The 115,343-nt window shown below is 66.2% G+C and carries 103 protein-coding genes and 1 riboswitch (2 of these 104 cut by a window edge); of the genes, 70 read left to right on the top strand and 33 right to left on the bottom strand.

The window, feature by feature from the left end:
• The 3 genes from E3T50_RS01225 to E3T50_RS01215 all read left to right on the top strand — a co-directional run.
• A protein-coding gene (locus E3T50_RS01225) for an NAD(P)H-dependent glycerol-3-phosphate dehydrogenase (protein WP_134550201.1) crosses the window boundary here: on the top strand, positions 1-528 show its 3' portion. Its footprint begins 576 nt before the window's first position; the window shows 528 of its 1,104 coding nt (coding positions 577-1,104); its start codon lies beyond the left edge, outside the window; it ends in the stop codon at positions 526-528.
• Entirely contained in the window at positions 428-1,525 is a 1,098-nt protein-coding gene (locus tag E3T50_RS01220; protein ID WP_134550200.1) for a D-alanine--D-alanine ligase family protein, read from the top strand. The genes E3T50_RS01225 and E3T50_RS01220 overlap by 101 nt, the downstream gene beginning before the upstream one ends.
• A gap of 253 nt (positions 1,526-1,778) precedes the next feature.
• Complete coding sequence (locus E3T50_RS01215) at positions 1,779-8,423, top strand: OmpL47-type beta-barrel domain-containing protein (protein WP_134550199.1); 6,645 nt, start codon at positions 1,779-1,781, stop codon at positions 8,421-8,423.
• A gap of 13 nt (positions 8,424-8,436) precedes the next feature.
• On the opposite strand, the gene E3T50_RS01210 is transcribed toward E3T50_RS01215, so the two are convergent.
• On the bottom strand, positions 8,437-8,955 hold the full coding sequence (locus tag E3T50_RS01210) for a DUF3515 family protein (RefSeq protein ID WP_198417918.1): 519 nt from the start codon (positions 8,953-8,955) through the stop codon (positions 8,437-8,439).
• Positions 8,956-8,979: 24 nt separating this feature from the next.
• On the opposite strand from E3T50_RS01210, the gene thiL reads away from it, so the two are divergent.
• On the top strand, positions 8,980-10,011 hold the full coding sequence (thiL, locus tag E3T50_RS01205; protein ID WP_134550198.1) for a thiamine-phosphate kinase: 1,032 nt from the start codon (positions 8,980-8,982) through the stop codon (positions 10,009-10,011).
• 33 nt (positions 10,012-10,044) lie between these two features.
• Here thiL and rsmD read toward each other — a convergent pair whose 3' ends face one another.
• A complete protein-coding gene (gene rsmD / locus E3T50_RS01200; protein WP_134464855.1) occupies positions 10,045-10,626 on the bottom strand; it encodes a 16S rRNA (guanine(966)-N(2))-methyltransferase RsmD in 582 nt (193 codons plus the stop codon).
• Positions 10,627-10,721: 95 nt separating this feature from the next.
• On the opposite strand from rsmD, the gene E3T50_RS01195 reads away from it, so the two are divergent.
• From E3T50_RS01195 to smc, 10 genes are all read left to right on the top strand, one after another.
• On the top strand, positions 10,722-12,968 hold the full coding sequence (locus tag E3T50_RS01195; protein WP_134550197.1) for an ATP-dependent DNA helicase RecG: 2,247 nt from the start codon (positions 10,722-10,724) through the stop codon (positions 12,966-12,968).
• Between the two features lie 64 nt (positions 12,969-13,032).
• Positions 13,033-13,521: a pantetheine-phosphate adenylyltransferase gene (gene coaD / locus E3T50_RS01190; RefSeq protein WP_134464853.1), complete on the top strand. Its 489-nt coding sequence runs from the start codon at positions 13,033-13,035 to the stop codon at positions 13,519-13,521.
• Between the two features lie 119 nt (positions 13,522-13,640).
• Positions 13,641-14,657, top strand: a complete 1,017-nt coding sequence (locus E3T50_RS01185) for an AAA family ATPase (protein WP_241990719.1) — start codon at positions 13,641-13,643, stop codon at positions 14,655-14,657.
• Between the two features lie 14 nt (positions 14,658-14,671).
• Complete coding sequence (locus E3T50_RS01180) at positions 14,672-16,042, top strand: DUF58 domain-containing protein (protein WP_166784168.1); 1,371 nt, start codon at positions 14,672-14,674, stop codon at positions 16,040-16,042.
• Entirely contained in the window at positions 16,035-18,434 is a 2,400-nt protein-coding gene (locus E3T50_RS01175; RefSeq protein ID WP_134550194.1) for a transglutaminase TgpA family protein, read from the top strand. The genes E3T50_RS01180 and E3T50_RS01175 overlap by 8 nt, the downstream gene beginning before the upstream one ends.
• Before the next feature lie 37 nt (positions 18,435-18,471).
• Positions 18,472-19,044, top strand: coding sequence for a YceD family protein (locus E3T50_RS01170; RefSeq protein ID WP_370289396.1), 573 nt, complete (start codon positions 18,472-18,474; stop codon positions 19,042-19,044).
• Between the two features lie 2 nt (positions 19,045-19,046).
• On the top strand, positions 19,047-19,250 hold the full coding sequence (gene rpmF / locus E3T50_RS01165) for a 50S ribosomal protein L32 (RefSeq protein WP_105036395.1): 204 nt from the start codon (positions 19,047-19,049) through the stop codon (positions 19,248-19,250).
• A gap of 61 nt (positions 19,251-19,311) precedes the next feature.
• Complete coding sequence (gene rnc / locus E3T50_RS01160) at positions 19,312-20,004, top strand: ribonuclease III (RefSeq protein WP_134550193.1); 693 nt, start codon at positions 19,312-19,314, stop codon at positions 20,002-20,004.
• A 10-nt stretch (positions 20,005-20,014) separates the two neighbouring features.
• Positions 20,015-20,926, top strand: coding sequence for a bifunctional DNA-formamidopyrimidine glycosylase/DNA-(apurinic or apyrimidinic site) lyase (gene mutM, locus E3T50_RS01155; protein WP_134550192.1), 912 nt, complete (start codon positions 20,015-20,017; stop codon positions 20,924-20,926).
• A gap of 364 nt (positions 20,927-21,290) precedes the next feature.
• On the top strand, positions 21,291-24,800 hold the full coding sequence (gene smc, locus E3T50_RS01150) for a chromosome segregation protein SMC (RefSeq protein ID WP_134550191.1): 3,510 nt from the start codon (positions 21,291-21,293) through the stop codon (positions 24,798-24,800).
• A gap of 113 nt (positions 24,801-24,913) precedes the next feature.
• On the opposite strand, the gene fdxA is transcribed toward smc, so the two are convergent.
• The 9 genes from fdxA to E3T50_RS01105 all read right to left on the bottom strand — a co-directional run bounded on the left by fdxA (position 24,914) and on the right by E3T50_RS01105 (position 34,320).
• Positions 24,914-25,243: a ferredoxin gene (gene fdxA / locus E3T50_RS01145; RefSeq protein ID WP_134550190.1), complete on the bottom strand. Its 330-nt coding sequence runs from the start codon at positions 25,241-25,243 to the stop codon at positions 24,914-24,916.
• A complete protein-coding gene (locus E3T50_RS01140; RefSeq protein WP_134550189.1) occupies positions 25,240-26,634 on the bottom strand; it encodes an FAD-dependent oxidoreductase in 1,395 nt (464 codons plus the stop codon). Before E3T50_RS01140 ends, fdxA begins: the two co-directional genes overlap by 4 nt.
• 56 nt (positions 26,635-26,690) lie before the next feature.
• Positions 26,691-27,602 (bottom strand): ABC transporter permease, encoded by a 912-nt coding sequence (locus E3T50_RS01135; RefSeq protein WP_134550188.1) that lies wholly within the window; start codon positions 27,600-27,602, stop codon positions 26,691-26,693.
• Entirely contained in the window at positions 27,592-28,317 is a 726-nt protein-coding gene (locus E3T50_RS01130; RefSeq protein ID WP_134464912.1) for an ABC transporter ATP-binding protein, read from the bottom strand. The genes E3T50_RS01135 and E3T50_RS01130 overlap by 11 nt, the downstream gene beginning before the upstream one ends.
• A gap of 62 nt (positions 28,318-28,379) precedes the next feature.
• Positions 28,380-29,792 (bottom strand): sulfate adenylyltransferase subunit 1, encoded by a 1,413-nt coding sequence (locus E3T50_RS01125; RefSeq protein ID WP_134550187.1) that lies wholly within the window; start codon positions 29,790-29,792, stop codon positions 28,380-28,382.
• Positions 29,793-29,796: 4 nt separating this feature from the next.
• Positions 29,797-30,858, bottom strand: coding sequence for an ABC transporter substrate-binding protein (locus E3T50_RS01120; protein ID WP_134550186.1), 1,062 nt, complete (start codon positions 30,856-30,858; stop codon positions 29,797-29,799).
• Positions 30,858-31,790 carry a sulfate adenylyltransferase subunit CysD gene (cysD, locus tag E3T50_RS01115; protein WP_134550185.1) on the bottom strand — a complete coding sequence of 311 codons (933 nt, stop codon included), beginning with the start codon at positions 31,788-31,790 and terminating at the stop codon, positions 30,858-30,860. Before cysD ends, E3T50_RS01120 begins: the two co-directional genes overlap by 1 nt.
• Positions 31,787-32,587, bottom strand: a complete 801-nt coding sequence (locus tag E3T50_RS01110) for a phosphoadenylyl-sulfate reductase (protein ID WP_134550184.1) — start codon at positions 32,585-32,587, stop codon at positions 31,787-31,789. Before E3T50_RS01110 ends, cysD begins: the two co-directional genes overlap by 4 nt.
• Positions 32,584-34,320, bottom strand: coding sequence for a nitrite/sulfite reductase (locus E3T50_RS01105; protein ID WP_134550458.1), 1,737 nt, complete (start codon positions 34,318-34,320; stop codon positions 32,584-32,586). Before E3T50_RS01105 ends, E3T50_RS01110 begins: the two co-directional genes overlap by 4 nt.
• Positions 34,321-34,545: 225 nt before the next feature.
• Between E3T50_RS01105 and ftsY the strand changes: the two genes are divergently transcribed.
• Both ftsY and E3T50_RS01095 read left to right on the top strand, forming a co-directional pair.
• Positions 34,546-35,421: a signal recognition particle-docking protein FtsY gene (ftsY, locus tag E3T50_RS01100; RefSeq protein ID WP_134550183.1), complete on the top strand. Its 876-nt coding sequence runs from the start codon at positions 34,546-34,548 to the stop codon at positions 35,419-35,421.
• A 37-nt stretch (positions 35,422-35,458) separates the two neighbouring features.
• Complete coding sequence (locus E3T50_RS01095) at positions 35,459-35,962, top strand: DUF2004 domain-containing protein (RefSeq protein WP_134464821.1); 504 nt, start codon at positions 35,459-35,461, stop codon at positions 35,960-35,962.
• Positions 35,963-36,004: 42 nt separating this feature from the next.
• On the opposite strand, the gene E3T50_RS01090 is transcribed toward E3T50_RS01095, so the two are convergent.
• Together E3T50_RS01090 and E3T50_RS16485 are read right to left on the bottom strand one after the other, a co-directional pair.
• On the bottom strand, positions 36,005-37,324 hold the full coding sequence (locus E3T50_RS01090) for an MFS transporter (protein WP_241990686.1): 1,320 nt from the start codon (positions 37,322-37,324) through the stop codon (positions 36,005-36,007).
• Positions 37,325-37,336: 12 nt separating this feature from the next.
• Positions 37,337-37,513, bottom strand: a complete 177-nt coding sequence (locus tag E3T50_RS16485) for a hypothetical protein (protein WP_241990685.1) — start codon at positions 37,511-37,513, stop codon at positions 37,337-37,339.
• 67 nt (positions 37,514-37,580) lie between these two features.
• On the opposite strand from E3T50_RS16485, the gene E3T50_RS01085 reads away from it, so the two are divergent.
• The 4 genes from E3T50_RS01085 (at position 37,581) to E3T50_RS01070 (ending at position 42,007) form a co-directional block, all read left to right on the top strand.
• Positions 37,581-38,180: a TetR/AcrR family transcriptional regulator gene (locus E3T50_RS01085; protein WP_166784167.1), complete on the top strand. Its 600-nt coding sequence runs from the start codon at positions 37,581-37,583 to the stop codon at positions 38,178-38,180.
• Positions 38,181-38,187: 7 nt separating this feature from the next.
• Entirely contained in the window at positions 38,188-39,777 is a 1,590-nt protein-coding gene (gene ffh, locus E3T50_RS01080) for a signal recognition particle protein (protein WP_134464815.1), read from the top strand.
• 470 nt (positions 39,778-40,247) lie between these two features.
• On the top strand, positions 40,248-40,880 hold the full coding sequence (locus E3T50_RS01075) for an HNH endonuclease family protein (protein WP_134550181.1): 633 nt from the start codon (positions 40,248-40,250) through the stop codon (positions 40,878-40,880).
• Between the two features lie 308 nt (positions 40,881-41,188).
• Positions 41,189-42,007 (top strand): SDR family oxidoreductase, encoded by an 819-nt coding sequence (locus tag E3T50_RS01070; protein ID WP_134550180.1) that lies wholly within the window; start codon positions 41,189-41,191, stop codon positions 42,005-42,007.
• A 66-nt stretch (positions 42,008-42,073) separates the two neighbouring features.
• On the opposite strand, the gene E3T50_RS01065 is transcribed toward E3T50_RS01070, so the two are convergent.
• Positions 42,074-43,210, bottom strand: coding sequence for a glutamate--cysteine ligase (locus tag E3T50_RS01065; protein WP_134464809.1), 1,137 nt, complete (start codon positions 43,208-43,210; stop codon positions 42,074-42,076).
• Between the two features lie 214 nt (positions 43,211-43,424).
• Here E3T50_RS01065 and rpsP point away from each other — a divergent pair, with 214 nt between their 5' ends.
• The 3 genes from rpsP to rimM are packed head-to-tail and all read left to right on the top strand — an operon-like array spanning position 43,425 to position 44,766.
• Positions 43,425-43,829 (top strand): 30S ribosomal protein S16, encoded by a 405-nt coding sequence (gene rpsP, locus E3T50_RS01060; protein WP_134464807.1) that lies wholly within the window; start codon positions 43,425-43,427, stop codon positions 43,827-43,829.
• Positions 43,830-43,832: 3 nt separating this feature from the next.
• The gene (locus E3T50_RS01055; protein WP_134464805.1) at positions 43,833-44,069 is read left to right on the top strand and encodes an RNA-binding protein; all 237 of its coding nucleotides are present in this window, start codon (positions 43,833-43,835) and stop codon (positions 44,067-44,069) included.
• Positions 44,070-44,073: 4 nt separating this feature from the next.
• Positions 44,074-44,766 carry a ribosome maturation factor RimM gene (gene rimM, locus E3T50_RS01050; RefSeq protein ID WP_241990684.1) on the top strand — a complete coding sequence of 231 codons (693 nt, stop codon included), beginning with the start codon at positions 44,074-44,076 and terminating at the stop codon, positions 44,764-44,766.
• 85 nt (positions 44,767-44,851) lie between these two features.
• Here rimM and E3T50_RS01045 read toward each other — a convergent pair whose 3' ends face one another.
• The 3 genes from E3T50_RS01045 to nirB are packed head-to-tail and all read right to left on the bottom strand — an operon-like array spanning position 44,852 to position 49,564.
• The gene (locus E3T50_RS01045; RefSeq protein WP_134550178.1) at positions 44,852-46,027 is read right to left on the bottom strand and encodes a uroporphyrinogen-III synthase; all 1,176 of its coding nucleotides are present in this window, start codon (positions 46,025-46,027) and stop codon (positions 44,852-44,854) included.
• Positions 46,028-46,035: 8 nt separating this feature from the next.
• The gene (cobA, locus tag E3T50_RS01040) at positions 46,036-46,845 is read right to left on the bottom strand and encodes a uroporphyrinogen-III C-methyltransferase (RefSeq protein WP_134550177.1); all 810 of its coding nucleotides are present in this window, start codon (positions 46,843-46,845) and stop codon (positions 46,036-46,038) included.
• Between the two features lie 4 nt (positions 46,846-46,849).
• Positions 46,850-49,564 (bottom strand): nitrite reductase large subunit NirB, encoded by a 2,715-nt coding sequence (gene nirB / locus E3T50_RS01035; RefSeq protein WP_134550176.1) that lies wholly within the window; start codon positions 49,562-49,564, stop codon positions 46,850-46,852.
• A 218-nt stretch (positions 49,565-49,782) separates the two neighbouring features.
• Here nirB and nirD point away from each other — a divergent pair, with 218 nt between their 5' ends.
• The 9 genes from nirD (at position 49,783) to E3T50_RS00990 (ending at position 56,334) form a co-directional block, all read left to right on the top strand.
• A complete protein-coding gene (gene nirD, locus E3T50_RS01030; protein WP_134550457.1) occupies positions 49,783-50,181 on the top strand; it encodes a nitrite reductase small subunit NirD in 399 nt (132 codons plus the stop codon).
• A complete protein-coding gene (locus E3T50_RS01025) occupies positions 50,178-51,029 on the top strand; it encodes a sirohydrochlorin chelatase (RefSeq protein WP_134550175.1) in 852 nt (283 codons plus the stop codon). The genes nirD and E3T50_RS01025 overlap by 4 nt, the downstream gene beginning before the upstream one ends.
• Before the next feature lie 9 nt (positions 51,030-51,038).
• A complete protein-coding gene (trmD, locus tag E3T50_RS01020) occupies positions 51,039-51,830 on the top strand; it encodes a tRNA (guanosine(37)-N1)-methyltransferase TrmD (protein ID WP_134550174.1) in 792 nt (263 codons plus the stop codon).
• 9 nt (positions 51,831-51,839) lie between these two features.
• The gene (locus E3T50_RS01015; protein ID WP_134550173.1) at positions 51,840-52,400 is read left to right on the top strand and encodes an MFS transporter; all 561 of its coding nucleotides are present in this window, start codon (positions 51,840-51,842) and stop codon (positions 52,398-52,400) included.
• 188 nt (positions 52,401-52,588) lie between these two features.
• Positions 52,589-52,930, top strand: a complete 342-nt coding sequence (gene rplS, locus E3T50_RS01010) for a 50S ribosomal protein L19 (RefSeq protein ID WP_134464787.1) — start codon at positions 52,589-52,591, stop codon at positions 52,928-52,930.
• A gap of 78 nt (positions 52,931-53,008) precedes the next feature.
• Positions 53,009-53,806: a signal peptidase I gene (gene lepB / locus E3T50_RS01005; protein ID WP_134464785.1), complete on the top strand. Its 798-nt coding sequence runs from the start codon at positions 53,009-53,011 to the stop codon at positions 53,804-53,806.
• Positions 53,806-54,450 carry a ribonuclease HII gene (locus E3T50_RS01000; RefSeq protein ID WP_134550172.1) on the top strand — a complete coding sequence of 215 codons (645 nt, stop codon included), beginning with the start codon at positions 53,806-53,808 and terminating at the stop codon, positions 54,448-54,450. The genes lepB and E3T50_RS01000 overlap by 1 nt, the downstream gene beginning before the upstream one ends.
• Before the next feature lie 12 nt (positions 54,451-54,462).
• A complete protein-coding gene (locus tag E3T50_RS00995; RefSeq protein ID WP_022886464.1) occupies positions 54,463-54,786 on the top strand; it encodes a DUF2469 family protein in 324 nt (107 codons plus the stop codon).
• Positions 54,787-54,861: 75 nt separating this feature from the next.
• Entirely contained in the window at positions 54,862-56,334 is a 1,473-nt protein-coding gene (locus E3T50_RS00990) for a glyceraldehyde-3-phosphate dehydrogenase (RefSeq protein WP_134550171.1), read from the top strand.
• Here E3T50_RS00990 and E3T50_RS00985 read toward each other — a convergent pair.
• The gene (locus E3T50_RS00985) at positions 56,331-56,786 is read right to left on the bottom strand and encodes a nitroreductase/quinone reductase family protein (protein WP_134550170.1); all 456 of its coding nucleotides are present in this window, start codon (positions 56,784-56,786) and stop codon (positions 56,331-56,333) included. The two genes, E3T50_RS00990 and E3T50_RS00985, sit on opposite strands and share 4 nt — an antisense overlap.
• Before the next feature lie 39 nt (positions 56,787-56,825).
• On the opposite strand from E3T50_RS00985, the gene E3T50_RS00980 reads away from it, so the two are divergent.
• From E3T50_RS00980 to dprA, 4 genes are all read left to right on the top strand, one after another.
• On the top strand, positions 56,826-57,965 hold the full coding sequence (locus tag E3T50_RS00980; protein ID WP_134550169.1) for an alcohol dehydrogenase catalytic domain-containing protein: 1,140 nt from the start codon (positions 56,826-56,828) through the stop codon (positions 57,963-57,965).
• A 123-nt stretch (positions 57,966-58,088) separates the two neighbouring features.
• Positions 58,089-58,445 carry a YraN family protein gene (locus E3T50_RS00975; protein WP_134550168.1) on the top strand — a complete coding sequence of 119 codons (357 nt, stop codon included), beginning with the start codon at positions 58,089-58,091 and terminating at the stop codon, positions 58,443-58,445.
• Positions 58,445-59,980, top strand: coding sequence for a YifB family Mg chelatase-like AAA ATPase (locus tag E3T50_RS00970; protein WP_134550167.1), 1,536 nt, complete (start codon positions 58,445-58,447; stop codon positions 59,978-59,980). The genes E3T50_RS00975 and E3T50_RS00970 overlap by 1 nt, the downstream gene beginning before the upstream one ends.
• Positions 59,977-61,419 (top strand): DNA-processing protein DprA, encoded by a 1,443-nt coding sequence (gene dprA / locus E3T50_RS00965; protein WP_241990683.1) that lies wholly within the window; start codon positions 59,977-59,979, stop codon positions 61,417-61,419. Before E3T50_RS00970 ends, dprA begins: the two co-directional genes overlap by 4 nt.
• Before the next feature lie 69 nt (positions 61,420-61,488).
• On the opposite strand, the gene E3T50_RS00960 is transcribed toward dprA, so the two are convergent.
• The gene (locus E3T50_RS00960; RefSeq protein WP_134550166.1) at positions 61,489-62,904 is read right to left on the bottom strand and encodes a pyridoxal phosphate-dependent decarboxylase family protein; all 1,416 of its coding nucleotides are present in this window, start codon (positions 62,902-62,904) and stop codon (positions 61,489-61,491) included.
• A gap of 286 nt (positions 62,905-63,190) precedes the next feature.
• Here E3T50_RS00960 and E3T50_RS00955 point away from each other — a divergent pair, with 286 nt between their 5' ends.
• Together E3T50_RS00955 and E3T50_RS00950 are read left to right on the top strand one after the other, a co-directional pair.
• The gene (locus E3T50_RS00955) at positions 63,191-64,099 is read left to right on the top strand and encodes a metallophosphoesterase (RefSeq protein ID WP_134550165.1); all 909 of its coding nucleotides are present in this window, start codon (positions 63,191-63,193) and stop codon (positions 64,097-64,099) included.
• 26 nt (positions 64,100-64,125) lie between these two features.
• The gene (locus tag E3T50_RS00950) at positions 64,126-65,088 is read left to right on the top strand and encodes a tyrosine recombinase XerC (RefSeq protein WP_241990682.1); all 963 of its coding nucleotides are present in this window, start codon (positions 64,126-64,128) and stop codon (positions 65,086-65,088) included.
• Positions 65,089-65,140: 52 nt separating this feature from the next.
• Here the strand turns inward: E3T50_RS00950 and E3T50_RS16085 are convergent, their stop codons facing one another.
• Positions 65,141-65,674: a murein hydrolase activator EnvC family protein gene (locus tag E3T50_RS16085; protein ID WP_166784166.1), complete on the bottom strand. Its 534-nt coding sequence runs from the start codon at positions 65,672-65,674 to the stop codon at positions 65,141-65,143.
• A gap of 334 nt (positions 65,675-66,008) precedes the next feature.
• Here E3T50_RS16085 and rpsB point away from each other — a divergent pair, with 334 nt between their 5' ends.
• The 9 genes from rpsB (at position 66,009) to E3T50_RS00900 (ending at position 72,882) form a co-directional block, all read left to right on the top strand.
• Entirely contained in the window at positions 66,009-66,947 is a 939-nt protein-coding gene (rpsB, locus tag E3T50_RS00940; protein ID WP_134550162.1) for a 30S ribosomal protein S2, read from the top strand.
• 9 nt (positions 66,948-66,956) lie between these two features.
• On the top strand, positions 66,957-67,784 hold the full coding sequence (gene tsf / locus E3T50_RS00935; protein ID WP_134464763.1) for a translation elongation factor Ts: 828 nt from the start codon (positions 66,957-66,959) through the stop codon (positions 67,782-67,784).
• A gap of 148 nt (positions 67,785-67,932) precedes the next feature.
• Entirely contained in the window at positions 67,933-68,673 is a 741-nt protein-coding gene (gene pyrH / locus E3T50_RS00930; protein ID WP_166784180.1) for a UMP kinase, read from the top strand.
• A gap of 30 nt (positions 68,674-68,703) precedes the next feature.
• Positions 68,704-69,258, top strand: a complete 555-nt coding sequence (frr, locus tag E3T50_RS00925; RefSeq protein ID WP_134464761.1) for a ribosome recycling factor — start codon at positions 68,704-68,706, stop codon at positions 69,256-69,258.
• Between the two features lie 11 nt (positions 69,259-69,269).
• Complete coding sequence (locus tag E3T50_RS00920) at positions 69,270-70,283, top strand: phosphatidate cytidylyltransferase (protein WP_134464759.1); 1,014 nt, start codon at positions 69,270-69,272, stop codon at positions 70,281-70,283.
• 46 nt (positions 70,284-70,329) lie between these two features.
• Positions 70,330-71,037: a DivIVA domain-containing protein gene (locus E3T50_RS00915; protein WP_134550160.1), complete on the top strand. Its 708-nt coding sequence runs from the start codon at positions 70,330-70,332 to the stop codon at positions 71,035-71,037.
• Positions 71,038-71,091: 54 nt separating this feature from the next.
• Complete coding sequence (locus E3T50_RS16480; RefSeq protein ID WP_241990681.1) at positions 71,092-71,754, top strand: aggregation-promoting factor C-terminal-like domain-containing protein; 663 nt, start codon at positions 71,092-71,094, stop codon at positions 71,752-71,754.
• 56 nt (positions 71,755-71,810) lie between these two features.
• On the top strand, positions 71,811-72,113 hold the full coding sequence (locus tag E3T50_RS00905) for a hypothetical protein (RefSeq protein ID WP_174844708.1): 303 nt from the start codon (positions 71,811-71,813) through the stop codon (positions 72,111-72,113).
• A 49-nt stretch (positions 72,114-72,162) separates the two neighbouring features.
• Positions 72,163-72,882 (top strand): alpha/beta hydrolase, encoded by a 720-nt coding sequence (locus tag E3T50_RS00900; RefSeq protein WP_134550454.1) that lies wholly within the window; start codon positions 72,163-72,165, stop codon positions 72,880-72,882.
• Positions 72,883-72,926: 44 nt separating this feature from the next.
• Here E3T50_RS00900 and E3T50_RS00895 read toward each other — a convergent pair whose 3' ends face one another.
• Together E3T50_RS00895 and E3T50_RS00890 are read right to left on the bottom strand one after the other, a co-directional pair.
• Positions 72,927-73,976, bottom strand: a complete 1,050-nt coding sequence (locus tag E3T50_RS00895; protein ID WP_134550159.1) for an AI-2E family transporter — start codon at positions 73,974-73,976, stop codon at positions 72,927-72,929.
• 23 nt (positions 73,977-73,999) lie between these two features.
• Positions 74,000-75,607 carry a coiled-coil domain-containing protein gene (locus E3T50_RS00890; RefSeq protein ID WP_134550158.1) on the bottom strand — a complete coding sequence of 536 codons (1,608 nt, stop codon included), beginning with the start codon at positions 75,605-75,607 and terminating at the stop codon, positions 74,000-74,002.
• A gap of 244 nt (positions 75,608-75,851) precedes the next feature.
• Here E3T50_RS00890 and E3T50_RS00885 point away from each other — a divergent pair, with 244 nt between their 5' ends.
• Both E3T50_RS00885 and E3T50_RS00880 read left to right on the top strand, forming a co-directional pair.
• Entirely contained in the window at positions 75,852-77,681 is a 1,830-nt protein-coding gene (locus E3T50_RS00885; protein WP_134550157.1) for a DUF8094 domain-containing protein, read from the top strand.
• Entirely contained in the window at positions 77,678-78,670 is a 993-nt protein-coding gene (locus tag E3T50_RS00880) for a tetratricopeptide repeat protein (protein WP_134550156.1), read from the top strand. Before E3T50_RS00885 ends, E3T50_RS00880 begins: the two co-directional genes overlap by 4 nt.
• Positions 78,671-78,748: 78 nt before the next feature.
• Here the strand turns inward: E3T50_RS00880 and glgB are convergent, their stop codons facing one another.
• Positions 78,749-81,076, bottom strand: coding sequence for a 1,4-alpha-glucan branching protein GlgB (gene glgB, locus E3T50_RS00875; protein WP_134550155.1), 2,328 nt, complete (start codon positions 81,074-81,076; stop codon positions 78,749-78,751).
• The gene (locus E3T50_RS00870) at positions 81,073-83,112 is read right to left on the bottom strand and encodes an alpha-1,4-glucan--maltose-1-phosphate maltosyltransferase (protein ID WP_134550453.1); all 2,040 of its coding nucleotides are present in this window, start codon (positions 83,110-83,112) and stop codon (positions 81,073-81,075) included. Before E3T50_RS00870 ends, glgB begins: the two co-directional genes overlap by 4 nt.
• Before the next feature lie 182 nt (positions 83,113-83,294).
• On the opposite strand from E3T50_RS00870, the gene glgP reads away from it, so the two are divergent.
• On the top strand, positions 83,295-85,862 hold the full coding sequence (glgP, locus tag E3T50_RS00865; RefSeq protein ID WP_134550154.1) for an alpha-glucan family phosphorylase: 2,568 nt from the start codon (positions 83,295-83,297) through the stop codon (positions 85,860-85,862).
• A 62-nt stretch (positions 85,863-85,924) separates the two neighbouring features.
• Here glgP and glgX read toward each other — a convergent pair whose 3' ends face one another.
• A complete protein-coding gene (glgX, locus tag E3T50_RS00860) occupies positions 85,925-88,003 on the bottom strand; it encodes a glycogen debranching protein GlgX (protein ID WP_134550153.1) in 2,079 nt (692 codons plus the stop codon).
• 69 nt (positions 88,004-88,072) lie between these two features.
• On the opposite strand from glgX, the gene E3T50_RS00855 reads away from it, so the two are divergent.
• The 4 genes from E3T50_RS00855 to E3T50_RS00840 all read left to right on the top strand — a co-directional run bounded on the left by E3T50_RS00855 (position 88,073) and on the right by E3T50_RS00840 (position 93,593).
• Positions 88,073-89,281, top strand: a complete 1,209-nt coding sequence (locus E3T50_RS00855) for a cysteine desulfurase family protein (protein ID WP_134550152.1) — start codon at positions 88,073-88,075, stop codon at positions 89,279-89,281.
• 38 nt (positions 89,282-89,319) lie between these two features.
• On the top strand, positions 89,320-90,639 hold the full coding sequence (mnmA, locus tag E3T50_RS00850; protein ID WP_134550151.1) for a tRNA 2-thiouridine(34) synthase MnmA: 1,320 nt from the start codon (positions 89,320-89,322) through the stop codon (positions 90,637-90,639).
• Positions 90,632-92,893, top strand: coding sequence for an NAD-dependent DNA ligase LigA (gene ligA / locus E3T50_RS00845; RefSeq protein ID WP_134550150.1), 2,262 nt, complete (start codon positions 90,632-90,634; stop codon positions 92,891-92,893). Before mnmA ends, ligA begins: the two co-directional genes overlap by 8 nt.
• 217 nt (positions 92,894-93,110) lie before the next feature.
• Entirely contained in the window at positions 93,111-93,593 is a 483-nt protein-coding gene (locus E3T50_RS00840) for a hypothetical protein (RefSeq protein ID WP_134550149.1), read from the top strand.
• Positions 93,594-93,773: 180 nt separating this feature from the next.
• Here the strand turns inward: E3T50_RS00840 and E3T50_RS00835 are convergent, their stop codons facing one another.
• The 3 genes from E3T50_RS00835 to E3T50_RS00825 form a co-directional block, all read right to left on the bottom strand.
• A complete protein-coding gene (locus E3T50_RS00835; protein WP_134550148.1) occupies positions 93,774-94,916 on the bottom strand; it encodes a glutathione-independent formaldehyde dehydrogenase in 1,143 nt (380 codons plus the stop codon).
• 218 nt (positions 94,917-95,134) lie between these two features.
• Positions 95,135-95,956 (bottom strand): aldo/keto reductase, encoded by an 822-nt coding sequence (locus E3T50_RS00830; protein ID WP_134550147.1) that lies wholly within the window; start codon positions 95,954-95,956, stop codon positions 95,135-95,137.
• Positions 95,957-95,995: 39 nt separating this feature from the next.
• A complete protein-coding gene (locus tag E3T50_RS00825; RefSeq protein ID WP_134550146.1) occupies positions 95,996-96,982 on the bottom strand; it encodes a zinc-binding dehydrogenase in 987 nt (328 codons plus the stop codon).
• 247 nt (positions 96,983-97,229) lie between these two features.
• On the opposite strand from E3T50_RS00825, the gene gatC reads away from it, so the two are divergent.
• Genes gatC through E3T50_RS00800 form a run of 5 tightly spaced genes read left to right on the top strand, consistent with a single transcriptional unit; the run spans position 97,230 to position 101,981 of the window.
• On the top strand, positions 97,230-97,526 hold the full coding sequence (gene gatC / locus E3T50_RS00820) for an Asp-tRNA(Asn)/Glu-tRNA(Gln) amidotransferase subunit GatC (protein ID WP_134464940.1): 297 nt from the start codon (positions 97,230-97,232) through the stop codon (positions 97,524-97,526).
• A 2-nt stretch (positions 97,527-97,528) separates the two neighbouring features.
• A complete protein-coding gene (gene gatA, locus E3T50_RS00815) occupies positions 97,529-99,076 on the top strand; it encodes an Asp-tRNA(Asn)/Glu-tRNA(Gln) amidotransferase subunit GatA (protein WP_134550145.1) in 1,548 nt (515 codons plus the stop codon).
• Positions 99,076-100,599 carry an Asp-tRNA(Asn)/Glu-tRNA(Gln) amidotransferase subunit GatB gene (gatB, locus tag E3T50_RS00810; RefSeq protein ID WP_241990680.1) on the top strand — a complete coding sequence of 508 codons (1,524 nt, stop codon included), beginning with the start codon at positions 99,076-99,078 and terminating at the stop codon, positions 100,597-100,599. Before gatA ends, gatB begins: the two co-directional genes overlap by 1 nt.
• 3 nt (positions 100,600-100,602) lie before the next feature.
• Positions 100,603-100,875, top strand: a complete 273-nt coding sequence (locus E3T50_RS00805) for a hypothetical protein (RefSeq protein ID WP_134550144.1) — start codon at positions 100,603-100,605, stop codon at positions 100,873-100,875.
• Entirely contained in the window at positions 100,872-101,981 is a 1,110-nt protein-coding gene (locus tag E3T50_RS00800; RefSeq protein WP_134550143.1) for a VIT1/CCC1 transporter family protein, read from the top strand. The genes E3T50_RS00805 and E3T50_RS00800 overlap by 4 nt, the downstream gene beginning before the upstream one ends.
• Here the strand turns inward: E3T50_RS00800 and E3T50_RS00795 are convergent.
• Positions 101,978-102,781, bottom strand: coding sequence for a cache domain-containing protein (locus E3T50_RS00795; protein WP_134550142.1), 804 nt, complete (start codon positions 102,779-102,781; stop codon positions 101,978-101,980). The genes E3T50_RS00800 and E3T50_RS00795 overlap by 4 nt on opposite strands.
• Positions 102,778-103,584, bottom strand: a complete 807-nt coding sequence (locus E3T50_RS00790) for a FadR/GntR family transcriptional regulator (protein ID WP_134550141.1) — start codon at positions 103,582-103,584, stop codon at positions 102,778-102,780. The genes E3T50_RS00795 and E3T50_RS00790 overlap by 4 nt, the downstream gene beginning before the upstream one ends.
• A gap of 119 nt (positions 103,585-103,703) precedes the next feature.
• Here E3T50_RS00790 and E3T50_RS00785 point away from each other — a divergent pair, with 119 nt between their 5' ends.
• The 6 genes from E3T50_RS00785 to E3T50_RS00760 all read left to right on the top strand — a co-directional run bounded on the left by E3T50_RS00785 (position 103,704) and on the right by E3T50_RS00760 (position 109,471).
• The gene (locus tag E3T50_RS00785; protein WP_134550140.1) at positions 103,704-104,750 is read left to right on the top strand and encodes an ABC transporter ATP-binding protein; all 1,047 of its coding nucleotides are present in this window, start codon (positions 103,704-103,706) and stop codon (positions 104,748-104,750) included.
• Positions 104,751-104,777: 27 nt separating this feature from the next.
• Positions 104,778-105,971 (top strand): ABC transporter substrate-binding protein, encoded by a 1,194-nt coding sequence (locus tag E3T50_RS00780; RefSeq protein WP_134550139.1) that lies wholly within the window; start codon positions 104,778-104,780, stop codon positions 105,969-105,971.
• 32 nt (positions 105,972-106,003) lie between these two features.
• A complete protein-coding gene (locus tag E3T50_RS00775) occupies positions 106,004-106,930 on the top strand; it encodes an ABC transporter permease (protein ID WP_134550138.1) in 927 nt (308 codons plus the stop codon).
• A 9-nt stretch (positions 106,931-106,939) separates the two neighbouring features.
• Positions 106,940-107,740: an ABC transporter permease gene (locus E3T50_RS00770; protein WP_134550137.1), complete on the top strand. Its 801-nt coding sequence runs from the start codon at positions 106,940-106,942 to the stop codon at positions 107,738-107,740.
• Between the two features lie 177 nt (positions 107,741-107,917).
• Positions 107,918-109,126: a DNA polymerase IV gene (gene dinB / locus E3T50_RS00765; RefSeq protein ID WP_134464920.1), complete on the top strand. Its 1,209-nt coding sequence runs from the start codon at positions 107,918-107,920 to the stop codon at positions 109,124-109,126.
• Between the two features lie 18 nt (positions 109,127-109,144).
• Positions 109,145-109,471, top strand: coding sequence for a hypothetical protein (locus tag E3T50_RS00760; protein WP_134464918.1), 327 nt, complete (start codon positions 109,145-109,147; stop codon positions 109,469-109,471).
• Positions 109,472-109,515: 44 nt separating this feature from the next.
• On the opposite strand, the gene E3T50_RS00755 is transcribed toward E3T50_RS00760, so the two are convergent.
• Positions 109,516-109,779 carry a hypothetical protein gene (locus tag E3T50_RS00755; RefSeq protein ID WP_134550136.1) on the bottom strand — a complete coding sequence of 88 codons (264 nt, stop codon included), beginning with the start codon at positions 109,777-109,779 and terminating at the stop codon, positions 109,516-109,518.
• A gap of 43 nt (positions 109,780-109,822) precedes the next feature.
• A riboswitch (TPP riboswitch) is annotated at positions 109,823-109,932 on the top strand.
• 32 nt (positions 109,933-109,964) lie between these two features.
• Between E3T50_RS00755 and E3T50_RS00750 the strand changes: the two genes are divergently transcribed.
• Genes E3T50_RS00750 through E3T50_RS00730 form a run of 5 tightly spaced genes read left to right on the top strand, consistent with a single transcriptional unit; the run spans position 109,965 to position 113,830 of the window.
• Positions 109,965-110,609, top strand: coding sequence for an ECF transporter S component (locus E3T50_RS00750; protein ID WP_134550135.1), 645 nt, complete (start codon positions 109,965-109,967; stop codon positions 110,607-110,609).
• 3 nt (positions 110,610-110,612) lie between these two features.
• Positions 110,613-112,142, top strand: coding sequence for an ABC transporter ATP-binding protein (locus tag E3T50_RS00745; protein ID WP_166784165.1), 1,530 nt, complete (start codon positions 110,613-110,615; stop codon positions 112,140-112,142).
• Entirely contained in the window at positions 112,139-112,933 is a 795-nt protein-coding gene (locus E3T50_RS00740; RefSeq protein ID WP_134550134.1) for an energy-coupling factor transporter transmembrane component T family protein, read from the top strand. The genes E3T50_RS00745 and E3T50_RS00740 overlap by 4 nt, the downstream gene beginning before the upstream one ends.
• The gene (locus E3T50_RS00735) at positions 112,926-113,519 is read left to right on the top strand and encodes a nucleoside/nucleotide kinase family protein (RefSeq protein WP_241990679.1); all 594 of its coding nucleotides are present in this window, start codon (positions 112,926-112,928) and stop codon (positions 113,517-113,519) included. Before E3T50_RS00740 ends, E3T50_RS00735 begins: the two co-directional genes overlap by 8 nt.
• A 38-nt stretch (positions 113,520-113,557) precedes the next feature.
• Positions 113,558-113,830, top strand: a complete 273-nt coding sequence (locus tag E3T50_RS00730) for a hypothetical protein (protein ID WP_134550133.1) — start codon at positions 113,558-113,560, stop codon at positions 113,828-113,830.
• 6 nt (positions 113,831-113,836) lie between these two features.
• Here the strand turns inward: E3T50_RS00730 and E3T50_RS00725 are convergent, their stop codons facing one another.
• Together E3T50_RS00725 and E3T50_RS00720 are read right to left on the bottom strand one after the other, a co-directional pair.
• Entirely contained in the window at positions 113,837-115,138 is a 1,302-nt protein-coding gene (locus tag E3T50_RS00725) for a D-alanyl-D-alanine carboxypeptidase family protein (RefSeq protein ID WP_134550132.1), read from the bottom strand.
• Positions 115,139-115,162: 24 nt separating this feature from the next.
• A protein-coding gene (locus E3T50_RS00720) for a metallopeptidase family protein (protein ID WP_134462352.1) crosses the window boundary here: on the bottom strand, positions 115,163-115,343 show its 3' portion. 170 nt of this gene lie beyond the right edge of the window; only the last 181 of its 351 coding nucleotides appear in the window; its start codon lies beyond the right edge, outside the window — the gene reads right to left on this strand; its stop codon occupies positions 115,163-115,165.

Here is a 115,343-nt window from a genome sequence, read left to right as displayed (position 1 = left end):
GTCGCCATCGGTATCGTCGACGGTGTCGGTTTTGGCGAAAATACCAAAGCCTCGATCATTACCCGTGGTTTGGTTGAAATGACCGACTTCGCGGTCGCCTACGGAGCCCAACCCGAGACACTGGCCGGCCTGGCCGGCCTGGGCGACCTCATCGCCACCTGCCAGTCGCCGCTGTCGCGCAACAACACGGCCGGGCGGCTGCTCGGGCAGGGCTACAGCATCCACGATGTCGTCAAGCAGATGCAGCAGACCACCGAAGGCCTCGCCTCGGTGAAACCGGTCCTCGAACTCGCCCGCGCCAAGGGCGTGGAGATGCCGATCGTCGAACAGGTCCGCCAGGTGCTGGACGGCACGCTCAATCCCCGCGACATTGCGCCGCACCTCACAACTGACTCCGGCGAACCGCAGGGCGAAAGGACACTTGACGATGGACAAGCTCACGGTGGTGCTTCTCTTTGGGGGGCGTTCCAGCGAACATTCGATCAGCTGCGCCACGGCGGGCGGGGTGCTGGCAGCCCTCGACCCTGAGCGCTACACGGTCATCCCGGTCGGGATCACCCGGGACGGTGCGTTCGTTCTCGAAGACAACGACCCGGCCAAGTTTGCTTTGAACGCCTCGGCGTTACCGGTTGTCGCCGACAACGGAACCCGGGTGCGCTGGCCGGAGAGTTCGTCCAGCCGGGAACTGACCGTGGTCGACGCAGCTGGTGCGCGCTCGCTCGGCTCTGTCGACCTGGTATTCCCGATTTTGCATGGACCGTTCGGCGAGGACGGCACCATTCAGGGCATGCTCGACCTGCTCGGCCTGCCGTATGTCGGGTCGGGAGTTCTCGCATCCGCTCTGGGTATGGACAAACACTTTGCCAAGACCGTCTTTCAACAGGCCGCGCTGCCGGTTGCGCCGTGGCGCACCCTGACAGCGGATGACTGGGCAGCGGCCCCCGACATGGCCTACACGGCCCTCGAGCAGCTCGGCCTGCCCGCCTTTGTGAAGCCGGCGCGTGCCGGGTCGAGCGTCGGCGTCAGCCGGGTGTCGACGCCAGACCAGCTGGCCGACGCCATGACGGTCGGGCTTGCCGAAGACAACAAGGTGCTCATCGAATCCGGGCTGGTCGGCCGGGAGCTGGAGATTGCCGTGCTGCAAGGACGCCCGGGGGAAAAGACCCGCGCCTCCCTGGCCGGCGAGGTCGTCGTGTCCGGTCGCGACTTCTACGACTTTGCCGCGAAGTATCTGGGCGCGTCGGGCGTCGACCTGGTTTGCCCAGCGCCCCTGTCCCCGGCCGAGCTGGCTGAGGTGCAAGGGCTGGCCATTGCCGCCTTCGAGGCGATCGGCGGCGCGGGCCTGGCCCGGGTTGACTTCTTCTTCACGGCGACCGGTTGGGTGATCAACGAGATCAACACCATGCCCGGGTTCACGAGCATCTCAATGTTTCCGAGCTGCTGGCTAGCGAGCGGCTACACCTACCCCGAGCTGATCGACGAACTCATCGCGGTGGCCATGGCCCACGCCCGGCACGGGTGCTGAGGGGACTCGCCCATGTTTCCCGAGGTTCTCGGGAGCCTGCGGGTACCACGCCTCGGCTGCGCGCGGCCCGGACCACGCCCGACGCTGCAACGGGCGAGATCGTCCCGTCGACGGCTGTGCGCGTCCGGCGCGCGGCCGGCGGCCGTCAGCCCCGGGGGCACGAGCCCCAAACGGGGCATTGTTCCACGGGTGAGAAAAAGTAAGACTGTGGCGGTGGCGGTGGACCCGAACATCCGCGTCGCGGGAGGCTTCCATGCGCACTGCCACGATCGCTGCTACATCCCCCAGTCAAAGCGGCCGTCAGCAAAGTCGTGGGTGGCTCGCCCGGGCCGCAGTTCTCGGGCTCGTGTTGGGCATGCTCAATGCGGCGCCGGCCTTCGCCTCGAGTGTTTCGAGTGCAGTTTTCACCGGCGGCACGGGCAGCGCCCTGGTCGGCGGAACCCTCTACGCCCGGCAGGGAACGGCGCTCACCCTCACCGTCGACACGAGCAGTGATACGAAATGTGTTGAGGTGGCCGGCACTGCCCTGAACATCACATCAACCTCGCTGACCGGCAAGACGCGGTGGACCTTCGCGACCGTCGCCGGCGCGGGCGAGGGTGCACAGGCCGCCACCGCCGCCGCCTCCCCCAACGTCAATGCGCAGGGCAAGTGCACAGGTCCTTCCTCCTCGATGCAGGCCGCTTTCGCCCTCGACAACACCGGTCCGATCGTCACTGCGGGCCTCTCTCCAGCCGCCAACGCGGCCGGCTGGAACAAGGCCAACGTCACCGCCGCCTGGTCGGCAACGGATGCGGGTTCCGGCGTCGCCTCCGGCCCCGCCCCGGAAACCGCGAGCGTGAGTGCCAACACCAGCGGTGACCTCAAAACCGCTACGGCTACCGACCGCGTCGGCAACACCAGCAGCGGTTCCGCCACCGTCAAGCTCGACAAGACCAACCCGGTTGTCAGTGGCTCTCGCGCCCCGGCAGCCAACGCAGCCGGCTGGAACAACTCGAACGTCACCGTCTCGTTCGGCTGCACCGATGCCCTCTCGGGCATCAAGACTTGCACCGGCAGCGGGAGCGTCCTCGTCTCGGCCGAGGGTGCCAACCAGTCTGTCAGCGGAACCGCGGTCGACAACGCCGACAACTCGGGCACCGGCAGCGTCGACGGCATCAGCATCGACAAGACTGCACCGGCCCTGAGCGGCTTGCCCACTTCGACCGCGAACGCAGCCGGCTGGTACAACGGCAACGTCTCGGTCGCCTGGAGCGCCGCCGACGGGTTGTCCGGCCTCGCCGGTCCGGTCCCGTCGAACAGCACGATCATGGGCGAAGGCAGTGGCCTCCACGCATCCAAGGTCGTGAGCGACCTGGCCGGCAACACGATCGCCGCGGACAGCTCCCCGGTGGACATCGACCGTACCGCCCCGACAACCGGAATCAGCGGCGCTTCGAAGGGCTGGAGCAACGGCACCGTCACCGTCACGCTCTCGCCGAGCGACAACCTCTCGGGTGTGGCGACGACCCGGTACTCGATCGACGGCGGCAGCACCGTCAGCGGCACGGCCCTTCAGCTCTCGAGCGAGGGTGACCACAGCATCAGCTACTTCAGCACTGACAAAGCGGGCAACACCGAGGCCGCACAGACCGCACGCGTGAAGATCGACAAGACCGCCCCTACCATCGGCCACTCCTTCACGCCCCTGGGATACCTCGACGGCGCCTGGACCAACCAGAACGTCACGGTCACCTTCGACTGCGCCGACTCCGGCTCCGGCGTCGCTTCCTGCACACCGCCAGCAATCCACAGCGCCGAGGGAGCGGCCCAGCAGGTCACCGGCACAGCAACCGACAACGCCGGCAACACCGCCACCGACACGGCGGTGCTCAGCATCGACAGAAGCGCCCCGAGCCTCGCGGCCGCAAGCGACCGGGCCGCCAATGGCGCCGGCTGGTACAACGACTCGGTCACCGTGAACTTCACGGCGAGTGACGCCTTCTCCGGTATAACAAACGCCCCCTCCGCACAGGTGCTCGGCGAGGGAGCCAACCAATCTGCGGCGGGAACCGCCACCGACGCCGCCGGCAACTCCACGAGCGTGAGCGTCACCGGCATCAACATCGACACGACCGCACCGGTGCTGAGCACCGCCTATCCACACGGCTGGACCACCACCGACGTGGCCGTGACCTGGACCTGCACCGACGCCCTCTCCGGCGTCGCCACCGGGCCGACCAACGACACCGTCAGCGGAGAAGGCGCAAACCTGTCCTCGAGCGCGACCTGCACCGACACGGCCGGCAACACCGCATCCGTCACCGTTTTCGGAATTCAGATCGACCGCGCGTCGCCGACGACGACCGCGACCGTGCCGGCTCCGCCTGCGAGCGGCTGGTACGCTGACGCCGTCGACGTGACCCTGACCGGGCTGGACGCCCTCTCCGGCATCGCGACGACGAGCTACACCGTCGACGGCGGCGCGACCCAGGAGTACACCGGCCCCTTCGCCTTCGCCCTGCGCGGCACACACGTCCTGAGTTTTTGGAGCACGGATGTTGCCGGTAACGCCGAAGACTCCATCGTCAACAGCCTGAACCTCGAGATCGACGGGAACGCCCCCACGACCACCGTCATCAACCCGATTTCACCGGCGAGCGGCTGGTTCGTCACGAGCGGCATCCCGGTCGCCTTCGACGCGAGCGACGCAGAGTCGGGAATCGCCGGCACCTACTACACGATCGACGGCGGCGACACTCTGCTGTACGGTGAACCCTTCACCGAGAAGCTCTCGCTCGGCCTGCACACGATCGCCTACTGGAGCGTCGACCTCGCCGGCAACGTTGAGGCTACCCGCACAACCGAGGTCTGGGTCGACACCGTGCGGCCGAGCATCAGCGTCCTCGCGTCCCCCGAAGCCAATGGCTATGGCTGGAACAACACCGCCGTCGATGTGGCTTTCAGCTGCAGCGACGCGAACTCGGGCATCGATTCGCTCGTCGACTGCGGCCCAGGCGTCATTCTCGGTGCCGAGGGTGCCGACCAGGTCGCCACCGGCACGACAGCCGATGTGGCCGGCAACGTGAACTCCGCCACGGTGGAGAACATCAGCATCGACCTGACGGATCCGAGCCTCTCGGGTGCCGCAACGACCCCCGCCAATGGTGCCGGTTGGTACCAGGATGACGTCACCGTCGCCTGGACCGCCGCCGACGCTCTCTCCGGCATCGCAGTCGCGGACACCCCCGACGACAGCACGATCACCGGAGAAGGCGACCAGCTCTCAGCCGAGGCGACCGTCTCCGACCGGGCTGGAAACACGGCTGCGGCGACGGTGACCGGCATCAAGCTCGACCGCACCGCGCCGGTCGTGACCGGGGCTCCGACGGCCGCCCCCAACGCGGCCGGCTGGTACCGCAGTCAGGTCGTCGTCGATTTCGCCTGCACCGACGCACTCTCGGGAGTGGCCTCCTGCCCCATCAGCAGGGTCATCGCCGGCAACGGCGCAAACCAGGGCATGACGAGCGCCCCCGCCACTGACCTGGCCGGCAATACCAGCGTGGGCACGACTGTGCACGGCATCAACGTCGACGGCGCCGCGCCGAGCACAAGCGCCGACAACCGCTGCACCGCGGTCAACGACTATTGCACCCGCGCAACCGCCGACGTGGTGCTCTCCGCTGACGATCAGGACGGCCTGTCCGGGGTCGCCGAACTGCACTACGCGCTCGATCACGGCACTGAACAGGTGGTCACCGGGTCCACCGCAACCGTGAGCGTTCCGCTCAACGGAAGCGGCGCGGCATCCGTCAGCTTCTGGGCGGTCGATCACGCGGGCAACGTCGAAACCGCTCAGGCGGTCGCCCTCAAGTGGGACAACATCGCGCCGACGCTCTCGCACCTGGTCTCGCCCGCCCCCAACGCCACCGGTTGGAATCGCGACGACGTCACCGTTACCTTCACCGCGACCGACGACGATCTCGGCTCCGGGATGGCGGACGTCACCGCACCACAGAACGTCTCGACCGAGACGCTCGGCCTGCCGGTGAACGGTTCCGCCACCGATATTGCCGGAAACGTCGGCACCGACTCGGTCACCGTCAAACTGGACAAGACGGCCCCGACCATCAGCGGCGCGATCGTGAGCGGCACGATCGGCAGCAACGGCTGGTATCTCGGACCGGTGACGGTGCACTTTAGCTGCGCCGACGCCCTCTCCGGACTGGCCACCTGCCCGGACGATGTCACACTCACCGACAACGGTGCGAACACGGCCTCCGGCACTGCTCGTGATATCGCCGGCAACCCGGCGACGGCCACGGTGACCGGCATCAGCATTGACCAGGAGCTGCCGAGCACAAGCGCGCTCGTTGAGGGTCCGCTCTCCGACAACTGGTACACCGGCACCGTGGTACTGACCCTCAGCGGGCACGACCTCACCTCCGGTGTCGCCGTGACGACCTACAGCGTCGACGGAGCCGAAACCCAGAGTTACAGCGAGCCGATCAGCATCAGCAGCCAGGGCGCTCACAGCATCGAATACTGGAGCACGGATGTTGCCGGTAACGTCGAAACTTCGACCAGCGTCGGGTTCACCATCGACAGCATCGCTCCGGTCACGACACTGACCGACCCGGTCTCGCCGGCTAGCGGCTGGTTCCAGAGCAGTGACATTCCGCTCACCGTGGCGGCCACGGATGCTGAGTCGGGCGTCGAGGGAACCTACTTCACGATCGACGGCGGCGCCCCGCAGACCTACCTCGAGGCGCTCACCATGCAACTGCCCACTGGCAGCCACGAGATCGGCTACTGGAGTGAGGACTTCGCCGGAAACCTCGAGGCCACACGCACCACCGTGGTGAAAGTGGACACCGTGCTTCCGACCATTGCCGGCACGGCAAGCCCGACCGCCAACAGCTTCGGCTGGAACAACAGCAACGTCGACGTGACCTTCGCCTGCACTGACACCAACTCTGGCATCGCCGGTTGCGGACCCGACACCACGGTCGGCAACGAAGGTGCCGGCCAGTCGGTTCGCGGCGACGCGATCGACGTGGCAGGCAACACCGGCTTCGCCACGGTCGAGAACATCAGGGTCGACAAGACCGCCCCGAGTCTCAGCGGCGCCGCCACGACGGATTCCAACGGGGCCGGCTGGTACCGCGGAGACGTCACTGTCGCGTGGACCGGCACGGATGGGCTGTCGGGGATCGACGAGGCCGACAAGCCAGCGAACAGCGTGATCGACGGCGAAGGCAGCGATCTGGGCGCCTCGGCGACCGTGTCGGACCGGGCCGGAAACGGCGCCGGGGCATCCGTCACCGGAATTCGGATCGACCGCACCACACCGACCCTGAGCGGTGCGCCGACGACCAACCCGAACACCTTCGGCTGGTATCGCAGCCAGGTTCTCGTGGACTTCAGCTGTTTCGACGCCCTCTCCGGCGTCGCGCACTGCCCGAGCAGCCTCATCTTCGCAAATGACGGCGCGAACCAGTCCGCCACGAGCACCACCGCGGGTGACCTGGCCGGCCACGAGAGCGCCGCTGCGGTAGTGAGCGGCATCAACGTGGACGGCACCGCTCCCAGCAGCACCGCGAACAACGTCTGCACGCTCGTGAACGACTTCTGCACCGGATCGACCGCAACCGTCACCGTGAGCGGCGTCGACCAGGTCGGGTTGTCCGGCGTGAGAGAGCTGCACTACTCGATCGACGGCGGCGCCGAGCAGGTGGCGATGGGATCGACCAAGACCCTGAGCGTCCCGCTCGATGGCAGCGGGGTCGGCACCGTGCGCTACTGGGCGGTCGACTACGCCGGCAACACCGAGGCAGCCAATGCGGTGTCCCTCAAGTGGGACAATATCGCGCCGACCGTCACGCACGGCTTCAGCCCCGCGGCCAACGCCAACGACTGGAACAACAGCGACCTGACCGTGACCTTCACTGCCAGGGACGACGACTCCGGCTCGGGAATCGCCCGGGTCACGGACCCTGTGTACGTCTCGGTCGAAACCGCCGGTCGGCTCGTTGCCGGATCGGCAACTGACACCGCCGGAAACGTCGGCACCGACAGTGTGACCGTGAAACTCGACAAGACGGCACCGAGCATCAGTGCAGCAATCGCAAGCGGGGTGGTCGGCAGCAACGGCTGGTACCTCGGTCCGGTCAAGGTTCGCTTCAGTTGCGCAGACGCGCTTTCCGGGATCGCCACCTGCACCGACGACGTGACCCTCACCGCCAATGGAGCCAACACGGCCAACGGAGCGACGGCCGACAGAGCCGGCAACTCCGCGGCAACGGTGCTGTCCGGAATCAAAATCGACATGGAGGCGCCAAGCATCACATCTGTCAATGTGGCAGGCGGTTTCTACACCCTCGGCGCTGTGCCGGCGGTGACCTGCAGTGCGAGCGACAGCTTCTCTGGGCTACTCGGAACCTGCGCGGTCACCGTGACCGGAGGCACTCCGAACGGTGTCGGCACCTTCCGTTATACCGCGACCGCGATCGACAGCGCTGGCAACACCTCGGTCTCTCGCGGGAGCTACAAGGTGGTCTACCGCTTCGACGGATTCCTGCAGCCGATCAATGACACGGCCCACCAGGTCGGCGTCGCAACCAGCGTGTTCAAGGGTGGAAGCACGGTTCCGGTCAAATTCCAGCTGAAAACGGCCAGCGGGACGGTCGTCTTGTCGAGCTCCGCACCGAAGTGGCTGACACCGGATCAGGGTTCGGCCATGTCGCTGCCGGTCGATGAATCGCTGTACACGGCTGCGGCGGACAGCGGCAGCTCGTATCGCGGCGACGGCGGCCAGTACATCTATAACTGGAAAACCGGTACGGGCGGGCACTACTACCGCATCGGCGTCCTGCTCGACGATGGCCAGGCTTACTTCGTCAACATCGGACTGCGCTAAATCCGCCCGCGGGTCAGGGGGCGGTCGTGGCCCCGTCGGTGGGCAGCTGCACGTCCTCGGCGCCGACGCAGGCACTGGTAGCCGGCACGTACCCGACCGCGTTTGCGACGTCGATGAGTGCGGTCGACCCGCTCACCGCTGCCGAGTCGATCACGATCTCGATGGCCGGGTCGCGACCATACGTCGTGTAGCGATAGGTCGGGGCGTCGGAGTCGTCCTCGATCCAGTCGATGCCGTTGATATTCAGGCATGGCAGCGTCGTGGGCGCTGGTACCGTCACGCCGCAGTGCAGGAGGACGGCGGCGGGGTCGCCCCACGCGCCGGTGGCTTGGGCGTTCGTCTCCCGTGACGCCTGATCGGCGACGGTGGACGGCAGGTGCACGATGACATCGGCGCACGCGACGTCGGTGGCGTTGGTGGCCGGGGTCAGCGGCACGGCGGCGGCGCAGCCGGCGAGCATAAGCGAACCGGCGAGCATGGTGACGATGGCGGCAAAGCGGAGCGGGGCTGGGCGCAGGAATGGGTGAGACATCGTATTCAGGCTACCGTTTCTTACATGACCCCTGCTGCGGATGTCCCGCGTTCGCCATCCACATCTACCGAAACTCTCGCCGACCTGAGCGAGGGGGCCGTGCTCGGGCGGATCTTTCCCCGACTTCCGGCCGCAGCGGCCGAACTGCTGGGGCCCGGCGATGACGCGGCGGTCATCTCTGCACCCGACGGACGTTTCGTGGTGACAACCGACATGATGATTCAGGGCCCTGATTTTCGCCTCGCCTGGTCGACACCGCACGACCTCGGCTGGAAGGCCGCGGCAACCAATCTCTCCGATGTCGCCGCGATGGGCGCCCGCCCGACCGCTCTCGTCCTGGCGATCGCCGCACCACCGTCGACGCCCGTGTCGGTGCTCGAGGGCATCGCTGACGGGCTGCGCGACTGCTGCGAGGCTCTCGCTCCCGGCTGCGGCGTGGTCGGAGGCGACCTCTCAGCCTCCGACGCCCTCACCCTCGCCGTGACGGCCTTCGGCGACTTAGAGGGTCGTGCACCCGTGTTGCGCTCGGGGGCACGCCCCGGAGACACTGTGGCGCTCTCCGGGCGGCTCGGCGATGCCGGAATCGGGCTTGAACTGCTGTTCCGGCTGGGTGTAGACGCCGATGGAGTGCCCGACCTCGAGCGTGCCAACGCCCTCAAGCTCACGCACCCCGCCGAGGTCGCCGCCCAGCTCACCCCGGTGCCGCCGATTGCGAGCGGACCGATTGCGGCCCTCGCCGGGGCTACCGCCATGCTCGATGTCTCTGACGGCCTCGCCATCGACGCGGGACGCATCGCGAGGGCCAGCGGAGTCGGCATCGATTTCGACTCCGCCTGCCTGGGGGAGCGCATCGAGGTCGCCCTCGGTGGTGGTGAAGACCACGGGCTGCTCGCCACTTTTGCGCCAGACTCCGCTCTACCGCCCGGCTTTCGCCGTCTCGGCACGGTCACCGCGGCATCCGCTTCGGTCCGTGCCGGAACGATCACCGTCGACGGTGCGCCACACGACCAGAGCGGATGGGATCCCTACCGTGGCTGGGACGGCGCCGCCGGATAGTGCACGTCGACCGGCGCCGCACTGGCGGCCCAGCTACAACGTGGGCTGTTCGGTGGGGGAGGCATACCAGACGGTCGTGTCGCCGTAGTCCTTACGGCGCTCGAGCACGAGCTGGGTGCCCCAGTTCGGCTCGGGCGAGCGCGAGCTTCGCTCCAGCACCACGAGGGCGTCCTCGGCCAGCAGCGGAGCGAGTGCACCCAAATTGTTCCCCAACTCAACCTCAGTGAGGTCGTAGGGCGGGTCGAGGAACACGACGTCGAAGCCGTCTTTGGTCGCCCCCAGAAACGACTGCACGGCCTGCGACGACACCGCAATCTTCAGCTCGGTACCCTTCGGAGCTGACCGCTGCACCGCCTCTGCGTTCTTGCGGCACATGGCCGCTGCGCCATAACTGTTCTCGACGAGGGTCACGACCCGCGCCCCGCGGCTGGCCGCCTCAAGCCCCAACGCGCCCGATCCGGCATACAAGTCCAGAACGCGCATACCGTGCAGCGCATCCCGCGATTCGAGTGCGGAGAAGATAGCCTCTCGGACCCGATCACTGGTCGGCCGGGTGCCCGACTTGGGAACAGCCAGGGTCAATGAGCCGGCAAACCCGGAAATAATTCGCGTCATAACCCTTCGAGCCTAGCTTCCCGCTGTGTACCAGCCCTCGACAGCTCTCCCAATCGCAGCATCACCATGTCAGAGGCGCGGTTTACGATGGAATCATGTCCGATTCGAGTGCTGCCGGTGGCCCCGAATTCGATGGTGTCGAACTGCCAGCGCCCCAAAGCGAACCGCTCAGTCTCGACACGCCCTTGAAAAAGGCGCTCAGTGCGCCCCAGGCGACGGCGCTGTCCAAGGCTTTCGCCATGCACACCGTCGGCGATCTGCTCAGCCATTACCCGCGCGGCTACGCCGACCGCGAGGTGCTGCGGCCCCTGAATCAAATCACGCCCGGCGCCAACGTCACGGTCATCGCCGACATCATGTCGGTGCACGAGAAGCGCATGTCGTCGAGGCCGGGCACGATTGTCGAGGTGGTGATCTCCGACGGTGGAGGCGAGTTCACCCTCACTTTCTTCGGCAAAAACAGTCAGGAATGGCGCCTCAAACAATTGCGGCCCGGTTTACGCGGCAGTTTCTCCGGCAAGGTGCGCATGTACAAGGGCGAGAGCCAACTGGCGAATCCGTCTTACAAAACCTTCGAAAGCGAAGAAGAAGAGGCTCGCGACGATCCGTCCCTGCTGCTGCGGCGCAAGCCTCTTATCCCGATTTACGCGGCAACGGCCGCGGAGACCAGCTGGAACCTGCAGACGATGATCGACCGGGTGCTCCGGCGCGTTGGTACTCTGCCCGACCCCGTTCCCGACGATCTCCGCGCCGAACACGGCTTGCTCAGCCACACCCAGGCCATCCGCTGGATTCACAGCCCGGATGATGAAGAACAATGGATGGCAGCCCAGGACACCCTGCGGTTCACCGAGGCCTGGGTGCTGCAGTGCGCCCTCCTGCAGCGGCACAGTCTGGCTCGGGAGCGCCGTACGCGGCCGCGCGTTCCGACGCCCGGCGGGTACCTCGAACGTTTCGACGCGGCACTTCCCTTTGTGCTCACGGTCGACCAGGAGATCTGCGCGGTCGAAATCGCCACCGACATGGCCCAGTCCGGCCCCATGAACCGACTGCTGCAGGGCGAGGTCGGCTCGGGTAAGACCGTCGTCGCGCTGCGAGCCATGCTCGCCGTGGCCGACAGCGGCGGCCAGACGGCCCTGCTGGCACCGACCGAGGTGCTTGCCGGGCAACACCTGAGGTCGATCACCACCCTGCTCGGCCCCGATCTCGCGGCCGAACTCATGCCGACGCTGTTGACCGGCAAGCTGCCCGTTGCGCAGAAACGCAAGGCGCTGCTGCGCACCGTGTCGGGCCAATCACGAATCGTGATCGGTACCCACGCCCTGCTCAGCGACACCGTGACCTTTTTCGACCTCGGTCTGATCGTGATCGACGAGCAGCACCGATTCGGTGTCGACCAGCGTGAAACCCTCCGGCTGAAAGGTGCCGAACCACCCCACGTGCTCGTCATGACCGCCACGCCGATACCGCGCACCATTGCCATGACCGTGTTTGGCGACCTCGACGTGAGCACCATCCGCATGCTGCCGGCCGGGCGCCAGGGCATCACCAGCATCGTCGTACCGCTGGCCGACCACCCGAACTGGTTTCAACGGATCTGGACCAAGCTCGCCGAAGAGCTTGCTCTCGGACGGCAGGGTTTTGTCGTCTGCCCGGCTATTTCCCCCGCTGAGCGTGAAGAAGGCTCGGAAGACGAGACGGCACCATCGCCCGATGACGAGAAGACACCGCTCGCCAACGTGGACACCGTGCACGAGAAGCTTCGCGGATTCCTGCCGTTGGCCGGATACCGTATCGAGGCCCTGCACGGGCGCATGACGAGCGACGAGAAAGATCGCATCATGCGCTCATTCGCCGCGGGTGAGATCGATGTTCTCGTTGCAACCACGGTCATCGAGGTCGGTGTGGACGTGCCCAACGCTTCGGCCATGGTCGTGCTCGACGCTGACCGGTTCGGTGTCTCGCAGCTGCACCAGTTGCGCGGCCGCGTCGGGCGGGGCGGCGTGCCCGGGCTGTGCTTGCTGGTCACCAACGCCCGGCCGGGGTCGCCGGCCCGACAGCGCATCGGCGACGTCGCCGCGACCCTCGATGGTTTTGTGCTTGCCGAACTCGACCTCGCCCTGCGCCGAGAGGGCAACGTGCTCGGTGATCTGCAATCCGGAGACGGCTCAAAACTGCGCTTTCTGCGGGTGGCGGTCGACGGCGACATGATCGCCGAGGCGCGGCAAGCTGCCTATCACCTGGTGACCAATGATCCGGACATCCGCACCAACCCGCCCCTGCGCGAGGCGATCGCGCGCCGGCTGAACGACTCCGAACGCACGTGGCTCAACAAAGGTTGAATATGTCAGCTCCAAGCGGATGCACCGGGCAGCACCGCGCAGCCTGTGGCAGTAGGGTGTGTTCATGCGCAGGATCGCCGTTGTCCCTGGATCATTTGACCCCGTCACGCTGGGCCACTTGGACGTGATCGATCGTGCCGCCGGCCTGTTCGACGAGCTCCACGTCCTCGTGGTGCACAACCCCGACAAATCCGCCCTGCTACCGATCAGCCAGCGCGTGTCGCTGCTGGAACAGGCCATCAAAGAAGCCGGGCTCCCGACCAACATTGTCGTCGCCAGCTGGAGCATGGGTTTGCTGGTGGATTATTGCCTGGACGTCGGTGCGAGTGTCCTGGTGAAGGGCATCCGCTCGCAGGTTGATGTGGCCTACGAGACGCCGATGGCGATTGTCAATCGCAATCTGGCCGCGGTAGAAACGGTCTTCCTGCTGCCCGATCCGGCCAACGCCCACGTTTCCAGCTCGCTGGTGCGCCAGGTTGCCGGACTCGGCGGCGATGTCTCGCCCTACGTGCCCAGGGCCGTGGCCGAATATTTGGAGCGTTCACGCGTATGAACCTCAACCCGATTCGCTCCAACGCGGAACTGGCGTCGGTTCCGTCTGCCGACGCTGCGCCGTTCAAGGGAGTGTCGGCCGTTGACCTCAGCGAGCTGCAAGCCGCTGGGCGCGCAATCATGCGCAATATCGAGACGGTCATCGACGGCAAACATGACGCCGTGAAAATCGCTCTGACCGTGCTGCTGGCCGAGGGGCACCTTCTGATCGAGGACGTACCCGGTGTCGGCAAGACCATGCTAGCCAAGGCCCTCGCCCGGTCCGTTGACTGCACGGTCGGACGAATTCAATTCACCCCCGACCTGCTGCCCTCCGACGTGACCGGAGTGTCGGTGTTCAACCAGGCCGAGCGCCGATTCGAGTTCAAACCGGGCCCCGTCTTCGCCAACATCGTCATCGGCGACGAGATCAACCGGGCGAGTCCGAAAACCCAGTCAGCGCTGCTGGAATCGATGGAGGAACGCCAGGTCACCGTCGACGGCGTCACCTACCCGCTCGCCCTGCCCTTCACCGTCATCGCCACCCAAAACCCAATCGAGATGGAGGGCACCTATGCTCTCCCGGAAGCGCAACGGGACCGGTTCATGGCGCGTATCTCCATGGGCTATCCCGACACGGAGTCGGAACTAGCGATGCTCGACTCGCGCGACACCAACAGCCCGCTCGCACTGATCTCGGCCGTGGTGTCGGGGGAGGACCTGCGCAACATGATGCACGCGGCACGAGCGGTCTTCGCCTCCAGTGCGGTCAAGGAGTACGCGGTCAATCTGGTGCGGGCCACCCGCGACGACCGCGACCTGCGCCTCGGTGCCAGCCCGCGTGCGACTCTGCAGCTGATTCGTGCGGCGAAGGCGCAGGCCGCGTTGAGCGGTCGGGACTACGTGCTGCCCGACGATATCGACTCGCTCGCCGTGGCCGTGCTGGGGCATCGGCTGGTGCCCACCAGCCGGGCGTTGGGGCACCACCACCAAGACAGTGGACCCGTGATCGATGACATCGTGCGGCGAATCCTGGCCGACACTCCCGTGCCGATCGGCAGCGGTGCATCGGCTCGATCCGGAGCGGTGCCGTCCGTAGCGCAGTCGCCGGTGCACGCTGTCCCGCCTCGGCCAGTGAGTTCCACCGGGCAGTCGTAGCCATGAAGCGCCGGGTGAGAGGTTCGGGGCAGGTAGCCAGTACCGACTGGTTTGAGCGTGTGGCTGCCCGATTCGCCACGCGGCTCACCCTGCGCGGGGTGGTCTTCCTGGCAGCCGGAGCCGTCTTGTTCGCCAACGCGATTTTGATCAACAGCCGCGACATTCTGTTCGTGGCCAGCCTCCTGATCATGGCGCCGCTCGTCGCCGCCGGTTACGTCTCACTCCGCCCGGCGCGGGTCGAGGTCACGCGCGTCTTTCGGCCGCCGATCGTGCCGGTCAGCGGCGAGACCGTCGTTTCTCTGCAGCTGCGCAATCTCTCGGCGACACCGCTCGGCGGCGCTTCGTGGGCCGACACCTCGCCGCCAGGCATTGAGGCGCCGCCAGCGGTCATTCTTCCGTTCGTGAGCCGAAACGGCGCAACCGGCGACAGCGTACGCCTGGAATATTCCATCGTGCCGCGCCACCGCGGCGTCTACGACGTCGGTCCGCTGCGCGTGTCACGTCAAGACCCGTTCGGCTTCGCCCGCAGCGACCGAAACGCCGGAACACCCCACGACCTGATCGTGACGCCACGGGTGACGCCATTGCCCGGCAGCGGCCTCGCCCAGACCAGCAATGACGGTTCGATCCGAGAACTGGTTCGCCAGGCAACCCCCACCTCCGACGAGCTCATTGCCCGCGAATACCGCCCGGGCGACGCCCTGCGCCGCGTGAACTGGCCGGCCACAGCCCGGCATGGCGAAATCATGGTGCGGCAGGAGGAACAGCGCAGCAATCCGGAGGCGCGCATGGTGCTCGACACCACCCTGGCCGGCGCGGCCGGCCTGGGTGCCGGGCATGTCCCACCACATCTCGTGGCCGCATTCGAAGTCGAGATCGATCTGGCAGCATCCGTTGGTGTGCACCTGCTCGACGCCGGTTACCGCCTCGAGGTGATCGAGCTGGGCGCCAGCCAGCTGCTGCCGAGCCACCAACAGACCCTGGGCGGGCTGCACGGCGATGTGCCAGCCAGTTTTCGCGCCCCCGGCGGCGACCGCGCACTGCTCGAGGCCCTCGCAGGCGTGGTTCCGGTACCGTGGCCGAGCCGCAGCGTTCGTCTGGCCGCTTCACGCCGGGCGCCGGTGCGCGCTGCCCTGCGTGGCGCGCAACAATCTCTGCCGACGTTCGCGATGCTCGTAAGTGTGTCCGAAGCGGATGTCGACGACCTGGTGCACCTCGCCCGTCACTGCGAGCCCGCCGTCGCATTCGTGCAGCGCACCGTCAGCGGTATCGCCCGAGAACGTCTGCAGGACGCCGGCTGGCGCTGTCTGGAGCTTGCCACGGCCGACGACCTCGAAGATGCGTGGAACAACGTGAGCGGGGATCGAGGTGCCGGTCATGACTAGCGTGGCCACCAAGCGGGCACCGGCCGCGGATTCGCTGGCGACGCCGACCGCGGCACGCCCCAGCGGTCCGGCGCGCCGTCGGCAGGGCGGGCGTGATGCCGCGCTCTGGCCGCTGGCCCTCAGCCTGTTGTTGTTGCTCCTCATCAGCTGTGCTGCACTGGGGCCGCTGCTTCGAGGCAGCGCCTGGTGGTGGGTCTGCGCGATGGTCGGCGCCGTCGTGCTGATCGGCGCGGCGCTGTTTCGCCGCCTTGGGCTGCCGCGCGCGGTCATCCCGGTCGCGAACTCCCTAATGCTGGTCGGCGCGATGACGTTGTTATTCGCTGGCGGCACCGGCCTGTTCTGGCTCATTCCGACATCGCAAACCATCGGTGTGTTCGGCGGGTTGATCACTGACGGTGGGGCCTCGATCGCCCAGCAGAGCACGCCGGCCGAAGTGACCCTCGGTATCCTCTTTCTGCTGGCCGGCGGCACCGGACTGATCGCTATTTTCATGGACCTGCTCGCTCTGACGCTGCGCTGGCCCGCCCTCGGCGCGGCGTTCGCACTCGTACCGCTCCTGGCGCCGGGCTTCGTCATCGACGATGGGGCCGATATCGCCACTCTCGTCGTGGCCGCGATCGCATTTTTGTTGCTGTTGCGGGTTGACGTGTACGTGCGTCGCACGCAGGCGGCCAGGCATCCGCCGACCGGTGCGGGCGCGCCGCGCGCCTACCGGCCGGAGCGGTCGCGTGGCCCCGGTGCGATCGGGGGAGCACTCATGGTGGGAGCCCTGACCATCGTGGGTGCGCTGATTTTGAGCGCGGTCGCCCCGTCGTTTAGCGCAGGAGGCCTGGTCACGGCCCGGCCCGGCGGTTTATTGTTCGGCAGCGGGGTGAGCCCCATGATCAATCTGGGGCAAGACCTGCGCCGGCCCAAGGCCGGACCAGCCTTTCACTACACCTCGACCGGCACCGAGCAACCCTATTTCACCCTGCTCACCCTCGACGAGGTCATTGGACTGACCTGGACGGCACGCATCGACGGCGCCGACACCCGCAATACCGTCGACGACATTGCGAGACCGTTCGGTCTCGACGCCAGTGTGGAGACCGAGGAGGCATCGGCCTCGGTCGTGATCGACGGCGTCAACAGCCATTGGCTGCCCGCACCGGCCCGCGCCACCAGCATCGACGGGCTGTCCGGCAGCTGGTATTGGGACAGCCGCACCCGGGCGATCGCGAGCACCACCGCGAGCACCCTCAACCAGAAGTACACGGTGTCATCGTTAGAAATCAAGCCCACCGCCGACCAACTGCGTGTCTCCGGCACCGACTACCCGGCGAGCGTTATCGGCAATCTGCAACTCCCAATCGATCCGCCGCCGATCATCGAGGAGACGGCACGGCAGGTGACGGCGGGCGCCACGTCGAGCTACGACGCCGCAATTGCCATGCAGAAGTATCTGCGCAGCAGCGCCTTCACCTACGACACCGACGCACCCGTTGAAGACGGTTATGACGGAGGCGGGGTCGACGTCATCGGAGCGTTCCTGAAGGCCAAACGCGGTTACTGCGTGCATTTCGCCTCCGCTATGGCCGCGATGGCACGCACCCTCGGCATTCCTTCGCGGGTTTCGCTCGGTTATCTGCCCGGGGTCAAATCGCAGGATCTCGCGCAGGGTCTCGGACAGTACAACGTTGATTCGCACGACCTGCACGCCTGGCCGGAGCTGTATTTCGTCGGTATCGGCTGGGTGAAATTCGAACCGACCCCCGGCCGCGGCACCGTACCCAACTACGAGCAGACAGCGGATGCCGGCACGCCGACGACCGTACCCGGTGCGCCCGGCGCTCCGAGCGCCCCCGGCCTCAGCGCCGACCGGCTGGCCGACGATTCCGCCCTCGAACGCCAAACGGCAGTGCGGAGCACAGACTCCGCCTATCTGCTGGGCGTCGTCGGGGTCAGCGCACTGGGATTGGTGCTGCTGCTTGTGCCCGGCGGGGCAAGACGGATGCTGCGTCGCACGCGGGTGCGCCGCATCCGTTCCAAAGACGCCGGCGGGGTCCTGGCCTGGACTGAACTGCAGCACACCAGCCTCGATCACGGCATACCGGTACCGATTACCGAAACTCCCCGAGCCTTCGCCGGGCGCCTGGAGAGACTCGGAAGGCTCGATCCGGCGTCGTCGCAGGCACTTGAACGGGTGCTCCTGGCGTTGGAGCGCTCGCGGTTCGACCGGTCGCATGCGTGGGTAGAAACCCTGGCCGACGATCTGACCCTGGTGCTGCGGGCGCTGCACGCGAACGCGAGCGTCGGCATCCGCTTGCGGGCCACGTTCGCGCCCACCTCATTGTTCGCCGCCCTGGGGACGGTGCTGCGCGGAGAGCGTCGCGCGCGCGCGATGTCTCCCTGAACGGAGCACCCACGCGCAGCGCGTACAATTCATGACCGTGACTAAGTTCAAGAAGACGCCGTACACGCTCGACGTGCGTGACCTCATCAACCGGCCGGGCACCATGCAGGAACGCCACCTCGACATTGTGGTGCCCGACGACCTCGGCGCTGGCCTCGTGGCCGTGAAAGCCGGGTCGACCCTGTCGACCGAGCTGCGCCTCGAGGCGATGCACGAGGGAATCCTGGTGAGTATCGAGGTGTATGCGCGAGCTCTCGGCGAGTGTGGTCGGTGCCTCAAAGACATCGACCTGCCTGTTCGAGTTCAGTTTGCCGAGCTTTTCGGTTATCCTCAGGAGGAAGCCTTCGAGTTTGAGATTTTGGACGACCATGTCGATTTGGAATCTTTGATCCGGGACGCGGTAGTGTTATCACTTCCGTTCCAGCCAGTATGTCGGCGGGATTGCCCTGGTCTTGACAGTGAGACCGGGCAGCCGCTTGCCGAACTACCGGAACTCGTTTCCGACGATGCGCCCGATCCCCGGTGGTCAGCGCTTGCGGGGTTCACGGCTTCCACAGACAAAGACATGGGTGTCCACACCCATGTTTCAGACAGCAGAGAAGAGAAGTAGTCATGGCAGTTCCGAAGCGCAAGATGTCGCGTTCCAACACCCACTCGCGTCGCGCGCAGTGGAAGGCCACGCCTCCCACCCTCGTGAAGACCATGGAGGGCGGCAAGGTCGTCTACAGCCTGCCGCACCGCGCCAAGGTTGTCACCGACTCCACCGGCACCCCGATGTTCATGGAATACAAGGGCCGTAAAGTCGCCGACATCTAACACACCTCTTCTCGATCGGCCGGAACTGGGCCGATGAAGCTGTATTGATGAAAATGTGTCGATGAAAAGTGTGAACACCGAGCGGTCGCCACTGCTGGCGACCCTCGGTGTGCAGATTGAACCGGTGATTTTGGAGCTTGCTCTGACCCACCGGTCTTTTGCGTACGAAAACGGTGGCATTCCCACCAATGAGCGCCTGGAATTCCTCGGTGACTCGATTCTGGGCCAGGCCGTCACGGTGATGCTGTATCGCACCTACCCTGCCCTCGACGAGGGCCACCTCGCCAAGCGTCGGGCCAGTCTGGTGTCGACGGCCGCGCTCGCCCAGATCGCCCGCGGTCTGGGCCTGGGTGAGCACATTCGCCTCGGTCGTGGTGAAATCCTGACCGGGGGGCGTGACAAGGCGTCCATCCTGGCCGACACCGTGGAAGCGCTCATCGGCGCGACCTATCTCGATGCCGGCGGGGACGTTGCCACGGCGTTCGTGCTGCGCCTGATCCAGCCACTTCTGGCCGAACCAGGCCACTTCGGTGTGTCGATGGACCCGAAAACGAGCCTGCAGGAGCTCGCCGCGAGTGTGGGCGTCGGCATCCCCGTCTACACGATCGAAGCCAGCGGCCCCGATCACTCCAAGGAGTTCGTCGCGACCGTCACCGTCGGCTCGGCAGTGACCGCCCAGGGCGTTGGCCCGAGCAAGAAGTTCGCCGAGATGGCCGCGGCCCGCGACGCCATCGACCGGCTCAACGCGCTCTAACCTCGCGGTCATGCCAGAACTACCCGAAGTCGAGGTCGTGCGCGCCGGTTTGCAGCCGGCTGTCACCGATGCCCGGGTCACCGGCGTCGAAATCTTCGACGAACGCTCCCTGCGCCGGCACGTGCCGGCATCCGGGTTGTTCGCTGACCAGCTGCGCGGGCGCCGCATTCTCGCCGCCGTGCGTCGCGGTAAGTTTCTGTGGCTTCCCCTCGACAGCGGGCGGGCACTGGTGATCCACCTCGGCATGAGCGGCCAGGTGCTGCTGCGCACACCGGGAGCTGCGTTGGATCGCTTGTTGCGTATCCGCTTGACGCTCGAGCACCCAAGCCACGGCGAACTGTGGGTCAATTTCGTTGACCAGCGCATCTTCGGCAGCATGGCCGTCGACGCCATGAGCCCGACCAGCGACGGACTGCCGGCCGGCTATTCGGGAACGGTCGAAGCGGATGCCGCCTGGCAGCACCGTATTCCGTCGCAAGTGGCGCACATTGCCCGCGACCCGATTGACCCGTCGTTTTCTTCGAACCTTTTCTTCGCCGCCCTTGCGCGTAAGAACACCGGGATCAAGCGGGCACTGCTCGACCAGAACCTGATCAGCGGCATCGGCAATATCTACGCGGACGAAGCCCTGTTCGCCGCGCGCATCCACTATGAGCAGCCCGCCGCGTCGCTGTCGCCAGTGAAAGCTGTGGCATTGCTCGCGGCCGTACGCACCATTCTGCACCGCGCTCTCGCCGAGGGGGGCACGAGCTTCGATGCCCAGTACGTGAATGTGAACGGCCAATCCGGCTATTTTGCGCACAGTCTGGAGGCCTACGGCCGGCAGGGCACGCCGTGCTCGCGCTGCGGCACCCTGATCGTGCGCGAGCAATTCATGAACCGCGGCTCGCACTTCTGCCCACGCTGCCAGCGCCTCCGCTGACGGTTCCTACATTCGAGGACCTGGACGGCCCGCCGGATCCGATGGGGACGCCGCCGCGCCTTTCTACCGGCGGCCTCAGCGGGCTGCGGCGTCACACTGCTGTCGTCACACTGCTGTCGTCACGCTGCTGTCGTTGCGCTGCTGTTGTTGCGCTGCACTGAAGGTAGGTGTGGTGCGGCCCGGCGAACGCTGCCGTCTGCGGCGCCACAATCAGTCCGAAATCGGTCCAACGCTCGGCGATGATCGCTGCTGTGTGCGCCACACTTCGTGAGAAGCGGATGTCCCGGCTCCTGTCGGTGGGGCGCGGTACCGTTGGCTTAGCCCGGGCTTCGTCCTCGTGGCAGGCCGATCGAAAGGGTGCCCGTTGTATCTGAAGAGCCTCACCCTCAAGGGGTTCAAATCGTTCGCGCAGCCGACGACGTTCGCGTTCGAACCCGGAGTCACCTGCGTCGTCGGTCCAAACGGGTCGGGTAAGTCCAATGTGGTCGATGCCTTGGCCTGGGTGATGGGCGAGCAGGGCGTGAAAACGCTGCGCGGCGGCAAAATGGACGACGTCATCTTCGCTGGCACGTCGACCCGCGGCCCGCTCGGCCGGGCCGAGGTCATTCTCACCATCGATAACTCCGATGGCGCGCTGCCGATCGAGTACTCCGAAGTCACCATCTCGCGCACCCTGTTTCGCAACGGCGCGAGTGAATACGCTATCAACGGGCGGACCTGCCGGCTGCTCGACGTGCAGGAACTACTCAGTGACTCCGGTCTCGGCCGCGAGATGCACGTCATCGTCGGGCAGGGACAGCTCGATGCGGTACTGCGCGCCAGCCCGGAGGAACGCCGCGGCTTCATTGAAGAAGCAGCCGGCATTCTCAAACATCGGCGCCGCAAAGAAAAAACCCTGCGCAAGCTCGATGCCATGCAGATCAACCTCACCCGGCTGAGCGATCTCGCGGGGGAGATTCGCCGCCAGCTCAAGCCCCTCGGTCACCAGGCCGACATCGCCAGGGAAGCGCAGACCATCGCCGCCGTCGTGCGGGACGCCCGCGCCCGTTTGCTCGCCGACGACGTGGTCACGCTGAAGCTTGCGCTCGACGTGCACAATCGCACCGAGAGCGAACGGCATACCGAACGGGTCGTGCTGCAGGAGCAGTTCTCGCAGAAACAGGGGCGTTTGCGGCGGCTCGAGCTCGCTCAGGTCGACGATGCCGTCGATCTGGCCCGCCGCACCGGTTATGGCCTTGAATCGGTGCAGGAACGCCTGCGCGGCCTGTTCACCCTCGCCAACCAGCGGCTGGCCCTGCTGGGTTCGCAGGTCGAGGCGACCGGTCTCGTATCGAGTGTCACGCCCACCCTGCTGAAGGAGGCCGCGGCCGAGGTCGAGCAGTTGCGCGCGAGCATCGGGGTGGCCGGCATCGCCTGGAACAGCGCCCGCGCGCAGAGCGCGGCCGCCCGGTCGCGACTCGTCGCGGTCGACGAAGACATTTCGGCGCAGGCCGCGCTCATTTCCAGGCACGACCTCGAAATTTCCCACTTGACCGGCCAATCCGAGACGGCCGCGTCGCGGCTCGCGGCCGTGCGCGGCGAACAATTGCGGCAGCAGAATGCCCTCGACGCGGCGACCGACCGCAGCGAGAACGCGCGGGAGCAACTCGACCAGCTGCAGACCATAGCGCCGGCTGGTGCACCCGATTCGGTCGACCTGTCCGCAGCTTTCGCACTGGCGCAGGCCGCGGCGCACCGCGTTGAGGCCGCGGTGGAACGCCTGCGCGATGAGTTGCACCGGCACGAGCGGGACCGCGACACCCAAGCGGCCCGGCAGGGCGCGTTTTCCCTCGCGCTCGACCAGAAAGACGGCTCATCCGCCCTGCTCGACGCGCAGCCGGCAGGTATTCGCGGCCTGGTCGCCGACCATGTGCGGGTGCAGCCCGGTTTCGAAGCGGCGATCGCCGCCGCGCTCGGCTCCCTCGCCGACGCCGTGCTCGCCGAGAGTCGCTCCGCCGCCCTCGCTGCGATCGTGCAGGCCGAGCATGACGACTTCGGGCGCGTAGAACTGGTCCTGGCCGACGGCAAAGTGACCGCCGCACCGACCAATGATCTGGGTGCGCGGCCGGGTATCCGCTGGGCGACGTCGGTCGTCGACGGCCCGGCCGGGGTGCACGGACTGCTCGCCCAGACCGTTATCGCCGACGACCTCACCGTGGCCCGCGCCACAGAACTACCCGACGGCCTCACCGTCATCACGCTCACCGGTGAGGTACTGAGCCCCTGGGTTGTGCGCGGAGGATCCGGCGCGCGGCAGAGCAAGCTCGAACTCGTCGCCGAACGCGACACCGCCACCGAGAAGCTTGCGGCCGTCACCTCGCTGATCGAGCGCGTACGCGCCGATTTCACCGAACAGCGCACACTGCTGCAGGCGTACAAAGAGCAGTCGGTCAGCGCGCGCGCCGCACTGCGCGCCTTCGACACCCAACTCGCCGCGCACACCGAACGTCGCGGACGCCTTCTGGTACAGGCGGCTGCCGCCGACGCCGACGTCGACCGGGTCTCGGCCGCGCTGCAGCTGGCGAGCAGCGCTGTCGCCGAAGCCGGGGCCATCGCAGCCCAAGCCGGTGCCGCTCTCGTGGCCGCCCGGTCGCAGCCACGACCCATCCTCGACGCCACCGCGCGCGACGCGCTCGACACCGAACTCGAGGCGGCCCGCGAGACCGAGGTCGAGACCAGGCTGCAGGTGGAAACCGCCCGTGAACGCGTGCGCGCGGGCGAACTGCACGTGGTGACCATGACGCAGCAGCTCGAAGCTGACCGAACGGTCGCCGCCGCGGCGGCTCGTCGGGCCGTCATTCGCCGCCGACAGGTAGATTCCGCCTCCCGCGTCGCCGAGGCGCTTCCGGCCGTGCTCGCCGCGGTCGACCGCTCGGTCGCCGAGGCGCGGCTTCGTCTCGCCAGCGCCGAAGCGGAACGAACGAGCCAAAACACCGAGCTGCAGCAGTTGCGTCGTGATGAGAACACGCTGCGTGAGCGTCTCGCCTCGATCACAGAGAACGTGCACGTCCTCGAGCTTGAGATCTATGAGAAGAAGCTGCACCTCTCGGCCCTACTCGAACGGGCCGGCAGCGAATTGGGACTGACCGAAGACGTACTCGTCGGCGAATATGGGCCCGATCAGCTGATTACGCCCGATCGCGTCCGTTTCGATCGGGCCGAACAGCAGAAACGGTTTGTGGTCGCCGAACGCAAGCTCGGCCAGCTCGGCCGGGTCAACCCCCTCGCACTCGAAGAATTCGCGGCGCTCGAGCAGCGTCACCGGTTTCTCACCGAACAGCTCACCGACCTCACCGAGACCCGCAGCGACCTGCTCACCATCATCGCCGACATCGACGAGAAGATGCAGACCATCTTCTCGAACGCGTTCGACGACACCCGGGCAGCTTTCGCCGAGGTGTTCCCGGTGCTGTTTCCCGGCGGAAGTGGCAGCATCTGGCTCACCGACCCCGACGACCTGCTCGCGACCGGCATCGAGGTATCGGTGAAACCGGCCGGCAAGAAGATCGAACGTCTCTCGTTGCTCTCCGGTGGGGAACGCTCGCTCGCCGCCGTCGCGCTGCTGATCGCCATCTTCAAGGCTCGCCCGAGCCCGTTTTACATCATGGACGAGGTGGAAGCGGCCCTCGATGACGCCAATCTCGGCCGACTGTTGACCATCTTTGAAGACCTGCGCGAGACCAGCCAGCTCATCGTCATCACCCACCAGAAGCGCACCATGGAGATAGCGGATGCCCTCTACGGCGTCAGCATGCGGCACGACGGTGTTTCAGCCGTGATCGGCCAGCGCGTTGCGACGCGCGCTGGCCAGCGGGAGCCCGCTACCGCGAGCTAACCGTCCGGCGTCTGGGTGCCTGGCCCGCCAGCTTCTGACACGACTCGATCGCGGGCGGCTGCGATACCAGAATATGGCCGTGCATCCGGCGGCGCCCCGCAGCCCCTTTCGAGTCAGGCTGGCTCGGTGACCTGCGGCGCCAGCGCGGAGATGACGGGGTGGTCCTTGGCGAGCACGCCGACCTTGGCGGCTCCGCCCGGGGAGCCGATGTCGTCGAAGAATTCGACGTTGGCCTTGTAATAGTCGGCCCACTGCTCGGGCAGGTCGTCTTCGTAGTAGATGGCCTCGACCGGGCAGACCGGTTCGCAGGCTCCGCAGTCGACGCACTCGTCCGGATGGATATAGAGGGAGCGTTCACCCTCATAAATGCAGTCCACCGGGCATTCGTCGATGCAGGCACGATCTTTCACATCAACGCACGGAAGAGCGATCACATAGGTCACAGGGTCAGCAACGCTTCCGTGCGAGAGATCGAAACCTGTTCCGCGCGGGAGACGACCTTCACCCGTTCGCGACCCGGAGTGACCTCGTCAAGGCTGCCGAGCATCAGTTCGTGGGCATCGAGAGCCTGCCAGCCGGCCCAGGTCGTGAACTCCACCCCGCGTTCCTCGAGCAGTGCCAGGATTGCATTCGCCGTGCCCGCCCCCCCGGCGAACAGCACCGGCAGGTCGGCCACAAGCCGGGTCACGGTCTCGAGGGCGTCGCCCTTGGTGTGCCCGATGAGGCCGACCGGGCCGCGCTTGATCCACCCGGTGGCGTACAGTCCCGCGATCGCGTCGCCGGCCGCGTCGAGCACCCGCCCGCCGTCGTTGGGAATGACACCGCGCACGGCGTCGAACGGCACCTCGATGAGCGCGCTGCCCCGGTAGCCGATCGCGCGATAGACGGCCTGTACCGGGTAGTCGACGACCTGCCCGGTCGCCCGCACGCCGCCGTCTCCGGTGTGTTCGGTGCGTTCAAAACGGATGCCTTCCACCCGACCGTCTCCGTACACCTCGACCGGTGCGTGCAGAAAGTGCAGGTGCAGGCGACGCGAGGCGCCGAGTGGAGCCTTGGTGAGCCAGCCGTTCAGCGTGCGGGTCATGATCTTGACCTGGTTGTTGCTGGCGACGAGCTGTTCACTGTGCGAATCGGGTGTGAAATCCTCGGCATAGACCACGAGGTCGACATCGGGAATGTCGGCGAGTTCCCGGAGCTCGATCGGGGTGAATTTCACCTGCGAGGGCCCGCGACGACCGAATACGTGCACGTCGGTGACCGGAGATCCGGCGAGGCCGGCGTAGACCGAGGCGGGAATGTCGGTGGTGAGCAGGTCGTCGGCGTGCTTGGCGAGAATGCGGGCCACGTCGAGGGCGACGTTGCCATTGCCGATGACCGCCACGTCGGTTGCGTCGAGCGGCCATTCCAGGGGGACGTCGGGGTGGCCGTCATACCAGGAGACGAAGTCGGCGGCGCCGAACGACCCGGGCAGGTCGATGCCGGGAATGACGAGGGGGGCGTCGAGAATGGCGCCGGTCGCGAAAATGACCGCGTGGTAATGCTCGCGCAGATCGGTGAGGCTCAGGTCGGTGCCATACGTCACGTTGCCGATGAAGCGGATCGTGTCGGCGTCGAGCATCTCCTGCAACGATTTGACGATGCCCTTGATACGCGGGTGGTCGGGGGCGACGCCGTAGCGAATCAGCCCGTATGGTGCGGGCAACGCATCGAACAGGTCGATGGCCACGGTGTGGCCGGCCTCGACCACGAGCCGGTTCAGAATATTACCAGCGTAGATGCCGGCCGGGCCGGCGCCGATGATGGCGACACGCAGGGCAGAGGGAGCGGGGGTCATATTGTGCCTTTCAACAGCGCAAGCTTTCACGAAAGAAGAAGAGTGGATGCGCGCGGTCAGCGCAGGCCGGCGGCCATCAGCCCGCGACGGCGCAGCAGGCGACGTTCGATCGGAGCGAAGACGACGAGCTCGACCAGGATGCCGACGAACAGGATCACCAGGATCGTGGCGAGCACGCCGGACAGGTCGGCGAGAACACGGCTCTGGTCGAGCATCGAACCGAGGCCGAAACCGATCGTCCCGCCCTGGGTGATGATCTCGGCCGCCATCAGGGAACGCCAGGCGAAGGCCCAGCCCTGCTTGAGGCCGGAGAAATAGCCCGGCAGAGCGGCCGGCAGTACGACCAGGGTAGCCATCTCGAAGCGTGAGGCGCCGAGTACCGTGCCGACGCGGCGCAGCTGCGGCGGAATCTGATCGACCCCCGAGACGAGCCCGTTGGCGATCGAGGGTACGGCGCCCATCAGGATGACGAAGTAGACGGTGGCGTCGGTGAGGCCGAACCAGATGATCGCGGCGGGCACCCAGGCGACCGAGGGGAGCACCTGCAATCCAGACAGCAGCGGGCCGACGGCGCGTCGCACCGGGCGGCACTCGGCAAGCAACAACCCGATCGGAGTGCCGATGGCGACGGCGAGAAGAAAGCCGAGCCCGCCTCGTTCGAGACTCGTCGTGACAGCGAGCTGCAGGCGGTCGCTGTTCCACGCACTGGCCAACGCGCCGAACACGTCGAGGGGACCGGGAATCAGGTCGGGGCGGGGTTTGGCGATCACAATGTAGACCTGCCAGGCCGCGACGAGGGCCACAAGCAGCAGAATCGGCGGCACCACACCGTCGAGGGTGCGGCGGAAGGCGCCGCGGGGCGTTTCGGGAACGGCCTGCAGCGAATCCAGGCCGGCTTCGAGGCGCCGGAGTTCGTCGTGGCCGGCGTCGTGAACCCTGGCGGTGGCAGCCTGCGGATCAAGCGGCATTTTGGCGGATCTCCTCTCGCAGCTGGTCGGTGATCTCGTCGCCCAGGCGGGCGACTTCGGGGGATTCGATGCGGCGTGAGCCGGTGTCGGCGATGGTCCACTCGTTGACGATGCGGCCGGGGCGTGACGACATCAGGAGGATGCGTTCGCCCAGCCGGGCCGCTTCCCGCACGTTGTGGGTGACGAAGACGATGGTGCGACCGGTCTGACGCCAGACCCGTTCCAATTCCTCGTGCAGCAGGTCACGGGTGATCGCGTCGAGGGCGGCGAACGGTTCGTCCATGAGCAGCACCTTGCGGTCCTGCGCGAGCGAGCGGGCGAGGGCGACGCGTTGGCGCATCCCGCCGGAGAGCTCGTGCGGGCGTTTGTCGGCGGCATCGGCCAGATTGACCAGGTCGAGCAGCTCGAGGGCTTCGCTGCGACGTTCCCCGCGGGGCACCCCGCGCAGCTTGAGGGCGAGCTCCACATTGCGACCGGCGGTCAGCCACGGAAACAGGGCAGCGTCCTGGAACATGACGGCGGCCTTGCCGCTCGCCACGGTGACGGCGCCCTCGGTCGGCTTCTCCAGTCCGGCGATGATGTTCAGCAGCGTGGACTTGCCGCATCCGCTTGCCCCGAGCAGGCAGACGAACTGGCCGGCCTCGATCGTCAGGTTGATGTCGTCGAGCACGAGCGGGCCGGTGCCGTAGCGCTTGCCAAGGGCATCGATCGTGATCGCGGCCGGCTCGAGCGCAGCGGCGGCCGGGATTGTGGCAGCGGACACGTTGGTGAGGGAAGTCACGGTGACACTTCCGACCCGGCGCCCGAGCCGTCGCCGCCGCGGGTGGGTTCACCGGGGGCGGTGACGATGCCGGCGGCGAGGGTTGCGCCGTCCTGCGGGTGGATCACGAGGAACGCACCGGAGCGGCGATTCTGAGAGTAGCGCTCGACCGGCAGATCGCGTGACAAGCGGATGCTCGCCTGCCCGATATCGTTCACGGCGAGAGTCCTGGCCGGTTCAACAGCCAGTGTCGTCAGGTCGAGCCGGCCGGTGACCTCGCTGATCAGGGCCTGCATGACCGTCGTGCCGAACTTCACCAGCACACGGGCGCCAGGGGCGAGCGGGCGCGGGTCGAGCCAGAACAGGTCGGCTTCGAGGGTGCGGGTGATCGGCGGCAGGGTGTCGACGGCGGCGATCACCGCGCCGCGGGCCACATCGAGGTCGTCGGCCAGGCGCAGCGCGATCGACTGTGGCGCGAAGGCCTCGTCGAGAGCGACGCCGGCGAAGTCGATGCCGGTGACCGTGCTGGTGCCGCCGCCGGGCTCGACGCTCACGGTGTCGCCGACCTTGATGCTGCCGCTCGCGACCTGCCCGGCGTAAGCCCGATAGTCGCGGTAGGAGTCGCTGAGCTCGGGGGCCACGACGACCGCGCCCTGCGGGCGCAGCACGAGCTGAACGGGCAGGCGAAACGCCTCGGTGGCCTGGCCACGCTCGTCGAGATCGTCGATCACGGTGAGCGTTTCGAGCAGTTCGAGCAGGCTCGGCCCGTTGTACCAGGGGGTGCGCTCGGAGCGGTCGACGACGTTGTCGCCGACGAGCGCCGACACGGGAATGACCAGCACTTCAGCGATGCCCAGTTCGGCGGTGACCAGTCGAACGCTGGCCTCCACCTCACGATAGGCGGCCTCGTCGTAATCCAGCAGGTCGATCTTGTTGACCGCGACGATCACGTGCGGCACGCGCAGCAGGGCGACGACACTGAGGTGCCGGCGGGTCTGCTCGAGCACCCCCTTGCGGGCGTCGATGAGCATGATGACGGCATCCGCTGTGGTGGCGCCGGTGACCATGTTGCGTGTGTACTGTACGTGGCCGGGGCAGTCCGCCAGAATGAACGAGCGGGCGGGCGTCGCGAAGTAGCGGTAGGCCACGTCGATGGTGATGCCCTGTTCGCGTTCCGCGCGCAGGCCGTCGGTCAGCAGGGCGAAGTCGATTCCGCCGCTCTCGCCGCCGAAGCCGCGTTCGGTGGAGGTGCGGGTGACCGCTTCGAGCTGGTCGGCGAGGATGGCCTTCGAGTCGTGCAGCAGCCGGCCAACGAGGGTGGACTTGCCGTCGTCGACCGAGCCGGCCGTCGCGAAGCGAAACAGGGTGCCTTCTGGAGCGGCGACAGCGGCTTCGCTGGCAAGAATCTGAGTCTCAATGGTGAGTGTCATGCGTTTATTCCGTTCCCAATCCGCCGGCCGAGACCGGTTCTTCGGCGTGCTTGGCCAGTACGGCGTTCAGCAGTGCCACGTTGAACAGACCGTTCAGGTCGCCGTCCTTGCCGATGCCGGCCTTGACCGCCTCGGCGAGCGAGATCGGAAAGGTCGACGCCAACGGGTCGACATTGAATTTCACTTCGGTCAGGGCGCGGGCCAGCACGTCGTCGGCCAGAGCCTTGCCGGTGTCGGCCGTGAGTTTCGCGTTGATGACGGTCGCTGCGTCGGCCGGGTGCTGGGTGAGCCAGTCGACCGCGGTGACGTGCCCTTCGAGCAGGGCACTCACGGTGTCGGGGTGCTCCTCGAGAAAGCCCTTGCGCACGAGCAGCACGGTCGTGGGAAAGTCGCCGTTCTCCCACAGGTCGGCTTCGTTCACGAGAACGTGGCCTCCGGCTTCGAGCACGAGTCGGGACACCCACGGTTCGGGCAGCCAGGCGCCGTCGATCTTGCCACTCTGGAACAGGGTCAGGGTCTGCGCGTTCTCTGTCGGGGAGACATTGACCTCGCCGCCGCCGGTCGTACTGGTCGTGTAGCCCTCATCATCGAGCCAGGACCGCAGGGCGACATCCTGGGTATTACCGAGCTGCGGGGTGGCGAGGATGGTGCCGGCCAGGTCGGCCGCGTTGTCGATGCCGTCACGCACGACGAGTGCGGCACCTCCGCTGGCAGCTCCGGCCACGATGACGGCCGACTCGCCGCGGCTCTGGATGAACGTGTTCACCGCTGGACTCGGGCCGATGTAGGCGGCGTCGATGGCGCCGGCGCTGAGCGCCTCAACGGCGGCCGGGCCGGCATTGAAGATCTGGCTGCTCAGTTTCGTGTCGCCGAGGGCATCCGCGAAGTAGCCGTTCTGCAGCCCGACGAGCGCTGCGGCGTGGGTGACGTTGTCGAAGTAGCCCAGGCGAAGTTCGGCGGCTGGACCCTGGTCGGTGGCGGGCTGCGTGCCGACCGCGGCGACGCATCCGCTCAAAAGTAGGGTACTTCCGAGCATCAGGGCGCCCAGACGAAGTGAATTTCTCATCAGAAATATCCTTCCTTCTTGCGGTCTTCCATGGCGGCCTCGGAGATGCGGTCGTCGGCGCGGGTCGCGCCGCGTTCGGTGATGGTGCTCACTCCCACCTCGCGGACGACATCGGCAACGGATGCCGCTGCCGAGTCGACCGCGCCGGTGCAGCTCATATCGCCCACCGTGCGGTAGCGCACGGTGCGAAGTTCGATGGGCTCGTCGGCCCGTGCCGGGCTGACCGGGCTGACGGCGCGCCACATGTCGTCGCGGCGGTAGACCTCACGCTCGTGGGCGTAGTAGAGCGGGGGCAGTTCGATGTTCTCGCGTTCGATATAACGCCAGACGTTGAGTTCGGTCCAGTTGCTGATCGGGAAGGCGCGCACGTGCTGTCCCACGGTGTGGCGGCCGTTGTAGAGGTTCCACAGTTCGGGGCGTTGGTTGCGCGGGTCCCACTGCCCGAATTCGTCGCGCAGCGAGAGGATGCGCTCCTTCGCACGCGCTTTGTCTTCGTCGCGACGGGCACCGCCGAAGACGGCGTCGTGCCGACCGGCTGCGATGGCGTCGAGCAGAGGGAGGGTCTGCAGGGGGTTGCGGGTGCCATCGGCGCGTTCCGCCAGGCGGCCGTCGGCGATGTAATCCTCGACCTTGGCGACGGTCAGACGTACGCCGTGCGCGGCGACGGTCTTGTCGCGAAACTCGAGCACCTCGGGAAAGTTGTGACCGGTGTCCACGTGCAGCAGGGAGAACGGAATCCTGCCGGGCCAGAACGCCTTCGCGGCGAGGTGCAGTACGACGACGGAGTCCTTGCCGCCGCTGAACAGCAGTACGGGGCGTTCGAACTCGGCGACGACCTCGCGGATGATGTGGATCGCTTCACTCTCGAGCACATCGAGTTCGGACAGGCGGTGGGCGGTTTGCGGTGCAGCTGAAACTTGCAAAGTGGTCATAGGTGGAGCCCGCATTCTGTCTTCTCGAGGGTGGCCCAGCGGCCGGAACGGGGATCGGCACCCGCCGCGACGGGCTGGGTGCAGGGGGCACAGCCGATGGAGGGGTAGCCCTGGGAGAGCAGCACGTTCACGGGAACGTGGTGCCGGGTGGCGTAGTCCATGAGCTCGTCGTAGCTCCAGGCGGCGACCGGGTTCACCTTGACCAGGCCGTTGCGTTCGTCCCAGGTGACGAGCGGCGTGTTGGCGCGGGTGGGTGCTTCGTCGCGGCGTACACCGGTGAACCAGAGTTCGTAGCCGCCGAGTGAACGCTGCAAGGGTTCGACCTTACGCATCGCGCAGCAGGCATTGGAGTCCCGGGCGAACAGCTCGGCGCCATGCTCGGCGTCCTGCTCCGGCACCGTCGTCAGCGGCAGCACGTCGACGACGGTGACCGCCAAGGTCGCCGCGACGGCGTCGCGAGTCTCATGGGTTTCGGAAAAATGATAGCCGGTATCGAGAAAGAGCACGTCGATGCCGGGCAGCTGCTGCGACACGATCTCGGGCAGCACCGCGTCGGCCATGGAGCAGGCGACGGCCACGGCGTCGGCGCTGAAGTTTCGGGCGACCCAGGCGATGACCTCGGCGGCGGTGGCCTCACGCCCGTCGGCTGCGGCGGCCTGAGCGAGTTCGGCCGAACCCTGCTCGGCGAGGGCTTGCAGCTCGGCGGCCGGCCGGCGCTCCGGCAACGCACGAGCGGGCGCAGCGGATGCCGCGGCGCTGTTGCTGCGAGCGCGCGCGTTCAGGTTGATGGCGCTCATTTGAGGTCCTCCTCGTCGGCGCGGTGCGCCCACTGGGCAAAGGTTTCGTCGTTGGTGCGGGCGGCCAAAAAGCGCCGCACGAGGCGTTCGACGTAGTCGGCGAGGTCTTCGGCGGTCACCTTGAGGCCGCGCACGGTGCGGCCGAGACCGGCCTCGTCGCGGTCGACGGAGGCGAGTCCGCCTCCGAGGTGCACCTGGAAGCCGGGGGTGGAGCCGCCGTTGCCGTCCGGCAGCAGCTGGCCCTTCAACCCGATGTCCGCGGTCTGGATACGGGCGCAGGAGTTCGGACATCCGTTCACGTGCAGGGTGATGGGGTGTGGGGCGTTGATGTCGGCGAGGCGCTGTTCAAGCTCGAGGATGGCATCCGTTGCGGACTGCTTGGTCTCGACGATGGCGAGCTTGCAGAACTCGATGCCGGTGCAGGCCACGGTGGAGCGGCGGAACAGGCTCGGGCGGGCCGACAGGCCGATCTCGTCGAGGGCCGCGATGAGCGGTTCCACGTGCTCCTCGGCGACGTCGAGCACCACGATCTTCTGGTGCGGAGTCGTGCGCAGCCGGGTCGAACCGTGGGCCTCGAGCAGGTCGGCGAGCTTCACGAGGGTCTGCCCGGAGACGCGGCCGACGAACGGGGCGACGCCGATGTAGAAGCGGCCGTCCTTCTGCTTGTGCACTCCGATGTGGTCGCCCTGCGTCTTCGGGCGGGGCGCGGCGGGGCCGTCTGGCAGGGTGTAGCCGAGGTATTCGTCTTCGAGAATACGACGGAACTTCTCGGGACCCCATTCGGCGAGGAGGAATTTCAGGCGTGCCTTGCCGCGCAGGCGGCGGTAGCCGTAGTCCCGAAAGATGGACGCGACGCCGCGCCAGACCTCGGACACTTTGTCTTCGGCCACGAACGCGCCGAGGCGTTCGGCCAGGCGCGGGGTGGTGCTGAGCGCGCCGCCGACCCACAGGTCGTAGCCGATACCGAGTTCGGGGTGCTCGACGGCGACGAGGCCGATGTCGTTGATCTCGTGGACGACGTCCTGGCTGGGGTGACCGGTGATAGCGGTCTTGAACTTGCGCGGCAGATTGGCGAACTCGTCGGTGCCGAGAAACTTGCGGGCGAGCTCGTTGATCGACTCGGTGGGGTCGATGAGTTCGTCGGCGGCGATACCGGCCACGGGGGAGCCGAGGAACACGCGTGGCACATCACCGCAGGCCTGGGTGGTTTCAAGGCCGACGGCTTCGAGGCGGCGCCAAATCTCTGGCATGTCCTCGATCTGGATCCAGTGCAGCTGAATGTTCTGGCGGTCGGTGATGTCGGCGGTATCGCGGCCGAAGTCGCGGGAGACCTCACCGATCACGCGGGCCTGCTCGGTCGTGAGCTGGCCACCGTCGATGCGCACGCGCAGCATGAAGTAGCGGTCTTCGAGTTCTTCGGGCTCGAGGGTGGCGGTCTTGCCGCCGTCGATGCCGGGCTTGCGCTGCGTGTAGAGGCCCCACCAGCGAAAACGGCCGTGCAGGTCGGTGCCGTCAATGGAATCGAAGCCCTGCTTGGAATAGATCTCTTCGATGCGGCCGCGCACGGCAAGGCCGTTGTCGACCTGCTTCCAGACCTCATTGCCGTTGAGCGGTTCGGTGCCGTCGATCTTCCACTGGCCGTTCGGACGGGTGGATGGCCGCGGTGGTCGTGCTGCGGGCAGCGTCGTCGCTGTCACCGGTGCGTTCGCGGCCCCTGCCGCAGTGGTGTGCACCGTCTCGGTTTCGTTCGGCACGTCGGCTCCCTCGGTTTGCGGCGTCGCCTCGGTGTTCACAAACCGGAGCAACGCTTCTCACGCTAGTGCGCCGCGCGAAGAGGGGACAGCGAGGGGGTCACGTGTTGTCACACGCTGTCACGAAGCGTCACACAGGGTGCAGGGAACGGAGCAGGCGCTAGGCGGGCGCCGCGCAAGACGGTGTAGCCCCCGTAGGCTAGGAACATGGCTGAACGCACCCCCTGGTCCCTCTCCGGCGCGCTGCGCGGAATGTTCGCGAAGAAGACCATCGACGCCGACACCTGGGACGACCTCGAGGACGCCCTGCTGCAGGCCGATTTCGGCCCCACCGTGACCGAAGCGGTCATCACAGACCTGCACGCGAAGGTCGCCAGGTACAACACGACCGACCCGGTTGATTTACAGCGGATGCTGCGCGAGGGCATCGAAGAGCGGCTCTCGGTGCTCGATTCCACCCTGACGCTCTCCGAGCGTCCAGCCGTCGTGCTCGTCGTCGGCGTCAACGGCGTCGGTAAAACGACCACGATCGGCAAGTTCGCCAAATTTCTGCACACCTACGGCCGCAGCGTCGTGATCGGCGCCGCTGACACGTTCCGTGCCGGTGCCGTCGAGCAGCTGTCGACGTGGGCCGAACGGGCGGGGGCGCAAATCGTGAAGCCGCAGATGACGGGCCAGGATCCGGCATCCGTCGCCTTTCAAACCGTCGAGAAGGCGAAGAACGAGGGCATCGAAATCGTGCTCATCGACACCGCTGGGCGATTGCAGACCAAGGGCGGCCTCATGGACGAGCTCACCAAGATTCGCCGAGTCGTCGAAAAGCAGGGCCCGATTGCCGAGGTGCTGCTCGTTCTTGACGCGACGACCGGACAGAACGGACTCGCCCAGGCCGAGGCGTTCATTGAACACGCCGGGGTGACCGGCCTCGTGCTGACCAAACTCGACGGCTCCGCGCGCGGTGGCTTCGTGCTGGCCGTGCAGGAGAAGACCGGTATTCCCATCAAACTGGTCGGACAGGGGGAGGGCATCAACGACCTCACCGGTTTCACCCCGCACGTGTTCGCCCAGAAACTCGTCGGCTGATCGAGCATCAAAGAACTTTAGGGACAATGAGGACAGTATGAGCATCGAACACGATTTTTTCGGAATACTCGGCGACGAAGATGAGGGCGAGGTCTATTGGTCCGAGTCGGCCGAGCTCGGCGACCAGAGCGTCGAAATCGACCTCAGTGCGCCCGATGAAGCCTCGGTCACCGCTGAGGCCCTCGACATTGCCGCGGCCATGATCGGTTCCATCGAGGACCTCGACTCCCAGGTGCGCGAGTCCCTCGTCGCCGATCTGTCGGCCGAGGTCTCGGTGACGAGTCAGTACATCGCCGAGCAGCTGGATGAGATGGAGCCCGAGGCGATCGAAGACGCTATCATCTGGGATTCCGGTGATCAGCAGATCGATTTCCTGCGCTCGCTGCGCCTCCAGCGCATCGGCTTCCACCCGCACCACAGCGGCAACGAGGCACATTTCGCGATTCTCGAATACGCCATCAGCCCCGACGACACCGACGGCCTGCTCGTGGTCACGATCGACGTGCACGGCGACACGGTGTTGGTAGCCCTCGACAACTGAACCCCCGGAAGCGCAGGGCTACCTTCGTGCCTAACCGAGGTGCTACCCGAGGTGCACAGCGGGCTCCGAGCCGAGCAGATCTTCCTTGCCCGGGCGCACCAGGAAGAACGCGATGGGCGCCGCCGCGAACATGATGATGGCCGCCCCCAGAAAAGCCGATTGGTATCCGCGCACGAGCGCGCCGAACTGCACGGCGTGCGAGGGTACCTTGCCGACCAGGTACCCGCTCACGGCGGCCGTGTACAGCGCGGTGAACAGCGCGGTTCCGAGCGATCCCCCAATTTGCTGCATGGCCGTTACCGCTGCGCTCGCGGCACCGGCGTCGTGTTCGGCGATCCCCGACAGCGCCACATTCTGCAAGGGTACGAAGATCATGGCCAGGCCGACGCCGAGCAGAATAAGCCCGGGCAGCACCGCCAGCGCATAGTTGCCACCCACCGTGATGCCGCTGAGCCAGAGCAGCCCGGCCGCATCCACGATCGGGCCGACGGTCATCGGGATGCGCACGCCGGAACGGGCCAGGAACTTTGACAGCACCCCCGCACCGATCATGATTGTCGCGGTCATCGGCAATGCGGCAAGACCGGACTGAATCGGGGTGTATCCCAACACGATTTGAAGATAGAGCGTGAGAAACAGCAGCCCGCCCAGAAGTGCGGCGCCCGAGAGTAGGGCGGTGAGAACAGCCCCGCCGCGCACCCTGCTGGCCATAATTCGCAGCGGCAGCAGCGGATGATTCGACCGGCTTTCCGCCCACACAAACAGTCCCAGCAGTACCAGTCCCACCGGGAGGCAGACGAGCACGGGCCAGGTGCCCCACCCGTTCTCGGCCTGCGCGAAGCCGAAGACCGGGGATCCGAGACCGAGCGCCACGAGAATAGTCCCCGGCACGTCGTACCGGGTATTGCCGTGCGCCTTGCTCTCCCAAATGACCGGGATGGCGGTGGCGATCGCCACGATGGCGATCGGCACGTTCACGTAGAGGCACCAGCGCCAGCTCGCGTACTCGGTGAGCACACCACCAAGAATGAGGCCGACGGCTGCGCCACCGCCGGCGATCGCGCCGTAGACGGCGAATGCCTTGATGCGGTCCTTGCCGCCGGGAAAGTTCACGGTGAGCAGGGCGAGCGAGGCCGGAGCGAGCAGCGCCGCGAACAGACCTTGCAGGCCGCGAGCGGCGAGCAATTCCCAGGTGCTCTGTGCGGCACCACCGAGGGCGGAGGCGATGGCAAACCCGGCCATACCCACGATGAAGGCGCGCTTACGGCCCCAGAAATCGGCGATGCGCCCGCCGAGCAGCAGCAGCGCACCGAACACGAGCGAGTACAGGGTGACGACCCAGGTGCGGTCACCGTCGCTCATACCGAGCGCGGTCTAAGCCTGGGGGAGCGCGATATTCACGATGGTGCCGTCGAGCACGACGGTGAGCTGGGCGAGCGCGACGATTGCGAGTAGCCACCACCGGCGCGGGTTGGCTGGGGGCGAGGCAGCGATGGCCTGGCTCGCCGGAGCGGTACCGGGCGGATCGGTGCTGATGCTGGGGGTCGACATAGCTGCCACCCTATCCAACACCGAACGAACTAGTTTGTTTTGTGTCGGAAATGGTTATAGTCGAGGTATGGCACGCGACGGAGCAGGTACCCAGACACGCATTCTGGAAGCGGCACGCGCGGAGTTCGCCGCCCATGGCCTCGCCGGCGCGCGCGTAGATCGAATTGCCAGGACTGCCTCGGCGAGCAAGGAACGCCTGTACGCCTACTACCCCGCTAAGAAACACCTGTTCCTCGAGGTGTTGGAACTCAACCTGCGCGAATTCTCAAGCGACGCCGTGCTGACCGACAACGACGTGCCGGCTTTCGCCGGAGCGCTGTTCGACCACGCGGTGCGCCACGGCGATCACCTGCGCATGATCGACTGGGCGCGCCTCGAAACCGACGGCACCTGGCTGCCGGCCCTGGAAGTCATGCTCGGTTATCGCGACGAACAGGTGCGCCGCATCCGCTTGGCCCAGGCCGCCGGTCGGGTCGACACGGCGTGGGATCCGGTGCAGCTCATAACCCTCATCTTCGGCATCGCCACTGCCTGGCTGCACGAGCCCGGCGCGGTGCAGGAGCGCGGCGGCGCGCCCAACCCGGTCGTGATCAAGACCCGGCGTGCCAACGTCATCCGTGCGGTCGAGCGACTGATCGCACCGAGCGCAACGGCTGCGATAAACTGAGCCCATCATGGCAACTTTTGGAAACCTCTCAGATCGTCTTGCCGAGACGTTCAAAAACCTCCGAACCAAGGGCAAGCTCAGCGCAGCGGATGTCGACGGCACCGTTCGTGAGATCCGTCGCGCCCTGCTCGACGCCGACGTCGCCCTCGAGGTCGTCAAGGACTTCACCGGCAAGGTGCGGGAGCGCGCCTTGGGCGACGAGGTCAGCAAGGCGCTGAACCCGGCCCAGCAGGTCGTGCAGATCGTCAATGACGAGCTCGTCACCATTCTCGGTGGCCAGCAGCGTCGGCTGGAATTCGCCAAGAAGCCGCCGACCATCATCATGCTCGCCGGCCTGCAGGGCGCCGGTAAGACCACTCTCGCCGGCAAGCTCGCCAAGTGGCTCGCCAAAGACGGCCACACGCCGCTGCTGGTCGCCGCCGACCTGCAGCGCCCCAACGCGGTCACCCAGCTCGAGGTCGTCGCCAGGCAGGCCGGCGTCGCCGTGTACGCGCCGGAGCCCGGCAACGGCGTCGGCGATCCGGTCAAGGTCGCCCGCGACGGCGTGAAATACGCCCTGCAGAAGGTGCACGACGTCGTCATCGTCGACACCGCCGGACGCCTCGGCGTCGACGCCGAGCTCATGAAGCAGGCCGCCAACATTCGCAAGGCGATCAACCCCGACGAAGTACTCTTCGTCATCGACGCCATGATCGGGCAGGACGCCGTCGCCACAGCGAAGGCCTTCCAGGACGGCGTCGACTTCACCGGCGTCGTGCTCACCAAGCTTGACGGCGACGCCCGTGGCGGGGCGGCTCTCTCGGTCGCGAGCCTCACCGGTCGCCCGATCATGTTCGCTTCCACCGGTGAGGGGCTCGACGACTTCGAGCCGTTCCACCCCGACCGCATGGCCGGCCGTATCCTCGACCTCGGTGACATCCTCACCCTGATCGAGCAGGCGCAGGGCGCGTTCGATGAAGACGAGGCCCGCAAGGTCGCCGAGAAATTCGCGACCGACACCTTCACCCTCGACGACTTCCTCGGCCAGATGCAGCAGCTGCGCAACATGGGTTCGATCAAGAAGATGATGAGCATGCTGCCCGGCGCCGGCGCCATGAAGGCGCAGCTGGACAACTTTGACGAGCGCGAGATCGTGCGCACCGAGGCGATCATCCAGTCGATGACCAAGCTGGAGCGCACCACTCCCAAGCTGCTCAACGGCTCGCGCCGGATGCGCATCGCCCGGGGGTCCGGATCGAGCGTCACCGAGGTCAACCAGCTCGTGCAACGCTTCGAGCAGGCCGCCAAGATGATGAAGACCGTGGCCAAGGGAGGCATGCCCAACATTCCCGGCATGGGCCCGATCCCCGGTGCCGGTTACGGCGGCAAGCCGAAGGTGCAACAGAAGAAGAAGGGCTCCAAGTCGGGAAACCCGGCCAAGCGCGCCGCCGAAAATGCTGCGATCGCCTCGGGAGTCAAGCCCGCCGGTGAGACCATGCGGGCGGATGCCGGCGGCTCCGGGTTCGGCCTCGGCTCCGGCGCCCAGCCCGGCAGGGGCAAGGCCGGCGGCCCGACCGAGGACGAAATGGCCGCGCTGCAGAAAATGCTCGGCCGGTAGCATCCGCCTGCCCGAAGAGGCACGCTGCGAACCTGCGCGTCGGTAAGTCGCGCCCGCCACCGACTGGCTGGCCTGGCGCGACTCCAAGAACGCCTGAGCACCCACGCCCTGACCGATTCAGCACGTGGATGCCGCCATCGTCAACGGACGCCTGTACGCCCACCGCGTGTTTTCCTGAGGGCTGCTGAACTCGCTGCAGCGCTCGGCGCTGCCGCGCTCGGCGGGGAGGAGGGTCAGCGACTCTGTCACGCGGGGCGCCACGCTGCTCGAGATCATGCTTGGAGGCCACGTCACGCACAGGCGGAGTGCTGCTTGCCGATATGACGCGGCCGGTGCTCCGAACCGGCCGTCGCGCGATGGCTGCCTAGTGTTCACCTGAATGGCCTGCGGTGCAGACCCGCGACCCGAGAGTATTGAGGCAATCCGATGAATCGATGACTTCTGATTCACGGTCGATCCGAGGAGTCTCGATGACACGTCTGCCCCCCGCCCTGCTACTGATCGGTGCACTTGTCGTTGCGGCGACTCATCTGACGGCCACTCCGGCATTGGCCTCCCCGCCGGACCCGCCGGCGCTCAGCACGATCAACAGCGAGCTGGCCACGATCGCCACCAAGGCCGAGACGGGTTCGGCCGGGTACTCCCGAGATTTATTTCCGCACTGGTCCACGCAGTCCGGTAGCTGCGACACACGAGAGATAGTGCTCCAGCGCGATGGCGTCGACGTCGTGACCAGCTCGACCTGTTCAGCGACCTCGGGAAACTGGTACTCCGTCTATGACGGTGCCTGGAACTACGCGTCGTCGGATGTCGACATCGACCACGTCGTGGCATTGTCTGAGGCTTGGGGGTCCGGAGCGTCGACCTGGACAACGAGCAAGCGTCAACAGTTCGCCAACAGCCAAAGCGACGGTCAGCTCATCGCGGTCACCGACAACGTCAACGCGTCTAAGTCCGATAGGGACGCGGCGGAGTGGCAGCCGCCGCTGGCCTCGTACCACTGCACGTACGCCAAGCATGTTGTGCACGTAAAGTACGGGTGGGGGCTGTCCATGGACTCCGCTGAAAAGGCCGCGATCAAGTCCATGCTGGCAACCTGCTGACGGCCCAGATGATTTCAGCGAACACGACGGTGGCAACGGCGATGGCGAGGGCGTAGAGCGCGACGACACCCTAGCGCCGGGCCGGGTCCAGGAACGGGTACGGCACCCATCCGTCGGTTGCCCCGCGGATGGTGACGATCGAGGGCGACGACGCCGGCCCGTCGCCACCGCAGCCGGTTGCGTAGTAGGTTCGCCACCGTTGGAGCGATCAGGGCGCGAGAGCGACACCCGACGGCCCGTGCAGGCGGGAAGTTTGTGCCCGCGTCGAACGTTATCCGTGTAGGCAATCCATTGAAAGGAACATACCCATGAGCAAGACGTGGTTCATTACTGGCGCGTCCAAGGGCTTCGGCCGCGAGTGGACGGAAGCGGCGTTGGAGCGTGGCGACAGCGTCGCAGGCACCGCACGAAAGCTGGAAACGCTCGATGCTCTCGTTGAGCAATATCCGGATACTTTTTTTCCGATTCGGCTCGATGTCACGGACCGGGATGCGGATTTCGCGGCCGTGCAGAAGGCGGCTAAGCACTTCGGCCGGCTCGATATCGTCGTCAATAACGCTGGGTACGGTCATTTCGGCATGGTCGAGGAATTGACCGAAGACGAGGCCCGAGCGCAAATGGAAACGAACCTGTTCGGCGCGCTCTGGATCACCCAGGCGGCGGTGCCCGTTATGCGTCAGCAGGGTTCGGGTCACATCATCCAGGTGTCGAGCATCGGCGGTATCAGCGCCTTTCCCACGGTCGGTATCTATCATGCGTCGAAGTGGGCGCTCGAGGGCTTCTCACAGTCCCTCTCTCAGGAGGTCGCGGGCTTCGGTATCAACGTGACATTGGTGGAACCCGGTGGCTTCTCGACCGATTGGTCGGGTCCCTCCGCCTCGCGGAGCGAGGAGATGGCGGAGTACGCCGATGTGCGCCAGGCGGCGGCAAATCGTCCCTCCGCGAACGATCCCGGTGACCCGAAGGCCACCCGGGGCGCGATCCTCAAGGTCGTCGATGCCCAGAAGCCACCACTGCGCATCTTCTTCGGCAAGGCGCCCCTGGGCATCGCGACGAAGGATTACGAGTCACGACTGGCGACGTGGAACGAATGGCAGCCGGTTTCGATCGAGGCGCACGGCAACTGAGTTCTCGGGCCAACGGCCTGAGAGAGTGTGAACGGTGCCCGGTTGTCCTGCCCGTGCCCAACTGCTCTAGCTGCCGAGGCCCTGCGCCAGCTCGTGGCTGAGCGCGGAGACCACGGCTGGCAGGCTCCCGCCGTTGGCGGCGGCGACGGCGAGCTGGCGTTGGTAACTGCCGCCGTCGTCGATGATGCGGTGGAGGCTGAGCAGCTCGGGCAGGCAGCCGAGCCGCACCGCGACGGGGGAGAGGATCTCGATGAGGCGACGCACGTCATCGGTCACGAGACATTCGGCGCCGGCCGCACCAAGGATGATCTCGGCGTCGAGCCCGTAGCGCGCCGCCCGCCATTTGTTCTCGCGCACGAACCACGGCTGCATGCGCGGTACGTCTTCTCCCGCGTCGAGGCGGGTAGACATCCACTCGACCAGGCATTGGATGAACGCGGCGATCGCCCCGAGCTCTACGGTGGTGGAGACGCTGTCGCAGACGCGCACCTCGATCGTGCCCCAACGTGGGGACGGGCGGATATCCCAGCGCACCTCGGTGACGTCGTCGATGATGCCGGTCACCGCCATGTCATCGACGTAGCGCTCCCACGCCTCCCAGTCGGGCAGATCCCATGGCAGGCCGGCGGTCGGCAGCTGCTGGAACATGAGGGAGCGGTTGCTGGCATAGCCGGTGTCGACGCCGGCCCAATACGGGCTCGAGGCACTCAGCGCCTGCAGGTGGGGAACATAGGTGAGCAGGCCGTTCATGATCGGGATGACCTTGGCCTTGTCTTCGATACCCACGTGCACGTGGATGCCCCAGATCATCATGTTGCGACCCCACCACTGGGTGCGGTCAATGAGCTTGTGATAGCGCGCCTTGTCGGTGACGGTCTGGTCAAACCACTGCGCAAACGGATGCGATCCGCTACAGATCACATCCACGTCGCGGCCGGTCAGAACGCGGCGAACCTCGCCGAGCTGGCCGGCGACATCCGCTACCGCGTGGCCCACCGTGTCGTGCACACCGGAAACCAGCTCGACCGTATTGAGCAGCAGTTCACCGGTGATGGTCGGATGGGAGGAGCCGTCGGGACCGCGGAGGGCGTCGAGCACCTGGTCGGCGACCCCGACCAAATCGCCGGTGGTGCGGTCCACCAGGGCGACCTCCCACTCGATGCCCACGGTGGAGCGGGCGGATCGGGCAAATTCGAGTGGCACGGGCGCTCCTTGGATGGGCTGGTGAGAGCCGTTTTGGTCGATTATCACGTTTCGATTAGCACCGGGTGCGCAATCTCTGACAGAATGATTAGTCGCGATCCGTTGTGCCCGACCCTCTATCTCGGTGCAACGTGATCCTATAGAGCTTATGCCGAGTGTGCCCCCACGCTCACGGCCCAAGGTTCGCCAAACACCGAATCAACACTGGAGAATTGTGGCTGTCAAAATCCGTCTGAAGCGCATGGGCAAGATCCGTGCACCGTACTACCGCATTGTCGTTGCCGACGCGCGCACCAAGCGCGACGGTCGTGTCATCGAAGAAATCGGCATCTACCACCCCACGGAGGAGCCCTCGGTCATCGAGGTCAAGTCCGAGCGTGCGCAGTACTGGCTCAGCGTCGGCGCTCAGCCGACCGAGCAGGTCGCTGCCCTCCTCAAGCTCACCGGCGACTGGGGCATCTTCAAGGGCGACAAGAACGCCAAGAACACCGTCAAGGTGAAGGAACCGAAGGCCGCTTTCGTCGCTGACGAGAAGAAGAAGCCGGTTCTCAAGCCCAAGGCCGAGAAGCCGGTCGTCAAGGCCACCGAGGTTGCTGCCGAAGCAACCGAAGAGGCGTAACTGTTGCTTGCTCCCGCGCTCGAACACCTCGTCAAAGGGATCGTTGATCACCCGGACGATGTGCACGTTGCAGAAAAGAACTCGCCGCGAGGCGAGGTGCTCGAGGTTCGTGTGAACCCCGAAGACCTCGGCCGGGTCATTGGTCGTGCGGGTCGCACCGCCAAGGCCCTGCGCATCCTCGTTGCAGCTCTGGCCGATGGTCGACGCGTTCGCGTCGACGTCGTCGACACCGATTTCTAGTTCAGTGAACGACACGACGGTGGACGATAGCGAGAAGGACCGCACCCAGCAGTTACGGGTGGGGCGCCTGACCAAGGCTCACGGCCTCAAGGGAGCAATCAAGCTCGAATTGTTCACGGATGACCCGGGACGACGTTTCGTTCCGGGCGCCGTGTTCACCCTGCAGGTTCCGACCGGTTCGACCTGGCACGGCAAGACCATCGAACTCGTCGAGCTGCGCTGGTACAACCAGCATGCGGTCGGTTTTTTCAAGGATGTTGTCGACCGCAGCGCGGCAGAAACGCTCGCGAAGGCGATCCTCTGGATCGACGCGGACGTCGCCGAGCAGTCGGATGAAGAAGATGCCTGGTATGACCACCAGCTCATCGGGCTCGCCGTCGTGCGGGACGGTGTGCGCATTGGCACCATCGGTCGCCTCGAGCACCTGCCCGCCCAGGACTTGTTGATTGTGAAGACGCCCACCGGCGACGTCATGATCCCGTTCGTTAAGGCGATCGTGCCGAGCGTCGACGTGAAAAACGGCCTGATCACGATCACACCGCCGCCCGGTCTGCTCGAAGAGCTACCGGAAGACGAAGCTGATGTGGACCCCGAAGCGGATGCCACGGCATCCGCCGCAGAAACCGGCGCTGTCGAAACCGGCCCTGCAGAAACCGGCGCCGCCGAAACCGGCGCCGCAGAAACCGACCGCACTTAAGGCTCATATCCGTGCCATTGCCGGTGCGCGCCCCTGCCCGATCCGTCGGCCGCATGGGAGCGCACCGGCACGTGTGTGTCGGGAGCTAGACGTTGAGGCGGTAGCCGCGCTTCACCACGGTCGCCACCAGGCCGGGCACGCCGAGCGTTTGCCGCAGCCGGCTGAGTGAAACCTCCATGGCGTGATCGTCGGAGTCGCCGGCCAGCGCGAGGGTGAGGTCGTCGCGGGAGACGACCGCCCCGCGTGCGCGCACGAGCGTGCGCAGAATCGCGAGCGCCATCGGCGGCAGCTGCACGCGCTCGTCGCCGATCTGCGCGATCGAGCCGCGCAGTTGCAGGAGCCCGTTCCGGGTCTCGACCCGTTCGATCATGTTCTGTTCGAGGTGCTCGCAGACCAGCCGGATCAGTGCGCCCATGCGAAACCGGGTCGGCTGAATCGGCGTGATCCCGGCCGCGATCAGCGGGGCGCTGGTCACCGGGCCGACGGCCGCCGCGCAGACCCGCGTCTGCAGCGCCTCGAGTAGCTCGGGATACACCTCCATCCCCTCTGCCGCGGTGAACAGGGCGTGCACGGCCGGCGCGCTCGTGAACGTGACGCAGTCGAGTTGGCGGGCACAGATCGCCTCGACGAGCTTGTAGACACGCTCATCCGTGTCGTCGATGGCGATCCAGCGGTAGGGCGCGACGACGAGCACGCGCTGATGCACGGCGCGCAGCCGGTCGAGCTGCACCTCGTCGGTGGCACCGTGCACCTGAATGCCAATGACGAGCCCGGGTGGATACTCGGTCAGAACCTTGTCGACGAGCGAGGCCGTCGTCTCCGAGTCACTCATGCCGGAGTCAGCCAGCCCGGTCGCGCGAATGCCGCCGCGCGCTTTCGGCCCGCGTACCAGAATGATCGCCTCGGCCAGCGCGTCGGTCAGCTCGGATCCGATGCCGTCTGCCTCGGCCACCTCGAACCAACGCCGCACGCCGTAGCCGGTGGTGGCGAGCAGAATATCGGGCCGCGCAGCGATCATGGTGCGGGTGTCCTCCAGCAGCGGGCTCTCCTGCTCGGCGTGCGCGATGCGCAGGGTCGGCGCGTGCATGACACGGGCCCCGCGCCGCTCAAAGGCGTCGATGAGGTCGCTGGAGCGCCGATCGCTCGTGACACCGATACGAAAACCTTCGAGCTGATTCGGCTGCAAGACCGGTGCGGGTAGATCAGACGCGGCGGATTCTGCAGCCCCGGCACCCGAATCCGTACCGCTCCCGTCGCTCATTGTCGCCATCAGTCGTTCACCGCGAACGCCGCCGCTCGGGCCACGAGGTCTTCCGCGGCGTCGTCGCCACGAAAAGCCAGGCGCACGACTTCGCCGATCACGAGCACGGCGGGGCTGCGCACTCCAGCCGTGGCGGCGTCAGCCAGGACTGCCGACAGTGTGCTCACGGTGGTGCGCTGGGTGGCACTGAATCCGCGCTCGATTATGGCCACGGGAAGGTCGGGGGACATGCCGTGTCGCAGCAAACCCTGGCTCAGCGTGGGCAACGTACCCACGCCCATCAGCACGACGACGGTGCTGCCGAGCAGTTTCAAACCTTCCAGCTCATTTTCGGTGAGCGGCGCGTGGCCGCTGATCACGGTGAAGGCGTGGCTCATGCCGCGGTGGGTCAGCGGAATTCCGGCCGCCGCCGGCACCGCGATCGCACTGGTGACTCCGGAAATGACGGTCACGGCAATGCCATTGCGGTGGCAGGCGAGAACTTCCTCACTGCCGCGCCCGAATACATACGGGTCGCCGCCCTTGAGCCGCACGACCCGCTTGCCGCTCAACGCGTGATCGACCATCAACTGTTCGATGCCGGTCTGTGACACCGGGTGACTCCCGGCGCGCTTACCGACATCGATGAGAGTGGCGTTCGGTGCGAGCGTCGCCAGTTCGTCATTCGGCGCGAGGCGGTCGAACAGCACGATATCGGCGTGCCGGAGCGCCTCGGTCGCAGCCGCGGTCAGCAGCTCGGCGGCGCCGGGGCCGCCGCCGACGAGGGTGACCTGGCCGGGGGGAACGTGCCCAACTGAGCGGGAACTTTGGCCTGTCATCTGCTTACTCTTTTCGAACGGGAATACGGCTTCCGCTTAGGAGCAGAGTACTCGATTCGGCCCGTTCGGCCGGGGTCGCCGGTCGTATTTGGTCACGCTCCGTAACGAGGGCGATGCTCGGGTCGGGTTCGGTCGGGGCGTTCACGAAGGAGCGAAACCGGCGCAGGCGATCCGGATCGGCGAGCGTCGCCGCCCACTCGTCTTCATAGTTGTCGACGTGGGCGAGCACGGCCTGTTCGAGTTCCTCGCCGAGGCCGAGCGAATCGTTGATGACGATGTCGCGCACATGCTCGAGGCCGCCGTCCAGATCCTCCATCCAGCGGGCGGTACGCTGCATGCGATCGGCCGTTCGGATGTAGTACATCATGTAACGGTCGATGTGCCTGATCAAGGTTTCTTCGTCGAGGTCGGTTGCGAGCAGCTGCCCGTGCGCGGGCTGGAAGCCGCCGTTGCCGCCGACGTACATGTTCCACCCGTTGTCGCTTGCGATGATGCCCACGTCCTTGGCCCGGGCTTCGGCGCACTCCCGGGCGCAGCCCGACACCCCGAACTTGAATTTGTGCGGCGCGCGCAGCCCGCGATAGCGCAGCTCGAGTCGAATCGCGAGGCCGACGGCATCCTGCACGCCGAACCGGCACCAGGTGGACCCCACGCAGGACTTCACGTTGCGTAGCGCTTTGCCGTAGGCCTGGCCCGACTCGAACCCGGCGTCGACCAGAATGCGCCAGATGTCGGGCAGCTGCTCGAGGCGGGCACCGAACAGGTCGATGCGCTGCCCGCCGGTGATCTTGGTATAGAGGTCGAAGTCGAGCGCGACCTGCGCGATCACGGCCAGTTTGGTCGGCGTGATCTCGCCCCCTGGAATGCGCGGGACGACCGAATAGGTGCCGTCCTTCTGCATGTTGGCCAGGGCGCGGTCGTTGGTGTCCTGCAGGGTGCCGCGGCCGGCATCCAGAATGTAGGACGTGTTCTGGCTGGCCAGGATCGAGCCGACGGCCGGTTTGCAGACGTCGCAGCCGCGACCGGCGCCGAAGCGGGAGAAGATCTCGTCGCTCGATACCAGCCCGAGCACCCGCACAGAGTCGAACAGCTCCTGACGACTCAGTTCGAAGTGCTCGCACAGGGTGTGCGAGACGATGTGACCGGATGCCGTCAGCTCGGCCTCGAGGATCTTCTTGACCAGCGGCACGCACGAACCGCACTGGGTGCCGGCCCGGGTGCAGGTCTTCAGGGCGCCGAGTTCGGTGCAGGCGCCACGCGCATTGTCTGCGCTCGTGTCGTCACCGCGCACGGCCTGTCGCACCGCGCCGGCCGAGACCATGTTGCAGGAGCAGACCAGGGCGTCATCGGGCAGTTCGTCGCCGGCCGGAGCTTCGGCACCGGCCGCCGAGAGGTACGCGGCGGGCTCACTGCGCAGCTGCCGGCCGACCATCGGGCGCAACGCCGAGTAGGGGGTGGCGTCGCCGACGAAGATGCCGCCGAGCAGGGACTTGGCGTCGTCGGTCATGACGAGCTTCTGGTACAGCCCGCGGGCCGGGTCGGCGAAGACGATTTCGAGCGAGCCCGGCGTGGTCGCCAGGGCGTCGCCGAAGCTGGCCACATCGATGCCGGAGAGTTTGAGTTTGGTGGCATCGTCGACGGTCGTGAACTCCGCCGTGCCGCCGAGCAGCCGGTCGGCGACCACTTCGGCCATGGCATTGGCCGGAGCCACGAGGCCGACGCACCGGTCATTCCAGCTGGCGACTTCGCCGATCGCCCAGATATTCGCATCGCTCGTGCGGCAGTCGTTGCCGATCGTGACGCCGCCGCGGGTGCCAATGGTCAGTCCGGCGGCGCGCGCCAGCTCGTCGCGCGGCGAGATTCCGATCGCGTAGACGACCAGGTCGGCGGCAATTTCCTGGCCGTTGCCGAGCTGCAGGCCGGTCACCGCGGTGTTGTCGTGCGTGGCCAGTATGGTGCGGGCCCGGGTGCCGAGGTGTAGCTCGATGCCCTGAGCGATGATGAGCCGGCCGAGGGCTTGACCGCCGCCCTCGTCGAGCTGGGCCGACATCAGCCAGCCCCCGGAGTGCACAATGGCCGCCTCGGCGCCGAGCGCGTGCAGTCCGCCGGCCGCTTCGAGGCCGAGCAGCCCGCCGCCGGCCACCACGACCCGCGGGGTGCGGCCGAGCGAGGCCGTGAGAGCGGTGAGTTCGTCGACGAGGGCGTCGACGTCGTCGAGGGTGCGATACACCCGAATGTGTTCCCGGCCCGGCATCTTTGGCACGGGGGCGCTCGACCCGGTGGCGAGCACGAGGTCGTCATACTCGAGCACGGCACCGGTCGATGTCGTGACGGTGCGTGCGATCGGGTCGATCCGGGTGGCTCGCTCGTGGATGCGCAGCGTGATGCGCTCGCTGTCCCATGGCGCTGTGGGCTCGAGGGTGAGGTCGACCATTCCGGCGAGCCGCTGGCTCAGCGCGACTCGGTCGTAGGGGCGGTGGTTCTCCTCGGTCAGTACGACGATCGACAGGGTGTGTTCGGTGTCACGAGAGTGCAGGGCATCGGTGAGGCGGTGCGCGGCGGGGCCGCCACCGATCACGATGACACGGCGAGGTACCTCAGGAGTGTGCACGGCGGCATCCGCTGGGCTCGTCGATGTGACGGCGTGTGTCGAATCCCCAGCGATAGCCGTGGGGTCTGGGGCAGAATACGCGGAAGCGGTTTCATTCGAAGCTGGCATCAGCATCCTTTCGAAGCGGGGCAATTGTGAGCGTAGTTCCGGGCAGTTTCCCGCTCGTGTCGCTCGTGTGTCCCGGACTGGTCGAAAGCCCCACAGCGGTGCACCCCCGCTGTGAGGTGAGTTTCATGGCGAAGAAACACAGTGCGTCACTGGCCGAAATGTGGCCCGCCTACCGTGGGATCAACGCACGAACGCGACAACCCTGGGAGCACACCACCATGACGATGACAACGGCCGAGGCTCGCCCTAACGCTTCAGCGACCCGCCCCACCCTGGTCTGGGAGCGCGCCTGCGCCGTGTCCGATCTGGAACCCAGCTGGGGCGAGGCCGCCCTCATTCGCCGGAAGCAGATCGCACTGTTTCTCCTGTCGCCGACCGAGATCTACGCCGTCGACCACCGCGATCCGCACACCGAGGCCAACGTCATGGCCCGTGGCATCGTCGGTTCCAAGGGCGACCGTCCCACCATCGCCTCGCCGCTCCACAAAGAGGTGTACGACCTCGGTACCGGCGAATGCTTCACCAACCCCACACTCGTGCTGCACACCTATGACACCCGCGTCGTCGGCGGCTACATCGAGGTCGCGGTCGAGACTGGACTACTCGAGGCGGCATGACCCTGCTCGGCGAACGACGCGGTACCGACCCGCACAGCACCCTCGGGCGCGGTGCCGATCGGAGCAACGTCGACGCGCCGAATGATGATCAGAGCGAGCGCCGCAGCGCCGAGAGCTCCACAGCGCTGCCCGCCGCTCTCGTCGCTATTTCGCACGGCACCAACTCGGCTGACGGCCAGACCGCCATCGCCGCTCTCGTTAACGCCGTCGCATCGGCTCGCCCCGATCTGGGCGTGACCGGCGGTTTCGTCGATGTGCAACAACCGGATGTCGCGGCGAGCCTCGGCGCGGTGCGTCCGGATTCCGCCGCGGTCGTGGTGCCCCTGTTGCTCTCCGCCGGGTATCACGTGCACGTCGACCTGCAGCGTGAGACCCGGGCGCACACCCGCGAGACGACCGTCTCCCGGGCCCTCGGCCCCGACGACCGACTCCTCGACGTACTCGAGCATCGCCTGCGCGCGGCCGGCTTCGATAACCGGGCACCCGGCCAGGAGATAGTGCTCGCCGCCGCCGGCTCCAGTGACGAACGCGCGGTTCTGGACTGCCGCACGGTCGGTGCCCGGCTCGAACAACGCCTGGGTATTCGTGTCACCGTGGGCTTTCTTTCCGCCGCCACACCTCGGCTGTCCTGTGCCGTGACCCGTGCCCGACTTCGCAGCGAGCACGTGGCCGTGAGTACCTATCTCATGGCACCCGGATTCTTCTTCGACCTCACCCGCGCCCAGAGCGTGGGCGCCGAACTGGTCACCGCCCCGCTGCTGGTGCCGGGGGAAGCGGCCCCTGCGCCGTTGGTCGAATTGGTCGTCGACCGCTACCTCGAGGCGAAAGAGCACGCCGGACTCTTCTAGAATTTGACCATGCGCATCGACATCGTCACCATTTTTCCCGAATTCTTCGATGTGCTCGATCTGTCGCTGCTCGGCAAGGCCCGCCAGAGCGGATTGATCGAGTTGGGCGTGCACAACCTGCGCGACCACACCCATGACCGGCACCACTCGGTCGACGACACCCCCTATGGTGGCGGCGCCGGCATGGTCATGAAGCCCGAGCCGTGGGGAGACGCCCTCGATTCCATCCTCGGCGACGGCGCCGGCGCTCGCACGACAGACGGCGCCGGCACGACAGACGGCGGCGTAACGCACGAAGACGGCCCCATCCTCATCTTTCCCTCGCCGGCCGGCGACCAGTTCAGCCAGGCGATGGCCCGCGAATTATCGCTCGAGAAGCACCTCGTCTTCGGGTGTGGCCGCTACGAGGGTATCGACCAGCGCGTCGTCGACCACTATGAGGCCCGCGGCCGGGTACGGCTGGTCAGCCTCGGCGACTACGTACTCAACGGGGGAGAGGTCGCCGTGATGGCCATGATCGAAGCGATCGGCCGACTCATTCCCGGCGTCGTCGGCAACCCGGAGAGCCTCGTCGAGGAGTCCCATGAAGACGGACTGCTCGAATACCCCAGTTACACCAAGCCGGCCAGCTGGCGTGGGCTCGACGTGCCACCGGTGTTGCTCAGCGGTAACCACGGGGCCATCAGTACCTGGCGTCGCCAGCAGCAGATCGAACGCACCGAACGGGTGCGTCCCGACCTTGTGACACCCCACCTTCTGCCTCCAGCGAACGCCAAGACCACTACCAGCCCTCGTCGATAAACTACATTCGTGATCATCCGCCGCGCCTTTTACCATTGGCAGTTCATTGCCGCCGGAGCCCTGCCGCTCTGGCTCCTCGTCGGGTCGTCGATCTTCGGATCGGGCGGCTGGGCCGTGCTGGGCATCTTCTTCGGAGCCGTGCTCATCGGCCTCGGGTTGCTCCTCGTTGCACTCGTCGTCTATGCGCGCAAAGAAGTACGCGAAGCCCGGGCCGTCTCCTACGCCGACGTCGGCGTGCTGGCCCTCTGGCACGTGCTCATCGTCGTCATTCCGTTTTCCACGGATGCCGCTGGCTGGCTGAGCGTGCTCGTCATCATCGGCGGGTTCGCCGTGTTCTGGTTCACCGTCTGGGAGCTGGTCGATTCCGCCAAGCGGCGCATGCGCGCGATGGTCGACCTGGTGGAGCAGACGGCACGGGGGCAGGCCGCTCCGGGCAGGCCGCAGCAGCCCCTGCCTAACCAGACCCTGCCGAAGCAGACCCTGCCCAACCAGACCCGACCGGCACCGAGATTTGGCCGAACCGGCACCCCCGAGGTCCTCGTCGTCGAAGAAAAACGCGATCGTCCCTAGCCGATTGATCTAGCCGGACTGACCCCGCTTTGCGACGGGACCGAGTTCATGGCAGAATAGGCGATTGTGCCGCTGCAGGACTCTGCCACAGGGGAACCTGCACTGAGCGGCGCACATCCCCATACTGATTGCTTCGAATGAAGCACCTAGCGTAGTCGACCTGTGGCGGGTACAGAGAGCGAAACAACATGCATATTCTCGACGCGGTAGACGCCCCATCGCTGAAGCAGGATCTTCCTGACTTCCGTGCTGGCGACACCGTCAAGGTTCACGTCAACATCATTGAGGGAACCCGCTCTCGTATCCAGGTCTTCCAGGGAGTCGTCATCGGCCGCTCCGGCGAAGGCGTGCGCGAAACGTTCTGCGTTCGCAAGGTCAGCTTTCAGATCGGCGTCGAGCGCACCTTCCCGGTGCACTCCCCGGTCATCGACCACATCGAGATCGTGACCCGCGGCGATGTTCGTCGCGCCAAGCTGTACTACCTGCGCGACCTGCGTGGCAAGAAGGCCAAGATCAAGGAAAAGCGCTAACTTTCGCGTCAACTGAGATCCAACCGGATCTTCCTGAGCTCCCCATCACTTACACTGATGGGGAGCTCAGGCGGTTTAATGACAGATGAAGTGCTCGCCTCCAGGTCCGATCGTCGGGTGTCAGAGTCGAAGAAGTTCCGAAGCAAGACGACACGCAGAAAGAAGGCGAGCAGTAAACAGCGCAGCATCCTGCTGTTCGTTCGTGACCTCCTCATCATTTTCGTGGTCGCGCTCCTCATCTCGTTCATGATTAAAACCTTCTTGATCCGTTCGTTCTACATCCCCTCCGGGTCGATGGAGAACACCCTGCAGGTCGACGACCGCATCATCGTGAACCAGCTCGAACCCGAGCTGATCCCGATCACCCGCGGCGACGTCATCGTCTTCAAAGATCCAGGTGGCTGGCTGCTGCCCCAGGCTGAGATCGTACAAAACCCGATCGTTGCTGGAGCCGACTGGCTGCTCTCGGTGGTTGGCTTGTCTGCTCCCGACAGCAACGACCACCTCATCAAACGAGTTATCGGGCTGCCCGGAGATCACGTTGTCTGCTGCAACACCCTCGGCCAGATGAGCATCAACGGTGTTCCACTCGACGAGTCGGCCTACGTGCTTCTGCCGGCCGGGGAGACCAAGGTCTCCAAGGACGCCTTCGACGTCACCATCCCGGCCGACTCGCTCTGGATGATGGGCGACAACCGCTACAACTCCAAGGACTCCCGCTACAACGGCGACACGGCCGGCAAGGGCTACGTGCCAATCGAGAACGTCGTCGGTCGTGCGCTCGTCGTGAGCTGGCCGCTCGCCAACTGGTCCTGGCTCGACGACTACCCCGACGTGTTCCGCGAGGTGGAACACGCCGACAAGGGCGACCAATAGTGGCGGTGTCCGACCCCACCCTCGAGGTGGAGTTCGATCTGCTCCGTACCGGCGCCAGTTTTGTGATCGGCTGTGATGAGGTGGGCCGCGGTGCCCTCGCCGGGCCGGTGGCCGTGGGCTTCGCCGCGGTGAACAGCTCCGTTCTGCCCATACCGGCGGGACTGCGCGACTCGAAGATGCTCAGCGAACCGCGCCGGGAACTGATCGCACCCCTCGCCGCCGCCTGGGCGACGTACTCGGCCGTCGGCCTCGCCTCGGCCGCCGAGGTCGATGAACTTGGAATCATCGCCTGCCTCGGGCTTGCCGGCAAGCGTGCACTGGCCGAGCTGTACACGCAGGGCGTTGATGTCGCCGGCAGCATCGTGCTGCTGGACGGCAGCGACGACTGGCTCAACAAGGCGCTGGCCACCCCCTTGAACGTGGTGACCCGCATCAAAGCGGACCGCGATTGCGGGTCGGTGGCGGCGGCATCCGTCATCGCGAAGGTACACCGCGACCGCCTCATGATCGACGCGCACGGCGAAGCGCCCGGCTACGGCTGGGCGTCGAACAAAGGCTACGGCAGCGCCGCCCACATGAGCGCCATCGACCTGCTCGGACCGAACCCCCTACACCGCAAATCGTGGCTCAAAATCTCAGCGTAAGATGAGATCACCATGGAAGAAGACGAATTCGAGGACTACGACCGTGAGGTCGAGTTGGCCCTGTACCGGGAATATCGAGACGTGGTTGGCCAGTTCCAGTACGTCGTCGAAACCGAACGACGCTTCTACCTCGCGAACGAGGTCGAGCTGGTGCGCCGGGACACGGAACACGACTTCTACTTCGAATTGACCATGAAGGACGTCTGGGTCTGGGACGTCTACCGCTCCGACCGATTCGTGAAATCGGTGCGCGTGCTGACCTTCAAAGACGTCAACGTGGAAGAGCTCGCCTCCAAGGACTTCGAACTCCCCAAGGAACTTGCGCTCGACGAATAGGGAATGACTCCGGGGCCCTGGGTGGCCGGACTTGTGTGGCCACACTGACTAATGAAGGTTTAGGAAGGCAACCCTGTGATCCAGGACGCTGATCGTGCCCGTGCAACGTGGAGCAAGCGCGAGGCTCTCGCCGAGGCGATGATTCCCCTGATCGGGCGCCTGTACCGGGAGAACACGGTTGTGACGAGTGTCTACGGGCGCGGACTGGTCAACAAGTCGGTCGTCGGCCTGGTCAAGGCACACCGTTTCGCCCGACACATAGCGGATGTCGAGCTACCGCTCGACGAGACCCTTCCGATTCTGCAGGCCCTTGACCGACTCAACCTCGGTGCCGCTTCGATCGACCTCGCCCGCCTGGCCCTCGGGTTTCGCGAGCAGAACGACCGCGTCACCCTCGAGGGCTACCTGCGCGCCGAACTGGCCGATGTCGTCGGCCAGCACGGTCGGGAAGAGCGCACCAGCACGGACGTTGTGCTCTATGGTTTCGGCCGCATCGGCCGGCTGCTCGCGCGCATCCTGATTGAACACGCTGGCGGCGGCCAGGGTCTGCGCCTGCGCGCAATAGTCGTGCGTCGCGGTTCTGCCAACGACCTGGTCAAGCGTGCCAGCCTGCTGCGCCGCGACTCGGTGCACGGCCCGTTCGACGGCACGATCACCATCGACGAGGAGAACAACACCATCCTCGCCAACGGCACGCTCATTCAGGTGATCTACTCCGGTGACCCGGCCAGCGTCGACTACACGCAGTACGGCATCCACGACGCCATCGTCGTCGATAACACCGGCAAGTGGCGCGACGAAGAGGGGCTGTCCCAACACCTGACGTGCCCCGGCGTTGCCCGGGTGCTCCTGACCGCGCCGGGTAAGGGCGCGCTCAAGAACATCGTGCACGGCATCAACCACGCCGATATTCTCGCGAGTGACCGCATCATCACCGCGGCGTCGTGCACCACGAACGCGATCACGCCGGTGCTCAAGGCCATCAATGACCGCTACGGCATCATCGACGGCCACGTCGAGACGGTGCACTCGTTCACCAACGACCAGAACCTCATCGATAACTTTCACTCTGGCGATCGCCGAGGCCGCTCGGCTGCGCTCAACATGGTCATCACCGAGACCGGCGCGGCCAAGGCCGTCGCCAAGGCCCTGCCCGAGCTGGCTGGCAAGCTCACCGGCAACGCGATCCGCGTTCCCACCCCCGACGTGTCGATGGCCATCCTCAACCTCAACCTCGCCAGCACGACCGACAAGGATGAGCTCAACACCTACCTCCGCACCATGTCGCTGCACTCCTCCCTGCACCGCCAGATTGACTTCATCGACTCGCCCGAGGTGGTCTCCAGTGACTTCCTCGGCTCGCGTCGTGCCGGCATCGTCGACGGTCTCGCCACCATCGTCACCGACCAGAAGGCCGTGCTCTACGTCTGGTATGACAACGAATACGGTTACAGCTGCCAGGTCATTCGGGTGCTCGAAGAGATGTCAGGGGTGCACGCGCCGCTCTTCCCGACCATTCTCGCCGAAACGCTCGAGCCGGTTGCCTAACGGTCGTTCGTCAAACGCGGCTCGCAGATAACCACCGGAATCTTACGCTCGGTCTTGCCCTGGTAAGTGCCGTATCCCGGGTAGGCGGCGACGATGCGCGGCCACAGCGCAGCCTTCTCAACGGATGAAGCGGCGCGAGCCCGAAACGGTCGCGTCACCCCGCGAATGGTCAGCTCCACGTCGGGCTGCGCCACCAGGTTGAGATACCAGAACGGATGCCGGTCGTCGCCGCCTTTAGAGGCTACGAGCACGTACCGGCCGTCCTCGTGCACGGGTGCCGTCAGCATCGTCGACCGACGCTTTCCGCTACTTCGACCGGTCGTGTGCAGTTCGACCGTCTGCATGGTGCGGATGGTCCAGCCGAGGCGTCCGCCCGACAGGCCCAGCACCATCCGGTGCACGCCGTTCATCGTTCGCATGCCAATGTCGGTCACCCGGTCGCGCATTTTCATACGCTTAGCGTACGCCTCAGAGGGCGTTAGGTTGGAAGAATGACTCCAGCAACGATGCTCAGTACGATTCTTCGCCAAGCCGGCTCCACGCGCCCCTACGCCGACAGCCGCCCGCTCTCGCTCGAGCAGATTCCGGTGCCCGCGCCCCGAACCGGCGAGGTACTCGTGCGCATCGAACGCGCGAGTCTGTGCCATTCCGACCTCTCGGTCATTGATGGCTCGCGCATTCGGCCCCTGCCGATGGCGCTCGGCCACGAGGCCGCCGGCACCGTGACGGCGCTCGGCGACGGCGTCGACGATCTGGCGGTGGGCGACCGCGTCGTGCTGGTCTTCGTGCCGAGTTGCGGCGGCTGCCGTGCCTGCTTGGCTGGGCGCCCGGCACTCTGCCACCGTGGCGCCGAGGCTAATGGAACCGGAGACCTGCTGCACGGCCCGGCCGTGTTGGCGAGCGCTTCGGGGGAGCGTATCAACCACCATCTGGGTGTCTCGGCGTTCTCGCAGTACGCGGTCGTCGCCCGGGAATCGGTCGTCGCGATCGACCAGGATGTTCCCTTCGACATCGCCGCCATGTTCGGCTGCGCGGCCCTCACGGGCATCGGCGCCGTGCTCAACACCGGCGCCCTCGCGCCCGGTCAGTCGGTGATCGTGTTCGGACTCGGCGCGGTCGGCTTGATGGCTGTCATGGCCGCCGCCCAGGTCGCCGGAACGACGGTCATGGCGATCGATCCGCTGCCGGAGAAGCAGGCGCTGGCCCTGCGCTGCGGCGCCCACCACGCCGGATCACCCGACCAGGCGGCCGAGCTCGTACGGCTGCACGCGGGCGACGGCGTCGACCTCGCCATCGAGGCCGTCGGCAGCGCCCGCGTGATGGAGGCAAGCCTCGCGCTGCTCACCCGAGGCGGCGCCCTCGTCTCGGTCGGTCTTCCGCACCCCGAACAGACCATCACCACTCCGGCGCTGCAGTTCGCCGGACTCGGCCGGCGGCTGCTTGGCTCGTACATGGGCGACTCCGTGCCGAGCCGTGACATTCCCCGCTACCTGCAGCTGTGGCGCGATGGCCGGTTGCCGGTCGAGCTGCTGCACACCGACACCCGGCCGCTCACCGACCTCAACGAGAGCCTCGACGCGCTCGTCGCGGGCGAGGTCGTGCGCCGACTGTTCGTAATGCACGCTTCGTAGTCTCCTCCGCTCTCCTCCTCCTCCTCCTCCTCCACAATCACCGCGCTGCGGCACTATGCACCAAGGGTGCCGTACCCCGGCCACCGGTCACCGGAACGGTCAAGCTGGTGGTCGGAGGCACTCGTGGCGCGTAAAGATGAACTCGGCAAACTCGGCGAAGAGCAAGCGGCGCGCTTTCTTCAGGGCGCCGGATACACGATCCTGACCCGCAACTGGCGGTGCGCCGAGGGGGAGATCGACCTCGTCGTACAGCGCGGCGTCGCGGTCGTCTTCGTCGAGGTGAAGACGCGCAGCAGCCTGAGTTTCGGGCATCCGTTTGAGGCCATCACCGTGACGAAGCTTGCCCGGATGCGCCGCCTCGCCGCGGCCTGGTGCGTGCAGGCGGAGCGGTGGCCGCGCCAGATCCGGCTCGACGTCATCGCGGTGATTGCCCCGACCGGCCGCGAACCGGTCATCGAACACCTCCGCGGCGTGTTCTGATGGGCATCGCCCGCACGCACGCCGTGGCCATGCTCGGCCTGACCGGCGCGCTCGTCGAGGTCGAGGCCGACATCTCGGCGCAACTGCCCGGCATGATCTTGATCGGACTGCCCGACGCGGCCCTCGCGCAGGCAACCCAGCGGGTGCGGGCCGCGGCCGCCAACAGTGGATGCCCGCTCACCGTTCACCGCCTCACCATCAACCTGTCGCCGGCCGCGTTGCCCAAACACGGCGCCGGCTTCGACCTCGCGATCGCGCTGGCCTGCCTCGCCGCCGACAGCACCGTGGCACCCGGGTCGGTAGAACAGGTCGTGCACTTCGGTGAACTCGCCCTGGACGGCCGGCTCCGGCCGATTCCGGGCATCCTTCCGGGGGTGATGACCGCCGCCCGTCTCGGGCACACGACGGTGATGGTGCCGATCGGCAATGAGGCCGAGGCCCGACTCGTGCCCGACATACGGGTGATCGGCGTGGCGTCGCTGCGGGATGCGGCGATCTGGCACGGTGCCGCGCTTGCGCCGATACCGGTCGAGCCGATTCTGGCCACAGCCCTGTCGGGCAGCCCGGCCGCCGAACCCGACCTGGCCGATGTGATCGGCAATGACGATGCCATTCTGGCCCTGCAGATCGCCGCAGCCGGTGGGCACCACGTGTTTCTCCTGGGCCCACCCGGGGCGGGCAAGACGATGCTCGCCGCGCGCCTGCCCGGCCTGCTGCCCGACCTCGACCCGGCCAGCTCTCTCGAGGTGAGCTCACTGCGCTCACTCAGCGGCCTCGGACTGGGCGGCACCCTGATCACCCGGCCACCGTGGGAGGCGCCACACCACACCGCGACCGCTGCCGCCATGGTCGGTGGGGGCAACGGTCAGATTCGCCCGGGGGCCGCGTCGCAAGCCTCGCACGGCGTTCTGTTCCTTGACGAGGCCCCCGAATTCGCATCCCCGGTGCTCGACGCCCTGCGCCAGCCGCTTGAATCCGGCTGGATCAGCATTCACCGAGCCAATGCCGTCGCGCATTTTCCCGCCCGGTTCCAACTGGTCATGGCGGCCAACCCGTGCCCCTGCGGGCAGTATGGGGCGGGCGACCTCAGCTGCACCTGCCCGCCGAACGCGCGCCGCCGCTACCTCGCCCGCATCTCCGGTCCGCTTCTGGACCGCATCGACATTCAGCTCAACGTCAAGCGCATCACCACCGCCCAGCTGCGCCTCGCCGCCGGCACGCAGCGGGTCACGAGCCACCGTGCCCGGCAGCTGGTGGTCGCCGCCCGAGCCGCGGCGGCCGAGCGGCTCGGCAGCACACCCTGGACCCTGAACTCCCAGGTTCCGGGCCCGTGGCTACGCGGTGCGGCGGTGCGGCTGGCCCCCCGCACCACCGCAGGCCTCGATCGAGCCCTGGAACGCGGCGGAATCACCATGCGCGGCTACGACCGGGTGCTGCGCATCGCCTGGACCCTCGCCGACTACGACGGCCTCTCCATCCCCGGCCCCGACGAGGTCGGCCAGGCGCTCTTTCTACGCAAAGGAATGACATCATGATGCTGTTCGGTCTCGACGAGTCCCGGGTCAGAGCGCTCGCCGCCGGCGTGCGCGGTGTGCCGCGCACCGGCCAATCACCCGCAGACGGTGGCCCCGATTCCGACGAGATAGCAGCGTTCGACCGGCCCCGGAGCGCCGTAACCGATACAGCGGCCGACGACGACGGCGCCGTTGACGATACGCCCGTTGACGACAGGGCCGCGCCCAGCGAGGTGTTCGCCCGCGCCGCCTGGTCGGGCATCACCGAACCCGGCGACGGGACGGCCGGGTTGCTCGTGGCGAGCCTCGGTGCAAGCGTCGCGCTGACCGCCATTCTCGAATCGTGGAGTCCGGTGCGGCTCGGCGCGCTCGTGCGCGACGTGCTCGCAGGCGATGAGCAGGCCGGGCCCGATGTGGTCTTTGCTGCTAGCCCCAGCCCCGATGTCACCGAAGCGGATGCCGACACCAGCGCCGAACTGGAACAGGCCCTCGACCTGGGACTGCAACGCTGGCGGCCGCGGCTCAGCTCCGGCGACGTCATCCGCTCGCTGCAGCAAGCGGCCCGCTTGCAGGCTCGGTTGCTGCTGGCCACGGATGCCCTGTGGCCGCCCTCGCTCAACGACCTCGAGCTGCATGCGCCGCTCGCGTTGTGGTGGCGCGGCGTGCCCGGTGCCCTCGCCGCGCTGCCCAACTCGATCGCGCTGGTTGGGGCCCGGGCGGCCACCGGGTACGGTGAGCACATTGCCATGGAGGCCTCGGCCGGGCTGGTGGACCGCGGTTTCGCCGTTGTCTCTGGTGCCGCCTACGGCATCGACGGGATGGCGCACCGGGCCGCACTGGCCAGTAAGGGAATCACCGTGGCTTTCCTCGCCGGGGGAGTCGACCGGTTCTACCCGAGTGGCCACGACTCCCTGCTGACCCGCATCGTGGCCTCCGGAGCAGTGGTATCGGAGCTGCCCTGCGGGGCAGCACCGACAAAATGGCGCTTTTTGCAAAGAAATAGGTTGATCGCCGCGGCGAGTGCGGCCACGGTCGTGCTCGAAGCCGGCTGGCGGTCGGGCTCGCTCAACACGGCCGGCCACGCCTCGGCGCTGGGTCGGCCACTCGGCGCCGTGCCGGGGCCGATCACGAGCCCGACCTCGGCCGGCTGCCATCGTCTTATTCGGGAATTTGCCGCGATCTGCGTGACCAACCCGACCGAGATGGCCGAGCTCGTCGGCGAACGAATGATTCAGGGGCCACTGGATTTTCCCGACACCGACGAGGGCCCGGGCCCGATACCGCGCACGAGCGACCAGGTCCGCGTGTTCGACGCGCTCAGCGGTCGGTCTCCGCGCACGGTAGCCGATCTGGCGCGGCGCGCAGGGCTGTCGAGTGCGGCCGTGCGCGGCGCCCTCGGCGGCCTCGATCTCGACGGGGCAGCCCAGGAACGAGAGGCCGGCTGGGTGCGCCGGCTCTAGGAGGCAGGCTGGAGCTCCGGTGGTGGTCGGGTCGCGGCTGTGGGCGGTCCGATGCGGGTTAGAGGGTGACTACCGACCCGCGTCTGCTTCCACGGCCGCGCCGGCCCGTGCTACCGCGGCGAGGGAGAGAGCAACGTCGGCGGCATCCGTCGACCAGTTGCTCACTGAAATGCGCAGAATGTCCCGTCCGTGCCAGCGCGACCCTGACATCCACGCGGAGCCGTCGGCGATGAGTCGCTGCGTCACCAGCCGGGTGCGCTCGTCGCTGCCGAAACTCACGCACACCTGGGTGAACACAACCTGGTTGAGTACTTCAACGCCCGGCATCGCCAGCAGGCCGTCGGCCAGCGCGCGCGCATTGGCCGCGAGACCGTCCACCAGCGCAATTGTGCCGTCCCGGCCGAGGGAACGCAGCGCAGCCCAGACCGGAACCCCGCGGGCCCGGCGGGACAACTCCGGCACCTTGTCGAACGGGTCACCGGGGCCAGGGTGGCCTGGGGTAGCGTCGGCCGCGACCAGATAGCTCGTGTGCACGCCGAACACCTTGCGCACCACCTCCTTCCGGGACACGATCGCCACTCCGCAGTCGTAGGGAACGTTGAGCGTCTTGTGGGCGTCGGTCGCCCAGGAATCGGCCGATTCCACCCCGGCCAGCTGCGCGCGATAACTCGGGCTGGCCGCCGCCCAGAGGCCGAACGCCCCGTCCACATGAACCCAGGCTCCATGCCGGTGCGCCACGTCGATCGCCGCACCCATGGGGTCCGAAGCTCCGGAATGCACGTTGCCAGCCTGCAGGCAGACGATGGCAGGTCCGTCCCCGGCGGTCATCAGCTCGGCCAGAGCGTCCGGGCGCAGTCTGCCTTCCTCGTCGACGTCGACCACGATGGGTGCACCGAGGCCCAGGTAGCGCAGGGTGAGATCGATGACATCGTGACGTTCAGCCCCCACGAAAACCCGTACCCGTGGCGAACCGGCCAGGCCGTTGCGGTCAAGGTCCCATCCGGACTGCTCCAGAATCCACTGCCGACCGGCGGCGAGGCCGACGAAATTGGCCATCGTCGCGCCAGTGGTGAATCCGACATCTGCTCCGAGCGGCAGCCCGAGCAGGTCGAGCAGCCAGCCACCAGCGGTCTCCTCGAGGACGGCGGTCGCGGGAGTGGCGAACCGCATTCCGGCGTTCTGGTCCCACGCGGTCACCAGCCAGTCGGCGGCGAGCGCTGCAGGCAGGGTTCCCCCGATGACCCAGCCGAAGAATCGGCCGGACGGCATCGCCATCAGGCCGGGTTCCGCGAAGGAAGCCAGTTCATCGATGACGTCTGCCGGAGAGGTCGGCGACGCGGGGAGCGGGCCCTCCGACAGCGCAGCCAGGGTATCGGCGTCGACGCGGGGGCCGACGGGGCGGGAAGGGAGCGACGCAAGCCAGGCTTGGGCGTGCAACAGTGCACGGTCCAGAGCCTCGGTGTAGGCATCCGGCTGGGCAGACATGGCGCCATGATAGCCCCGCCCGGTCAGATCCGCCCCGGTCGCCGGTTGCGGACGGGCCCACGGTGACACGCGACAGCGCCAGCTGCTGCACCCCTTTTTCGGGTTGCCAGCATTTCCCGACATCTGGATGCGCTCCAGACCATCGCGAAGACGAACAATGGCCGCGTCGACGCCAGCGGTATTGGTGTTCCTGCGGACTGTGTGGTGAGGCCAACGTCCTGGGCGGTATGGCTGCGATCGGTGTCGGTGGATGCACGTAGGCTGAATAGCCGACGAGAGGTGAACAATGGAAGCCGTGCAGCTGGGCCAGTATGCGCCCGCCGGGAAGATTCTCGTACACCTCAGTGACACCCATTTTCTCGCGAATAGCGCGCCGCTCTATGGCGCCGTCGACACCGACCAAACCGTGCACCGCGCGCTCGAGCAGCTGCACCGCTCGGGTATCCGCCCCGATGCGCTCATCCTCACCGGCGACGTGGCCGATCGGGGCGAATCAGAGGCTTACCGCCGCATTCGCGGCATCGTGGAGGCCGCCGCCGCCCAGTGGAATGCCACGATCATCTGGGTGATGGGCAACCACGACAAACGTGACTCCTTTCGTAGCGTGCTGCTGGGCGAGGCAGCGTCGGTCGGGCTGGCGTCGCCCGTCGACCACGTGCACGACCTCGATGGGCTGCGCATCATCGCCCTCGACACGAGCGTTCCCGGCTATCACCACGGCGAAATCACCGACGCGCAATTGACCTGGCTGACCGACGTGCTCCACCAGCCAGCCCGCCACGGGTCGATTTTGGCCCTGCATCATCCACCCATTCCAACGCCGTTGCCGCTGATGAACGTGCTCGAGCTGCAAGACCAGCCTCGACTGGCTGCCGTACTGGCGGGCAGTGACGTGCGGGCCATTCTCGGCGGGCACCTGCACTATTCCACCCAGGGCCTGTTTGCCGGCATTCCCGTGTCGGTCGCGGCAGCCACCTGCTACACGATGGATTTGAGCGCCCCTCACCGCACACTAACCGGGGTGAACGGCGGCCAGACGCTCAACCTCGTGCACGTCTACGCCGACCAGATCACTCACTCGCAGGTGCCGATCGGGGCTTTCACCGCCGTCACGCAGTTTTCAGCCGATTACGTTGATGAACTGGCCGCCCTCTCGCCGCACGACCGCCGGCAGGCATTTTCGCGGCAGCAATGAGCAGGACAGGCAGAGATAATCAACCCGTGCACCTGAGCGACGACATTGACGATTTTCTGCGCTACCTCACCGCTGAGCGCGGCTACTCGGTGCATACCGTGCGGGCCTACCGCACCGACCTGGACCAACTTGCCAGGTTTGCTGCCGACCGCGGCAACCAGGCATCCGCCGATCTGAGCCTCGAACTCATGCGGGAATGGCTGTGGGTTGCCACCCAGGCCGGTTTGGCCAGGGCCACCCTGGCCCGCCGGTCGGCGTCGGCGCGCAGCTTCACGGCCTGGCTCGCATTCAGCCACGACGACAGCACCGATCCGGCGGCCCGCCTGCGCTCGCCGAAGCCGGGACGCACCCTGCCGCGAGTCATCACCCATGCCCAAATGACCGACCTGCTCAACCTGCTGGCATCGCGCACCGCCGGGGGAGAGACACTCGCGCTGCGCGATCGAGCGATCGTCGAGTTGCTCTACGCCTCAGCGCTGCGCGTGTCTGAGCTCGTCGGCCTCGATCTCGCGGACGTCGACCTGGACCGGTTGACCGTACGGGTCACCGGCAAGGGCGCGAAGGAACGCGTGGTTCCGTTCGGGGTTCCGGCGCAGCGCGCCCTCGTCGACTACCTGCGCCAGGCCCGGAACACGCTCGCAACCGAAGCGGCGGGAACCGGGAACGCGGGGTCGCCGGGGGCCGTGCCGACCGTCACTGCAGCACCGAACGCCACCGCGCTTTTCCTGGGCCGTCAGGGCCAGCGCCTCGGCGTGCGTGGGGTCTACCGCCTCGTCGCAACGTTGCTCGCCGCGGTTCCCGGCACCGGTCCGGCCGGACCGCACGCCCTCCGCCACACCGCAGCTACCCACTTGCTCGATGGCGGGGCCGACTTACGCGCGGTGCAAGAACTTCTCGGGCACGTCAGTCTCGGCACCACCCAGATATACACCCACGTGTCGGCGGAACGACTCAAAGCCAGCTATCGACTGGCCCACCCCCGCGCCTGACCCTGCCCGAGCACAGCATCGCGCCGTGCCGCCGTGTACGGTGCCGCCGTCTTCACCGTGCCGCTGGCAGCAGGATCGCGCGGGACAGATTGCCGAGAAAGAGCAGCGGCGACACGTACGACCCGTGCAGACGCACACCGAAGTGCAGGCAGCCGGGCGGGCAATGACCACCGGTCGCCACGGTACCGATCACCTGCCCCGCTCGCACGCGATCTCCTACCACGACGAGGGCGACCACGGGCTCCACGGTCGCGATCAGATCACCCGGTTGCGTGATTGACAGCAGCGGCCGATCAACGACTCTGCCCGCAAACGACACCACACCATCGTGCGGAGCAAAGACCTCCTCGTGGGCCTCAGCCGCCAAATCGATCCCGCGATGACCGCCCGCATAGGGCGACTCCGGCGCGACGAATGCCCGGGTCACTCGGTGCGGTTGCGCCAGCGGCCACCGCCAGCCCTCAGCGCGTGCCGGAGCAGTGATCGACGGCGTCGCGGCCCGCGCGGCACCGGAAGCCGGCCCGGCACCAGAAACCACCATCACAGTAATGAGAGCGGATGCCGCCAGTACGCGTGGGTTCTGCATCTGCTCAGCCTGCCGCGTGGCCTCGCTCTCGGCTGGGCAGCGGGCGGATTCGTGCACACTTCTGAAGTGCCGGGCCTGTGGAGGAGACAGAGGAGACAGAGGAGACAGAGCCGGTCGCTTCCGAACCCCCGGCGGTGATACGCTATTCGAAGCAGCGCTTTGTGCGCTGACTACGCGTGCCCATTTGGCCGCCACGTTCAATCGGTCCCGTCTCACGAGAATCTTCGTGTCACAGGGCGGACGTGCGCCGGGCACCAGGAGCAATGATCGACCGATCATTGCACAAACCGATTGGTGTGGGTTTCCAACCCGCATCAGAACAGGAGTACGGCACATGGCCGTCGTAACCATCCGCCAGCTGCTTGACAGCGGCGTGCACTTCGGGCACCAGACCCGCCGTTGGAACCCGAAGATGAAGCGTTTCATCTTCACCGAGCGTTCCGGCATCTACATCATCGACCTGCAGCAGTCGCTCGGGTTCGTTGACAAGGCTTATGACTTCGTCAAGGAGACGGTTGCCCACGGCGGCACCATTCTCTTCGTCGGCACCAAGAAGCAGGCCCAGGAATCCATCTCCGAGCAGGCGCAGCGCGTGGGCCAGCCCTACGTCAACCAGCGCTGGCTCGGTGGACTCCTCACCAACTTCCAGACCGTTTCCAAGCGTCTGGCCCGCATGAAAGAACTCGAAGAGCTCGACTTTGAGGACACCGCCAAGAGCGGGTTCACGAAGAAGGAAATGCTCATCAAGAAGCGCGAGCTCGTCAAGCTGCACAAGAGCCTCGGCGGCATCCGCAACCTCACGAAGACCCCGTCGGCGTTGTGGGTTGTGGACACCAACAAGGAGCACCTCGCCATTGACGAGGCGCGCAAGCTCGGCATCCCCGTCATCGCGATCCTCGACACCAACTGCGACCCCGACGACGTGCAGTACCCGATTCCGGGCAACGACGACGCCATCCGCTCCGTTGGCCTGCTGACCCGCATCATCGCGGACGCCGCAGCCGAGGGACTCATCCAGCGTCACGCCAAGCCGGAGGCCGAAGTCGAGCCCCTCGCTGCGTGGGAAGCTGAACTGCTTCAGGCCACCGACGTCGAGACAACCCCTGCGCAGTCCTCTGCCGAAACCGAGAAGGTTGCCGACGCTACTGTCGTCGCCGACGAGGCCGTCATTGCAGAGTCCACCATCGCCGACGCTGTCGCCGACACCGACGTTGCTGCCGTACTGGCTGCCGTCGCTGACGACACGACCGTTGTTGCAGACGAGACCAAGTAAGGAACCCGGATGGCAAACTTCACACTCGAAAACGTCAAGGCTCTTCGCGAGAACCTCGGCACCGGAATGGTCGACACCAAGAATGCCCTCGTTGAAGCTGACGGCGACATGGACAAGGCCATCGAGATCCTGCGTCTCAAGGGTGCCAAGGGCAACGCCAAGCGCGCCGACCGCTCCACCTCGGAGGGACTCGTCGCTGCCAAGGAAATCGGCACGACCGCGTTCATGATCGAGCTTGCTTGCGAGACCGACTTTGTCGCGAAGGGTGACAAGTTCGTCGTCCTGGCCGACAAGGTTCTCGACGCGATCGCCGCTGCTGGCGCACGCGACGTTGAGGCTGGACTGGCCGCATCGGCCGGAACCCAGACCGTTGCGGAGCTCATCGACGGCGAAGCCGCCATCATCGGCGAGAAGTTCGAACTTCGCCGTGTCGCTGCTGTCGACGGCGAGTTGTTCTCGATCTACCTGCACAAGACCAGCAAGGACCTGCCTCCGCAGGTTGGCGTTGTTCTCGGCTTCTCGGGAGCCGACGTGGAAACCGCGCGCAGCGTGGCCCAGCACATTTCGTTCGCCAACCCCGAGTACCTCGCGGCGAGCGATGTTCCTGCTGACCTCGTGGAGACCGAGCGCAAGATCGTCACCGAGATCTCCAAGAACGAGGGCAAGCCGGAAGCGGCACTGCCCAAGATCGTTGAGGGACGCGTCAAGGCCTACCTCAAGCAGGTCGCACTGCTCGAACAGGACTACGCCAAGGACAACAAGCTGTCCGTCGCGAAGGTTCTCGACGACGCAAAACTGACCGTGTCGGGCTTTGCCCGATTCAAGGTCGGCGCCTAACAAAAAATGACGGAGGCCGGATTGCGAAAGCGATCCGGCCTCCGTTTTGTGTGTGTGCCCCGGTGGGGTACGCGCGCGCACTCGGTAGTTTGGTAGTACTCCCTCTCGGAAGGCCCCGCACGACATGACTGACACGGCCAGCTCGCCCATGCCCCACACCAGCCCGATAAACCCGACCGCGGTTGTGAAGAAACGACGCGTGCTTCTCAAACTGTCCGGTGAGGCCTTCGGCGGCGGCGCCGTGGGTGTGAATCCCGATGTCGTCAGCTCACTGGCCCGGGAGATCGCCGAGGGTGCCAAGCAGGTCGAAGTGGCCATCGTCGTCGGCGGCGGCAACTTCTTTCGAGGCGCCGAGCTCTCCCAGCGCGGTATGGACCGCGGACGCGCCGACTACATGGGCATGCTCGGCACCGTCATGAACGCCCTCGCCCTGCAGGACTTTCTGGAACAGGCCGGTGCCGAAACCCGCGTGCAGTCCGCCATCTCGATGACCCAGGTCGCCGAGCAGTACATTCCGCGGCGCGCCGAACGGCACCTGGAAAAGGGCCGCGTTGTTATCTTCGGTGCTGGAGCGGGACTGCCCTACTTCTCGACCGATACGGTGGCCGCGCAGCGTGCCCTGGAAATCGACGCCGACGTGGTGCTCGTGGCGAAGAACGGCGTGGACGGTGTGTATTCCGACGACCCGCGCACCAACCCGGATGCTCGGAAGATTCACCACATCACCTATCTGGAGGCCCTGCAGCGCGGCCTCAAGGTGGTCGACTCCACCGCGTTCAGCCTGTGCATGGACAACCACATGCCCATGCAGGTGTTCGGCATGGCGCCCGAGGGCAACGTCACCGCGGCCATCCTCGGCACCGATCTGGGCACCCGCGTCTCCAACTAGAATTGTTCCACCACCAATAAAGGAGTCACCGTGATCGCGGATGTTCTTTCCGACGCCACTGCGCGCATGAACCGGGCCCTCGAGGCCGCCAAAGACGACTTTGGCACCGTGCGAACCGGCCGCGCCAACCCGCAGATGTTCGCGAAGATCCTGGTGAGCTACTACGGCACGCTCACCCCGCTGGAACAGCTCGCGTCGCTGCAAAACCAGGAAGCGCGCACCATGTTGATCGGTCCCTACGACAAGTCCGCGCTGCGCGACATTGAGATCGCCATCCGCGATACCCCGAACCTCGGCGCCAACGTCGGCAACGACGGCACCACCATCCGGGCTACCCTGCCCGAACTCACCACGGAACGCCGCAAGGAATTCGTGAAGATCGTCAAGGCCAAGGCGGAGGATGCCCGCATCTCGGTGCGCAATATTCGCCGTAAGGCCAAAGACGAGCTCGATGCGCTCAAGAGCGAGGTTGGCGACGACGAGGTGGGTCGCGCCGAAAAAGAGCTCGAACTGATCACCAAGAGCCACGTGGACGGCATTGACGACGCTTTCAAGCGCAAGGAAGCCGAACTCCTCGAGATCTAGGGAACGATCAGATGACCGAGAAACCGGGGAACGATCAGCCGCATAAACGCGGTCACGGCGTCAGTCGCGCCGAGTTCCGGGCGCAGGTGAAATCGACCCGCGCTGATTTCGAACGTCAGGTGCAGAACACCAAGGCTGATTTTGAACGCCAGGTGCAGGCGACCCGGGCCCAACTCGACGCGACGAACGAGCGCATCGAGGCCCGCACCGGGCGCAACCTTATTCTGGCCATCCTGATCGGACTCGTGCTCGGCGGCGCCATGCTCGTGAGCCTCATCATCATCAAAGAACTCTTCATGATCTTCGCGGTCGTGATCGTGGGATTCTGCGCCTTTGAACTGGCCCAGGCCCTGAGGCACGCCGGGCGAAACGTGCCGCGCATCCCCGTGATTGTCTCCGCGGTCGCGATCGTCCCGGCCGCGTTCTACGGCGGAGCGATCGGCCAATGGCTGGTCATGCTCGGCGGCATCGTGCTGATCGGCCTGTGGCGTTTGGCCCTGCTCGTGGTTACGTCTCATCGAGCCTCGGCCCGTTCCATCGTCGGGGACGTGGGTGGCGGCATCCTGATTCAGGTCTACGTCGTCTTTCTCGCCAGCTTCGCCGTACTGCTCGTCGCTCAGCCGCACGGTCAATGGTGGACCCTCGCCTTCCTGATCCTGGTTATTTCGGCGGATACCGGCGCGTACGTGAGCGGGCTCAATTTCGGTAAGCATCCGATGGCGCCTTCGATCAGCCCCAAGAAAACATGGGAGGGCTTTATCGGTGCCGGGCTGATCTGCATGATTGCCGGCGTCCTGTTATCAATTTTCATGCTCGACCAGGCGTGGTGGTTCGGATTGATCTTTGGAGCGGTCATCCTACTGACCGCCACCTTTGGAGACCTGGCCGAATCGCTCATCAAACGTGACCTCGGCATCAAGGACATGAGCTCGTGGCTGCCCGGTCACGGCGGTTTTCTGGATCGACTGGACTCGATCTTGCCGTCGGCCGCTGCCGCATACGCGCTCTACCTGGTCTTCGCGTGAGCCAGAACGATTTTTCCCCCACAAACTCCGTACGAGACAAGAGGCTATGAGCACCATATTTCCCCGAGTGGGCCGGAAGTCTCTCGGTTATAACGTCACCCAGGTCGAAACATTTCTGGATGCGGCTCGGCGTGCCTACGACCAACCCGACGACGACGAGCTCGACGCCGATACCGGTGTCGTCGAATCCGTCGATACCATTGCCGCCAGCGGCGAGCCCAACCGAACGGTATCCGGGGCGCCGGTCCCTGACGACACCAGGGTCTTTCCTACTGCTGATCACCAGAAGGTCGAGAAGAAAGCAAGCCATGGCAGTGCGGCCCTGACGGCTGAGGGCATCCGCCACACTGCCTTCGCGATGCACAGGGACGGTTACTCTCCCGATCACGTTGATGCGGCCTTGGAAAGACTCGAAGACGCCTTCGCGGCAAGGGAACGAGATCAGGCGACGCGCGCCGGGGGAGAGCAGGCCTGGATGGCGGACGCCGAAAGCGCGGCCAACGTGCTCGTCGCCCGACTCAGCCGCCCGCCCGGGCAGCGTTTCACGCGCGCGAGCGTACTGGCGGTCGGCTATAAAAAGGCGGATGTCGACCGTCTCGCCAACAAATTGGTGAAACATTTCCGACACGGCCACGAGCTCACTGTCGATGAAGTTCGCACGGCCGTCTTTCGCCCTGAGCGCGGTGGATACCGCGAGGCGCAGGTAGACCTTGTGCTGGACAGCGCTGTCGACGTCATGCTCGCGGTGCGCTGAGTTGGCGACCACGACGTGGTCAGTCGTAAATTTGTGCGATAGAGTCGGGGACAAATGGGTAGGCATCAGCACGTAATCGACATTGTTCCGGCCAAGACCCGTCCAAGTGTTTCTCGAACCGGACCTCGGGTGAAGTCGGCGCACTTTCTGTTCGGGTTCACCGCAGCGTTCGCATTCGTGCTCGTTACCGTGGTCGATCCCTACTCGGGCGCTACGGCATCGCCGTACTTTCAAATCGCCGGCAGCACCACCGATGGTGGCCCGGCCCAGGCTGTGCTCGTAGCCGGCAGTTACACCAACACCATCGCTCGGGACGGTTATGTCGTCACCGAGAAGCCCAAACCGGTTCCGGTTGTCGTCGCGGCCGAGAAGAAGAAGCCGAGTTTCTCGGCGCCGTCGGCCGCTGTGCCCGATCCGGGGTCAGCTCAGGCCTACGCCTACGACGCCGTCGCGGCCCGCGGATGGGGCGAGGACCAGTTCAACTGCCTGGTCTCGCTCTGGCAGAAAGAGTCGGGTTGGCGCGTCAATGCGCAGAACGGGTCGAGCGGCGCCTACGGAATCCCACAATCGCTCCCCGGCTCCAAGATGGCGTCGGCAGGCGAAGACTGGGCCACGAACGCCGGAACACAGATTGAATGGGGCCTCGGCTATATCACCGGCCGTTACGGTACACCGTGCGGCGCGTGGGAGAAATCCAAGGCCTCCGGCTGGTACTGACTACCCGCCGGCACCAGCTGGCGTTCGGCCGCAGGGCCGCACTTTAGACTGGACCCATGGCGCGCAGCAATCGATCCCGAGGCCGCAAAGCCAAGCAGCAGCACGACGACGAAGCCGTCGGCCTCAATCACCTGCTGGCGGGGTGGCGGCGCAGTGAGGTTCGTCGGGACGGGCTGTGGCACGTGCAGCCGGTTCCCGCCAAACAGGCGGTTAAAACCTACCTGTGCCCCGGCTGCACCCTCGAGATCGTGCCGGGAACAGCGCACATCGTAACGTGGCGCGGCGATGGGGTACTCGGCGATGCCGCCGACCTGTCCAACCGGCGGCATTGGCATAACCACTGTTGGAAAATCAAGTGACGCACCTGGTACACCAGCGCGCACCGCGATATGAGGAGACTCAGTGACCCTGCCGGTTGACATTCGTGGGGGCATCGAACTGCCCGCCACCGTCGAGCACATCGAACTGCAGACCAGCGATGGGCTCACCCTGGTGGGTGAACTGGCGACCCCGGTCGGACGTGCACCGGTCGCGACGCTTGTGACCCTGCATCCGCTGCCCACCGCTGGCGGCTTCATGGACTCACACATTCTGCGTAAGGCAGCTAACCGCCTGCCTGCCCTGGCCGATTTGGCCGTACTGCGGTTCAACACTCGCGGTACGTCGTCGCCCCGCGGTACGAGCGAGGGCGATTTCGGCCACGGACTCACCGAACGGGCCGATGTAGCTGCGGCGATGGCCTTCGTCGCCGAGCGCGAGCTGCCCAATCCCTGGTTGGTCGGTTGGTCGTTCGGCACAGAACTCGCGCTCAAGTACGGCCTGGAGCATCCGATCCGAGGTGCCATCCTGTTGTCGCCGCCGTTACACCGGACGACTGCTGAGGAGGTGGCGGCGTGGGCCGGCAATGAACGGGCTCTGGTGGCTCTGATCCCCGAGTTCGACGACTATCTGCGACCGGATGCCGCCCGCCTTCGGTTCACGAGCGTTCCCGACCTGCGTCTCGTCGCAGTCGCGGGTGGTAAACACCTGTGGGTCGGTGAAAACCTGACCCGCCGAGTACTGACCGAGATCGTGGCCACCGTCAATCCCGGCGCGCTTCCGCTGCCCACCGAGTGGACGGCGCCGTAGCCAGACGCGTCCTGCGCGCCGGGGCCGCGCGGCCCCGAGACCGGTCAGAGCGCGTTCTGGCGGGGGATGACGACCTGTTTGACGATCATGATGATCGAGGCGGCGACCGGGATAGCGATGAGCGCGCCGAGAATGCCGAGCAGGCTGCCGCCGGCCAGAGCCGCGATCACGACGACCGCGCCCGGCACGGAGACGGCCCGGTTCATGATGTTCGGGCTGAGCACGTAGGCCTCGACCTGCATGTAGATGAGGTAATAAATAGCAGCGGCCAGGGCAGTCTGCGGGGAACTGCCAATCTCGGGGATCAGGCAGGTCAGCACGATGATGACCGAGCCGGAAATGGTACCGATCAGCGGCACCAGGGACAGCAGAAAGGCGATGAACGCCAGAAGGGCCGGAAACGGTGCCCCGATGATCGACAGAAAGATGAAGCTCAGCACGCCATTGACGGAAGCCAACGCTGCCTGCCCGACGATGTACCGACCGACCGCCGTGGTGATCTGCTCGCTGATATCGGTGAAGCGCTCCCGCTTGGACGCTGGAACCAGCTGGTAAGTTGCGCGCTTTATGGCGTTCAGGGAGGCCGTGAAGTACAGCGTGAGAATCAAAATGATGAGACCGCCGAACAGGCCGTTGACAAAAGCCAACCCCGACTGAACGACCGTGGCCGTGATGTTGGTCAGGTTTCCGCCGAGAAAATCGGTAATCGTCCTGCTGATCTGTCCGATGTCGAAGCCGGGGAGCTGCTTCTGGAGATCAGTCAGGAACGTCGAGCTGTTGACTGCCCGAACGAGTTCCGGAATGAGGTTGGAGAGCTTGGACAGCTGGCCGACAATGATCGGAACGATCGCAACGATCACAGCGGTGAGCACGCCGAGCACCGCCGTCACTACGGTCAGAATGGCAGCCCAGCGAGGGAATTTCTTCTTCTCCAACCAGGAAACGGCCGGGTCTAGACCAAGCGCGATGAACAGCGCGGCCCCGACATAGATGATGATCGTCTGCAGGGTGATCACCGAGGTGATGATCAGTAGGCCCAACCCGACGCCCAGGGTACCCACAAGGCCAAACCGGAATGCATTTTGAATTTTCACGTGTCGACTCCAGGAGTGGGGAATTACTCGGCCGTGACCCGTTCCGCCTGGGTCAAAACGCTGCGCAGGCTCTCGAAATAACCGGCAACGGCATCGCGCTCAATCCTAATCTGCGATAACCGGTCTTCGGCGTCGGCGACGAGGGCGCGCGAACGCGTCGTCGCCTCGGTGACGAGGGTGGTGGCGGTGAAGTGGGCGTCGCTGAGAATGCGCGCGGCGTTCTCTTCGGCGAGGTCCTTGTTCGCCTTGGCCTCCTCGCGCGCACCGGTATCCAGTTGCTCGTTGAGGGTGCGCAGCTCGGTGGTGCGCTCCGTCGTCTCGATGAGCTGCTTGGCGGCATCCGCTTGAAACTTCTGCGTCTGCGCCACAGCTTCCTGATGGCGGGCCAGATGGTCCTGCTCGGCCTCATCGCGGCGCGCTTTCAGCTCAACGTCGAAGTCGGCTCGGGACTGATCGATCTCCCGGGTCAGGCGACCCGCCTCGTGCTCACCCTTCTTGCGTGTGGCGGTGAGCTGGTTTTCCAGATCGATGCGGGCCTGTTCGGCCTCGGCCTCGGCGTCGATACGAGCCTGCTGGTTTTCTCGGGCCAGGTCGGCGCCGGCCTGCTCTCCCGTGGCGGTGAGAGCGGCACGGGCCTGCTCGATCTCGCGGGCCAGGCCGGCACGCTTGCGATCGAGCTCGCGAACGAGGTCAGTCTGCGCCTGCTCACGTTCGACCTCGGTCACCGCGTGCGCCTGTTCGATTTCGCGGGCCAGATCGATACGACCCTGCTCGACCTCGGCGGCGAGCAGGGTTCGCGCCTGATCCGCCTCGTGGGCCCCGGCCAGCCGGGCCTGCTCGCTGTCCCGGGCGAGATCGACGCGAGCCTGTTCGGTCTCGGCGCCGAGATCGACGCGCGCTTGTTCGGTCTCCCGCTGTAGATCAGCGCGCTGCTGATCGAGTTCCAGTGCCACTTCGGCGCGGGTCAGCTCGGTCTCGCGAGTCAGTCCGGCCGCAATTTCACGGGCCTCCGTGGCCTCACGCTGGGCGACCACACGCACTTCGGCTGCTTCGCGATCGGCCTCCGAGCGAATGGCCGCCACCTCACGCTTGACCGTGGCACGCGCTTCGGCGGCCTCGGTGGCGACCGCGCCGCGAATCAGTGAGGCATCGCGAACCGCGTCCTGAGTGATCTGGGCCTGGTCGTCTTGGGCCCGAGCGCGCAAGTCATCCGCTTCGACGCGCACGTCATCGAGTACACGGCGTGCCTTGACGGCGGCATCGGACAAAGTGCGTTCGGACTGCTCCACCGCGTTCTGACGAAGCAGCTGCACCTCGTCGTTGGTCGCGGCACGCAGCTTTTCGGCGTCGATATCGGCTTGAGCGATGACGCGGGTGGACTGCTCCTCGGCGACGCGAAGGGTGTTCTCCAGTTTGGTACCGAGACCGGAGAACGTGGGGCTCCCCACCTCCTCGATCTCGGCATTGAGATCGTCGATGCGGCTGGTCAGCCGTTTGATCTCCCGGCCGGCTTCTGCGTTTTGAGTGTTGGCGTGAATCAGTTCGCGTCGCAGCGACTGGACGGCCTTGGTGACCTCATCCTTGTCGTAGCCGCGAAACACCTGGGTGAAATCAGCTTCGTCGTCAGACATTGTTACTCCTCACAAATGGGGCCCCGGCCCTCGATGGATCATGCATGACGGGGAACAGACCAATTTTAGTGCGTTGCCGCCCCAGCTCGGTTTCGCGTACCGACCGACGGGGACGCGGGCGCTATTAGGCACCTTTCAGGACAACGCAGTAACGTAGGAGCTCCGTGCGTGCGGATTTTCAGGCACGTGGGTCAGCCAGAGTGACTGAACAGTACCGACCAGCAAAAATGCTGAAGGGTGATACGTGCGTTTTGTTCTTGCCATCGTGGCCCTCGTTCTTGCTGCCGTGATGATCGTTCTCGGCATCGCGCAGCGAACGATCTTTCTCGAACCCGCTTTCACCTCCCTGAGCTCGACCGTCACCGGTGACGCGAAGTACACCGTGATCAATCCCAGCGCCCTGGCGGGCTCGACGGGCAGCCAGACGATCAACGTGCGCGGAGACGGGGCCATCTTCCTCGCGTACGGGCGTTCCGAAGACGTTGCCGCCTGGATCGGAAACGACGCGTACGCCACCGTCGGCCTCAGCGAGAAAACCGGGGAACTGACCTCTACCGTCACCGATGCCGTCGTTCCCGACAATCCCAACGGAACGTCGGGCGCAGCTGCAACACCGGATGCTGCCGCCGCGATCGTGAATCCAGCCGGCTCAGACCTCTGGCTCGACGAATACGCCGGCACGGAATCCGTGACGACCACGCTGGCCCTGCCCGCGGGTATCTCGGTGCTCGTCGCCTCGGACGGGATCGAGCCGGCGCCCGCGAGCATCCGACTTTCCTGGGCCTCAGACAATTCCACCCCGTTGGCAGGCCCGCTCCTCGCCGGTGGTGCCGTGCTGCTTCTGGCTGGCCTGGTGCTCTACGTGTTGGCCCTGCTGCACCTGCGTCGCTCCCGCCGGCCGCGCCGCAACCTTCCGCGCGGTCCCCGCATGCCCAGATTGCCTCGCGCCCCACGACCGAAGGCCATCAAAGCCAGTCAAATCACCCAATCGCGGCGAGGAATCACCCACCGGGTCGCCGTCGTGCCGATGATTGTGGTCTCCGGCCTCGTATTGACGGGCTGTTCGGCCGATCTCTGGCCCGACCTCAGTACGGCCAGCACCACCACCGCTACCCCTACCGCGACGCCCCAATCCACCGATTCGGTCGAAGCTGCCGCCGAGCTGCCGCCGCCCGCCGTGACCGTCTCTCAGCTGGAGACGATCATGAGTGAAATCTCGCGACTCAGCGCGGAAGCCGATACCAACCTCAATACCGACAGCATCGCGACGCGATTCACCGGGCCGGCCCTGGAACAGCGCCTGGCCAACTACAAGATCCGTGCCGTCGACCCGGCCATCGCCCCGCTCGTTGCACTGCCGGGCGCCCCGCTTACGTTCACGCTGCCGCAGCAGACCAATTCCTGGCCGCGGGTCGTCATGACCGTCATTCAGGACGAAAACGATCCCAGCATTCCAACGATGGCGGTCATGCTCAAGCAGGAATCGCCGCGCGCCAACTATCAGGTGAACTACCTGTTCGCGTTGGAGCAATCGGCGCACGTACCGAAGGCAGCTCCGGCCATCGTCGGTGCACCCGCTATCGCCCCGGACAACAAGCTGCTGTTGCTGCCACCGGACCAGCTGGCCGCCGCCTACGCCGACGTTTTGACGCAGGGCGAAGCGAGCCCCTCGTACGAACTGTTCGAGAGCGAGGGGGACAACTTCCGAATCCAGGTCGCTGACCTCAACGCCGCCAAGATCGCCGCCCTGCCGTCAACCGCATCGATCGATTTCGCGGCCATGGCAGGCAGCGACGAGACCGTCGCCCTGGCCACGAACGACTCCGGCAGCATCGTCTCCGTCAGCATGACGGAGACCGAGACCGTTAAACCCGTCGATGCCGGCGCCACGGTGGGCCCGGCGGCTGACGCCCTCGCTACCAAGGCGCTTTCCGGCATCACCACCACGGCTAAGGGCTTTCAGAATACCTACCGCGACCAACTGCTGTTCTATGTGCCCACGGCCGGTTCAAGCGACAAAATCGTGCTCCTGGGCTTCGCCCAGGGCCTCATCACATCAGCGGAGCTTCCATGACTAATATGCCCCCTCTCGGATCGAACCTGCGCGGAGCGGTCGACCTCTCTTCTCTCGTGAACCGTGCCCCCGTCGGGACGCCGCCGGTCGCCGGTGGTGGCCCACCCGTGACCGGCACACCCGCCGGCGGCGATGCATCGTCGACCGGTGCTGTCACGGTTCCAAGCCTCGTGCTGGACGGCACGGACGCCAACTTCGGTGAGCTGCTCGAGCTCTCCTCCCGCGTTCCGGTTATCGTCGCGCTCTGGGCGTCGTGGAGCGAACCCTCCACCCAGCTCATAACGGTGTTGGAGAAGCTCATCACCGGTCTCGCCGGTCGGTTCGTGCTTGCCCGGGTCGAGATCGACACCAACCCGCAGCTCGCACAGGCGTTCCAGGCACAGTCGGTGCCCACGGTCGCCGCGGTCATCACGGGCCAGCCGGTGCAGCTTTTCAACGGCCCGCTCGCCGAGGAACAAATCAGCGACGTGCTCGGCCGCGTGTTGGAGCTCGCCGCGCAGCAGGGTGTGACGGGCACGGCCGAGGCATCCGACGCGGCCGTCGACGCCGAGCCGGTCCCCGTGGTCGACGAGCCACTGCCGCCGCACCACTTGGAGGCATACACGGCGATCGAAGCCGGCGACTACGCCACCGCCCAGAACGAATACCGCACGGCACTGGCCCAAAACCCGAACGACACCATGGCCGTAGCTGGCCTGGCCCAGGTTAGCCTGCTCGCCCGGCTGCAGGGCAAGACGATCGACCAGATCCGAAACGGTGCGGCATCATCTCCCGACGACCTCGAGGCGCAGCTCCTGGTCGCCGACCTGGACTTGTCGGGCGGACACATCGAAGACGCCTTCGATCGCCTGCTGAATCTGTTCCCGGCGCAGCCCGCACCGGGACGCAACACGATCCGCGAACGCATCCTGGAACTCTTCGATGTCATCGGCACCGACGACCCCCGAGTGGCACCCACCCGCTCTCGCCTGGCGGCCCTGCTCTACTAATCCCCCTGGAGCGAGAGCGCAACGAGCGCCCGGACACCTGCGTCTGCGAGCTGTCTTCGCGCTCTCGCCGCAGGGGTATCAGCGGCGCAGGCGCAACCAGAGACCGGCCAGGGGCGGCAGGGTCAGTGTCGCGGAGGCGGGCCGGCCGGCCCATGGCTCATTGAAGGCTTCGACCGTGCCCAGATTACCCACGCCGGACCCGCCGAAGTCGCCGGCATCCGTATTGAGAATCTCTTCCCACCGCCCGGCAAACGGCAGGCCCACCCGGTAGTCGGTGTGCGGCTGTCCGGCGAAGTTGAAGAAGCAGGCGACGGGAACCCCATGGTTGTCCCAGCGCAAGAAAGACACGACGTTCTGGCTCGCTGCGCCCCCGTCGAGCAGCTCGAAACCGCCCGGGTCGTTGTCGCGACTCCACAGGCTCGCGTTGTCGCGGTAGACCCGGTTGAGCTGCCCGACCAGGTTGAACAATCCGCGGTGTGCCGGCTGGTCGAGCATCCACCAGTCCAGTCCGCGCTCCTCGCTCCACTCTGATCGCTGCCCGAACTCGCTGCCCATGAACAGCAGCTGCTTGCCAGGGTGCGCCCACATGAACGACAGGTAGGCGCGCACGTTGGCGAGCTGCTGCCAGGAATCGCCGGGCATCTTCGATACCAGGGCGCCCTTGCCGTGCACGACCTCGTCGTGGCTGATCGGCAGCAGAAAGTTCTCGCTGAACGCATACATGAATGAGAAGGTGATGTCGTTGTGGTGGTACGAACGGTACATCGGGTCGACCTGCATGTACTCGAGCGAGTCGTGCATCCAGCCCATGTTCCACTTGAACCCGAATCCGAGTCCGCCACCGCTGGTGGGGGCCGTCACCCCGCCCCAGTTGGTGGATTCCTCGGCGATCATGATGGTGCCGGGGTTGCGCTTGTAGGCGGTCGCGGTGATCTCCTGCAGCAGGCTGATCGCCTCGAGGTTCTCGTTGCCGCCGTACCGGTTCGGCTCCCACTGGCCGTCTTCGCGCGAATAATCGAGGTAGAGCATCGAGGCGACCGCATCGACACGCAGCGCATCGATGTGGAATTCTTCGAGCCAGTACAGGGCGTTCGCGACCAGGAAGTTGCGTACCTGCATCTGACCGAAGTCGAAGATGTAGGTGCCCCAGTCCAGCTGCTCGCCGCGGCGCGGGTCTGGATGCTCGTAGAGCGGCTGGCCGTCGAAACGGGCGAGGGCGAAGTCGTCTTTGGGAAAGTGACCGGGAACCCAGTCCATGATCACGCCGATACCAGCCTGGTGCAGCCGGTCGATGAGATAGCGCAGGTCATCGGGGGAGCCGAATCGGCTGGTCGGGGCGTAATAGCCGCTGACCTGATAGCCCCAGGACCCGCCAAACGGATGCTCGGCGAGGGGCATGAACTCCACGTGCGTGAAGCTGAGCTCGTGCAGATACCCGACGAGTTGATCGGCCAGGTCCCGGTAGCCGAGCCCGGGACGCCACGAGCCGACGTGCATCTCGTAGATGCTCATCGCCTGGTCGTGGGGATCGTTGGCGGCGCGGTTGGCCAGCCACGCAGCATCCGCCCACTCGTAGTGCGAAGCGGTGACCACCGATGCGGTCTGCGGCGGCACCTCGGCGAGCCGGGCCATCGGGTCGGCTTTCTCCACCCAGGCGCCGGACTGCGTGAGCAGCTGGAATTTGTAATTGGTCCCGAGTTCCAGGCCCGGAATGAACAGTTCCCACACGCCGGTACTGCCCATATTGCGCATGGCGTGGGTGACCCCGTTCCACCCGTTGAAGTCGCCGATCACGCGGGCGGCGCGGGCGTGCGGTGCCCAGACCGCGAAGGACGTGCCGGTCGAGGCCGCCGTGACGCCCTGGTGCTCCCGGTGGTGTGCGCCCAGGACATCCCAGAGGCGCTCGTGGCGGCCTTCCCCGATCAGGTGCAGGTCCAGCTCGCCGAGTGTTGGAACGAAGCGGTAGGGATCATCGCAGATCCACGGCGGAGCATCCTGGTAGCGCGCCTCGATCGTGTAGTCGGTGAGTCCGAGGGTGCTTTCGCCCTGCCAGATACCCTGCGCGAGGTGGGCCAGTTCCACGTGCGCGCCGTTGGCCAGAATCGCGAAAACCTCGGTAGCAAGGGGTCGCAATGCTCGGATCATGACGAGCGGGTCGGAGACACCGGCCTGGTGGGCGAGGTGCTGGCCGAGAATCTCGTGCGGGTTGTAGTAGCAGCCGGCGGCGACGGCTTCGAGAACGTGGTCGGGAATCGGTGCCGGCTCGGTGGGGGCCACGTGCTTCTGCGCCTGCGTGGACTGTGTCTTCAAGGACTGCGCCTTCTTGCCGTCGATGTTCTTTGCCTGACCCTTCTTATGATTGCTCGAGTTCTTCTTTTTCTCGTCTTCGTTCCTGTCGCCGCTCATGCGCGGCCCGGATCGTGGGGGGTGACGTGCAGGATATGCACCGGCTCGGTGAAGGCATCGAGCCGCACGAAGTTGTCGGCCGACCAGGTCCAGGTGACGCCCGACACGAGGTCATGCGCGTCGAAGGTATCGCCGCGAGCAATGCCGAAGCGGGTCACGTCGAGGTGAACAACCGTCTGGCGCACGGAGTGCGGGTCGACGTTGGCGACGATGATCAGGGCATCCGCTTGCCCGGTGCCGGTGAACGCGGCGTCGAGGTACTTGCTGTATACGAGGATCGAGTCGTCGTCACTGCTGTGGATATCCAGATTGCGCAGCTGCCCCAGCGCCGGATGCTCGTTCCGGATGCGGTTGAGCAACGTCAGGTACGGGGCGAGGGACTCGCCCAGTTCCTCAGCCTTGCTCCAGTCGCGCGGCCGGTACTCGTACTTCTCATTGTCGATGCTCTCTTCGGCACCCAGCCGGGCGACGTTCTCAAAAAGGTCGAAACCGGCGTAGACACCCCAGCTCGGCGCCGCCGTCGCGGCCAGCGCCGCCCGAATCTTGAACGCTGCCGGGCCGCCGAATTGCAGGTACTCGGTGAGAATATCAGGGGTGTTCACGAACAGGTTCGGGCGGAGAAAATCCGGAGTATCGGTGGCGAGACCGTCGAAGAACTCCTCCAGCTCGGTTTTCGTGTTGCGCCAGGTGAAATACGTGTACGACTGCTGAAAACCGACCTTGCCGAGCGCCTGCATGAGGGCCGGCCGGGTGAAGGCCTCGGCGAGAAAGACCACGTCGGGGTCGGTCTGGTTGACCTCCTTGAGCAGCCATTCCCAGAAGTCGAGCGGCTTGGTGTGCGGGTTGTCCACCCGAAAGATGCGCACGCCGAGACTGATCCAGTAGCGCAGCAGACGTAGTGCCTCCGCACGGATACCGGCGGGGTCGTTGTCAAAATTGATCGGGTAGATGTCCTGATATTTTTTCGGCGGGTTCTCGGCGTAGGCGATGGTGCCATCGGGCAGGGTCGTGAACCAGTCGGGGTGCTCCTCTACCCAGGGATGGTCGGGGGAGGCCTGCAGTGCGAAGTCCAGGGCGATTTCAATGCCGAGAGAGGCGGCCTCTTTCAGGAAGAAGCTGAAATCGGCCACCGTGCCGAGGTCCGGGTGGATGGCGTCATGGCCTCCGTCGGCCGAGCCGATCGCCCAGGGCGAGCCCGGGTCACCGAGTGCGACGGTGAGCGAATTGTTCGGACCCTTGCGGAAAGCCTGCCCGATAGGGTGAATCGGCGGCAGATAGAGCACGTCGAAGCCCATGGCGGCTACGGCGGGCAGACGCTTGGCCGCGGTGCGGAAGGTTCCGCTCTGCCAGGTGCCGTCGGCGCGCCGCACGGCGCCTTCCGAACGCGGAAAGAACTCATACCAGGAGCCGACCCCGGCCCTGGCACGTTCGACGATGATGGTGCGTTCCGCCGAGATGGACGCCAGCCCGGCAAGCGGCTGGACCGCGATGACCTGCAGCAGGGCGGCATCCGCCACTGCGAGAAAACGCTCAGTGGCCGACTTGCCGGTATCGGCGAGGGTGGCTGCGGCCGCCTTGAACAGGCGGCGTGCGGCGAGCGGGCGGGCCTTGTCGATGCCAGCCTGGGCCAGGAGCGCGCCGCCGATGGTGAACATGAGTTCCACGTCGATGCCGGCCGGAATCTTGATAGCAGCGTTGTGTTCCCAGGTGGCGAAGTCGTCGGCGTAGGCGCGCACGCGATACCGCCAGTGGCCCGCGGCGCCGAGCTGCGCCTGTGTGCCATAGCGGTCGGATCCGTCAGCCTCGAGCACCATCGGATGCCGCGTCGTGCTGCCATCCGGCGCCGTGAGCTGCAGGTCGACACCGATGAGGTCGTGTCCCTCGCGAAAAGCGGTCGCTGCGAACGGCACAACTTCACCGACGAAGGCGCGGGCTGGCCAGAGATTGTCGTTCAGCTGGGGCGAGAGGTCGAGCAGGGGAATACGGCCGACCGATGCGCTGCTCCGGTGGTTCGGTACCGTGTCGGTCGGCGTCATGATGGACGCGTCGACAGGGGAGCCGCTCGGTACTGTCGGCTGGATCGTCTTTTTCGCTGCTGTCTTGGCCACACCACGACCGTAGCGTGAACAGCGGCCATGGCGCTCCCCTTCTATCAGGCTTGCCCGCGCGTGGTCGAGGTGTTTCATATTCGACATGCGGCACCCCTAAGGTTGACCTCGTGAAGGCCATCCGCAAATTTACCGTCCGTGCCGTTCTTCCCGAGCCTCTCGCGGCCCTTGAGGAGCTTGCCGGCAATCTTCGCTGGTCGTGGCATGAGCCCACCCGGCAGCTGTTCGAGCGCATCGCCCCTGAGCTGTGGCGCGAGATCGGAACTGATCCCGTCGCCCTGCTTGGTGCTGTGGATCCGCGCCGGCTCGATGAGCTGGCGCAGAATCACGACTACGTTGCCGAGGTCAATGCCACGCGCGACGCGCTGCGCGACTATCTCGAACAGCCACGCTGGTACCAGGGGATCGAGGGCGAAAAACCCGCCGCGATCGCGTATTTCTCACCGGAATTCGGCATCGCCGCCGCCCTCCCGCAGTATTCCGGCGGGCTGGGTATTCTGGCCGGTGACCACCTCAAGAGCGCCTCCGACCTCGGCCTTCCGCTCGTCGGCGTCGGCCTGTTCTACCGCGCCGGCTACTTCAGCCAGGCCATCTCGCCCGACGGGTGGCAGATGGAAAGCTACCCCCTGCTCGACCCCGACGGGCTGCCGCTGGCCGTACTGCGCCGCGCCGACGGCTCAGCCGTTCAGGTGTCGCTCGCCCTGCCAGACGACCGCACCCTGCATGCCCGGGTCTGGCAGGCAAAGGTGGGTCGCGTGCGCCTGCTCCTGCTCGATGCCGACATTCCTGAAAACGCCGACGACCTGCGCCTGGTCACGGACCGCCTGTACGGCGGCGGCGGCGAACACCGATTGCTGCAGGAGCTACTCCTGGGTATCGGCGGCGCCCGCGCCGTGAAACTGTGGAGTTCGCTGCACGGGCTGCCCGAGCCCGAGGTGTTCCACACCAACGAGGGCCACGCCGGGTTCCTCGGCCTCGAGCGCATCTCCAGCCTGATCGGTGAAGGCCTGAACTTTCAGGAAGCTCTGCAGGTGGCCCGCGCCGGAACCGTCTTCACCACGCACACCCCGGTCGCCGCCGGCATCGACCGGTTTGAGCGTTCACTCGTGCGTCGCTACTTCGGCACCGATCTGCTGCCGGGTGTCGACGTGGAAGACCTGCTCGCGCTCGGCGCGGAAAGTTATGCCGGAGGCTCCTCCGAGGTGTTCAACATGGCCATCATGGGGTTGCGCCTCGGCCAGCACGCCAATGGTGTTTCCACCCTGCACGGCGAGGTCAGCCGCCGCATGTTCAACGGCCTCTGGCCTGGCTTTGATTCAGCGGATGTGCCGATCACGTCGATCACGAACGGTGTGCACGCCCAAAGCTGGACCGACCCGGCGCTCAAGAGCCTCGCGCAGGACAAGCTCGGCACGAGTGACACGTCGACGGCTAAGTGGGCCTCCCCTGCGGTGTCCGACCAGGACCTGTGGTCGGTGCGCGGGCGGATGCGCCTGCAATTCGTCGAGGATGCCCGCCGCCGGCTGCTGGGCGCCTGGCGCGACCAGAATCCAGGCAGCATCCCGCCGGCCTGGATCGGCCGGGTGTTCGACCCGAACGTGTTGACCATCGGGTTCGCCCGTCGCGTTCCCACCTACAAGCGCCTCACTTTGATGCTGCATGATCCGGGACGCCTGCGTGCCCTCCTGCTGCACCCGGAGCATCCGATTCAGATCGTCATCGCCGGCAAGTCCCACCCCGCCGATGAAGAGGGCAAACGGTTGATCCAGAAGATCGTGCAGTTCGCCGCCGACCCCGAACTGCGCACCCGCATCGCTTTTCTGCCCGATTACAACATTGCCATGGCCCAGCTGATGTATCCGGGAACGGACGTCTGGCTCAACAATCCGCTGCGCCCGCTCGAGGCCTGCGGTACCAGCGGCATGAAAGCTGCACTCAACGGCGCGCTCAACCTGTCGATCCTCGACGGCTGGTGGCCGGAATACTACGACGGCAAGAATGGCTGGGCGATTCCATCGGCCGATTCGGCCGGCGACGCCGCCGAACGTGACCGGCTCGAAGCCGAGGCACTCTACGACCTGATCGAACATCAGGTAGCACCGACCTTTTACGAACGCAACGACGATGACGTGCCCGAACGCTGGGTGTCCAACATTCGTCACACCCTCGCCACCTTGTCACCGGAACTGTCCGCTGACCGCATGGTGAGTGAGTATGTGCAGCGCCTGTACCGCCCGGCCGGGCACTACGAAGCGCTGATGTCGGCCAACAACTACCGTGCGGCTCGCGAACTGGCGGCGTGGAAGGGGCGAATCGTTTCGGCCTGGCCGCAGATCGCGGTGACCCACGTCGAATCCGGCGGCGTCTCCTCGGTTCCGGAAGTGGGCGATGACCTGCACCTGCGCGCGCACGTGCAGCTCGGCGGGCTCTCGGCCGAGGACGTGACCGTCGAGGTGGTCTACGGCAAGAGCCTCGGCACCGACGAGCTACGGGATGTGGCCATTCAGGCGCTCAAGCCGGCTCCGCTAACAGAAGCCCCAGCCGGCGAGGCCACCCTGTTCACGGGAACGGTCGAACTCGACCGGGCCGGCACCTTCGGCTATACCGTTCGCGTCGTTCCCCGGAATGACCTGCTGATCAGCCCGGCCGAAATGGGTCTCGTCGCGGTCGCGAACTAGTCGAGACGGCGCCGTCCGGTTTCGACGGCGCCGTTCAAGTTCGACGGCGGCGACCTGGCAAATCAGGCGAGCGGCGGACGGCGGGGCGCGATCGCTCCGTGCGCACGCATCAGCTGCATCGAGGCGCCGGACACAAACAGGGCAGTGCCGGGCGCGTGTTCGATGACCGAGTCGCGCAGGTCATCGTGACTGGAATCCCAGAGCAGCGTGTAGGCATCCACTCCCTCGTGCGCGGGCAGGGTAACCGTCTCATCCTGTTCTCGGGCGTTCACGACGAGCAGGATGCGGTTGAAGGCTTCGTGTTCGGGGGTGGACGCCGCAATGTACTGCAGGGTGCGCTCGGTCGGCGAATTCCAGGCGTCTTCGGTCAGAGCCTCACCGGCGATGTTGTACCAGTCCAGCTGGCTGGCGCTCGGCGTCGTCTCGCCGAACCGACCAAAGTGCACCGGACGCAGTGCCGGATTTTCCCGGCGCAGCTGCAACAGGCGGCGGGTGACCCGGTGCAGGTCCTGCTGCCAGTCGTCGAAGTCCCAATTGAGCCAGGTCAGCTCGCTGTCCTGGCAGTAGGCGTTGTTGTTACCGCGTTGACTGCGCCCGAACTCGTCGCCGGCGGTGAGCATGGGAATGCCGGCCGAGAGCAGCAGGGTGCCGAGCAGGTTGCGCATGGCCTTGCGCCGCGTGGCCAGAATGGCCACGTCGCGGGTCGGACCCTCGACTCCGTGGTTGTACGAACTATTGTTGTCGGTGCCGTCGCGGTTCGACTCGCCGTTGCCGAGATTGTGCTTGGTGTCGTACGCGGTCAGGTCGGCGAGGGTGAACCCGTCGTGTGCGGTGATGAAGTTGAGCGAAGCGAGCGGGCCGCGCCGCTCGGAGAAGGTGTTCGACGAACCCGCGACGCGGGTCGCGAATCGGCCGATGCCGCTGCTGGCCGAGCCGGTCAATCGCAGGCTCTTCATATCGGAGAGCCAGAAGTCGCGCATGCGGTCGCGGTAGCGGTCGTTCCATTCCGTCCAGCCGGTCGGAAAGTTGCCGGTCTGCCAGCCGCCCTGGCCGACATCCCACGGTTCCGCGATGAGCTTCACTCCGGCCAGTTCGGGATCGTCGCGAATCTGGGTGAGTAGCGGATGCTCCGGGTCGTAGACCACGCCGGCGTCTCGGCCGAGTGTCGCGGCGAGATCGAAGCGGAACCCGTCGATCTGCACATCGTTGGCCCAGTAGCGCAGGGAATCGAGCACGAGTCGCCGGGGCACGTCATGGCTGAAATTGACCGTGTTGCCGCAGCCGGTCACGTCGATATAGGCGCCGGACTCGTCCTGCCGGTAATAGGCGGCGTTGTCGATGCCGCGCAGGCTCGTGACCGGGCCGTTGCGCCCCTCCTCGGCGGTGTGGTTGTACACCACGTCGAGGATTACCTCGAGCCCCGCCTCGTGCAACAGCTTGACCATGCCCTTGAACTCGCGCAGCACGGCTTCCGGCCCGGCGGACTGGGCCGCCTGGGTGGCGTAGTCGGCGTGCGGCGCAAAGAAGTTGAGGGTGTTGTAACCCCAGTAGTTGATCAGCCCCTGTTTGATCAGGCGTTGTTCCGAGACGAACGCCTGCACCGGCAACAATTCGACCGCGGTCACGCCGAGGTCTTTCAGGTAGGCGATGGTCGATTCGTGCGCGAGCCCGGCATAGGTTCCGCGCAGGGCGGGCGGAACCAGCGGGTTGAGCCGGCTGATGCCGCGCACGTGTGCCTCGTACACGACGGTGTGGTCCAGGGCAATGCCCGGTTTCTCGCTGCCGTTCCAGTCGAAATGGTCATCGACAACCGAGGACTGCCACAGCCCGGCCCCGACCCGAACCAGACCACGTGAATACGGTTCGATCAGGGTCTTCTCCGGATGAAACGAATTCTTCGGGCTCGCCGGACCCGACACACGAATGCCGTAGCGGCGCCCCGGCGACAGCGTGCGCGATTTACCGGACCACACGCCGTGCACATCCTGCGTCATCGGTACGCTCTTGATGATCCAGTTCGGGTCGATCTCGTCGAACAGACACAGGTCCATGGCATCGGCATGTTCGGCCCAGACGCGTAGTTCGCCGCCGGCGCTGGTCAGTCGCACACCGAGGTTGCGCAGGGGATCGGTGGAACTCATGGATTCAAGAGTAATCAGTGCCGGGGAGCGCGACGACCACCGGCCTCCGCTCGGCTGTAAAATAGCGGAATGGTTGTCTACTTGGACCATGCGGCGAACACGCCCATGCTTCCCGCCGCGATCCGTGCCTACGCCGAAGCGATGGGGGTTGTCGGTAACCCCGCATCGGTGCACAGCCAGGGCCAAAATGCGAAACGGATGCTCGAAGAGTCACGCGAAATCGTGGCCACGAGTCTCGCCTGCGATCCGATCGAGGTTGTCTTCACCGGCAGCGGCACCGAGGCGATCAATCTCGGCATCAAGGGCCTGTACTGGGCACGGGCCCCGCGCCGGCGCATCCTGGTGCCCGGCGGTGAACATCATGCCACCCTCGACACGGTCGAGTGGCTGGCGCACCACGAGAAGGCGATCGTCGAGTGGATTCCGCTCGATGACCTGGGCCGCATCGACCTCGGCGCTCTTGCGGCAGCCATTGCGCGTGACCCTGCCGATATTGCGCTGGTCAGCGTGATCATGGCCAACAATGAGGTCGGCACGATCGAACCCGTCGCCGAGGTGGCGGCGCTCGCCGCGGCCAGTGGCATTCCGCTGCACGTCGACGCCGTCGCCGCCTACGGCTACATCCCGGTGGACTTTCGCACGCTCGCCGCCGCCGGAGTATCGGCGCTGAGTGTCTCGGCGCACAAGGTCGGTGGTCCCGTCGGCATTGGGGCGCTCGTGCTCGGCCGGGCGACAACGGTCGAACCGCTCATTCACGGCGGTGGCCAACAGCGCAAGGTGCGCAGCGGTACCCAGGATGTCGCGGCGGCGGTCTCATTCGCGGTGGCGGCATCCGCTGTCACGACGCAGCTGTCACCAGTGCCGCGCGGGGCCGTCCGCGGCGTCGACACCGCGCGCCTGTCGGCGCTGCGCGACCGGGTGATCGCCGGTGTGGCCCGCGTTGCGCCCAGTGCTGTACTCAACGGCGACCCGGCCCACCGGTTACCCGGCAACGCGCACTTCAGCTTTCCCGGCTGCGAGGGCGACTCGCTCCTGTTCCTGCTCGACGCCGCCGGAGTGTCCGTGTCGACCGGCTCGGCCTGCCAGGCCGGCGTGCCCGAACCGTCCCACGTGTTGCGCGCCATGGGGCGCAGTGAGATCGAATCGCGGGGTGCGCTGCGCATCACGCTCGGCCACACCTCGACCGACGCCGACGTCGACGCGCTGCTCGCGGCCCTGCCGGCCGCGCACGCCCAGGCGCTCGCTGCAGGCATGGCCGATCGGGTGCCCGGGCGCTGACCTTGGCCGTGCCCGGCACTGGCGCGTACACTCGTCGAGTGAAGGTTTTAGCAGCAATGAGTGGCGGTGTTGATTCCGCCGTCGCAGCCGCACGTGCGGTCGAAGCGGGGCACGAGGTGGTCGGTGTGCATCTGGCCCTGAGCCGCATGCCGGGTACCCTGCGCACCGGCAGCCGCGGCTGCTGCACCGTGGAAGATTCCATGGATGCCCAGCGTGCCGCCAACATCATGGGCATTCCCTACTACGTCTGGGACTTCTCCGAACGATTCAAGCTCGACGTCGTCGACGACTTCATCGCCGAGTACGCTGCCGGCCGCACCCCGAACCCGTGCATGCGCTGCAATGAGAAGATCAAGTTCGCCGCACTGCTCGAAAAGGCCATGGCCCTCGGCTTTGACGCGGTCTGCACCGGACACTACGCGAGTATTCTTACCGATGCCGACGGCAACAAGCAGCTGCACCGCGCGGCCGCCTGGGCGAAGGATCAGTCCTACGTGCTCGGCGTGCTGACAGCCGACCAGCTCAACCACTCCATGTTTCCGCTCGGCGCCACACCGACCAAGGCCGAGGTGCGGGCCGAAGCGGCCGAACGCGGGTTCTCGGTGGCGAACAAGCCCGACTCCTACGACATCTGTTTCATCCCCGACGGTGATACCAAGGGCTGGCTCGGCGAACGCGTCGCGCCGGTCAGCGGCGACATTCTCGACCAGGAGGGCAACACGCTCGGCCAGCACGACGGCGCCGTCGCGTTCACGGTCGGCCAGCGCAAGGGACTGTCGATCGGTACCCCGGCCGCGGACGGCAAGCCGCGGTTCGTGCTCGAGGTGCGTCCGGTCACGAACACGGTCATCGTCGGCCCGAAAGAGGCGCTCGCCATCAAGGAGATCGGCGGGAACAAATACACCTGGGCCGGGCTCGCCCCCGAACACCCTGACGTGGCGTTCGCCTGCCACGTGCAGATTCGCGCCCACGCCGATCCGGTTCCCGCCGTCGCCCAGGTTGTCTCCACCACGGCGGTTACGGGGGTCGACGGCACCGTCGAACTGCGCATCATCCCCGATGAAGCGCTCGCCGGCGTCGCCCCCGGGCAGACCGCCGTCGTCTATATCGGCACCCGCGTGCTCGGCCAGTGCACCATCGACCGCACCGTCAGCGCGCTTGCCGCAACCGCACCATCCCTCGTCCCCTCCGCGCCGGCCAGCCTCGCTCCGGCCATCTCCGCTGCGGCCAGCTCCGCGCCGGCCAGCCTCGCTCCGGCCCTCTCTGCTGCGGCCAGCTCCGCGCCGGCCAGCCTCGCTCCGGCCCTCTCTGCTGCGGCCAGCTCCGCGCCGGCCAGCCCCGCCACGGTCAATGCCTGAGCCCCTCGCCGACACCACCCCCGACGCGCTGAGCGTCGCGGCCGCCGAGGCGGCCGACATCACCACACGTGTGCTGGCCGCCCGGGACGCCTACTACGAGCGGAACACGGTCGTCGTCTCCGACGCCGAGTATGACCAGCTCGTGCAGCGCCTCGCCGAACTCGAACGACTGCACCCCGAGCTGGCGAGCCAGGACAGCCCCACGCAGACGGTCGGCGGCCGCGCCGAAACAACCCTGTTCGACCCGGTGACGCACGCCGAACGGATGCTCAGCCTGGACAACGTCTTCTCCCTTGACGAATTCGAGGCCTGGGCGAGAAAAGCCGCGGAGAACTCGGGTCGCGCCGTGCACCTCCTGTGCGAGCTCAAGATCGACGGCCTCGCCATCAACCTGCGCTACGCCGACGGGGTGCTGGTCTCTGCGGCTACCCGCGGTGACGGTGTGGTCGGCGAAGACGTCACCGAAAATATCGATCTGGTCCCCGGCATCCCGTCCCACCTCTCCGGCACCGGGCATCCGTCTCTGATGGAGGTGCGCGGTGAGGTGTTCTTTCCCGTCGCCGCCTTTGACGAGCTGAACGCAGCGCAGGCCGCCGCCGGGGAACGAGCGTTCGCGAACGCCCGCAACGCGGCAGCCGGGTCGCTGCGCCAGAAAGCCGCTGGCAAGAACGCCGTCCAGCTGCGCCTGATGAAGGCGCGCCTCGGTCGGCTGCGCATGCTCGTTCACGGCATCGGCGCCTGGGAGAACCCGCCCGTGCAGACCCAGTCCGAGGTCTACGGCCTGCTCGAGGGCTGGGGGCTGCCAACCAGCAGCTACTTTCGCGTGGTCACCTCGGCCGCGGAGGCCGCGGAGTTCATCGAGTACTACGGAGCGCACCGCGGTAGCGTCGTGCACGAACTCGACGGCATCGTCATCAAGATCGATGAGCTCGCCCTGCACGCCGAGCTCGGCGCCACCAACCGGGCGCCGCGCTGGGCCATTGCCTACAAGTACCCGCCCGAACAGGTGAACACGAAACTGCTCGACATCGTCGTGAGTGTCGGCCGCACCGGCCGAGCCACCCCCTTCGCGGTGATGGACAAGGTGCTCGTGGCCGGCAGCGAGGTGCGTCAGGCGACCCTGCACAATCAGGACGTCGTCAGGGCGAAAGGCGTGCTGATCGGCGACACCATCGTGCTTCGTAAAGCCGGCGATGTCATTCCCGAGGTGCTCGGCCCGGTCGTCGAGCTGCGCGACGGCACTGAACGTGAATTCGTCATGCCGCTGAAGTGCCCGGAGTGTGGCACACCGCTCGCCCCGGCCAAGGAGGGCGACATCGACCTGCGCTGCCCGAACGCGCGCAGCTGCCCCGCCCAGGTGCGCGGGCGGGTGGAGCACATCGGCAGCCGCGGCGGCCTCGACATCGAGGTGCTCGGCGAGGTCGCGGCCTCCGCGCTCACCCAGCCGACCGAGCCGGCCGCCCCGCCGCTACCGACCGAGGCTGGACTGTTCGACCTCGAACTTGCCGACCTGCTGCCGATCCAGGTGCTCGTGCGCGACGCTGAAACCGGGCTGCCGAAAGAAGACGCCGACGGCACCGCCCGGCAGCGGATGCCGTTCCAGCGCAATCCCACCGCCGCCGAGAAGAAGCAGGGGCTCACGGGTCCGCAGCCGTCCTCCAGCGCGCTCAAGCTCCTGGTCGAGATTGAGAAGGCCAAGACAAAGCCGCTGTGGCGCATTCTGGTGAGCCTGAACATCCGCCACGTCGGCCCGGTTGCCGCCCGTGCACTGGCCAACCACTTCGGCTCGCTCGATGCCATTCGTGCCGCGACCCGCGAAGAACTCGCCGTGGTCGCCGGGGTCGGCGGCATTATCGCTGACGCGGTGCTCGCCTGGTTCCAGGTGGACTGGCACGTCGCTATCGTGACCCAGTGGGCCGCGGCCGGCGTGCAGTTCGCCACGCCAGACCACCCAGGGCCGGGCGCGGCCGAGGCCGCCGGGGGAGTGCTCGTGGGCCTGACCGTCGTGGCTACCGGATCGCTCGAGGGCTTCACGCGTGAAGGCGCGCAGGAGGCGATTATCGCCGCCGGCGGTAAGAGCGCGTCGAGCGTGTCCAAGAACACTGACTTCGTGGCCGCCGGGCCGGGCGCTGGATCGAAGCTCGGTAAGGCCGAAACCCTCGGCATCCGAATCCTCGACGCCGATGAGTTTCGTACCCTGCTCGCGGAGGGGCCGGCCGGTTTGGCGCCCGCGCCCTCACCTGCATCCACGTAGGCTGCCGCACAGGTCTCCTGGGTTTTGCGTGAAATTTCACCGGCCGCGCACCGAGCGTCCGACGTTGTTCGTAGTGGACGGCTCTAGCCAGCCCTCTTGAAATGCGGCTGCTGTCGGTGTAAACCGACGTCAGGCCGATGCGTTGTCGCCTCTTTCGAAGGAGTGCCATGCCCAGCACATGCGATTACCATTTGTTCGCCGAACTCGTTCGTCGACCATGAGCCTGCTCCGTGGGTTCTTGGGCGGCGCGGCGGCTGGCGCGGCAGGTACCACCGCGCTCAACGCCGTGAGCTACCTCGGGATGGCGATCAAAGGCAGACCGGCCAGCTCCACTCCGCAGGCCACCGTCGAGAAACTTGTCGACGTCGCGCAGCTCACCATCCCTGGATCTGACGAGGTGAGAAAAAATCGGATCGCGGGCATCGGGCCGTTGACCGGTGTGATCGTGGGCGTGGGCGTTGGTGCACTGCTCGGACTCTTCCGCTCTGCCGGTTGGCGACCCGCGCCGGTGGTGAGCGGGCTGGCGGCCACGGTCGGCGCGCTGATTGGTGGCAACGTGCCGATGACGGTTCTCGGGGTGACCGACCCTCGCATATGGACCGCCAAAGACTGGGTCAGCGACATCGCCCCGCACCTGGCATACGGGGTTGTTGTCGCCGCTACCCTGTGGGGCTTCGGGCGGCATGCTTCGTCCCGTTGAACGGGTCGTCCCGCTGATCAGGGGCGGCACCCGCGGATGCCGCCCCGCCGAACTCGGCGACCATGTCGGTGCGTGTGATGGTTGCGCTTTCGGTTGGATCATTGGACGAACTCGTGTTCACTCCCTCCACGGTCGAGCCCGAGCGGTGAACGCGCCGCGGCGAGTACGTTCGACAGTGGCCTACTCGGGCTTGAGGATGACTTTGGTCCACCCGTTGTTGCGGTCGCCGAAGTTCTTGTAGGCATCCACGGCTTCGCTGAGCGGGATCTCGTGCGAAACGATCCATGAAGGCTTGGCCTTACCCACGGCAATCAGGTCGCGCAATTGCCGATTGTATTTCTTCACCGGGCATTGGCCGCTGCCCATGCTCTGCCCTTTGAGCCACTGCAGGCCGTAATCTATGGCTATCTTGCCCTTCTTGGCGTTCTCGTCGAAGCCGCCGGGATCTGCCGGCAGGAAGACGCCGACAACGCCGATGCCCCCGGTAATACGCACCGTCTGAATCAGCCGGTTCAGAGTCATGGCGGGATCTTCGGTGCCCTGTGGGTCGTGGGCCTGGTAGCCCACGCATTCACAACCCCGGTCCGCGCCGATACCCTTCGTCTGGTCCAAAATGAACTGAACCGGGTCCGTCTTCGAATCATCAACGGCGATCGCACCGATCTGCTCGGCGAGGGCCAGCCGATCCGGGCGTCGGTCCACGACCCAGACTTTACTCGCGCCCTTGATCGTCGCAGACAGGGCAGCCATCAGCCCGACCGGACCCGCACCGTAAATCACGACCGTGTCACCGGGGATCACGCCGGCCATTTCGGTAGCGTGGTAGCCCGTCGGGAAGATGTCCGAAAGCATCACGTAATCGTTCTGCTTTTCTATGGCGTCTTCACCCAGGCGCAAGCAGTTGTTGTCACCGTAGGGCACACGCAACATTTGAGCCTGGCCGCCGGGATACGGACCCATGCCGGCGAAGCCGTAGGCGGCCCCGGCACCGACCGGGTCGGGTTGGGTAGTCATGCAGTAGTTGGTAAAACCGCGTTCGCAATTCTTGCAAAAGCCGCAGGAAATATTAAACGGCAACACGACGCGTTCCCCCACTTTGACCTTGTCGACGCCGTTACCGACCTCGATGACCTCGCCCATGTTCTCGTGACCGAACGTGCGTCCAACCGCGAAATCGGTACGTCCCTCATACATGTGCAAATCTGAACCGCAGATGTTCGTGGCCGTGATGCGCACCAGAACATCGGTGGGACGTTCGATCTTGGCATCCGGAACTTCTTCAACGTTGACCTCATTGGGGCCCTTGTAAACGACTGCTTTCATTTTTTCTTCACTCCTCGAATTTCATGACCGTGAAGACGGACGGTCCGTCTTCACTCTCGGAGATGTACTCAGGATGAATGTCCGGACAGTCTGAGACTGCGCGGAAAGTGTGTATGGCTCAGGTCTACCACGATCGCACTGGACCGGCCAGTGTGCCTCCTACGGATCGCGAGCACTCGACGCTGCCAGGAATCGCCTTCACGAAAAAGCCGACGACGTCACAGAATATCGAGGGGTTGCTTGCTCCGAGGTGCCGGAAATGCGCTATCCAGAGACAGGCAATCCTCGGCGTCGAGGACGACCGCACCCGCACCGACGTTCTGCTGCACGTGCTCGAGTGACGATGCTTTGGGGATCGCGATGACGCCCGGTTGTCTGATGACCCAGGCGAGTGCGATCTGGGCAGCAGTCACTCCGTGGCGCTCTCCGATTTCGGCCAGGAGTGGATGCCGGAGCAGGGTCGGTCCCTGACCGAGTGGCGAGTAGGCCATGAGCGGCATGCCTGCGCGTTGTTGCCAGGGCAGGAGATCGAACTCGATGCCCCGACTGCCGAGGTTGTAGAGCACCTGATTGGTGGCGCATCCGTCTGGTGCTCGCCTCAGATCATCCCGGTCGAAATTCGATAACCCCCAGCTTCGAATCTTGCCGGCTTCACGGAGGTGTTCGAACCCGTCGACGGTCTCGGGTAACGCAAAACTGCCGGCCCAATGCAGTAGGTAGACATCGAGCTGATCGGTTCCGAGCCGGCGCAGGCTGCGCTCGCACGCAGCGACGACACCGCTGCGGCTGGCGTTATGCGGGTAGACCTTGCTGACCAGCACGACGTCATCGCGTCGGCCTCGGATGGCCTCGCCGACCAGTTCTTCCGAGGCACCGTTGCCATACATTTCGGCGGTGTCGATCACGGTCAGGCCGGCGTCGATCCCGGCGCACAGGGCCGCCACCTCGGTCTTTCGCTTCGCGGCGTCCTCACCGAGATGCCAGGTTCCCTGGCCGATGACGGGCACCCGAACGCCCTTAAAAAAATCGGTTTCGCGCATGCGGTTCCTTACGTCGTGTGCATTTCCAGACGGTCTGGCTTATGTATTCAGAAGGCTGAGAACGATCTTGCCCAGGTGCGAGTTCGCGGCCATGAGATCCTGCGCTTGTTGGACTTCGGTCCAGGGCAGAATCCGATCAATCGATGGGCGTAGTGCTTCGAAAGCCGGGTCGACCTCGGACAGCAGCGCGGCGACGATGTCGGCTTTTTCCGCAGCGTCACGGGTACGAAAGGTGACCCCGATGATGCTCAATCGTTTGAAGGCCAGTGCTTCCAGATCAAGATCACCGTGGGCACCACCCAGACGCCCCACACCGACCAGGCGCCCCAGGAGTGCGGCGCAGCGAATATTGTCCGCAAGATACGGGCCACCAACATGGTCGACGATGACGTCGACGCCGCGGCCATCCGTCAGTTCCAGAACTTGATCTGCAAAACCGGCCTCGCCAACTTCGAGTACGTGATCGGCACCCGAAGAACGGAGCAGGTCAGTTGCCCGGTCTGTGCGAACGGTAGCAATGATGAGTCCAGCGCCCAGGTACTTTGCCAGCTGTACGCACTGAAGCCCCACCGACGAGGCAGCCGCATGAACGAGCACCGTTTCACCCGGCTTGAGGTCACCCGCAGTGCGGAGCGCGTTGTGCTCCGTCATCAACCCGAGGATGGCAGCAGCACCCTCCGCGTAGGTCCACGTCTGCGGAATCGGTACGACCAGCGCAGCGTCAACGATGACTTCCTCGCTCAAACCTCCACTGACGGTGGCCATGACGCGGTCCCCGACGTTCACGCCCCTCACCTCCTGTCCCACCGTCACGACGTCGCCTGCGGCATCCAACCCCACAACGACCGGAGCGTTGCCTGGGCCGATCGGCTGGTGGGTGCCCGCGCGCTGGCCCAGATCGGCACGGTTCACCGACGCGGTCCGCACACGGATCTTCACCTGACGCGGGCCCGGTTCAGGGCTCGGGAGATCCCGCATCGAAAGCACGGATCCGCCCGGGTTCTGCTCAACAACAATTGCTCTCATAACTGACAGTGTGCTCCGACACGGTTAGTTCCCGCTGAAATTCTGGCTCCAGGAGACTTTCATCTCCTCGTCGGCGATGCCAGGCTTTACAGGATCAACGCGAATGGCCCACCGGTGCCGGTGCCGGTCCAGGCGGCGGACACGGACTCCAGGGGCGCGGGTGCGCACCTGGTGCGGTCGGCGGATCGGGCTCGCGGCGGCTGGCGAATAGAATTGGAGTATCCACCCCAATGCGTATCGGAGCACCATGTCTGAAATCACGGCCGAGCAGGTTGCCCATTTGGCATACCTTGCCCGGATCGACCTCAGCCCCCTCGAGATCACCGATCTCACCCACGACCTCGGCCAGATCGTCGACTCGATCGCCAAAGTCTCTGAGGTTGCCACCGCCGATACACCGGCCACGAGCCACCCGATGCCGCTGACCAACGTGTTCCGCGAGGACGTGGTCGTGCCCTCGCTGACGGTTGAGCAGGCACTGTCCGGTGCACCCGACCGCGCCGGGGACAAATTCCGCGTGCCTGCCATTCTGGACGAGGAGTGACCATGACCTATCTCACCAAGCTCTCCGCCGCTGCGCTGAGTGAACTGTTGGTCAGCAAGCAGGTCAGCGCCGTCGAGGCGACCCGCGCCCACCTTGACCACATCGCGGCGGTCGACACCGACCTGCATGCTTTTCTGCACGTCGCAGCCGACGCCGCCCTCAACACCGCCGCCGCGATCGATGCCCGCCGCGTTGCGGGTGAATCGCTGCACCCGCTCGCCGGTGTTCCGATCGCGATCAAAGACGTGCTCGCCACCCAGGACATGCCCACCACCGCCGGGTCGAAAATTCTCGAGGGCTGGGTGCCGCCGTACGATGCGACCGTCGTCGCCCGCCTGCGTGCGGCCGGGCTGATTCCGCTCGGCAAGACCAACATGGACGAATTCGCCATGGGGTCCTCCACCGAGCACTCCGCCTATGGCGTCACCCGCAACCCCTGGGACCGCGACCGCATCCCCGGTGGCTCCGGCGGCGGCTCGGCCGCGGCCGTTGCCTCCTTTCAGGCGCCGCTCGCCCTCGGCAGCGACACCGGCGGATCGATTCGCCAGCCGGCCGCCGTGACCGGCTCGGTCGGCGTCAAGCCGACCTATGGCGGCGTCTCCCGCTACGGCGCTATCGCCCTCGCGTCGAGCCTCGACCAGGTCGGCCCGGTCTCCCGCACGGTCTACGACGCCGCCCTGCTGCACGATGTCATCGGCGGGCACGACCCGCTGGATTCCACCTCGCTGACCGACAGCTGGCCCTCGATGGCCGCCGCGGCGCAAGCTGGCCTCAAGGACGGCGCCCTCAAGGGCGTGCGCGTGGGCGTCATCAAGGAACTCTCCGGCGATGGATTCCAGGCCGGCGTCACCCAGCGCTTCACGGAAACCCTTGCCCTGCTCGTCGCCGCCGGCGCCGAGATCACCGAGGTCTCCGCCCCGAACTTCGAGTACGCCGTCGCGGCCTACTACCTGATTCTGCCGGCCGAGGCCTCGAGCAACCTGGCGCGCTTCGACTCGGTGCGTTTCGGCATCCGGGTCAACCCGGCCAGCGGCTCGCTCACGAGCGAGCACGTCATGAGCGCCACCCGTGAGGCGGGTTTCGGCGCCGAGGTCAAGCGGCGCATCATCCTCGGCACCTACGCCCTGAGCGCCGGCTACTACGACGCTTACTACGGCAGTGCGCAGAAGGTGCGCACGCTCATTCAGCGTGATTTCGCCGCCGCGTTCAGCCAGGTCGACGTGCTCGTCTCGCCGAGCGCGCCGACCACCGCGTTCAAGTTCGGTGAAAAGCTCGCTGACCCGATGGCCATGTATATCAACGACGTGACCACCATTCCGGCCAACCTCGCCGGCGTGCCCGGCATGAGCATTCCGATCGGTCTGGCGCCCGAAGACGGCCTGCCGGTCGGCCTGCAGATCATGGCCCCCGCCAAAGCGGATGCCCGCCTCTACACCGTCGGCGCCGCCATCGAGCAGCTGCTCGAAGCGCGCTGGGGACACACCATGCTCAGCCAGGCACCAGCCCTGACCCCGACCGAAATGTTTGCCAGCGAAGAGGGAGCCGTTTGATGCCCAGCGCAGAAATGAAGAACCGGGCCGAATTGATGGACTTCGACAAAGCACTCGAACTGTTCGAGCCGGTGCTCGGCTTCGAGGTGCACGTCGAACTCAACACCAAAACCAAAATGTTCTGCGGTTGCGCCAATGAGTTCGGCTCCGGCGCCAACACGAACACCTGTCCCACCTGCCTCGGCCTGCCTGGCGGGCTGCCGCAGGTGAACAAGAAGGCGATCGAATCCAGCATCCGCTTGGGGCTGGCTTTGGGATGTGAGATCGCGGAACACTCGCGGTTCGCCCGCAAGAACTACTTCTACCCCGACACGGCGAAGAACTTTCAGACCAGCCAGTACGACGACCCCATCTGCCACGACGGTTCGGTCACGATCGAACTCGAAAGTGGCCGTCTGGTCACCGTCGAGATTGAACGCGCCCACATGGAGGACGACGCCGGCAAGCTCACCCACATGGGTGGCGCCACCGGACGCATCCAGGGCGCCGACTACTCTCTTGTCGATTACAACCGTGGCGGAGTGCCGCTGGTGGAGATCGTCACCCAGATGATCGAGGGCGCCGAACACGACGCCCCCGAGATTGGCAGGACCTACGTCGCTGCGATTCGTGAGATCGCCAAGGCCCTCGGCGTCTCCAACGCCCGTATGGAAGAGGGCAATGTGCGTTGCGACGCCAACGTCTCCCTGCGCCCGCGCGGGTCGAACGTGCTCGGCACTCGCACCGAGACCAAGAACGTCAACTCGCTGCGCTCGGTCGAACGCGCTGTGCGATACGAGATCCAGCGCCAGGCTGCCGTGCTTGCCGGCGGTGGCACCATCACGCAGGAGACCCGGCACTGGCACGAAGACACCGGAATCACGAGCGCCGGTCGGCCTAAGAGCGACGCCGATGACTACCGCTACTTTCCCGAGCCCGACCTGCTGCCGATGGCACCGTCGCGCGACTGGGTCGAAGAACTGCGCCTGACCCTGCCCGAGCCGCCCGCGGCCCGCCGCAAGCGCCTGCAGGCAGCGTGGGGTTTTGCGAACCTCGAGTTCCAGGACGTGGTGAACTCCGATCTGCTCGACGCGGTCGAAGCAACCGTCGCTGCCGGGGCATCCGCTCAGGCCGCACGCAAGTGGTGGACCGGCGAAATCGCCCGGCTCGCCAACGCGGCCGGGGTCGCCGCCGACTCGCTCGTGACACCGATACAGCTCGCCGCGCTGATCGAACTCGTCTCGGACGGAACCCTCACCGACCGACTGGCCCGCCAGGTGCTCGAAGGCGTCATCGCCGGGGAAGGTACTCCGGCCGAGGTCGTCGCCAGCCGCGGCCTCGCCGTGGTCTCCGACGACGGTGCGCTCATCGCGGCCATCGACGCCGCGCTGCTCGGCCAGCCCGACGTGCTCGCCAAGATTCGGGGCGGCAAGCAGCAGGCGGCCGGCGCCGTCATCGGCGCGGTCATGAAGGCCATGCGCGGGCAAGCGGACGCCGCGCGCGTGCGCGAACTCGTGCTCGAACGCGCCCAGGCGATCGAGTAACGCATGAGTGGTCAGAGCGCTGTTTTCGGAGTGGGCGTGCAGGTCATCGTGCGGCTCGATCGCACCCGGTTTCCCGAGTCTCTCATTGATGACCCGATCGGCGTGATCGTGGCGGCGGGGGAGTCGGAGGGCTCCGGGCTCTACGCACCGACCGTCGTGCGGGAAAAATTCTGGGTCGTTCGATTCGAGGAACCATTCTTCGGTCTCGACGGCTCCGGTCCGCACGACTCCGCGCGCATCCCGCAGAGTTTCCTGGAAGCAGCGCCGGAGGCGTGAACGCACTCACTCCAGAGCCGGGCGAGCGCACCCCGTCGACCCGCGACATCCGTCGGTGGCGGCAATACCTGGCGGACGAACAGGCCGAGGCCGCTGTGTATCGCGACCTCGCCAATCGTCGCGCCGGCGAGGAGCGCCAGATTTTGCTCGCCCTCGCCGAGGCCGAGGGGCGGCACGAAGAGCACTGGCGCCAACTGCTCGGCAGCGATATCGGCTCACCGAGGCGCGGCGCGCTGCGCACCCGCTTTTTGGCGCTGCTTGCTCGACGGTTCGGTTCGGTGTTCGTGCTCGCCCTCGCCCAGCGGGCCGAGGGGCGGTCGCCCTACGACGCGGATGCGGACGCGACCAATGCCATGGCCGCTGACGAGATCGTGCACGAAGAGGTCGTGCGCGGCCTCGCCGCCCGCGGTCGCAAACGCCTGTCGGGCACCTTTCGCGCCGCCGTGTTCGGTGTCAACGATGGGCTCGTCAGCAACCTCGCCCTCGTGCTCGGCATCGGGGCCACCGGCGTGCCGCCCGCGACGATCCTGTTCACCGGCATCGCCGGGCTGCTGGCCGGGGCGCTCTCGATGGGTGCCGGCGAATACGTCTCGGTGCGGTCCCAGCGGGAACTGCTCGAAGCTTCAAGCCCCGCGGCGCCGGCCAAGAGCGTGCTCTCGCACCTCGACCTTGCCGCAAACGAACTGACCCTGGTCTATCGGGCCCGCGGCATGTCTGAAGACGAAGCTGAGACCTACGCCCGCGGGGTGCTCGCCACCGCCTATGCGGCGACCGGACCGATTGCCGCGGTCAGCAGGCAGGCGCCGGAACCCGACGAGCATGAGGCCATCGGCACGGGAACCGGCGCGGCCCTGTCGAGCTTCTGCTTCTTCGCGTCGGGGGCGCTGCTGCCGGTGTTGCCCTACCTGTTCGGCATGAGCGGGTTCGCGGCCATCATCGTCGCGACCGTTCTGGTGGGCGTGGCCCTGCTCGCCACCGGTGCCGTGGTCGGCCTGCTCTCCGGCGGGCCGCCGTTGACGCGCGCCCTGCGGCAACTCGTCATCGGCCTCGGAGCGGCCGCGGTCACCTACCTGCTCGGGCTCGCCTTCGGCACCACGATCGGTTAGTCCGGCGCCCGGTCGGCCGCGGGTCCGGCCACGACGGCGAGCCCGGTTCGGCCGCACCACTGGAACGTGTGTGCACCGTGCAGCCCCACTGCGGCGTCCGTTGGCGCGGGGTCGGCCAAAAGCCTGGTCAAACCCGGCAGGCGCAGTAGCGCGCCGGTCGCGAGGTGGGTGTCGGTCGAGACGACCACCCGGCCGCTCGCGTTGATGACCGTCACCGCAACGGCGTCAGTGCCCAGGAGCGGAACGAGATCGCGCTCGATCTCATCGACCGACAGGTCGATCCCGACGACGCCGATGAGCTCGACGCCGCGGTACACCGGCAGCGTGAGCGTCAGGGTGTACTCATCGGTGCACAAATAATCCACATAGGGCCCGGTGATATGCCGTCGTCCGGTTTCTGCGGGAACCCGCCACCACTCCAAGGCGGTGTAGTCCCGAAAATTCTCGTCGAGAGGGTCTTCGAGCGTTTCCAGATGACGGATGCCGTCGGCCGGCAGCCTCGGCGACGCCGCGTTCTGCCCGCCCAGCCACCAGGCCAGGTGCCAGCCCAGAAAGTGCGGGGCCGACACAAAGCCGGCTCCGATCACCGTGCCGTCCGAGTCGGCGAACGCCCGGATCACCAGCCTTTCCACCAGGGGATCGAGTTCGGCCCGTTCGGCGACGCTGCCGGGACGCGCGCCATAGCGCTCCACCAGGTTTGCCCACTGTTCCAAGCGGGCGAAAACCGGGTCGAACACCGCGGCAATGGACGCGACCCAGGCATTGGTGGGGGGAGTCTTCTGCTCGGGAATGATGGTCATACGGGTGCCTCGCTCGAGACAGGCGTGGTCCCATTACCGGTGGTCGTCGACCTTCCTGTCCGTTCCAAGACTGACTTCGCCTCGATCAGCCACTCGATTGATTCGATGATCTGCGAGACGGTGAGCTGCCTCGCCCGAGCGCCATTCTCGGCGACGAGCGCGGCGACCGTCTCGCGTTGCACCGCACGGCAGCGTTGCCGTCGAAGGGGTTCACGCAGGCCGAGCCAGAGCAAGGAGCCAAATTCGGCCTGCAACCGCAACTCTTCGCGCACGAGGCGAGCGGACTGGCTGAGCGCGGCCACCTCGAGACGAAAGGTGCCCTGGCCGCGGCGCGCGGCATCCGCTGTGCCGGCATCGGTGCGGTCGAGAATGCGTTCGAGGTTGTCGACGTCGGCCGCACTGGCGCGGTCGGCGGCCAATTCGGCGGCGAGGCCGGCGATCGCGCAATAGTGCACGCCGAGGTCTCGCACCTGCACCCGGGAACAGGCCAGGAGGCGGTCCTCCTGCAGACTGGTGGCGCTCCCGCCGGTGAAGGTGACGAAGCTGCCGCCATCGCGACCACGCTTGGTCTGCACGAGGTTGTTGCGGCGCAGGATTTCGAGCGCGTCGCGCGCGGTGACCGTGGCGACGCCGAGCTGGCGGGCCAGTGCGGCTTCGCTCGGCAGCCGTTCGCCGTCGTGCAGCACTCCGAGCACGATGGCGTCGGTCAGGCGCTGCAACACGAGCTCGGCCCGCCCCGCACCGTCGAGCGGGGCGAAAATGGCCGCACGCGTTCCCGATCCGGCGCGAATGGACTTCGGCATGGGCGGCTCATTTCAGGTCGTGACACGACCGTAACATCCCGGCGTACTTTTATGACATCTAACTCCATATGATTACCCTGTGAGTGAGCAGGGAGCCAGCGAATAACTGAGGAGATCGTATGACCGGTGCGCAGCCCGCCATCCGTTTGACCGGACTGACCAAGAGTTTCGGCAGCGTCAAAGCCGTCGACGGCGTCGACCTCGACATTGGCGAGGGGGAATTCTTCTCCATGCTCGGTCCCTCGGGTTCAGGAAAAACCACGGTGTTGCGGCTGATCGCCGGCTTTGAACAACCCTCCAGCGGAACGATCTCCCTGTTCGGCCAGGACGTCACCGACCGCGCGCCGTTCGACCGCGACGTCAACACCGTGTTCCAGGACTACGCCTTGTTTCCGCACATGAGCGTGCTTGACAACGTCGCTTACGGACTGCGCGTGCGCGGTGTCGCCAAACGAGCCAGGCACCAGCAGGCCAGAGCGGCCCTCGACACGGTGCGACTGGGCGGTTTCGCCGATCGCAAGCCCAGCCAGCTCTCCGGCGGGCAACGCCAGCGGGTGGCGCTGGCCCGGGCCACCGTTGTGTCGCCCAAGGTGTTGCTGCTTGATGAACCGCTCGGCGCGCTCGACCTGAAGCTGCGCGAGCAAATGCAGGTCGAACTCAAGGAACTGCAGCGCACCCTCGGCATCACGTTTATCTTCGTCACGCACGACCAGCAGGAGGCGCTCACCCTCAGCGACCGTATCGCGGTGTTCAACGAGGGCAGGATCGAACAGCTCGGCACCCCGGCCGAGATCTACGAGCGCCCGGCTTCGCCCTTCGTCGCCGCTTTCGTGGGCACTTCGAACATCTTCGACGACAACATCTCGCAGGCGCTGCTCGGCCGCAGCGGCGTGCACTCGGTGCGCCCCGAAAAGATCAGCGTCACCACCGAGAACCTGCCCCTTGTCGCCGATCGCGTCGCCGCCGGGGTACTGGCCGAGGTCATCTACATCGGCAGCAGCACCCAACTCATCGTCGACCTCGATGCCGGCTCGCGCGTCGTTGTGCTCGAACAGAACGATGCGCACCGCGTGGCGACGAAGAATCGCGGCGCGCGCGTGACCGTCGGCTGGAACGACTCCGACATCGTCACCCTGGCCGCGTCTTCTCTTGTTTCCCGCCCCTGACCGATTGATTCACGAATGGAGAAAGTCATGAAACGCACCCCTGCACGCCGAACATCCCTCGCTCTCGCGGGCATCGCCATCGTATCGGTCGCCCTGCTTCTCACCGCCTGCGGCACCAGCCCGGGCGGCGGCACGACGAAACCGACCCAAGCCCAGACCGACCTCGGACAGATGGAGGGCAGCGTCTCGTTGCTGGCCTGGCCCGGCTATGTCGAAGACGGCAGCAACGACCCCGAAGTGGACTGGGTCAGCGCCTTTGAAAACGAGACCGGTTGCACCGTCACCAGCAAGACCTACGGCACCTCGGATGAAGCGTTCAGCCTTATGAAGACCGGTGACTACGACGTCGTCGCGGCCTCAGGGGACGCCTCGTTGCGGCTCGTCGCCGCCGGCGACGTCGCCCCGGTCAACACCGACCTCATCCCCAACTACGAGGGCATCTTCGACTTTCTGAAGATGCAGTCCTGGAACAGCGTCGACGGCGTCTCTTACGGCATTCCGCACGGCTACGGCGCCAACCTGCTCATGTACAACACGGAGGTCGTCACCCCGGCGCCCACCTCGTGGGACGTCGTCTTCGACAAATCGTCCGCCTACAAGGGCGCGGTGACCGCGTACGATTCGCCGATCTCCCTGGCGGATGCCGCGGTCTACCTCATGACGCACCAGCCGGAACTGGGAATCGAGAATCCGTACGCGCTCGATGAAACCCAGCTCGCGGCATCCGTTCAACTGTTCAAGGACCAGCGGGTGAACATCGGCGAATACTGGTCGGACTACCTCAAGGAGGTGCAGGCCTTCGAAACCGGTGACACCGTCGTCGGCACCACCTGGCAGGTCATCCGCAATTCGCTCGCCGAGGGAACCCCGGCCGAGGTCGTGCTGCCCGAGGAGGGTGCCACCGGATGGTCGGACACCTGGATGATCGCCGCCGACGCGAAGAACCCGAACTGTGCCTACGCCTGGCTGAACTACATCGCGAGCCCGGAAGCCAACGCGCAAGCTACCGAGTACTTCGGTGAGGCGCCGTCCAACGCCGGAGCTTGCGACTTCACGGTCAACCCGGATCACTGCCAGATCTTCCACGCCGGCGACGCCGAGTACGCCGCCCAGATCTGGTACTGGTCGACACCGATCGCGAAGTGCCTCGACGGGCGCACCGACGTCGAGTGCACCGACTACTCCGACTGGACCACGGCCTGGCAGGAGATCAAGGGATAACGGCACGTTCGAGCCAGATCGAAGGAATAACAATGACGGTTGACGCTTCCGCGCCACCCACCCGCGGAGCGGTGGTGCCCCCGCAACGGGGCACCATGGCCCGGCGGGGCTCGGTCTTTCTCAGCCGACACCCGCGTTTAAGGCTGTCGCTGTTGCTCGGTGCCCCCCTATTCTGGCTCGGACTGGTCTACATCGCGGCCCTCGCCGCGCTGCTGATCACCGCCCTGTGGACGGTCGACTCGTTCACCGGGCAGATCTCACAGACCTGGACCCTCGACAACATCGCGGCAGTGCTGACCGGGTCGCTCTACCAAACCGTGACGCTGCGCACCGTCGGCGTGGCCCTGCTCGTCACCATCATCGATATCGTCATCGCCCTGCCGATCGCGTTCTACATGGCCAAGGTGGCGAGCCCGCGGGCCCAGCGCATCCTCGTGATCGCCATTCTGATGCCGCTCTGGGCGAGCTACCTCGTAAAGGCGTACGCCTGGCGTTCGGTGCTCTCCCAAGGCGGAATTTTCGAATGGCTCGTCTCACCGTTCGGCGGACACAGCCCCGGTTACGGCCTGCCGGCGACGATCATCACCCTGTCCTACCTCTGGCTGCCGTATGTGATCCTGCCGATCTATGCGGGATTGGAGCGGGTGCCGGATTCGCTGCTGGAAGCATCCGGTGATCTCGGTGGCCGCACCTGGTCGACGCTGCGCCTGGTGGTGCTGCCGATGATCTGGCCGGCGATCATAGCCGGGTCGATTTTCAGCTTTTCACTCTCGCTCGGGGACTACATCACCGTCAACATCGTCGGCGGGGCCAACCAGATGCTCGGCAACCTCGTGTACACCAACGTCGGGGCGGCGAACAACCTGCCGCTCGCGGCCGCGATCGCGTTCATCCCCATACTGATCATCTTCGCCTACCTCGCCGCCGTGCGGCGCACGGGCGCGCTGAACAATCTCTAGGAGTTCGCCATGCGTCTGAGTCGACCGGCCCGCGGCCTGCTCGCGGCCATCACGGCCGTGGTTCTGGCCCTGATCTACCTGCCGTTGCTCGTGGTGTTCGTGAACTCGTTCAGCACCAGCCAGAACCTCACGTGGCCACCGCCGGGCTTCACCCTGGAGTGGTGGGCGAAAGCTTTTCAGAGCGACGGAGCCCTCGACGCGGTGCTGACCAGCCTGCAGGTGGCGCTCGCCTCGACGGCGGTCGCGCTCGTGCTTGGCACGCTCATCTCACTCGGGTTGCAACGCTTCGAATTCTTCGGCCGCGATGCCATCAGCCTGCTGGTCATTTTGCCGATCGCGCTGCCCGGCATCGTCACTGGCATCGCCCTGAACAACGCCTTTCGCACCGGCCTGGGCGTGCAGTTGTCCATTTTGACTCTCATCATCGCCCACGCCACGTTCTGCATCGTGACCGTGTTCAACAACGTGATCGCCCGGCTACGGCGCCTCGGGACGAGCCTCGAGGATGCCTCGTCCGACCTCGGCGCCGGCATCTGGACGACGTTTCGCCTCGTCACCTTTCCCCAGTTGCGGTCCGCGCTGTTGGCGGGCGGACTGCTCGCCTTCGCCCTGAGTTTCGACGAAATAATCGTGACAACGTTCACTGCCGGGTCGAGCGTGAAGACACTGCCGCTATGGATCCTGGACAACCTGTTCCGGCCCAACCAGGCGCCGGTCGTCAACGTCATCGCAGTGGTGCTCGTAGTCGTCTCGATCATCCCCATCTATTTCGCGCAGCGCATCGCCGGCGCCGAAAAGATCGTGCGTTAGCCGTTTCCGCCTGCCCAGCCGTACAACTCCTGCAATTTCAGGGAGCAGCCGCGGCTCTTCCCTACAACGCCTCAGTTCGGTGATTCTGCGACGGCAGATTGCAGGAGTTATGCCGGGGGATGGAACTCGACCGCTGGCTGGTAGTGCCGATGGCCCGGATCGGGTTAGGGTTTTTCGGTGGGCAGACAGGATGGCAGCGGGCGGCAGATCTCGGCGGACGGCGTCAACGACCGAACGTCTACCGTGCTGCACGTCGACCTCGATGCGTTCTTCGTCTCGGTCGAGCTGCTCTCCCACCCGGAATTCGTCGACCAGCCGGTGATCGTCGGCCATCGCGGCGGCCGTTCGGTCGTCACGGCGGCCAACTACATCGCCCGGAAATACGGCGTGAACTCGGCGATGCCGATGGCGCTCGCGCTGCGGCAGTGCCCGAACGCCATCGTGCTTGAGCCGCACATGGGGCTGTACCGCGACTTCTCCACCCGCGTCATGAGCATCTTCGACGACGTCACCCCGCTCGTGGAACGACTCGGTATCGACGAGGCCTTTCTTGACGTGGCCGGAGCGACCAACCTGTTCGGCTCTCCGGCCGTGATCGGCGAACTCATCCGCGCCCGCGTCTTCGCTGAGACCGGGCTGGTTTGCTCTGTCGGAGCGGCCTCGACCAAGTTCGTCGCCAAACTCGCCTCCGGCCTGGCCAAACCCAACGGTTTGCTCGTCATTCCGGCCGAGAAGACGATCGAGTTCCTGCATCCACTGCCGGTGACGGCTCTCTGGGGCGTGGGAGCCGCCACCGAGGTGGCGCTGACCCGCCTTGGCTTGAAACTCATCGGCGATATTGCGCACACATCGCTCGACGTGCTGAAGAAGACACTGGGGGAGGCATCCGGTGCGAAACTGTTCGAATTGTCCTGGGGGCGTGACCCGCGCGCGGTGACGATCGAGCGGGAAGAGAAAAGTGTCGGCCACGAGGTGACCTTCGAACACGACGTGACGGACCTCGACCGGCTGCGCAGCGAACTGCTGCGACAGTGCGACCTCGTGGCCGCACGGCTGCGCCGAAGCGACCTGGTGGCACGACGCGTCGCGCTCAAACTGCGTTACACCGACTTCAGCACGGTCACCCGGTCGCGCACCCTCGCCGAACCGAGCAGTGTCGGTCGCCGAATTTACGAGGAAGCCGTGGCCGCCTTCGACCTGCTGGCCGCGTCGGGCATTCGGGTGCGCCTGATTGGGGTGCGTGCCGAGCAGCTCGGCACGGCATCGGGGTCGGTCGGGCTGTGGGATCCGGACGAAGACTGGCGGGGCGCCGAGCTCGCGGTCGATTCCGTGACCGAACGTTTCGGGGCGGGAACCGTGCGTCCGGCCTCGTTCTTCAAGCACTAGTCGCGCTACCCTGTTGGAATGACCAGCCTCCCGGAAAAACTTGCAGAAACCTTCCGTTCCGCCGGCGTGAAAACGGCCTACGGTGATCCCGTGCAAATCGACGGCGTCACCCTGGTGCCGGTGGCGCTTAGCTACTACGGCTTCGGCGGTGCCGACACCGGCGAAGGCGGCGCCGGATCCGGCGGGGGCGGGGGCGGCGTATCGCTGCCGATCGGCGCCTATGTGAAGTCCGGCGGGACCGCCCGATTCGAGCCGAACGTCATCGCGTTGCTCGCAGTCGGTGTGCCGTTCCTGATCGTTGCCGGGCGAGCCCTGGCCCGGGTGATCCGGGCCCTGAAGAAGTAGCCCCGCTCTCTGGGCGGGGCCCGGGCGCGGGTCGTGGGCCCAGTCTATGAACGGGGCCTACGGCTTACCGGTAGGCGCGGGCGGCGCGGGCGGCGCGGCCAGCGCGCAGAGCGGATGCGGCGCGGCCGGCGCGGGCGCCGCGCGAACCGGCGGCGCACCCAGCGAGGCAAGCGTGGGCGCAACCAGGCCGGAAAGTGCCACGGGTCGCTCACGGGCAGGCCCTGCGCAATGCGGCGCCGCCGCAGGATGAATCGGCGGATCAGCACGAGGTACAGCGCCGCCAGCACGAGCAGGATGCCAATGCTCATGTCCTTGTCCCCATGCCGCAAGTCTAGGCGAGGCACTACAATTGGGAGTGATCACGGGAGTCCGGTATATCGGGCTGAGAGGAAGCTGACCAAGCTTCGACCGTCGAACCTGATCTGGATCATGCCAGCGCAGGGAGGCTTCTCAATCCCGTGCCCTGTATTCACCTACGGAAAGGGCACGAACAGTGCACGCTTCAAACACATCCACGCTGCCGGTCGCGGCGAAGAAACCACGCAACTTTCGCTGGCGTGTCGTCGACATCGTCGTCGCGAGCGTCATCGGCGTTGCGAGCGGGGTCATCTTCTGGGCCTGGGGCCTGGCCTGGTCCCCGCTCAGCGCGATCCTCGCGTTCACGCCGGGCCTCGAAGGCCTCCTGGCCGGCGGCTGGCTGTTTGCCGGGGTACTCGGCGGCCTCATCATTCGCAAGCCAGGCGCGGCCCTCTACACCGAAGTCATTGCAGCCGTCGTGTCGATGCTCATCGGTACCCAATGGGGATTTTCGACGCTCATCTGGGGAGTTGTTGAGGGCCTCGGCGCTGAAATAGTGCTGGCCCTGTTCTTCTACGCGAACTGGCGCCTCGGCGTCGCGCTGCTTGCCGGCGCCGGCGCCGGCGTGGCCGTAGGCCTGCTCGACACGACCTTCACCAGTTATTCGGCGCTGGATTTTGGTTTCAAGGTCATTTATTTCGTATCCGCTGTCGTGTCGGGAACCGTGTTGGCCGGTTTGCTGTCCTGGCTCGCGGTCCGTGGCCTCGCCCGCACCGGCGCGTTGAGCCGGTTCGCCGCGGGCCGGGAAGGTTCTCGAGCGCCCTCCGCCGCGCTCAGCTAGCGGATGCCTGAAACCTCGCCGTTCACGCCCGCTCCCGGCCCGAAGATTCGAGCCGCGCAGATCCACGCCCGCGACTGGGGCTGGCGCCACGCCGGGCGCCACAACCAGGCCGTGTCCCGGCTCGACCTGCACATCGAGCCCGGCGAGCGGGTCCTGCTGCTCGGTGCCAGCGGCGCGGGTAAAAGTACCTTGATGCACGCCCTGGCCGGCGTACTCGGCGACGCCGAGGACGGCGATGAAACGGGCAGCCTGCTCATTGACGGGCGACGCGCGGCCGAGGCACGCGGGCGCGTCGGACTAGTCCTGCAAGACCCGGACTCCCAGGTCGTGCTAGCCCGGGTCGGAGACGACGTCGCGTTCGGCTGCGAGAACCTCGCCGTTCCGCGCGCCGAGATCTGGCCGCGCGTGCGGCGGGCCCTGGCCGAGGTTGGCCTGGACCTGCCGCTCGACCATCCCACCTCGCGCCTGAGTGGCGGCCAGAAACAACGCCTCGCCCTGGCCGGCGTGCTCGCCATGCAGCCGGGACTGCTGCTGCTCGACGAACCGACCGCGAACCTCGACCCCGCCGGCGTCATCGACGTTCGCGACGCCGTCGTGCGCTCCCTCGACCAGTCCGGGGCAACGTTCGTCGTCATCGAGCACCGGGTCGAAGTCTGGCAGGACATCGTTGACCGCGTCATCGTGCTCGACGCGGCCGGCGGCGTGCTGGCTGACGGTGCGACCCGTGAAATCCTGTCCAGCCAGGCCGAACGGTTGGCGCAGGCCGGTGTCTGGGTGCCGGCACTGCCGCCACGGTTTCCGACGCGCCACCCGATCGGTCATCCGCAGACCCTGCTGCGGGCCGAGGCGCTCGCGGTCGGTCGCGTTCCGTTTGGTCGGCGCACGGCATCCGTCATCGCCGATGCCATCACCCTCGACGTGCGCGCCGGCACGGCCACCGTCCTGACCGGGCCAAACGGCGCCGGCAAATCCACCCTCGCCCTCACCCTGGCCGGTCTGCTCGCGCCAGCCGGGGGAGCACTGCGCGCGAGCGACGGCTTCGCGGCCGGCATCAACCCCCAGCCGCACCGCTGGCGCTCAAAGCAGTTGCTCACCCGCATCGGAACCGTCTTCCAAGACCCGGAGCATCAGTTTCTCGCCGCCACGGTGCGCGACGACCTGCTGATCGGTCCGCGCGCCCTCGGGCTCAGCCCCGCCGAGCAGACCAGCCGCGTGGACGAGCTGATGCGCCGACTGCGACTCGATCATCTCGCCGACGCCAACCCATTCACCCTGTCGGGCGGCGAAAAGAGACGGATGTCCGTCGCCACCGTGCTCGCGACCCGCCCTCGCCTGCTCGTGCTCGATGAGCCGACCTTCGGACAGGACTCCCGCACCTGGCAGGAACTCCTGATCCTGCTGGCCGAGCTGCTTGACGAGGGAATTGCCCTCATAGCGGTCACCCACGACGCCCAGTTCGTCAGCGCCCTCGCTGACGAGGAGTACCGACTCGGTCTGCCCGACCCGATCACACTCGCCACGGGTGCGCTGTGAGCCTGCTGACTCCGGCGATTCGCCCGAGCGTCGTCGCCCGACTCAACCCGGTGGCCAAGCTCGCCGTCGCCCTCATCGTGAGCTGCGCGTTGCTGTTGTCGATCGACTGGGTCTCCGCCGGTGTCGCCCTGCTGCTCGAGGCCGTATTGCTGCTCTGGTGCGGCCTGAGCGCCCGGCAGTTCTGGCTGCGCACCGCGCCGGTCTGGATCGCGGCACCGTTGGCGTCAATAACGACGATCCTCTACGGCGAAGATTCCGGCGCGCTGCTCGGGCAGGTCGGATTCATCTCGGTGACCGAAGGCTCTGCCCAGCTGGGCCTGGCGATCGGGCTCCGGGTGCTGGCCATCGGCTTGCCCGGCATCGTGCTGCTCGCCACGACCGATCCGACCGACCTCGCCGACGGCCTCGCCCAGGTGCTGCGCCTGCCGTCCCGGTTTGTGCTCGGCGGCCTGGCCGGCCTGCGGCTCGTGGGTATGTTCATCGAAGACTGGCACTCGCTCACGCTGGCCCGCCGGGCCCGCGGGGTCGGCGATGGCGGTGGCGTGCAAGGCGCCGCCCGGCGGTTCTTCGGCCCGGCATTCTCCCTGCTCGTCATCTCCGTTCGACGGGGCAGCAAACTCGCCACGGCCATGGAGGCGCGTGGCTTTGGCAGCGACGCGCCCCGTACCTGGGCTCGGCCGTCACGGGTTCGCCCGGCCGATGCCGTTCTCGTCGGCATCGGATTAGCCATTGCCGGTATCGCCATCGGCGTCGCGGTATGGGCCGAGACCTGGAGTTTTGTTCTTGCCTGAGACCAATCGTTCGCATCAGGCCGGGCCGGTCCTACGGAACTTCACGACATTGCTGGCACCCGTGCTGCGGGCAGTGGGCGCTGCCGGGCCGACCCCGGTAGTGCTTATCGACGGGCCGAGTGGCGCGGGCAAGAGTACCCTCGCCGACGCGCTCGTCGCGCAGTGGCCGGGCACGGTGCACCCACAACTCGTGCGCCTGGATGACATCTATCCCGGCTGGGATGGCCTCGACTCGGCCATCCGACATCTGGGTCGGTTCGTGCTTGCACCGCGGCACCGGGGAAAGCCCGCGGCCTGGCAGCGCTACGACTGGATCGAGAACCAGGCGGCGGAGTGGCATCCGCTTGACGCCGCCCGTCCCCTGATCGTGGAGGGCTGCGGCACTCTCGCGGCCGTGCACGAGCCGCTCAGCGACGTGCGGGTTTGGCTGGGGTCTGGAGACGCACTGCGCAAACAGCGTGCGTTGGACCGTGACGGCGAGGCGTTCCGAACACACTGGGACCAGTGGCAGCAGGAATGGGCAACGTATGTCGAGCAGGAGACGCCCGAGAATCGCGCGACCATTCGCTTGCGCGCGGCCGACTAATCGGCGGTAGCACGGCGCAGAGGACTAGATTGTGTGCCATGAGTAATCCCGACCGTGACGATTCCGGTGCACCCACCCTGTATATCGCCGAGTTCATCGACGGGCCGCTCGAGGGCCAGATCGATTCCCGGGCGCTCGTGAGGGGAAAACACGCGCCGCGCATCAGTATGGTCGCCGCGGTCGGCGGACTGGAATCGGTGTTCTGGTACGACGAGGTCGACGATCGAGACATGAACGGGCAACGCCGCGTACGCTACGCCTTCGACGAGGGCGAAAGTGACCCGATCGATACCGAGGTGGAGCCGCTGTAGCCGGTTCTACTGGTCGAGCAGGGCCGTGATCATCACGATCGGATGCAACAGCCGCCAGCCGAGACCCGGATCGCCGATACCCTCGTCGAGTTTCAGGGCGGCCGACAGCTTCTCCCCGGCGACGGTGAGTCGAACCTGTCCGACGTTCGCGCCGGTTCGCGCCGTCGAGAAGTCCTTGAGCGTGACCGTCGCGGCCGCCGGCGTCGCGGCCTGCCAGGCATAGCGGGTGCGCGCGACGCCGACCACGGCCGCGGCGGTGTCGCCCCACGCTGAAGTGAACGTCGCATAGGAATCACCGGCGGCCAGAACCGGCAGCAGTCCCACTCCGGCGCGCGCGCTCGCCATCAAGGCGGTGAGATCGGCGGTGAGCGCATCGTAGGTCGGTTCACCGATGAAAGCGCCCGAAAACGTGAAACTCGAAACGCCGTCACTGACCTGGGCGGTGAACAAAAAACAGACACCGGCGGCGTCCGTGTAACTGCGCGAAATGCCGGTGACACCTTCTTCGGGCAGAAAAGACGTGGTGTTCTCGACACCACGACGGTTAGCCAAAGCGGATGCGGGACTGGACAGCATCGCCGAAACGATCGGGTCGGTCGCGGCGAGGCCCGCGAGGTGAGCCAGATCGGTGGCGGTACCGGCGCTCGCATCGTGCAGCCCGGTGGTGTCGACAACGACGGTGTCGGTCAGTCCGTTGTCGGCGAGCCAGGTATTAGCGGCTATAACGTAGGCGTCGACCGAACCGAAGGCCCAGCGGGCCACACTATCGGCGTGGTTATTGCTCGACCCGAGCAGCAGCGCCTGCAGCAGTTCGAGCTCGGTCCACTGCTCGTCGGCGAAGACCGCGACCGAGCGGGCGCCGACGGTGTCGTAATTGAGGTAGCTCTGAAAGTCGGCTGCCGTGAGAGTTACGATGGGGCCGGTCCCGCCCGCCACGATCGGTTTGGCGTCGAGAACAACAAGGGCGGTCACGACCTTGGCAATGGATGCCATCGGGAGCGCCTCGGCCGTCCCAGCGACCGCGATCGGTGCCGAGGTGGTCGAACCTGCGCGGGGTGAATCCGCGCCGGTTGAGGTCGTGCCGGAGGTGTCACTGGTCGTGGCGGCGAGCACGGCGATGGCGCTTGCACCATTGGCCGAGAGTACCGGGGGAGTGGGCGCGTCGGCGCTGGCAGCGGGCGTGACGGTGGTGACCGTGACGGCCGGGAGGGGCCCCAGCAGCGTCGCGGGGCCGTAGATGCCGAGGCCGAGAATTACCACGGTTCCGGCCAGAATGCCGACGAGACGGCCGGGACGGAAGGAGCTCATGCCCCAAGGCTAGACCGCTCGAGGTCAGCCCCAGCCGAGTTCGTGCAGCCTGTCGTCATCAAGCCCAAAGAAATGGGCAATTTCGTGAACCAGGGTGATGTGCACTTCGTCATGCAGGTCGTCGAGGCTCGTGCAGATCGCCAGCAATGACTCCCGGTACAACACAATGCGATCGGGCATCTCGCCAAAGCCGTACTGACCGCGC

The sequence above is a fragment of the Cryobacterium gelidum genome (genome assembly GCF_004403985.1).
GTDB classification, from domain to species: Bacteria; Actinomycetota; Actinomycetes; order Actinomycetales; family Microbacteriaceae; genus Cryobacterium; species Cryobacterium gelidum.
Note: the sequence above shows the minus strand (reverse complement) of the source record. Positions and strands in the feature narration are given on the sequence as shown.

Bases quoted from the DNA above. Each gene is read 5' to 3' on its own strand.
- E3T50_RS01220 (WP_134550200.1), top strand. From the start codon at position 428: ATGGACAAGCTCACGGTGGTGCTTCTCTTTGGGGGGCGTTCCAGCGAA.
- E3T50_RS01215 (WP_134550199.1), top strand. From the start codon at position 1,779: ATGCGCACTGCCACGATCGCTGCTACATCCCCCAGTCAAAGCGGCCGT.
- E3T50_RS01210 (WP_198417918.1), bottom strand. From the start codon at position 8,955: ATGTCTCACCCATTCCTGCGCCCAGCCCCGCTCCGCTTTGCCGCCATC.
- thiL (WP_134550198.1), top strand. From the start codon at position 8,980: ATGACCCCTGCTGCGGATGTCCCGCGTTCGCCATCCACATCTACCGAA.
- rsmD (WP_134464855.1), bottom strand. From the start codon at position 10,626: ATGACGCGAATTATTTCCGGGTTTGCCGGCTCATTGACCCTGGCTGTT.
- E3T50_RS01195 (WP_134550197.1), top strand. From the start codon at position 10,722: ATGTCCGATTCGAGTGCTGCCGGTGGCCCCGAATTCGATGGTGTCGAA.
- coaD (WP_134464853.1), top strand. From the start codon at position 13,033: ATGCGCAGGATCGCCGTTGTCCCTGGATCATTTGACCCCGTCACGCTG.
- E3T50_RS01185 (WP_241990719.1), top strand. From the start codon at position 13,641: ATGCGCAATATCGAGACGGTCATCGACGGCAAACATGACGCCGTGAAA.
- E3T50_RS01175 (WP_134550194.1), top strand. From the start codon at position 16,035: ATGACTAGCGTGGCCACCAAGCGGGCACCGGCCGCGGATTCGCTGGCG.
- rpmF (WP_105036395.1), top strand. From the start codon at position 19,047: ATGGCAGTTCCGAAGCGCAAGATGTCGCGTTCCAACACCCACTCGCGT.
- rnc (WP_134550193.1), top strand. From the start codon at position 19,312: ATGAAAAGTGTGAACACCGAGCGGTCGCCACTGCTGGCGACCCTCGGT.
- mutM (WP_134550192.1), top strand. From the start codon at position 20,015: ATGCCAGAACTACCCGAAGTCGAGGTCGTGCGCGCCGGTTTGCAGCCG.
- E3T50_RS01140 (WP_134550189.1), bottom strand. From the start codon at position 26,634: ATGACCCCCGCTCCCTCTGCCCTGCGTGTCGCCATCATCGGCGCCGGC.
- E3T50_RS01135 (WP_134550188.1), bottom strand. From the start codon at position 27,602: ATGCCGCTTGATCCGCAGGCTGCCACCGCCAGGGTTCACGACGCCGGC.
- E3T50_RS01125 (WP_134550187.1), bottom strand. From the start codon at position 29,792: ATGACACTCACCATTGAGACTCAGATTCTTGCCAGCGAAGCCGCTGTC.
- E3T50_RS01120 (WP_134550186.1), bottom strand. From the start codon at position 30,858: ATGAGAAATTCACTTCGTCTGGGCGCCCTGATGCTCGGAAGTACCCTA.
- cysD (WP_134550185.1), bottom strand. From the start codon at position 31,790: ATGACCACTTTGCAAGTTTCAGCTGCACCGCAAACCGCCCACCGCCTG.
- E3T50_RS01110 (WP_134550184.1), bottom strand. From the start codon at position 32,587: ATGAGCGCCATCAACCTGAACGCGCGCGCTCGCAGCAACAGCGCCGCG.
- ftsY (WP_134550183.1), top strand. From the start codon at position 34,546: ATGGCTGAACGCACCCCCTGGTCCCTCTCCGGCGCGCTGCGCGGAATG.
- E3T50_RS01095 (WP_134464821.1), top strand. From the start codon at position 35,459: ATGAGCATCGAACACGATTTTTTCGGAATACTCGGCGACGAAGATGAG.
- E3T50_RS01090 (WP_241990686.1), bottom strand. From the start codon at position 37,324: ATGAGCGACGGTGACCGCACCTGGGTCGTCACCCTGTACTCGCTCGTG.
- E3T50_RS16485 (WP_241990685.1), bottom strand. From the start codon at position 37,513: ATGTCGACCCCCAGCATCAGCACCGATCCGCCCGGTACCGCTCCGGCG.
- E3T50_RS01085 (WP_166784167.1), top strand. From the start codon at position 37,581: ATGGCACGCGACGGAGCAGGTACCCAGACACGCATTCTGGAAGCGGCA.
- ffh (WP_134464815.1), top strand. From the start codon at position 38,188: ATGGCAACTTTTGGAAACCTCTCAGATCGTCTTGCCGAGACGTTCAAA.
- E3T50_RS01075 (WP_134550181.1), top strand. From the start codon at position 40,248: ATGACACGTCTGCCCCCCGCCCTGCTACTGATCGGTGCACTTGTCGTT.
- E3T50_RS01070 (WP_134550180.1), top strand. From the start codon at position 41,189: ATGAGCAAGACGTGGTTCATTACTGGCGCGTCCAAGGGCTTCGGCCGC.
- E3T50_RS01045 (WP_134550178.1), bottom strand. From the start codon at position 46,027: ATGAGCGACGGGAGCGGTACGGATTCGGGTGCCGGGGCTGCAGAATCC.
- cobA (WP_134550177.1), bottom strand. From the start codon at position 46,845: ATGACAGGCCAAAGTTCCCGCTCAGTTGGGCACGTTCCCCCCGGCCAG.
- nirB (WP_134550176.1), bottom strand. From the start codon at position 49,564: ATGCCAGCTTCGAATGAAACCGCTTCCGCGTATTCTGCCCCAGACCCC.
- nirD (WP_134550457.1), top strand. From the start codon at position 49,783: ATGACGATGACAACGGCCGAGGCTCGCCCTAACGCTTCAGCGACCCGC.
- E3T50_RS01025 (WP_134550175.1), top strand. From the start codon at position 50,178: ATGACCCTGCTCGGCGAACGACGCGGTACCGACCCGCACAGCACCCTC.
- trmD (WP_134550174.1), top strand. From the start codon at position 51,039: ATGCGCATCGACATCGTCACCATTTTTCCCGAATTCTTCGATGTGCTC.
- rplS (WP_134464787.1), top strand. From the start codon at position 52,589: ATGCATATTCTCGACGCGGTAGACGCCCCATCGCTGAAGCAGGATCTT.
- lepB (WP_134464785.1), top strand. From the start codon at position 53,009: ATGACAGATGAAGTGCTCGCCTCCAGGTCCGATCGTCGGGTGTCAGAG.
- E3T50_RS00995 (WP_022886464.1), top strand. From the start codon at position 54,463: ATGGAAGAAGACGAATTCGAGGACTACGACCGTGAGGTCGAGTTGGCC.
- E3T50_RS00985 (WP_134550170.1), bottom strand. From the start codon at position 56,786: ATGAAAATGCGCGACCGGGTGACCGACATTGGCATGCGAACGATGAAC.
- E3T50_RS00980 (WP_134550169.1), top strand. From the start codon at position 56,826: ATGACTCCAGCAACGATGCTCAGTACGATTCTTCGCCAAGCCGGCTCC.
- E3T50_RS00970 (WP_134550167.1), top strand. From the start codon at position 58,445: ATGGGCATCGCCCGCACGCACGCCGTGGCCATGCTCGGCCTGACCGGC.
- dprA (WP_241990683.1), top strand. From the start codon at position 59,977: ATGATGCTGTTCGGTCTCGACGAGTCCCGGGTCAGAGCGCTCGCCGCC.
- E3T50_RS00960 (WP_134550166.1), bottom strand. From the start codon at position 62,904: ATGTCTGCCCAGCCGGATGCCTACACCGAGGCTCTGGACCGTGCACTG.
- E3T50_RS00955 (WP_134550165.1), top strand. From the start codon at position 63,191: ATGGAAGCCGTGCAGCTGGGCCAGTATGCGCCCGCCGGGAAGATTCTC.
- E3T50_RS16085 (WP_166784166.1), bottom strand. From the start codon at position 65,674: ATGCAGAACCCACGCGTACTGGCGGCATCCGCTCTCATTACTGTGATG.
- rpsB (WP_134550162.1), top strand. From the start codon at position 66,009: ATGGCCGTCGTAACCATCCGCCAGCTGCTTGACAGCGGCGTGCACTTC.
- tsf (WP_134464763.1), top strand. From the start codon at position 66,957: ATGGCAAACTTCACACTCGAAAACGTCAAGGCTCTTCGCGAGAACCTC.
- pyrH (WP_166784180.1), top strand. From the start codon at position 67,933: ATGCCCCACACCAGCCCGATAAACCCGACCGCGGTTGTGAAGAAACGA.
- E3T50_RS00920 (WP_134464759.1), top strand. From the start codon at position 69,270: ATGACCGAGAAACCGGGGAACGATCAGCCGCATAAACGCGGTCACGGC.
- E3T50_RS00915 (WP_134550160.1), top strand. From the start codon at position 70,330: ATGAGCACCATATTTCCCCGAGTGGGCCGGAAGTCTCTCGGTTATAAC.
- E3T50_RS16480 (WP_241990681.1), top strand. From the start codon at position 71,092: ATGGGTAGGCATCAGCACGTAATCGACATTGTTCCGGCCAAGACCCGT.
- E3T50_RS00905 (WP_174844708.1), top strand. From the start codon at position 71,811: ATGGCGCGCAGCAATCGATCCCGAGGCCGCAAAGCCAAGCAGCAGCAC.
- E3T50_RS00890 (WP_134550158.1), bottom strand. From the start codon at position 75,607: ATGTCTGACGACGAAGCTGATTTCACCCAGGTGTTTCGCGGCTACGAC.
- E3T50_RS00880 (WP_134550156.1), top strand. From the start codon at position 77,678: ATGACTAATATGCCCCCTCTCGGATCGAACCTGCGCGGAGCGGTCGAC.
- glgB (WP_134550155.1), bottom strand. From the start codon at position 81,076: ATGAGCGGCGACAGGAACGAAGACGAGAAAAAGAAGAACTCGAGCAAT.
- E3T50_RS00870 (WP_134550453.1), bottom strand. From the start codon at position 83,112: ATGACGCCGACCGACACGGTACCGAACCACCGGAGCAGCGCATCGGTC.
- glgX (WP_134550153.1), bottom strand. From the start codon at position 88,003: ATGAGTTCCACCGATCCCCTGCGCAACCTCGGTGTGCGACTGACCAGC.
- E3T50_RS00855 (WP_134550152.1), top strand. From the start codon at position 88,073: ATGGTTGTCTACTTGGACCATGCGGCGAACACGCCCATGCTTCCCGCC.
- ligA (WP_134550150.1), top strand. From the start codon at position 90,632: ATGCCTGAGCCCCTCGCCGACACCACCCCCGACGCGCTGAGCGTCGCG.
- E3T50_RS00840 (WP_134550149.1), top strand. From the start codon at position 93,111: ATGAGCCTGCTCCGTGGGTTCTTGGGCGGCGCGGCGGCTGGCGCGGCA.
- E3T50_RS00835 (WP_134550148.1), bottom strand. From the start codon at position 94,916: ATGAAAGCAGTCGTTTACAAGGGCCCCAATGAGGTCAACGTTGAAGAA.
- E3T50_RS00830 (WP_134550147.1), bottom strand. From the start codon at position 95,956: ATGCGCGAAACCGATTTTTTTAAGGGCGTTCGGGTGCCCGTCATCGGC.
- E3T50_RS00825 (WP_134550146.1), bottom strand. From the start codon at position 96,982: ATGAGAGCAATTGTTGTTGAGCAGAACCCGGGCGGATCCGTGCTTTCG.
- gatC (WP_134464940.1), top strand. From the start codon at position 97,230: ATGTCTGAAATCACGGCCGAGCAGGTTGCCCATTTGGCATACCTTGCC.
- gatA (WP_134550145.1), top strand. From the start codon at position 97,529: ATGACCTATCTCACCAAGCTCTCCGCCGCTGCGCTGAGTGAACTGTTG.
- gatB (WP_241990680.1), top strand. From the start codon at position 99,076: ATGCCCAGCGCAGAAATGAAGAACCGGGCCGAATTGATGGACTTCGAC.
- E3T50_RS00805 (WP_134550144.1), top strand. From the start codon at position 100,603: ATGAGTGGTCAGAGCGCTGTTTTCGGAGTGGGCGTGCAGGTCATCGTG.
- E3T50_RS00795 (WP_134550142.1), bottom strand. From the start codon at position 102,781: ATGACCATCATTCCCGAGCAGAAGACTCCCCCCACCAATGCCTGGGTC.
- E3T50_RS00790 (WP_134550141.1), bottom strand. From the start codon at position 103,584: ATGCCGAAGTCCATTCGCGCCGGATCGGGAACGCGTGCGGCCATTTTC.
- E3T50_RS00785 (WP_134550140.1), top strand. From the start codon at position 103,704: ATGACCGGTGCGCAGCCCGCCATCCGTTTGACCGGACTGACCAAGAGT.
- E3T50_RS00780 (WP_134550139.1), top strand. From the start codon at position 104,778: ATGAAACGCACCCCTGCACGCCGAACATCCCTCGCTCTCGCGGGCATC.
- E3T50_RS00775 (WP_134550138.1), top strand. From the start codon at position 106,004: ATGACGGTTGACGCTTCCGCGCCACCCACCCGCGGAGCGGTGGTGCCC.
- E3T50_RS00770 (WP_134550137.1), top strand. From the start codon at position 106,940: ATGCGTCTGAGTCGACCGGCCCGCGGCCTGCTCGCGGCCATCACGGCC.
- E3T50_RS00760 (WP_134464918.1), top strand. From the start codon at position 109,145: ATGACCAGCCTCCCGGAAAAACTTGCAGAAACCTTCCGTTCCGCCGGC.
- E3T50_RS00755 (WP_134550136.1), bottom strand. From the start codon at position 109,779: ATGAGCATTGGCATCCTGCTCGTGCTGGCGGCGCTGTACCTCGTGCTG.
- E3T50_RS00745 (WP_166784165.1), top strand. From the start codon at position 110,613: ATGCCTGAAACCTCGCCGTTCACGCCCGCTCCCGGCCCGAAGATTCGA.
- E3T50_RS00730 (WP_134550133.1), top strand. From the start codon at position 113,558: ATGAGTAATCCCGACCGTGACGATTCCGGTGCACCCACCCTGTATATC.
- E3T50_RS00725 (WP_134550132.1), bottom strand. From the start codon at position 115,138: ATGAGCTCCTTCCGTCCCGGCCGTCTCGTCGGCATTCTGGCCGGAACC.